At 39.7% G+C, this 115343-nt stretch carries 106 protein-coding genes and 9 tRNA genes (1 of these 115 only partly in view); 83 read left to right on the top strand and 32 right to left on the bottom strand.

What is annotated here, in order from left to right:
* Positions 1-716, bottom strand: the 5' portion of a protein-coding gene (hdfR, locus tag DK865_RS16495) for an HTH-type transcriptional regulator HdfR (protein ID WP_109392367.1). The gene continues 106 nt to the left of window position 1, outside the view; 716 of the gene's 822 nt are visible here — the first part of the coding sequence; its start codon is at positions 714-716; its stop codon lies beyond the left edge, outside the window.
* A 115-nt stretch (positions 717-831) separates the two neighbouring features.
* Here hdfR and DK865_RS16490 point away from each other — a divergent pair, with 115 nt between their 5' ends.
* On the top strand, positions 832-1170 hold the full coding sequence (locus tag DK865_RS16490; RefSeq protein WP_023583664.1) for a DUF413 domain-containing protein: 339 nt from the start codon (positions 832-834) through the stop codon (positions 1168-1170).
* 46 nt (positions 1171-1216) lie between these two features.
* On the opposite strand, the gene DK865_RS16485 is transcribed toward DK865_RS16490, so the two are convergent.
* On the bottom strand, positions 1217-2749 hold the full coding sequence (locus DK865_RS16485; RefSeq protein ID WP_023583663.1) for a YifB family Mg chelatase-like AAA ATPase: 1533 nt from the start codon (positions 2747-2749) through the stop codon (positions 1217-1219).
* Between the two features lie 450 nt (positions 2750-3199).
* On the opposite strand from DK865_RS16485, the gene ilvL reads away from it, so the two are divergent.
* The 6 genes from ilvL (at position 3200) to ilvA (ending at position 9790) form a co-directional block, all read left to right on the top strand.
* The gene (gene ilvL / locus DK865_RS16480; protein ID WP_071788577.1) at positions 3200-3301 is read left to right on the top strand and encodes an ilv operon leader peptide; all 102 of its coding nucleotides are present in this window, start codon (positions 3200-3202) and stop codon (positions 3299-3301) included.
* Positions 3302-3431: 130 nt separating this feature from the next.
* Entirely contained in the window at positions 3432-5081 is a 1650-nt protein-coding gene (gene ilvG / locus DK865_RS16475; protein WP_109392366.1) for an acetolactate synthase 2 catalytic subunit, read from the top strand.
* Positions 5078-5353: an acetolactate synthase 2 small subunit gene (gene ilvM, locus DK865_RS16470; RefSeq protein WP_023583660.1), complete on the top strand. Its 276-nt coding sequence runs from the start codon at positions 5078-5080 to the stop codon at positions 5351-5353. Before ilvG ends, ilvM begins: the two co-directional genes overlap by 4 nt.
* 10 nt (positions 5354-5363) lie before the next feature.
* The gene (ilvE, locus tag DK865_RS16465) at positions 5364-6290 is read left to right on the top strand and encodes a branched-chain-amino-acid transaminase (protein WP_023583659.1); all 927 of its coding nucleotides are present in this window, start codon (positions 5364-5366) and stop codon (positions 6288-6290) included.
* A 72-nt stretch (positions 6291-6362) separates the two neighbouring features.
* Positions 6363-8213 (top strand): dihydroxy-acid dehydratase, encoded by a 1851-nt coding sequence (gene ilvD, locus DK865_RS16460; RefSeq protein ID WP_109392365.1) that lies wholly within the window; start codon positions 6363-6365, stop codon positions 8211-8213.
* A gap of 2 nt (positions 8214-8215) precedes the next feature.
* A complete protein-coding gene (gene ilvA, locus DK865_RS16455; RefSeq protein ID WP_023583657.1) occupies positions 8216-9790 on the top strand; it encodes a threonine ammonia-lyase, biosynthetic in 1575 nt (524 codons plus the stop codon).
* On the opposite strand, the gene ilvY is transcribed toward ilvA, so the two are convergent.
* Positions 9776-10663, bottom strand: coding sequence for an HTH-type transcriptional activator IlvY (gene ilvY, locus DK865_RS16450; RefSeq protein ID WP_023583656.1), 888 nt, complete (start codon positions 10661-10663; stop codon positions 9776-9778). The genes ilvA and ilvY overlap by 15 nt on opposite strands.
* Positions 10664-10833: 170 nt before the next feature.
* On the opposite strand from ilvY, the gene ilvC reads away from it, so the two are divergent.
* A complete protein-coding gene (gene ilvC / locus DK865_RS16445) occupies positions 10834-12309 on the top strand; it encodes a ketol-acid reductoisomerase (RefSeq protein WP_109392364.1) in 1476 nt (491 codons plus the stop codon).
* Positions 12310-12497: 188 nt separating this feature from the next.
* On the opposite strand, the gene DK865_RS16440 is transcribed toward ilvC, so the two are convergent.
* Entirely contained in the window at positions 12498-12767 is a 270-nt protein-coding gene (locus DK865_RS16440) for a type II toxin-antitoxin system YafQ family toxin (protein ID WP_109392363.1), read from the bottom strand.
* Positions 12768-13016, bottom strand: a complete 249-nt coding sequence (locus tag DK865_RS16435; protein WP_036914743.1) for a ribbon-helix-helix domain-containing protein — start codon at positions 13014-13016, stop codon at positions 12768-12770.
* Positions 13017-13188: 172 nt separating this feature from the next.
* On the opposite strand from DK865_RS16435, the gene rep reads away from it, so the two are divergent.
* Positions 13189-15213 (top strand): DNA helicase Rep, encoded by a 2025-nt coding sequence (rep, locus tag DK865_RS16430; RefSeq protein ID WP_109392362.1) that lies wholly within the window; start codon positions 13189-13191, stop codon positions 15211-15213.
* A gap of 77 nt (positions 15214-15290) precedes the next feature.
* On the opposite strand, the gene gppA is transcribed toward rep, so the two are convergent.
* Together gppA and rhlB are read right to left on the bottom strand one after the other, a co-directional pair.
* Positions 15291-16799, bottom strand: a complete 1509-nt coding sequence (gppA, locus tag DK865_RS16425) for a guanosine-5'-triphosphate,3'-diphosphate diphosphatase (protein ID WP_109392361.1) — start codon at positions 16797-16799, stop codon at positions 15291-15293.
* Positions 16800-16802: 3 nt separating this feature from the next.
* Positions 16803-18107, bottom strand: a complete 1305-nt coding sequence (gene rhlB, locus DK865_RS16420; RefSeq protein WP_023583650.1) for an ATP-dependent RNA helicase RhlB — start codon at positions 18105-18107, stop codon at positions 16803-16805.
* A 119-nt stretch (positions 18108-18226) separates the two neighbouring features.
* Here rhlB and trxA point away from each other — a divergent pair, with 119 nt between their 5' ends.
* From trxA to DK865_RS16325, 19 genes are all read left to right on the top strand, one after another.
* Positions 18227-18553, top strand: a complete 327-nt coding sequence (gene trxA, locus DK865_RS16415) for a thioredoxin TrxA (RefSeq protein WP_006535838.1) — start codon at positions 18227-18229, stop codon at positions 18551-18553.
* 565 nt (positions 18554-19118) lie between these two features.
* Positions 19119-20378: a transcription termination factor Rho gene (gene rho / locus DK865_RS16410; protein WP_023583649.1), complete on the top strand. Its 1260-nt coding sequence runs from the start codon at positions 19119-19121 to the stop codon at positions 20376-20378.
* A gap of 409 nt (positions 20379-20787) precedes the next feature.
* Positions 20788-21876, top strand: a complete 1089-nt coding sequence (gene wecA / locus DK865_RS16405; RefSeq protein ID WP_036914738.1) for a UDP-N-acetylglucosamine--undecaprenyl-phosphate N-acetylglucosaminephosphotransferase — start codon at positions 20788-20790, stop codon at positions 21874-21876.
* 25 nt (positions 21877-21901) lie between these two features.
* Positions 21902-22960: an ECA polysaccharide chain length modulation protein gene (gene wzzE, locus DK865_RS16400; RefSeq protein ID WP_023583648.1), complete on the top strand. Its 1059-nt coding sequence runs from the start codon at positions 21902-21904 to the stop codon at positions 22958-22960.
* 126 nt (positions 22961-23086) lie between these two features.
* Positions 23087-24217: a non-hydrolyzing UDP-N-acetylglucosamine 2-epimerase gene (gene wecB, locus DK865_RS16395; RefSeq protein WP_036914734.1), complete on the top strand. Its 1131-nt coding sequence runs from the start codon at positions 23087-23089 to the stop codon at positions 24215-24217.
* On the top strand, positions 24214-25476 hold the full coding sequence (wecC, locus tag DK865_RS16390) for a UDP-N-acetyl-D-mannosamine dehydrogenase (protein ID WP_023583647.1): 1263 nt from the start codon (positions 24214-24216) through the stop codon (positions 25474-25476). Before wecB ends, wecC begins: the two co-directional genes overlap by 4 nt.
* Complete coding sequence (rffG, locus tag DK865_RS16385; RefSeq protein ID WP_036914761.1) at positions 25473-26540, top strand: dTDP-glucose 4,6-dehydratase; 1068 nt, start codon at positions 25473-25475, stop codon at positions 26538-26540. The genes wecC and rffG overlap by 4 nt, the downstream gene beginning before the upstream one ends.
* A 21-nt stretch (positions 26541-26561) precedes the next feature.
* Positions 26562-27443, top strand: coding sequence for a glucose-1-phosphate thymidylyltransferase RfbA (rfbA, locus tag DK865_RS16380; protein ID WP_036914733.1), 882 nt, complete (start codon positions 26562-26564; stop codon positions 27441-27443).
* A complete protein-coding gene (gene rffC, locus DK865_RS16375) occupies positions 27421-28134 on the top strand; it encodes a dTDP-4-amino-4,6-dideoxy-D-galactose acyltransferase (RefSeq protein ID WP_023583644.1) in 714 nt (237 codons plus the stop codon). Before rfbA ends, rffC begins: the two co-directional genes overlap by 23 nt.
* Position 28135: 1 nt before the next feature.
* Positions 28136-29266, top strand: a complete 1131-nt coding sequence (rffA, locus tag DK865_RS16370) for a dTDP-4-amino-4,6-dideoxygalactose transaminase (RefSeq protein WP_075674230.1) — start codon at positions 28136-28138, stop codon at positions 29264-29266.
* 2 nt (positions 29267-29268) lie between these two features.
* Positions 29269-30525 carry a lipid III flippase WzxE gene (gene wzxE / locus DK865_RS16365; RefSeq protein ID WP_109392360.1) on the top strand — a complete coding sequence of 419 codons (1257 nt, stop codon included), beginning with the start codon at positions 29269-29271 and terminating at the stop codon, positions 30523-30525.
* Positions 30522-31607: a TDP-N-acetylfucosamine:lipid II N-acetylfucosaminyltransferase gene (locus DK865_RS16360; protein WP_109392359.1), complete on the top strand. Its 1086-nt coding sequence runs from the start codon at positions 30522-30524 to the stop codon at positions 31605-31607. The genes wzxE and DK865_RS16360 overlap by 4 nt, the downstream gene beginning before the upstream one ends.
* Positions 31604-32971, top strand: a complete 1368-nt coding sequence (gene wzyE / locus DK865_RS16355; RefSeq protein ID WP_023583640.1) for an ECA oligosaccharide polymerase — start codon at positions 31604-31606, stop codon at positions 32969-32971. The genes DK865_RS16360 and wzyE overlap by 4 nt, the downstream gene beginning before the upstream one ends.
* Complete coding sequence (wecG, locus tag DK865_RS16350) at positions 32971-33708, top strand: lipopolysaccharide N-acetylmannosaminouronosyltransferase (RefSeq protein ID WP_023583639.1); 738 nt, start codon at positions 32971-32973, stop codon at positions 33706-33708. Before wzyE ends, wecG begins: the two co-directional genes overlap by 1 nt.
* A 226-nt stretch (positions 33709-33934) precedes the next feature.
* Positions 33935-34011: transfer RNA gene (locus tag DK865_RS16345), tRNA-Arg, on the top strand.
* Positions 34012-34075: 64 nt separating this feature from the next.
* Positions 34076-34151: transfer RNA gene (locus DK865_RS16340), tRNA-His, on the top strand.
* 22 nt (positions 34152-34173) lie between these two features.
* Positions 34174-34260, top strand: a tRNA-Leu gene (locus DK865_RS16335).
* Between the two features lie 28 nt (positions 34261-34288).
* A tRNA-Pro gene (locus DK865_RS16330) sits at positions 34289-34365 on the top strand.
* A gap of 952 nt (positions 34366-35317) precedes the next feature.
* Positions 35318-35635, top strand: a complete 318-nt coding sequence (locus tag DK865_RS16325; RefSeq protein WP_023583637.1) for a hypothetical protein — start codon at positions 35318-35320, stop codon at positions 35633-35635.
* Between the two features lie 85 nt (positions 35636-35720).
* Here DK865_RS16325 and hemY read toward each other — a convergent pair whose 3' ends face one another.
* From hemY to hemC, 4 genes are read right to left on the bottom strand one after another with little or no spacing between them, the layout of a single operon-like run.
* The gene (gene hemY / locus DK865_RS16320) at positions 35721-36941 is read right to left on the bottom strand and encodes a protoheme IX biogenesis protein HemY (protein ID WP_109392358.1); all 1221 of its coding nucleotides are present in this window, start codon (positions 36939-36941) and stop codon (positions 35721-35723) included.
* A 4-nt stretch (positions 36942-36945) separates the two neighbouring features.
* Positions 36946-38199 carry a uroporphyrinogen-III C-methyltransferase gene (gene hemX / locus DK865_RS16315; protein ID WP_023583635.1) on the bottom strand — a complete coding sequence of 418 codons (1254 nt, stop codon included), beginning with the start codon at positions 38197-38199 and terminating at the stop codon, positions 36946-36948.
* A 20-nt stretch (positions 38200-38219) separates the two neighbouring features.
* Positions 38220-38957 carry a uroporphyrinogen-III synthase gene (gene hemD / locus DK865_RS16310; protein ID WP_109392357.1) on the bottom strand — a complete coding sequence of 246 codons (738 nt, stop codon included), beginning with the start codon at positions 38955-38957 and terminating at the stop codon, positions 38220-38222.
* The gene (gene hemC / locus DK865_RS16305; protein ID WP_023583633.1) at positions 38954-39895 is read right to left on the bottom strand and encodes a hydroxymethylbilane synthase; all 942 of its coding nucleotides are present in this window, start codon (positions 39893-39895) and stop codon (positions 38954-38956) included. The genes hemD and hemC overlap by 4 nt, the downstream gene beginning before the upstream one ends.
* A gap of 994 nt (positions 39896-40889) precedes the next feature.
* On the opposite strand from hemC, the gene DK865_RS16300 reads away from it, so the two are divergent.
* Positions 40890-43484 (top strand): class I adenylate cyclase, encoded by a 2595-nt coding sequence (locus DK865_RS16300; RefSeq protein WP_036914730.1) that lies wholly within the window; start codon positions 40890-40892, stop codon positions 43482-43484.
* A gap of 70 nt (positions 43485-43554) precedes the next feature.
* On the opposite strand, the gene cyaY is transcribed toward DK865_RS16300, so the two are convergent.
* Positions 43555-43872, bottom strand: coding sequence for an iron donor protein CyaY (gene cyaY, locus DK865_RS16295; protein ID WP_036914728.1), 318 nt, complete (start codon positions 43870-43872; stop codon positions 43555-43557).
* 79 nt (positions 43873-43951) lie between these two features.
* Here cyaY and lptM point away from each other — a divergent pair, with 79 nt between their 5' ends.
* The 7 genes from lptM to DK865_RS16260 all read left to right on the top strand — a co-directional run bounded on the left by lptM (position 43952) and on the right by DK865_RS16260 (position 50200).
* Complete coding sequence (gene lptM / locus DK865_RS16290; protein WP_071788576.1) at positions 43952-44119, top strand: LPS translocon maturation chaperone LptM; 168 nt, start codon at positions 43952-43954, stop codon at positions 44117-44119.
* A 41-nt stretch (positions 44120-44160) separates the two neighbouring features.
* A complete protein-coding gene (dapF, locus tag DK865_RS16285) occupies positions 44161-44985 on the top strand; it encodes a diaminopimelate epimerase (RefSeq protein ID WP_023583631.1) in 825 nt (274 codons plus the stop codon).
* A gap of 25 nt (positions 44986-45010) precedes the next feature.
* Complete coding sequence (locus DK865_RS16280; RefSeq protein ID WP_023583630.1) at positions 45011-45721, top strand: DUF484 domain-containing protein; 711 nt, start codon at positions 45011-45013, stop codon at positions 45719-45721.
* Positions 45718-46641, top strand: coding sequence for a tyrosine recombinase XerC (xerC, locus tag DK865_RS16275; RefSeq protein ID WP_023583629.1), 924 nt, complete (start codon positions 45718-45720; stop codon positions 46639-46641). Before DK865_RS16280 ends, xerC begins: the two co-directional genes overlap by 4 nt.
* Positions 46641-47357, top strand: coding sequence for a 5-amino-6-(5-phospho-D-ribitylamino)uracil phosphatase YigB (gene yigB, locus DK865_RS16270; protein ID WP_023583628.1), 717 nt, complete (start codon positions 46641-46643; stop codon positions 47355-47357). The genes xerC and yigB overlap by 1 nt, the downstream gene beginning before the upstream one ends.
* A 144-nt stretch (positions 47358-47501) precedes the next feature.
* Positions 47502-49658 carry a DNA helicase II gene (uvrD, locus tag DK865_RS16265; protein ID WP_023583627.1) on the top strand — a complete coding sequence of 719 codons (2157 nt, stop codon included), beginning with the start codon at positions 47502-47504 and terminating at the stop codon, positions 49656-49658.
* A 146-nt stretch (positions 49659-49804) separates the two neighbouring features.
* A complete protein-coding gene (locus tag DK865_RS16260; protein WP_109392356.1) occupies positions 49805-50200 on the top strand; it encodes a hypothetical protein in 396 nt (131 codons plus the stop codon).
* A gap of 11 nt (positions 50201-50211) precedes the next feature.
* Here the strand turns inward: DK865_RS16260 and rarD are convergent, their stop codons facing one another.
* Positions 50212-51105: an EamA family transporter RarD gene (gene rarD, locus DK865_RS16255; protein WP_036914725.1), complete on the bottom strand. Its 894-nt coding sequence runs from the start codon at positions 51103-51105 to the stop codon at positions 50212-50214.
* 145 nt (positions 51106-51250) lie between these two features.
* Positions 51251-51718: a thioesterase family protein gene (locus tag DK865_RS16250; RefSeq protein ID WP_023583624.1), complete on the bottom strand. Its 468-nt coding sequence runs from the start codon at positions 51716-51718 to the stop codon at positions 51251-51253.
* Positions 51719-51950: 232 nt separating this feature from the next.
* Here DK865_RS16250 and pldA point away from each other — a divergent pair, with 232 nt between their 5' ends.
* From pldA to yigL, 4 genes are all read left to right on the top strand, one after another.
* Positions 51951-52826 (top strand): phospholipase A, encoded by an 876-nt coding sequence (gene pldA / locus DK865_RS16245; protein WP_023583623.1) that lies wholly within the window; start codon positions 51951-51953, stop codon positions 52824-52826.
* 114 nt (positions 52827-52940) lie between these two features.
* Entirely contained in the window at positions 52941-54770 is a 1830-nt protein-coding gene (recQ, locus tag DK865_RS16240; protein WP_036914723.1) for an ATP-dependent DNA helicase RecQ, read from the top strand.
* Positions 54771-54788: 18 nt separating this feature from the next.
* Complete coding sequence (gene pldB, locus DK865_RS16235) at positions 54789-55793, top strand: lysophospholipase L2 (protein WP_109392355.1); 1005 nt, start codon at positions 54789-54791, stop codon at positions 55791-55793.
* A 12-nt stretch (positions 55794-55805) separates the two neighbouring features.
* Positions 55806-56606, top strand: coding sequence for a sugar/pyridoxal phosphate phosphatase YigL (gene yigL, locus DK865_RS16230; RefSeq protein ID WP_023583620.1), 801 nt, complete (start codon positions 55806-55808; stop codon positions 56604-56606).
* 98 nt (positions 56607-56704) lie between these two features.
* Here yigL and mscM read toward each other — a convergent pair whose 3' ends face one another.
* The 3 genes from mscM to rsgA all read right to left on the bottom strand — a co-directional run bounded on the left by mscM (position 56705) and on the right by rsgA (position 62105).
* Entirely contained in the window at positions 56705-60040 is a 3336-nt protein-coding gene (mscM, locus tag DK865_RS16225; protein WP_036914721.1) for a miniconductance mechanosensitive channel MscM, read from the bottom strand.
* 21 nt (positions 60041-60061) lie between these two features.
* Positions 60062-60961, bottom strand: coding sequence for an archaetidylserine decarboxylase (gene asd / locus DK865_RS16220; RefSeq protein ID WP_036914760.1), 900 nt, complete (start codon positions 60959-60961; stop codon positions 60062-60064).
* Between the two features lie 85 nt (positions 60962-61046).
* Positions 61047-62105, bottom strand: coding sequence for a small ribosomal subunit biogenesis GTPase RsgA (rsgA, locus tag DK865_RS16215; RefSeq protein ID WP_036914719.1), 1059 nt, complete (start codon positions 62103-62105; stop codon positions 61047-61049).
* Between the two features lie 115 nt (positions 62106-62220).
* On the opposite strand from rsgA, the gene orn reads away from it, so the two are divergent.
* The 6 genes from orn to DK865_RS16185 all read left to right on the top strand — a co-directional run bounded on the left by orn (position 62221) and on the right by DK865_RS16185 (position 63456).
* The gene (orn, locus tag DK865_RS16210) at positions 62221-62766 is read left to right on the top strand and encodes an oligoribonuclease (protein ID WP_023583619.1); all 546 of its coding nucleotides are present in this window, start codon (positions 62221-62223) and stop codon (positions 62764-62766) included.
* A gap of 166 nt (positions 62767-62932) precedes the next feature.
* A tRNA-Gly gene (locus DK865_RS16205) sits at positions 62933-63008 on the top strand.
* A 36-nt stretch (positions 63009-63044) separates the two neighbouring features.
* Positions 63045-63120 (top strand) — tRNA-Gly (locus tag DK865_RS16200).
* 36 nt (positions 63121-63156) lie between these two features.
* A tRNA-Gly gene (locus DK865_RS16195) sits at positions 63157-63232 on the top strand.
* Between the two features lie 36 nt (positions 63233-63268).
* A tRNA-Gly gene (locus DK865_RS16190) sits at positions 63269-63344 on the top strand.
* A 36-nt stretch (positions 63345-63380) separates the two neighbouring features.
* A tRNA-Gly gene (locus DK865_RS16185) sits at positions 63381-63456 on the top strand.
* Between the two features lie 718 nt (positions 63457-64174).
* Here DK865_RS16185 and queG read toward each other — a convergent pair.
* A complete protein-coding gene (queG, locus tag DK865_RS16180) occupies positions 64175-65329 on the bottom strand; it encodes a tRNA epoxyqueuosine(34) reductase QueG (RefSeq protein ID WP_023583617.1) in 1155 nt (384 codons plus the stop codon).
* A gap of 224 nt (positions 65330-65553) precedes the next feature.
* Between queG and tsaE the strand changes: the two genes are divergently transcribed.
* The 16 genes from tsaE (at position 65554) to rplI (ending at position 82049) form a co-directional block, all read left to right on the top strand.
* Positions 65554-66021, top strand: coding sequence for a tRNA (adenosine(37)-N6)-threonylcarbamoyltransferase complex ATPase subunit type 1 TsaE (tsaE, locus tag DK865_RS16175; protein ID WP_023583616.1), 468 nt, complete (start codon positions 65554-65556; stop codon positions 66019-66021).
* A gap of 13 nt (positions 66022-66034) precedes the next feature.
* Positions 66035-67366, top strand: a complete 1332-nt coding sequence (locus DK865_RS16170) for an N-acetylmuramoyl-L-alanine amidase (RefSeq protein WP_109392354.1) — start codon at positions 66035-66037, stop codon at positions 67364-67366.
* Between the two features lie 23 nt (positions 67367-67389).
* Positions 67390-69399: a DNA mismatch repair endonuclease MutL gene (mutL, locus tag DK865_RS16165; protein WP_109392353.1), complete on the top strand. Its 2010-nt coding sequence runs from the start codon at positions 67390-67392 to the stop codon at positions 69397-69399.
* Positions 69368-70309, top strand: a complete 942-nt coding sequence (gene miaA / locus DK865_RS16160) for a tRNA (adenosine(37)-N6)-dimethylallyltransferase MiaA (RefSeq protein ID WP_023583614.1) — start codon at positions 69368-69370, stop codon at positions 70307-70309. The genes mutL and miaA overlap by 32 nt, the downstream gene beginning before the upstream one ends.
* 109 nt (positions 70310-70418) lie before the next feature.
* The gene (gene hfq / locus DK865_RS16155; protein ID WP_023583613.1) at positions 70419-70706 is read left to right on the top strand and encodes an RNA chaperone Hfq; all 288 of its coding nucleotides are present in this window, start codon (positions 70419-70421) and stop codon (positions 70704-70706) included.
* Positions 70707-70800: 94 nt separating this feature from the next.
* Positions 70801-72084 carry a ribosome rescue GTPase HflX gene (gene hflX, locus DK865_RS16150; protein ID WP_036914715.1) on the top strand — a complete coding sequence of 428 codons (1284 nt, stop codon included), beginning with the start codon at positions 70801-70803 and terminating at the stop codon, positions 72082-72084.
* A 92-nt stretch (positions 72085-72176) separates the two neighbouring features.
* Positions 72177-73451: an FtsH protease activity modulator HflK gene (gene hflK / locus DK865_RS16145; RefSeq protein ID WP_023583612.1), complete on the top strand. Its 1275-nt coding sequence runs from the start codon at positions 72177-72179 to the stop codon at positions 73449-73451.
* A 2-nt stretch (positions 73452-73453) separates the two neighbouring features.
* Positions 73454-74458 carry a protease modulator HflC gene (gene hflC, locus DK865_RS16140; RefSeq protein WP_109392352.1) on the top strand — a complete coding sequence of 335 codons (1005 nt, stop codon included), beginning with the start codon at positions 73454-73456 and terminating at the stop codon, positions 74456-74458.
* A 455-nt stretch (positions 74459-74913) separates the two neighbouring features.
* Complete coding sequence (locus tag DK865_RS16135) at positions 74914-76212, top strand: adenylosuccinate synthase (protein WP_023583610.1); 1299 nt, start codon at positions 74914-74916, stop codon at positions 76210-76212.
* A gap of 429 nt (positions 76213-76641) precedes the next feature.
* The gene (nsrR, locus tag DK865_RS16130) at positions 76642-77070 is read left to right on the top strand and encodes a nitric oxide-sensing transcriptional repressor NsrR (RefSeq protein WP_036914714.1); all 429 of its coding nucleotides are present in this window, start codon (positions 76642-76644) and stop codon (positions 77068-77070) included.
* A gap of 39 nt (positions 77071-77109) precedes the next feature.
* On the top strand, positions 77110-79602 hold the full coding sequence (gene rnr / locus DK865_RS16125; RefSeq protein WP_023583609.1) for a ribonuclease R: 2493 nt from the start codon (positions 77110-77112) through the stop codon (positions 79600-79602).
* 102 nt (positions 79603-79704) lie between these two features.
* Positions 79705-80436 (top strand): 23S rRNA (guanosine(2251)-2'-O)-methyltransferase RlmB, encoded by a 732-nt coding sequence (rlmB, locus tag DK865_RS16120; RefSeq protein ID WP_161628547.1) that lies wholly within the window; start codon positions 79705-79707, stop codon positions 80434-80436.
* A 163-nt stretch (positions 80437-80599) separates the two neighbouring features.
* Positions 80600-80998 carry a 30S ribosomal protein S6 gene (gene rpsF, locus DK865_RS16115; RefSeq protein WP_023583607.1) on the top strand — a complete coding sequence of 133 codons (399 nt, stop codon included), beginning with the start codon at positions 80600-80602 and terminating at the stop codon, positions 80996-80998.
* Between the two features lie 8 nt (positions 80999-81006).
* Entirely contained in the window at positions 81007-81327 is a 321-nt protein-coding gene (gene priB / locus DK865_RS16110; protein ID WP_006535746.1) for a primosomal replication protein N, read from the top strand.
* A gap of 4 nt (positions 81328-81331) precedes the next feature.
* Positions 81332-81559 (top strand): 30S ribosomal protein S18, encoded by a 228-nt coding sequence (gene rpsR / locus DK865_RS16105; protein WP_000135199.1) that lies wholly within the window; start codon positions 81332-81334, stop codon positions 81557-81559.
* A gap of 40 nt (positions 81560-81599) precedes the next feature.
* Positions 81600-82049: a 50S ribosomal protein L9 gene (rplI, locus tag DK865_RS16100; protein WP_023583606.1), complete on the top strand. Its 450-nt coding sequence runs from the start codon at positions 81600-81602 to the stop codon at positions 82047-82049.
* An 87-nt stretch (positions 82050-82136) separates the two neighbouring features.
* On the opposite strand, the gene DK865_RS16095 is transcribed toward rplI, so the two are convergent.
* Together DK865_RS16095 and DK865_RS16090 are read right to left on the bottom strand one after the other, a co-directional pair.
* Positions 82137-82781 (bottom strand): LysM-like peptidoglycan-binding domain-containing protein, encoded by a 645-nt coding sequence (locus DK865_RS16095; protein WP_228407807.1) that lies wholly within the window; start codon positions 82779-82781, stop codon positions 82137-82139.
* A gap of 68 nt (positions 82782-82849) precedes the next feature.
* Positions 82850-84541, bottom strand: a complete 1692-nt coding sequence (locus tag DK865_RS16090) for a hypothetical protein (protein WP_109392350.1) — start codon at positions 84539-84541, stop codon at positions 82850-82852.
* Between the two features lie 237 nt (positions 84542-84778).
* Here DK865_RS16090 and DK865_RS16085 point away from each other — a divergent pair, with 237 nt between their 5' ends.
* The 5 genes from DK865_RS16085 (at position 84779) to tssD (DK865_RS19085) (ending at position 86548) form a co-directional block, all read left to right on the top strand.
* Complete coding sequence (locus tag DK865_RS16085; RefSeq protein ID WP_023583603.1) at positions 84779-85027, top strand: type B 50S ribosomal protein L31; 249 nt, start codon at positions 84779-84781, stop codon at positions 85025-85027.
* Between the two features lie 10 nt (positions 85028-85037).
* A complete protein-coding gene (gene ykgO, locus DK865_RS16080) occupies positions 85038-85163 on the top strand; it encodes a type B 50S ribosomal protein L36 (protein WP_006535739.1) in 126 nt (41 codons plus the stop codon).
* A 4-nt stretch (positions 85164-85167) separates the two neighbouring features.
* Positions 85168-85815, top strand: a complete 648-nt coding sequence (gene zinT / locus DK865_RS16075; protein WP_109392349.1) for a metal-binding protein ZinT — start codon at positions 85168-85170, stop codon at positions 85813-85815.
* A gap of 243 nt (positions 85816-86058) precedes the next feature.
* Positions 86059-86301: a type VI secretion system tube protein TssD gene (gene tssD, locus DK865_RS19090; RefSeq protein ID WP_231128851.1), complete on the top strand. Its 243-nt coding sequence runs from the start codon at positions 86059-86061 to the stop codon at positions 86299-86301.
* Positions 86255-86548: a type VI secretion system tube protein TssD gene (gene tssD, locus DK865_RS19085; RefSeq protein ID WP_407681501.1), complete on the top strand. Its 294-nt coding sequence runs from the start codon at positions 86255-86257 to the stop codon at positions 86546-86548. Before tssD (DK865_RS19090) ends, tssD (DK865_RS19085) begins: the two co-directional genes overlap by 47 nt.
* A gap of 28 nt (positions 86549-86576) precedes the next feature.
* Here the strand turns inward: tssD (DK865_RS19085) and DK865_RS16065 are convergent, their stop codons facing one another.
* The 3 genes from DK865_RS16065 to DK865_RS16055 all read right to left on the bottom strand — a co-directional run bounded on the left by DK865_RS16065 (position 86577) and on the right by DK865_RS16055 (position 89672).
* Positions 86577-86870 (bottom strand): DUF1240 domain-containing protein, encoded by a 294-nt coding sequence (locus DK865_RS16065; protein WP_023583599.1) that lies wholly within the window; start codon positions 86868-86870, stop codon positions 86577-86579.
* A 100-nt stretch (positions 86871-86970) separates the two neighbouring features.
* On the bottom strand, positions 86971-87807 hold the full coding sequence (locus tag DK865_RS16060; protein ID WP_109392348.1) for a hypothetical protein: 837 nt from the start codon (positions 87805-87807) through the stop codon (positions 86971-86973).
* A 416-nt stretch (positions 87808-88223) separates the two neighbouring features.
* Entirely contained in the window at positions 88224-89672 is a 1449-nt protein-coding gene (locus tag DK865_RS16055) for an NAD-dependent succinate-semialdehyde dehydrogenase (protein WP_109392347.1), read from the bottom strand.
* Between the two features lie 259 nt (positions 89673-89931).
* On the opposite strand from DK865_RS16055, the gene DK865_RS16050 reads away from it, so the two are divergent.
* On the top strand, positions 89932-90552 hold the full coding sequence (locus DK865_RS16050) for a peptidylprolyl isomerase (RefSeq protein WP_006535733.1): 621 nt from the start codon (positions 89932-89934) through the stop codon (positions 90550-90552).
* A 142-nt stretch (positions 90553-90694) separates the two neighbouring features.
* The gene (gene cysQ / locus DK865_RS16045; RefSeq protein WP_109392370.1) at positions 90695-91435 is read left to right on the top strand and encodes a 3'(2'),5'-bisphosphate nucleotidase CysQ; all 741 of its coding nucleotides are present in this window, start codon (positions 90695-90697) and stop codon (positions 91433-91435) included.
* A gap of 53 nt (positions 91436-91488) precedes the next feature.
* Here cysQ and DK865_RS16040 read toward each other — a convergent pair whose 3' ends face one another.
* Positions 91489-92049 (bottom strand): YtfJ family protein, encoded by a 561-nt coding sequence (locus tag DK865_RS16040; RefSeq protein WP_036914708.1) that lies wholly within the window; start codon positions 92047-92049, stop codon positions 91489-91491.
* A gap of 282 nt (positions 92050-92331) precedes the next feature.
* On the opposite strand from DK865_RS16040, the gene DK865_RS16035 reads away from it, so the two are divergent.
* Positions 92332-92538, top strand: coding sequence for a DUF1107 domain-containing protein (locus DK865_RS16035; RefSeq protein WP_109392346.1), 207 nt, complete (start codon positions 92332-92334; stop codon positions 92536-92538).
* Positions 92539-92617: 79 nt separating this feature from the next.
* On the opposite strand, the gene DK865_RS16030 is transcribed toward DK865_RS16035, so the two are convergent.
* Positions 92618-94003 carry a hemolysin family protein gene (locus DK865_RS16030; RefSeq protein ID WP_023583595.1) on the bottom strand — a complete coding sequence of 462 codons (1386 nt, stop codon included), beginning with the start codon at positions 94001-94003 and terminating at the stop codon, positions 92618-92620.
* 150 nt (positions 94004-94153) lie between these two features.
* On the bottom strand, positions 94154-94780 hold the full coding sequence (msrA, locus tag DK865_RS16025; RefSeq protein ID WP_228407806.1) for a peptide-methionine (S)-S-oxide reductase MsrA: 627 nt from the start codon (positions 94778-94780) through the stop codon (positions 94154-94156).
* A gap of 138 nt (positions 94781-94918) precedes the next feature.
* On the opposite strand from msrA, the gene tamA reads away from it, so the two are divergent.
* From tamA to DK865_RS15995, 6 genes are all read left to right on the top strand, one after another.
* Positions 94919-96661, top strand: coding sequence for an autotransporter assembly complex protein TamA (gene tamA, locus DK865_RS16020; RefSeq protein ID WP_109392344.1), 1743 nt, complete (start codon positions 94919-94921; stop codon positions 96659-96661).
* Positions 96658-100485: an autotransporter assembly complex protein TamB gene (gene tamB, locus DK865_RS16015; protein ID WP_323368384.1), complete on the top strand. Its 3828-nt coding sequence runs from the start codon at positions 96658-96660 to the stop codon at positions 100483-100485. The genes tamA and tamB overlap by 4 nt, the downstream gene beginning before the upstream one ends.
* A gap of 5 nt (positions 100486-100490) precedes the next feature.
* Positions 100491-100838 carry a gamma-glutamylcyclotransferase family protein gene (locus DK865_RS16010; RefSeq protein ID WP_023583593.1) on the top strand — a complete coding sequence of 116 codons (348 nt, stop codon included), beginning with the start codon at positions 100491-100493 and terminating at the stop codon, positions 100836-100838.
* Positions 100839-101144: 306 nt separating this feature from the next.
* Positions 101145-101414 (top strand): XRE family transcriptional regulator, encoded by a 270-nt coding sequence (locus tag DK865_RS16005; RefSeq protein WP_109392343.1) that lies wholly within the window; start codon positions 101145-101147, stop codon positions 101412-101414.
* Between the two features lie 48 nt (positions 101415-101462).
* Positions 101463-102755 carry a dTDP-4-dehydrorhamnose 3,5-epimerase family protein gene (locus DK865_RS16000; RefSeq protein ID WP_109392342.1) on the top strand — a complete coding sequence of 431 codons (1293 nt, stop codon included), beginning with the start codon at positions 101463-101465 and terminating at the stop codon, positions 102753-102755.
* An 8-nt stretch (positions 102756-102763) separates the two neighbouring features.
* Entirely contained in the window at positions 102764-103945 is a 1182-nt protein-coding gene (locus tag DK865_RS15995; RefSeq protein WP_109392341.1) for an MFS transporter, read from the top strand.
* Positions 103946-104030: 85 nt separating this feature from the next.
* Here the strand turns inward: DK865_RS15995 and ppa are convergent, their stop codons facing one another.
* Complete coding sequence (gene ppa / locus DK865_RS15990; protein ID WP_023583590.1) at positions 104031-104558, bottom strand: inorganic diphosphatase; 528 nt, start codon at positions 104556-104558, stop codon at positions 104031-104033.
* Positions 104559-104757: 199 nt separating this feature from the next.
* Positions 104758-105765 (bottom strand): class 1 fructose-bisphosphatase, encoded by a 1008-nt coding sequence (gene fbp / locus DK865_RS15985; RefSeq protein ID WP_023583589.1) that lies wholly within the window; start codon positions 105763-105765, stop codon positions 104758-104760.
* A 164-nt stretch (positions 105766-105929) separates the two neighbouring features.
* Here fbp and mpl point away from each other — a divergent pair, with 164 nt between their 5' ends.
* Entirely contained in the window at positions 105930-107309 is a 1380-nt protein-coding gene (mpl, locus tag DK865_RS15975) for a UDP-N-acetylmuramate:L-alanyl-gamma-D-glutamyl-meso-diaminopimelate ligase (RefSeq protein ID WP_109392340.1), read from the top strand.
* 58 nt (positions 107310-107367) lie between these two features.
* Here the strand turns inward: mpl and argR are convergent, their stop codons facing one another.
* Positions 107368-107838: a transcriptional regulator ArgR gene (argR, locus tag DK865_RS15970; protein WP_006535714.1), complete on the bottom strand. Its 471-nt coding sequence runs from the start codon at positions 107836-107838 to the stop codon at positions 107368-107370.
* Between the two features lie 447 nt (positions 107839-108285).
* Here argR and mdh point away from each other — a divergent pair, with 447 nt between their 5' ends.
* Positions 108286-109224, top strand: coding sequence for a malate dehydrogenase (gene mdh / locus DK865_RS15965; protein ID WP_036914697.1), 939 nt, complete (start codon positions 108286-108288; stop codon positions 109222-109224).
* Between the two features lie 102 nt (positions 109225-109326).
* On the opposite strand, the gene DK865_RS15960 is transcribed toward mdh, so the two are convergent.
* Positions 109327-109593: a helix-turn-helix domain-containing protein gene (locus DK865_RS15960; protein ID WP_023583585.1), complete on the bottom strand. Its 267-nt coding sequence runs from the start codon at positions 109591-109593 to the stop codon at positions 109327-109329.
* A gap of 186 nt (positions 109594-109779) precedes the next feature.
* On the opposite strand from DK865_RS15960, the gene DK865_RS15955 reads away from it, so the two are divergent.
* A complete protein-coding gene (locus tag DK865_RS15955; protein WP_023583584.1) occupies positions 109780-110130 on the top strand; it encodes a DNA-binding protein in 351 nt (116 codons plus the stop codon).
* An 82-nt stretch (positions 110131-110212) separates the two neighbouring features.
* Positions 110213-110629, top strand: a complete 417-nt coding sequence (locus DK865_RS15950; RefSeq protein WP_023583583.1) for a DNA-binding protein — start codon at positions 110213-110215, stop codon at positions 110627-110629.
* Between the two features lie 46 nt (positions 110630-110675).
* On the opposite strand, the gene ispB is transcribed toward DK865_RS15950, so the two are convergent.
* Positions 110676-111647 carry an octaprenyl diphosphate synthase gene (ispB, locus tag DK865_RS15945; protein ID WP_023583582.1) on the bottom strand — a complete coding sequence of 324 codons (972 nt, stop codon included), beginning with the start codon at positions 111645-111647 and terminating at the stop codon, positions 110676-110678.
* 263 nt (positions 111648-111910) lie between these two features.
* Here ispB and rplU point away from each other — a divergent pair, with 263 nt between their 5' ends.
* The 3 genes from rplU (at position 111911) to cgtA (ending at position 113799) form a co-directional block, all read left to right on the top strand.
* On the top strand, positions 111911-112219 hold the full coding sequence (gene rplU / locus DK865_RS15940) for a 50S ribosomal protein L21 (RefSeq protein ID WP_006535707.1): 309 nt from the start codon (positions 111911-111913) through the stop codon (positions 112217-112219).
* 19 nt (positions 112220-112238) lie between these two features.
* A complete protein-coding gene (rpmA, locus tag DK865_RS15935; protein ID WP_006535706.1) occupies positions 112239-112496 on the top strand; it encodes a 50S ribosomal protein L27 in 258 nt (85 codons plus the stop codon).
* 130 nt (positions 112497-112626) lie between these two features.
* Positions 112627-113799 carry an Obg family GTPase CgtA gene (gene cgtA, locus DK865_RS15930; RefSeq protein WP_109392339.1) on the top strand — a complete coding sequence of 391 codons (1173 nt, stop codon included), beginning with the start codon at positions 112627-112629 and terminating at the stop codon, positions 113797-113799.
* Positions 113800-113888: 89 nt separating this feature from the next.
* On the opposite strand, the gene dacB is transcribed toward cgtA, so the two are convergent.
* Complete coding sequence (dacB, locus tag DK865_RS15925) at positions 113889-115331, bottom strand: serine-type D-Ala-D-Ala carboxypeptidase (protein ID WP_109392338.1); 1443 nt, start codon at positions 115329-115331, stop codon at positions 113889-113891.
* Positions 115332-115343 lie beyond the last annotated feature (12 nt).

The raw sequence follows: 115343 nt of genomic DNA, 5'->3' as shown, positions 1-115343 counted from the left end.
GCGGGCGCTAGATCTGAATAGAGATCTCGCCAGTGTGTGGGAAGAAATGCAACTGCTTGCGTTGTTTTCATTAATTGATAAGCAATCATTGCAGAGTTAGTGGTTAAAATAGGATCAATTTTTTGTACTGCACCATTAGGAAGAAAAGGCTGAAAATCAGCACTCCATTCAATCTTAATAAATTGTGCTATTTCTTCTGTTTTATTTGATGCTATTTTCATCAACTGAAAAGTAATATCACCAATAATTTTACTTTCCAATTCATCCATCTTTGGTGCTTCAGTCGTAAAAAGAAGATCAAGCTCTCTTGCATGAAGTTGTTTTACAAGAGATTGCCTTGTAGAGACTCTAGATTCGATTCTAAGCTCTTTTCTTTCTAGATAAGATTCCTGTAACCAAGATGTTAGATAGGCTTCCCAGAGTGATGCTGTGGCGCCAATTGATAGCTCTGAATGTTGAGAAGCATGACTAATCTCTTTTTTAGCGAGAAGCCATGTATTCATTAACGATTCAGCATAGGGGATCAGTCTTTCACCCGCGACAGTTAGACGAATATTATTACGATGACGAGTAAATAGATTTGTGCCTAATTGTGTTTCCAATTGCCGTATTCTAAAACTAACCGCAGACTGCGTTAAATAAAGAGATTCAGCGGCTCGTCCAAAGTGTCTAGTCTTACTGACTTCCAAAAAGGTTTTCAGTAATTCGGTATCCACATCTATCTCCAAAAAAATTTGTCGTTACGATTTAAATATTTTGTTTTACAGAACCGCATGACTATCTAATACTCCGCGCCATAAGTATGACGATAGAGAATTAGGAGTGTGTCAGATGGCAGAAAGTTTTATCACGACTAATCGTTTTTTTGACAATAAACATTATCCGCGTGGTTTTTCTCGTCATGGCGATTTCACTATCAAGGAATCCCAGATATTGGAACGTCATGGTCAAGCCTTTAATGAGCTTGATTTGGGCAAACGAGAGCCTACAACTGAAGCGGAAAAATTATTTGTTGCCATGTGTCGTGGCGAACGAGAAGCAGCAACGATCGAAGAAAAAATTTGGAAGAAATATACGAGTCGTATAAGTCGTCCAAAACGTTTTCATACATTATCGGGTGGAAAGCCACAGCTCGATCCATCTGATGACTATACCGACTCTGATGATTAATATCATTAGTTTTAGTTAAAAGGAGCGTTTTTTCGCTCCTTTTTATTTACCCATCTAATTGCTTTTGTAAATAGATCATTAATCTATCCATTGCACGAAAGCTCAATGCTTCAATTAAATGATTTCTCTGTATTTTCTCTTCATTTGCAAGATCTGCGATAGTTCTCGATACCTTTAAAATTTTATGCCAAGCTCGTATTGATAATCCTAATTTATTTAGTGTATCTTCAAGAAAAGTTGCATCACTGGTATTCAATGAGCAATGACATTCAATTTCTTTTCCAGTTAAATAAGTATTCACTTTTCCACATCGTGCAAATTGTCTTTCTCTTGCCTTTAGAACGCGCTCCCTAATTACCGTACTATTTTCTGTGGTAAATGTAGGATGAATAAGCGCACCTTGTGGAAGAAGAGGCATTTCGACAGATAAATCAAACCTATCTAAAAAAGGTCCAGAAACCTTGCTTAAATAGCGCAGGATTTGCTTTATGGGTACTCGATTGTGATTACCTTGATAATGTCCTGTTGGGCTTGGATTTAATGCCCCGACCAATAATACATTGGCAGGGTAGCTTATTTTCGCTTTTGCGCGTGAAATAGTAATTTCTCTAGCATCTAAAGGTTCACGTAATGCATCGAGTACACGACGTTCGAATTCGGGGAGTTCATCTAAAAATAAAATACCGTGATGTGCTAGTGTAATTTCTCCAGGTTTAGGAAGAGAGCCTCCTCCTGTTAAAGCAACTGCGGAGGACGTATGATGTGGGGCTCTAAATGGTCTTGTAGGCCATTTTCTTTCATTAAATGTTATTCCTCTTAAACTGCTAATGATTAATACATCAAGAGCTTCTTTAGCAGTTAAAGGTGGAAGAAGTGTACTTATCCTTTGCGCTAACATTGTTTTTCCTGTTCCTGGTGGTCCAAGAAATAAAATGTTGTGATTTCCTGCTGCTGTGATTTCTGCTGCCCTTTTTGCATTATTTTGACCAATTATATCGCTCATATCTTTATTATCTTGATTTTCAATTTCATCATTAATAATAAAATCTTCTATTTCAATTAATGGCGTATTATTTTCTAGATGATGACAAATCTCTAAAAGATGTGAGGCTAATAGAGCCGATTTATTGGGTAATAATGAAACTTCAGTTTGATGTTCTGTAGATACAATGCATATTCGATGATCTTTTGAAGCACTAAGAATTGATGGAATAACAGCATTAACTCGTTGTAATTTTCCAGAAAGTGCAAGCTCTCCAATAAACTCATAACATTCTAATTTGTTTGATATTAATTGTTCTGATGCAATGAGGATTGCCAGCGCAATAGGTAAATCATAACGTGCACCTTCTTTCGGTAAATCGGCAGGTGAAAGATTAATCGTTATTCTTTTTGCAGGATAAGTATATCCGCTATTAATTAATGCACTTCTTACTCTGTCTTTTGCTTCTTTTACGACAGTTTCAGGTAATCCAACTAATGTTAATCCGGGTAATCCCTGACTAATATGAGCCTCTATAGTAATAAGCGGAGCTGATATTCCTAAAGAGGCACGTGTATATATTATTGCTAATGCCATTTTTTATTCTCCATTATTTTTTTCTTTTTAAATTATTTTTTCTGTTGTGTTAAATGAAATATGAAATAAATGCGAGTTATCTCGAAATAAACATAACTTATTGAAATATAATAATTAATTATTTAAATAAATAATTTAATAAATTAATATAAATATAATGAAAAATATTATTGGTTTTTAACTTGAAATAATAAAATGCAATAGTAGAAAAAATGAAATAATGTGTTCTTTGTTAGCATTAATAACTAAAAAATAAATATTTTTTAGATGAATGCTCTAATATGGGTTTGTGGTATAAAAAATATATAAAATTCAGTATGTTAGTTTTTTATTAAAAATAAACATTGTCAATTCTAAAATATCATGATAACTCTAAAAGGACAGAGTGAAAGAAAACACAACACAACATTACAAACATACATTTTAAATAAGAAAAGAAATTATAAAACTATGAATACGATCGTCCTAGTGATTAGCCTAATTATTGTCAGCGTGGTGGTGATTATTAACCCACCGTGCGGGGCTGCACTAGGACGAAGAAAGGCTAACTAAACTAGCCGGATCTCTTAAAAACCCCCGCACCGAAAGGCGCGGGGGTTTTTTTTGAGCCTGAGTTTGAAGAAAAGATTAAATAGAAAATAAATTCAAATTAAACAAGAAGTTAAGATGGCAGGGTGAAAGAATGAATGGAGCACAGTGGTTAGTACAGGCATTACGAAAACATCAAGTCGAAACAGTCTTTGGTTATCCTGGCGGTGCGATTATGCCTGTTTACGATGCCCTTTATGATGGCGGTGTTGAACATGTTTTATGTCGCCATGAACAAGGTGCTGCGATTGCTGCGATTGGTTTTGCTCGCTCTACTGGTACGACAGGTGTTTGTATCGCGACATCAGGCCCAGGCGCTACTAATGTTATCACTGGACTTGCTGATGCATTGTTAGATTCTGTGCCTGTTGTTGCTATCACTGGGCAAGTTGCTTCCAATTTAATGGGTACTGATGCATTCCAAGAAATTGACGTTTTAGGTCTTTCATTAGCGTGTACGAAACACAGTTTTTTAGTTTCGACCGTTAATGAATTACCAAGAGTGTTATCAGAGGCATTTTCTATTGCATCTCAAGGTCGCCCAGGACCTGTTTTAATCGATATTCCTAAAGATGTTCAATTGGCTGATGCTTCCCATTTATTAAATTATGAATTACCCGAAGAGCAAGAATTTCCTTACCCAACACAAGAGCTGACTCAAGCCAAGCAGATGTTATCAAAGGCACAAAAACCAATTTTGTATGTGGGTGGTGGTGTTGCCATGAGTAATGCAGTGGAAACGTTAAGAGAATTTGTGAAGCAAACAGAAATGCCCGTTGTTTCCACCTTAAAAGGGTTAGGTTGCGCTGATGCATTAGATGCTAACTATTTAGGCATGTTAGGTATGCATGGCACTAAAGCGGCAAATTATGCCGTTCAACGTAGTGATTTATTAATCGCTGTTGGTGCACGTTTTGATGATCGTGTAACAGGGCGATTAAATACTTTCGCACCTAATGCCAAAGTTATCCATATTGATATCGACTATGCAGAATTAAATAAATTGAAACAGGCTCATGTTGCGTTATTAGGTGATGCAAAAGTGTTGTTACCAACTTTGTCTCAGCCATTATCTATCGCTGCTTGGCAACAAGAAGTACAAGAGTTAAAAACAGAATACGCGTGGCGTTATGATCATCCCGGCTCTGCAATTTATGCCCCATTATTATTAAAACAATTATCAGATGCGAAGCCTGAAAATACGATTGTGACAACCGATGTAGGTCAACATCAAATGTGGTCAGCACAACATATGACATTTGATGCACCTGAAAATTTCATTACTTCAAGTGGTTTAGGCACCATGGGATTTGGTATCCCTGCGGCAGTAGGCGCTCAAATTGCTAGACCTGACGCTTGTGTTATCTGCGTATCTGGTGATGGCTCTTTTATGATGAATGTGCAGGAATTGGGCACAATTAAACGTAAGCAGTTACCTATCAAATTGGTGTTATTAGATAACCAACGTCTTGGTATGGTTCGTCAATGGCAAGAGCTGTTTTTTGAACAGCGTTATAGCGAAACAATTTTAACAGATAACCCTGACTTTGTTGCCTTAGCCAAAGCTTTTGATATCCCTGGGCAACGTATCACAGAAAAAGCACAAGTTGCTGATGCAATAAAATGTTTATTAGAGAGCGATGGCCCTTACTTATTACAGGTATCTATCGATGACGCAGAAAATGTCTGGCCTTTAGTCCCGCCGGGCGCAAGCAATGATGAGATGATGGAGAAATCAAAATGAACCAACACAATATCACAATTGAAGCCCGTTTTTGTCCAGAGATCTTAGAACGTATCCTGAGAGTTATTCGTCATCGTGGTTTTCATATATGCTCAATGAATATGAATATCACAGAGAGCAACAATATTAATTTAAGTCTGACAGTAAGTAGTCAGCGACCATTAGAACTTCTGTGCAGCCAGTTAACAAAATTAGCTGATGTTGCAGGTATTCAAGTATCACATCAACAGAAAGAAAAATTACGATTCATGAATGCACTAAGTGCCATGTAAGGATAAAAGAATGACAAAGCAAGCTGATTATATTTGGTTTAACGGTGAAATGGTTCCATGGGCTGAGGCAAAGGTTCATGTGATGTCTCACGCATTGCATTATGGTACTTCCGTCTTTGAAGGTGTGCGTTGTTACAATTCTCATAAAGGTCCTGTGGTATTTCGCCATCGTGAGCATATGCAACGTTTACATGATTCAGCCAAAATCTACCGTATGCCTGTTGAGCAAAGTGTTGATGAGTTAATGGAAGCATGTCGTGAAACCTTACGTAAAAACAAATTAGTCAGTGCTTATATTCGTCCATTAGTTTTTATTGGTGATGTCGGTATGGGAGTTAATCCACCGGCAGGTTATAAAACAGATGTGATTATTGCTGCATTCCCATGGGGAGCCTATCTCGGTGAAGAAGCTTTAGATAAAGGGATTGATGCCATGGTTTCTTCTTGGCATCGCGCGGCACCAAATACGATCCCAACAGCAGCAAAAGCCGGCGGTAACTATTTATCTTCACTTTTAGTTGGAAGCGAAGCTCGCCGTCATGGTTATCAAGAAGGGATTGCATTAGATGTTCATGGCTACTTATCCGAAGGTGCAGGTGAAAACTTATTTGAAGTAAAAGATGGTGTTATTTTTACGCCTCCATTTACATCATCAGCACTGCCGGGGATCACGCGTGATGCCATCATCAAATTAGCAAAAGATCTCGGTTATGAAGTGCGTGAGCAAGTACTTTCTCGTGAATCACTTTATCTTGCCGATGAAGTCTTTATGTCAGGTACAGCCGCAGAGATAACACCAGTACGTAGTGTTGATGGTATTCAAGTAGGTATCGGACGTTGCGGTCCTGTGACTAAAGCAATTCAAAAAGCCTTCTTCGGTCTGTTCACTGGTGAGACAGAAGATAAATATGGCTGGTTAGATCCAATCAACTCATAAACATAATCAAATAAATTTGTTTAGCGGGTAGCTCGTTCCCTACTCGCTTTCTTTATCGCAGGAGTGTGAAAAATGCCTAAATACCGTTCAGCGACAACGACACATGGTCGTAACATGGCGGGAGCCCGTGCCTTATGGCGTGCAACGGGAATGACTGATGCTGATTTTGGTAAACCCATTATCGCTGTTGTGAATTCATTTACGCAATTTGTACCGGGTCATGTGCATCTGCGGGATTTAGGAAAACTCGTTGCGGAGCAAATTGAAGCCGCTGGTGGTGTCGCTAAAGAATTCAATACCATTGCGGTTGATGACGGTATCGCAATGGGACACGGTGGTATGCTTTACTCCTTGCCATCGCGTGAACTTATCGCGGACTCTGTTGAATATATGGTTAACGCACACTGTGCGGATGCGATGGTGTGTATCTCAAACTGCGACAAGATCACCCCAGGAATGTTAATGGCGTCTTTACGCTTAAATATTCCTGTTATTTTTGTTTCGGGTGGCCCTATGGAAGCGGGTAAAACAAAGCTTTCAGATCAACTGATCAAATTGGATCTGGTTGATGCCATGATCCAAGGGGCGAATCCGAATGTCAGTGATGCTGATAGTGAGCAAATCGAACGCTCAGCTTGTCCAACATGCGGATCGTGTTCAGGCATGTTTACCGCAAACTCCATGAACTGCTTAACAGAAGCACTGGGATTATCTCAACCCGGAAATGGCTCATTATTAGCAACACACGCAGATCGTGAAACACTGTTTATCAACGCAGGTAAGCGCATTGTTGAATTAACCAAGCGTTATTATGAAAAAGATGATAGATCCGCATTACCGCGCAATATCGCTAAAAAAGAAGCCTTTGAAAATGCGATGATCTTAGATATTGCAATGGGAGGCTCTACAAATACAGTTCTGCATTTATTGGCTGCCGCGCAAGAAGGTGAGGTTAACTTCACCATGGAAGATATCGACAGACTTTCTCGCCAAGTCCCTCATTTATGTAAAGTCGCACCGAGTACACAAAAATATCATATGGAAGATGTTCACCGCGCTGGTGGCGTCATGGGTATTTTAGGTGAGTTAGACAGAGCAGGATTACTCAATCGCAATGTTAATAATATTTTAGGGTTAAGTTTGCCAGAAACATTGTCGCAATATGACGTGATGTTAACGCAAGATGAGCAAGTAAAATCAATGTTCAAAGCAGGTCCCGCAGGTATTCGTACTACGAAAGCGTTTTCACAAAATTGTCGTTGGCCGACGTTAGATACGGATCGTGAAAATGGTTGTATCCGTAGCAAAGAACATGCTTATAGCCAAGATGGTGGATTAGCGGTTTTATCCGGCAACTTAGCCGTCGATGGTTGTATTGTTAAAACAGCAGGCGTTGATGAAGATAACTTAATTTTTAGTGGCCCTGCAAAAGTATATGAAAGCCAAGATGATGCTGTTGAGGCTATCTTAGGTGGAAAAGTAGTGGCAGGTGATGTGGTCATTATTCGTTACGAAGGTCCTAAAGGTGGACCGGGTATGCAGGAGATGCTGTATCCAACTTCTTATTTAAAATCAATGGGATTAGGTAAAGCTTGCGCACTGATTACTGACGGGCGTTTCTCTGGAGGAACATCTGGTTTATCTATTGGGCATGTTTCACCTGAAGCTGCAAATGGTGGTGTGATCGGTTTAGTAGAAGAAGGCGATATTGTTTCTATTAATATTCCAACTCGCGAGATCTCATTAAAGGTAGATGATAAAACGTTATCTGCACGTCGTGATGCACAAAATGCTCGTGGTGATAAAGCATGGACACCACAAAATAGACAGCGTCAAGTTTCGTTTGCCTTACGTGCTTACGCCTCCTTAGCCACTAGTGCCGATAAAGGTGCGGTGCGTGATAAATCTAAATTAGGGGGCTAAGAATGGCTGCCTTTAGACCTTTAAATTCAGCACCAAGTAGTGCTGAATATTTAAAAGCGGCGCTGAGTGCTCCTGTTTATGAAGCCGCAATAGTGACTCCACTTCAAGAGATGACAAAAATCTCTGAACGTCTAGAAAATACAATTTTAGTTAAGCGTGAAGATCGACAACCTGTTCATAGTTTTAAACTACGTGGCGCTTACAGCATGATTGCAGGGTTGACTCCTGAGCAAAAAGAAAAAGGTGTTGTGACGGCATCAGCGGGTAATCACGCTCAAGGCGTTGCATTGTCAGCAAATCGAATGGGTGTAAAGTCATTAATCGTGATGCCAGTGGCAACCGCGGATATTAAAGTCGATGCTGTTCGTCAATTTGGTGGAGAAGCATTGCTTTACGGTGCCAACTTTGATGAAGCAAAAGCGAAAGCTATCGCACTGTCTGAAGAGATGGGATACACCTTTGTTCCGCCTTTTGATCACCCAGCAGTCATTGCAGGACAGGCAACACTCGCAATGGAACTCTTACAACAAGATGTTCATCTTGATCGTATTTTCGTACCTGTAGGTGGTGGTGGTTTAATTGCTGGCGTGGCTGTATTAATTAAACAGCTTATGCCAGAAATTAAGGTTATCGGTGTTGAAGCAGAAGATGCAGCCTGTTTAAAAGCAGCCTTAGAGGCAGGGCATCCTGTTGAATTATCTCGAGTCGGTTTATTTGCAGAAGGTGTTGCTGTTAAGCGTATTGGTGATGAAACTTTTCGTTTATGCCAGATGTATGTCGATGATGTGATTACTGTTGATAGTGATCAAATTTGTGCGGCAGTAAAAGATTTATTTGAAGATGTACGTGCGATTGCAGAGCCTTCAGGCGCATTGGCATTAGCTGGACTTAAGAAATACGTAGAACAGCACCAGATCAAAGGTGAGCGTCTAGCGCATGTGCTTTCCGGAGCCAATGTGAATTTTCATGGGCTACGTTATGTTTCTGAACGCTGTGAGCTAGGCGAAAAACGTGAAGCGTTATTTGCTGTGACTATTCCAGAGCAAAAGGGCAGTTTTTTACGTTTTTGTCAGATCTTAGGACAGCGTGTAGTGACAGAGTTTAACTATCGTTATAGTGATGCGGACCCTGAAAATGCACGTATTTTTGTCGGTGTTCGTTTAAGTCAAGGTTTACAAGAGCGAAAAGAAATTTTACGCGAGCTAACTGCTTCAGGTTATCAAGTTGCTGATCTTTCTGACGATGAAATGGCAAAACTTCATGTGCGTTATATGGTGGGGGGACGTCCTCATAAACCCCTTAAAGAGCGTCTATTTAGTTTTGAGTTCCCAGAGTCGCCAGGCGCTTTAATGAAGTTTTTAAAAACATTAGGCACTTATTGGAATATCACATTATTCCACTATCGGAGTCATGGTACTGATTATGGACGTGTGCTGGTGGCATTTGAATTACCCGAAACGGAAGGGCGTTTCGAGCGACATTTAGATGCATTAGGCTATGAATATCATGATGAGACAGGAAATCCTTCTTTTCAGTTATTCCTGTCACCACAAACGACAACTTTAGTCGTGGAGTAATCGCCAAAAAGCCTTGATCACTGGCTCTTGAAGGCGTTTGTGTGATCCGCAAACGCCTAATTCGAAAGGTTCTACCATTGAAATATTATCCAATAAAGAGATGCGGTGACGAACAGGCTCAGGGCAGTTATCAACGACAACTTGCGGAATAAGTGCAAGACCACAACCTAACGCAACCATTGAGACAATCGCTTCATGTCCTGAAACAGTCGCATAAATCAAGGGATTATGGATGCGGTGGCGTTTAAACCATAAGGCAATTCGTTGTCGCGATGGGCCATGTTCAGGAATGATAAACGGAATATTGGGCCAATCGGGTTTCTCCTGTGTTGCGAGATGACGAACATTACAAGGCAGAGCGGGTGCAATCAGGGCTAATGGAATTTCGCCTATTTTTTCAAAGCAGATATTTTCAGGTAGTTTTTCAGGTTTTCCTGCAATACCTAGATCGGCTTCATCAGATTGTACTTTATCGACCGCATCAGCCGCGTCTCCAGTGGTGAGTTTTATTTCAACTAATGGGTTTTCTGCCCGAAAACGGTCAAGAATAGGCGGTAAATGGCTGTAAGCTGCTGTTACAGAACAAAATAGGCGCAGTTCACCCGAAAGACTTGGGCTATTTTGGTTTAGCGTATGCTTCAGTTGCTTATATTGCAACAAAGTCTGTTGAGCATAGCGCTTTAATTGTTCGCCAGCATCAGTGAGCGTGACTTGCCGGTTATCACGTAAAAACAGTGGGTGACCTAAGCTCTCTTCAAGACGTTGGATTTGGCGAGAGAGCGTGGAAGGGCTGACGTGCATCGCTTGTGCCGTTTTGGTGAAGTGACAACTTTCAGCTAAATGCAGGAAGAGTTTGAGATCACGAATATCCATTGCCAGCCACCTTAGGTAAGAAAAAAGAACGTTGCATTTTTTGCAACACTATCTTGTAAATATATCAATTTAAGCAATGGCTTTCATCCCCTATAGTAAAGTCATGCAACACCTCACAGAGAGTGAGGATAATAACAGCAAACACATACACAACGATTTTGGAGTCCCTCATGGCAAATTATTTTAATACATTGAATCTGCGTCAGCAGTTGTCGCAATTGGGTAAATGTCGCTTTATGTCGCGCGAAGAATTTGCTGATGAAGCAAATTACCTGAAAGGCAAAAAAGTCGTTATCGTAGGTTGTGGCGCACAAGGCCTTAACCAAGGTTTAAATATGCGTGATTCCGGTTTGAATATCGCGTATGCCTTACGCCAAGAAGCGATTGATGAGAAACGTGCATCATGGCGTCGTGCAACCGAAAACGGTTTTGAGGTCGGAACTTATGAGGCTTTGATCCCTCAAGCTGATTTAGTGGTTAACTTAACGCCAGACAAACAGCACTCTGCTGTTGTTCAAGCCGTTCAACCGCTGATGAAATCAGGTGCAGCATTAGGCTACTCCCATGGCTTTAATATCGTTGAAGTTGGCGAAAAAATTCGTGATGACATCACTGTTGTTATGGTTGCACCAAAATGCCCAGGTACCGAAGTTCGTGAAGAGTATAAACGTGGTTTTGGTGTTCCAACACTGATTGCTGTTCACCCGGAGAATGATGCAAAAGGTGAAGGCATGGCCATTGCAAAAGCATGGGCTGCGGCAACAGGGGGGCATCGTGCTGGTGTTTTAGAGTCTTCTTTCGTTGCTGAAGTAAAATCTGACTTAATGGGTGAGCAAACTATTCTGTGCGGTATGTTACAAGCAGGCTCTCTGTTATGTTATGACAAAATGGTTGCAGATGGTGTTGAACCAGGCTATGCAGGTAAGTTGCTTCAATTCGGTTGGGAAACAATTACAGAAGCACTCAAGCAAGGTGGTATCACCTTGATGATGGACCGATTATCTAACCCTGCGAAAATGCGTGCTTATGCATTATCAGAACAACTGAAAGAGATCATGGCTCCACTGTTTGCGAAACATATGGATGATATCATTTCAGGTAAATTCTCTGAAACGATGATGGCTGACTGGGCAAATGATGATAAAAACTTGCTGACATGGCGTGAAGAGACTGGAGCAAGTGCATTTGAAAATTATCCTGAATATGAGGGTAAAATTAGTGAGCAAGAGTACTTTGATCATGGTGTATTAATGGTTGCAATGGTTAAAGCGGGTGTTGAATTAGCCTTTGATACCATGATTGAAGCAGGGATCTTTGCGGAGTCAGCTTATTATGAATCACTGCATGAGTTGCCATTAATCGCGAATACCATCGCTCGTAAACGTTTATATGAAATGAACGTGGTTATCTCTGATACCGCAGAATATGGTAACTATCTGTTCTCATTTGCTGTTGTTCCTATGTTGAAAGAGTTTATGACAACCTTGCAATCTGGCGATTTAGCGAAGAAAGTTCAAGATAATGGAACCGATAATGCGCAATTACGTGATATCAATGAAGCTATCCGTCAGCACCCAATCGAAGCGGTAGGTAAAACGTTGCGTGGATATATGACGGATATGAAGAAGATCGCCGTTGGCAACTAATTTTTCGTTGCTCTTGCGCGATAAATGCGTTGGCTACACTCGGTTACCCAAGTCACATACTAATGTATGTTCCTTGGGATAACCTCCTTTGCCGCCTTCTTCTCGCGCAAATAGCTTAGAAAAATAAGCGCTAAGTGTATTTAAAAATAATAAAGGCCACATAGTCTATTAATTAGGTATTCGGTCTTTTATTTAAATAAATCAGAATGTGAACCAGTTCTTTCAAAATGGACTGTATCATCTTCTATTTTATAAATAAGTAGCCAATCAGGTTCAATATGAAGATCTCGACGAGGTTTCCAATTTCCAGTTAATGGATGGTCTTTCAATTGAATTGGTAGTCGTCCTCCTTGCATTAATAGCAGCATAATATCTTTTAGTTTATTGATATCCTTCCCACGTTTTTCTGCGAGTTTTAAATCTTTTTTGAATTGTTCTGAATAGCTAACTTTTCGCATTTAGATATCCAATTTTTTGAATAAATCATTGGCATCTTTGGCATAAAAAACATCATCACCTTTATCTGTTTTTGCAAAAGTTTTTAATGTTTTTTCATTTGGTTGGGTTTGATTACTTTCCACATAAACTCGAATGAGATCTCTTAAAATTTGAGAGGCAGGTCTGTGTTTATTTCGAGCTATTGCAACAAAAGCCTCTTTGAGTTCAACATCAATTTTAGTGGCTATTAATTCGCTTTTTATACTCATAATACACCTCCTTATTTGTTCAAATATCATACATGGTAAAACTTTATTAAACAAGGTTAAACTTCGTTTTACTTAGATAAAATGAGGCTCAAAAAACCGAACCATCTTTCTATGCACTTTCTGCTACAATTATCCTCCGTTATATTCTTGATTAATGAAGTTTGGAAAAAGTATGCGATTAAATCCTGGTCAGCAAAAAGCAGTGGAATATGTGTCAGGTCCTTGTTTGGTCTTGGCAGGAGCGGGCTCAGGTAAAACACGGGTTATTACCAATAAAATTGCACATCTTATTCGTCAATGCCAATACCCAGCTAAGCAAATAGCCGCGGTTACGTTTACCAATAAAGCTGCGCGTGAAATGAAAGAGCGTGTTGCTCAAACCTTAGGTCGTCAAGAAGCGAAGGGATTAATGATCTCAACGTTCCATACCTTGGGATTAGAAATTATTAAACGTGAATACAAAGCGTTAGGTATTAAAGCGAAATTTTCATTGTTTGATGATCAAGACCAATCGGCACTACTCAAAGAATTAACGGCTGATTTATTAGAAGAAGATAAAGATTTACTTTCTCAGTTAAAGAGCCAAATCTCTAACTGGAAAAATGACATGCTGACGCCAGAACAAGCAATGGGAATGGCAAGATCGCAACAAGATCATACATTTGCCGAATGCTTCCGACGTTACGAGCAACATCTGCGTAGTTGTAATGTGCTCGACTTTGATGATTTAATCAGCCGACCAACCATGTTATTACGCACGAATGAAGAAGTGAGAGAGCGCTGGCAACGACGTATTCGTTATTTGCTGGTGGATGAATATCAAGATACGAATACAAGCCAATATGAATTGGTCAAATGGTTGGTTGGCGAAAGAGCTCGCTTTACAGTTGTTGGTGATGATGATCAATCAATCTATTCATGGCGTGGCGCTCGTCCTCAAAATTTAGTGTTATTACAAAAAGATTTCCCACAACTTAATGTGATTAAGCTTGAGCAAAATTATCGTTCTTCTGGGCGTATTCTAAAATCAGCGAATATCTTGATTGAAAATAATCCTCATGTTTTTGAAAAACGATTATTTTCAGAATTAGGTTATGGTGATGAACTGCGAGTTTTAACGGCGAATAATGAAGAGCATGAAGCTGAGCGTGTCGCTGGCGAATTAATTGCTCATCACTTTATTAATAAAACTAATTATAAGGATTATGCGATCCTTTATCGTGGTAACCATCAGTCTCGTATTTTTGAAAAATACTTGATGCAAAATCGTATTCCTTATCGTATTTCAGGTGAAACCTCTTTTTTCTCACGAGAAGAGATAAAAGATATTTTGGCCTATTTACGCGTCATTACTAATCCTGATGATGATGCGGCATTTTTACGTATTGTGAATAAACCTCGTCGTGAAATTGGACCTATGACAATTCAAAAGTTAGGCGAGTGGGCAAAAATTCGAGATAAAAGCTTATACAATGCCTGTTTTGATTTGGGGTTAAGCCAAACATTAACAGGTCGAGGCTTGAATTCATTGCAAGCATTCTCACAATGGATGTCGCGTATAGTGCAAAAATCAGAACGAGAGCCTCTGCTAGCTGTACGTGATTTATTGCATGAAATGGATTATGAAAGTTGGTTATATGAAACCTCAAGTAGCGCGAAAGCCGCGGAAATGAGGATGAAAAATATTAATCAGCTATTTTTATGGATGAGTGAAATGCTTGAAGGTGATGAATTACATGAGCCTATGACGCTTTCTCAAGTCGTTAACCGTTTTACCTTGCGCGATATGATGGAGCGAGGAGAAACAGAAGAAGAGTTAGATCAAGTTCAGTTAATGACATTACATGCCTCTAAAGGCCTTGAATTTCCTCATGTATTTCTAGTGGGCATGGAAGAGGGTATATTGCCACACCAAAGCAGTATTGATGAAGATAATGTAGAAGAAGAAAGACGTCTTGCTTATGTGGGAATTACGCGTGCACAAAAAACACTCACGTTTACGTTATGTAAGGAAAGACGTCAATACGGTGAATTAATCAAACCTGATCCAAGCCGCTTTCTTTATGAATTACCTCAAGATGATTTGAATTGGGATACCAATAAAAAGAAAGTGTTAAGCGCCGAAGAAAAACAAGAGAAAGGACAAAAAGGTGTTGCAGGATTAAGAGCGATGCTGGCAAGGCATAAACCAGAATAGCCTAGAGAGTGATCGATAAAATGAACCCCTTGGCATATTGATCTTCAAGGGGTTTTTATTTTGTATAAGTAAAAAGATTAACTTATACGAGAACTATTTTGTTCTTCAATCATTAAAGACCAATGGACATAACTCTGAAGTTGGATCTCTTCTTGGAGATTTTCAGCACGTAATGGATGCTCATTAAGCCATTGATATGGCAGTGTAATAATGAGTTTCTCATCTTCAGTGCGTAATCGTAATGCAGGGAGAGTATCATCACGGCGACGGCTAGCAAAAATGATGGCTAATCGCAGTAAACGCACCAGTCGATTAGCCTGAGTTATCGGTAAGGCGTTTTGATGATTAAGAGGTGCAAGATCGATGATCCCTGTTTGGTTTTTCAGCAAAGAAGCCAATAAACGTCGTTGTGCAGGTGTGTATCCCGGTAAATCAAGATGAGAGATCAGATAGCTTGCATGTGAAGGTGCTTGGCGGAAATCGACACTTAGGCCAATTTCATGTAATGCACTGGCGCTATTAAGCAACTCACGGCAACGATTATCTAGCTGCCAACTCTTACTGACTTGGATAAAAAAGTGTTCTGCAAGTTGTTGAACGCGGTGCGCTTGCTCAATATCAATCTGAAATCGACGTTGAACATTACGAAGAGTACGTTGGCGGATGTCTTGCTCAATAGGAAGGTGTAACATTCCATAGACTAAGCCTTCTCGTAATGCACCACCTGCTAAGATCATGTTGTCGATATGCAGTGTTTCAAATATGGCGATTAAGATAGCCAGCCCACTCGGAAAAACTAAAGCGCGTTCAAAAGTCAGCCCTTCGATTTCCAACTCTTCCAGTTTTCCACATTCAATGGCTTTGTGTTTGAGCCGCTCAAGCTTAGGTAAGGTGATTAATTCATCCATACCTTGAGCAATCATGATCTCTTGCAATGCTTGTACAGTACCAGAAGCGCCCACACACACTTGCCAGCCTTGCTCAATTAATTTATCCGCTACTGGAGCGAGTATCATTTTGGCTGCGTCTTGTGCTTTAGCAAAATTTTCTTGAGTTAAAGAGCGATCAGTAAAATAACGCTCTAACCAAGTTACACAGCCCATACTTAAACTCATTAATTGTGTCGTTTTAGCGCCAGTACCCGTAACCAGCTCAGTGCTGCCACCACCAATATCGACGACTAAACGTTGCTCTGCACCCCCCGTGGTATGTGCAACGCCACGATAGATAAGGCGTGCTTCTTCCTCACCACTAATAACATGAACCGTATTGCCCAATATTTCAGACGCTTTTGTGACAAAAATATCTGCATTTTTAGCAATACGTAATGTGGCTGTTGCGACGACTCTGATTTGTTCAGTCGGAATATCACGTAGATATTCAGAAAAAAGTCGTAAACATTGCCAACCGCGTTCCATTGCCTGCTCTGACAATTCATTTTCACTGTTTAGGCCAGCAGCGAGTCGAACTTTACGTTTCACGCGGGAAAGGACTTGTATAGAACCCGCGATCTCTCGAACGACTAACATATGAAAACTGTTAGAACCTAAATCAATAGCAGCATAAAGTGATGAGGATTTCAGCATAATTTATGGATGACTCGGGCGTTTATTTCGGTTGTTACGTTGAGTATTATTTCCTCTATTATTTCGCACTGACGCATTGTTGCGACGAGGCTGACCTTGGCGAGGACGGTGACGGCGTTTAGGCTCAGGAAGATCAGCTAATAACGCATCACTATTATATTTACTCACAGGAATAGCATGTTGAATATAAGTCTCAATTGCAGGTAAATTTAGTGCATATTCTTCACACGCAAGGCTGATTGAATTACCACTATTTCCTGCGCGTCCTGTTCTACCTATACGGTGAACATAATCTTCACAATCATCAGGTAAATCATAGTTAAAAACATGCGTTACTGATGGAATATGAAGGCCTCTCGCGGCAACGTCAGTAGCAACCAAAATATCAATATTACCTTGGGTAAAATCTTCTAAAATACGTAGACGTTTTTTCTGAGGAACATCACCTGTTAATAAGCCAACGCGGTGTCCATCTGCGGCAAGGTGTGCCCAAATATCATCACAACGATGTTTTGTATTGGCGAAAATGATACAGCGATCTGGCCACTCTTCTTCAATTAATGTCTGAAGAAGACGCATTTTCTCTTCATTTGAAGGATAAAAGAGTTCTTCTTTTATGCTAAAACCTGTTTTTTGTTCAGGTTCAACTTCAACATATTCAGGATTATTCATCTGCTCAAAAGCCAGCTCTCTTACGCGGTAAGAAAGCGTTGCAGAGAACAGCATATTCATACGTTCAGTCGCAACGGGCATACGACGAAAAATCCAACGAATATCTTTAATAAAGCCGAGATCGTACATTCTGTCAGCTTCATCAAGTACTACAACTTGGATTGCGCTAAGGTTAATATGACCTTGCTTAACGTAGTCAATTAAACGACCTGTTGTGCCAATAACAATATCGACACCACTACTTAATACTTTGAGTTGTTCGTCATAGCCATCGCCACCATAGGCGAGACCCATTTTAATCCCTGTATTTTGCGCAAGCTCTTTAGCATCAGAATAAATCTGCACGGCTAATTCGCGTGTTGGCGCCATAATAAGAGCACGAGGTTGATTGGTTTCATGCCCTTCTTTTGCAGGGTGTGTTAAAAGATAATGAAACGTTGAGGTTAAAAACGCCAACGTTTTGCCTGTTCCTGTTTGGGCTTGCCCGGCAATGTCTTGACCTTTCACAGTGATAGGTAACGTCAATGCCTGAATTTGTGTACAATTAGAGAACCCTTTTTTCTCAAGGGCTTCTATCACTTTTGGATGCAAGGCGAAGTCGGAAAACTTCTTTTCTGTCAAATATGTTTTGCTCATAATGTAATAGAATATCAGTTATGGGTTGCATTACAAAAGTTTATCCGCTGAAATGCAGACAGACTTTTGTTATTTAATGTTACACTGGTACGGTCAATATTATTCTTTGGAGTAGAACAATGAGCGATAAAATCCTTCACTTATCTGACAGCAAATTCGATGCTGATGTATTAAATGCAACCGGCCCTGTGCTCGTTGATTTCTGGGCTGAATGGTGTGGCCCATGTAAAATGATTGCTCCTATTCTAGATGAAGTTGCAACAGAATACGCTGGTAAATTAACAGTTGCGAAGCTAAACATCGATCAAAACCCGCTGACAGCACCAAAATACGGTATTCGTGGTATTCCTACACTGATTTTATTCAAAAACGGTGCAGTTGCTGCGACTAAAGTGGGCGCATTGTCAAAAACTCAACTGAAAGAGTTTTTAGACGAAAATATCTAATTTGATTTAGATATCAAAAATAAAGTAGGACGTTTAGACCTTGTCAGTATTTCTGTTATTGACCGCTAGACGTCCGCTTCGAAGCATGATAAGTTAGCGCCACTTACTTACATAATATATCGGATCTACTTGTCAATATGATTAGACATGATTAAATAAGTCTGAGATATTGAATATCAAGCGTGCAAAGTAATAGAATTGAATAACATGATATGATATTTAATCTAATATGATATTTAATATAAGTAATCTGAATTCATCTAACCAGTCAAGTTGCCTTAGAATAATCTATAGTATTCAAGGAATATAAATTTTTCCAAGTATGTTCCTAACCCATAAGTTGAAAGTACGCTCATGCATCGCGAAAATGAATGTCACTTCTCTGGGATAAAGCTGACTGGTCTAATAGTATTAACACTCTCTAACATTATCATTTTAGTTATACCCTTATGTTAGAAAGTTATAATCTGTAATTTTACACATGACGAAACTGACAGCGATTCGCTGTTATACTATTCACGTTCATAGTTCGAGAGTTACCCCGAGTTATTAAGAACCCACCATTATGAATCTTACCGAATTAAAAAATACGCCGGTATCAGAATTGATAGCACTTGGCGAAAATATGGGGCTAGAGAACCTGGCTCGAATGAGAAAGCAAGACATTATTTTCTCTATCTTGAAGCAACACGCGAAAAGTGGAGAAGATATTTTCGGTGACGGTGTGCTGGAAATATTGCAGGATGGCTTCGGCTTCCTACGTTCCGCAGACAGTTCCTACCTTGCTGGTCCCGATGATATCTACGTTTCTCCAAGTCAAATTCGCCGTTTTAACCTTCGCACTGGTGACACCATCGCAGGGAAAATTCGTCCTCCTAAAGAAGGTGAACGTTATTTTGCCCTCCTAAAAGTTAATGAAGTTAACTTTGATAAACCAGAAAATGCCCGCAGTAAAATCCTCTTTGAAAACTTAACACCTTTACATGCTAATAATCGTTTACGCATGGAACGTGGTAATGGTTCAACAGAAGACTTAACCGCGCGTGTTCTTGACTTAGCGGCACCCATTGGCCGTGGTCAACGTGGTCTTATTGTTGCTCCACCAAAAGCAGGTAAAACCATGTTGCTGCAAAACATTGCGGCAAATATTGCTCATAACTACCCAGATTGCGTATTAATGGTACTTCTGATTGATGAACGTCCAGAAGAAGTGACAGAAATGCAACGCTTAGTAAAAGGGGAAGTTATTGCTTCAACCTTTGACGAGCCAGCTTCTCGCCACGTACAAGTTGCAGAAATGGTGATTGAAAAAGCGAAGCGTTTAGTTGAGCACAAAAAAGACGTTATCATCCTGTTAGACTCCATCACACGTTTAGCGCGTGCGTATAACACCGTTGTTCCTTCATCCGGTAAAGTGTTAACAGGTGGTGTGGATGCAAACGCATTACATCGTCCTAAACGCTTCTTCGGTGCGGCGCGTAATGTTGAAGAAGGTGGTAGCTTGACTATCATTGCAACAGCATTAGTTGATACGGGTTCTAAGATGGACGAAGTGATCTACGAGGAATTTAAAGGTACAGGTAATATGGAATTACACCTGTCTCGTAAAATTGCTGAAAAACGTGTTTTCCCGGCAATTGATTACAATCGTTCTGGTACACGTAAAGAAGAGTTACTGACGTCTCAAGATGAGCTACAAAAAATGTGGATACTGCGTAAAATTATTCATCCAATGGGTGAAATTGACGCAATGGAATTCCTCATTAATAAATTAGCAATGACTAAGACAAATGAAGAATTCTTCGACTTTATGAAACGTTCATAAAGTGGATTAACAAAGTGATTGAGCTGAGAATAGGATTAAACTATTAAAATAGTGTGCTCTGTTACAGAATAAGTAATATCACCTCAATTTATATGCTGTTAAGCTCGTTTACTTTGTAAGAATGACGATATGATGAAAACGCCACAATAGTTGTGGCGTTTTTTGTTTTTCTTATAGATGTAATTTAATTTTAGATTGCAATATTTTAGAGAGATGTTGGTATATATATTGCATGTTTTAGTAATTGATAAAAATAGCGATGGCATCAATAAAAAATAGTTAAGGAAAACTTATAATTGATGAAGGGTGGTGGGTTTTGAATAAACTCGTCGTGGTGAGGCTGGAAAAAAGAATAAAAACACATGGAAGCGTAAAATAACCAGCTATATTTATTATAGAGAACAGTACTGTGGATATACTAAAAATGAGCACAAGCGTTTTTTATGTGTTCTTATTTTCTTTCGCATTTTTATTTCTGGCTCGTAAAATTGCAAAGAAAATTGGACTCGTGGATAAACCGAATTATCGTAAAAAACATCATGGATTGATCCCTCTAGTTGGAGGAATATCAGTCTATTTTGGTATTGTTTTCGCATTTTATATTTCAGATATCTATATTCCCCATAAGGAATTATATCTGGCATGTGCGGGACTCCTTGTTTTTATCGGCGCATTAGATGATCGCTTCGATATTAGTGTCAAAATTAGAGCAACAATCCAAGCTTTTGTTGGGATCGTGATGATGGTGGGTGCGGGATTAAAACTTGACACTCTGGGTCATGCTTTTGGTCCTTGGGAAATGCATTTAGGACCTTTCGGCTATATTGTTACACTTTTCGCTGTTTGGGCAGCAATCAATGCCTTTAATATGGTTGATGGTATTGATGGATTATTAGGTGGTCTTTCTTGTGTCTCTTTTGGCGCACTTGGTATTTTATTATATCAAGGTGGTAATTCAGCTCTTGCATTCTGGTGCTTCTCATTTATCGCGGCAATCTTACCTTATATCCTTTTAAACTTAGGGGTCTGTGGTAAAAAATTCAAAGTCTTTATGGGAGATGCGGGGAGTACACTGATTGGATTTACCATTATTTGGTTATTGGTCGCATCAACACAAACTCAGCCTCGCCCAGTTAAAGCGGTCACTGCATTATGGATAATTGCTATTCCTCTTATGGATATGGTGGCAATTATGTACCGCCGTTTACGTAAAGGAATGAGTCCTTTCTCTCCAGACCGTCAACATATTCACCATTTGATCATGCGTGCAGGTTTTACTTCCCGCCAAGCTTTCATTCTGATTACCTTGTCAGCTGCGTTATTAGCAGCGATTGGTATTATCGGTCAAAACCTATCATTTGTACCTGAATGGTTTATGTTGGCATTATTCTTGCTTGCATTTGTTATGTATGGTTATTGCATTAAACGCGCGTGGCGAGTCGCTCGTTTTATTAAACGACATAAGCGTCGCTTACGTAGAGCAACACAACAGCATTAATATAAAGCAGAGGTTTTTTAACGTGATGAACTCGGAAAATAACGCCTCCCGACAGGGTAATCAGCCAGATAATGAACTCGATATTCGAGGTCTTTTTTGTGCACTTTGGTCAGGAAAAAGCTGGATTATAGGGTTCGCTCTGCTTTTTGCAGTGATTGCACTCGGTGCATCTTATTTGATGCAACCTAAATGGAGTGCAATCGCAATGACAGAGAAACCAACGATTAATAACTTAGGCAGTTACTATTCGCAATCTCAGTTTTTGCGCAATCTTGATACACAGATTAATCCAGCAGCACAAACCTCAGCGTTAACTATCTCAGATGAAGCTTATCAAGAGTTTATTACTCAAATCGCAGCGTTTGATACACGTCGTGAGTTTTGGTTGCAAACGGATTATTTCAAACAGCGCAAAGAGAGTGATGAACAGGCTAATGCTGCGTTATTGGATGAGTTAATTAACAATATTCAATTTACGCCCGCTGATGAGAAAAAATTAGGTAATGATCAACTGAAACTTATCGCGGAAACATCAAAAGAAGCGAGTCAATTATTAAATGAGTATATTGCTTTTGCTAATAAGAGAGCATCTACGCATCTTAATGATGAAGTGATAACGGCTTGGGCAACTCGAACTCAATCAATGAAAGCGCTAGTTAAACGTCAAGAAATGGCGGCTCAATCTGCGTATCAACGCCAAATTAACTTATTAGAGCAATCAATCAAAGTGGCTGAGAAACAGGGGATTTCTCAAAAACAAACCTCAATTGCGATTGATGAGTTACCAGATTCTAAACTGTTTCTGTTAGGTGTTCCTCTGTTGCAATCACAGCTAGAAACTTTAGTCGCAACAGGTGCTGATTTTGATAGTGATTATGATCAAAATACGGCAATGTTAGCGACCCTTGCTGTGGGCGCAAAATTACAAGATAACTTCCAAACTTACCGTTTTCTACGTACCCCTGAAGATCCTGTGAAACGTGATAGTCCTCGTCGTGCCTTTATGATGGTACTTTGGGGCGCTATTGGTGTTTTAGCGGGTGCAGGCGTTGCATTAGTAAGACGCAGTTCATTAAAAAAATAATAATTAAATTTTGTCATTGATGACAATAACGGGACATCAGGTGTTTCGGCACCTGATGTATTGAGAATAAGGGCATATTGCTTTCCCAAAAATAAGCGATATAACAACGAAAAAAAGAGAGCCACTGTGAAAGTGTTGACTGTTTTTGGCACACGCCCTGAAGCGATAAAAATGGCACCTTTAGTGCACGCTTTAGCAAATGATAATTCGTTTGAAGCGAAGGTATGTGTTACGGCCCAACATCGAGAAATGCTTGATCAGGTATTAAATCTTTTTGAGATCCAACCAGATTACGATCTCAATATTATGAAACCAGGACAAGATTTAACGGATATTACCTGTCGTATTTTAGAAGGGTTAAAACCGGTATTAGCGTCATTTCAACCTGATGTTGTTTTGGTACATGGTGATACAACAACGACGATGGCAGCAAGTTTAGCCGCATTTTATCAACGAATTCCAGTTGGTCATGTGGAAGCTGGGCTACGTACGGGTAATCTTTACTCCCCTTGGCCTGAAGAGGCAAACCGCACCATTGCAGGACATCTTGCAATGTATCATTTCGCACCAACAGAAACTGCAAAATTAAATTTGGTACGAGAAGCGGTTGCAGATAAAAATATCTTTGTCACGGGAAATACGGTAATTGATGCGTTATTTTGGGTAAGTGACAGAGTGATGGGCAATCAAACACTCTTAAATGAGCTTGCGGTAAACTATCCATTTATTCAGCCTGACAAGAAAATGATCTTGGTAACAGGACATCGTCGAGAAAGCTTTGGTGGTGGTTTTGAACGTATCTGCCAAGCTTTAGCTGAAATTGCATTAGCACACCCAGATGTCGAAGTTGTCTATCCTGTTCACTTAAACCCTAATGTGAGTGAACCTGTTCAACGTATCCTTCATGGTATTGATAATATTAAGCTAATACAGCCACAAGATTATCTTCCATTCGTTTATTTAATGAACCATGCTTACCTTATTCTGACTGATTCTGGTGGAATTCAAGAAGAAGCCCCTTCATTAGGTAAGCCTGTTCTTGTAATGCGAGACACTACAGAGCGCCCAGAAGCGGTTGAAGCGGGCTCTGTTCGTTTAGTGGGAACAGATACTAAACGTATTGTTAGCGAAGTAACCTCTTTATTGACAGACGAAAACGCGTATCACCAAATGAGTAAGGCGACAAATCCTTATGGTGATGGTCATGCCTGCCAACGTATTCTTGAAGCATTGAAAAAAAATCAGGTGACATTATGAGTTTTGAAACTATTTCTGTTATCGGCCTCGGCTACATTGGTTTACCTACAGCGGCAGCTTTTGCCTCTCGTAAAAAAAGCGTCATCGGTGTTGATGTTAATCAGCATGCAGTGGATACGATCAATAAAGGTCAAATTCACATCGTTGAACCCGATCTTGATAAAGTCGTTAAACAAGCCGTTGAAGAAGGTCATTTAAAAGCCTACACCACGCCACAGCCAGCAGATGCTTATCTTATTGCTGTACCTACACCATTTAAAGGTGAGCATGAGCCTGATTTGGCTTATGTTGAAGCAGCCGCACGCTCTATCGCACCTGTATTAAAGAAAGGTGATCTTATTATTCTAGAGTCAACCTCACCAGTTGGCTCTACTGAAAAAATGGCAGAGTGGTTAGCGGAAGCTCGTCCAGACTTAACTTTCCCTCATCAACAAGGTGAAGATGCTGATATCGATGTTGCTTACTGCCCTGAGCGTGTATTACCGGGACAAGTGATGATAGAGCTTATCCGCAATGACCGTGTTGTGGGTGGCATGAACCGTAAATCATCAGAGCGTGCCAGCGAGTTATACAAGATTTTCCTTGAAGGTGAATGTGTTATCACTAATGCGCGTACCGCGGAAATGTGTAAGCTGACTGAAAATAGTTTCCGTGATGTTAATATTGCGTTTGCTAATGAATTATCCCTGATCTGCGCTGAGCAAGATATTAATGTGTGGGAGCTCATTAGCTTGGCGAACCGCCATCCTCGCGTCAATATTTTACAACCTGGTCCTGGTGTTGGCGGCCACTGTATCGCTGTTGACCCTTGGTTTATCGTGTCACAAAATCCAAAACAATCTCGTTTAATTCACACTGCACGTTTGGTCAATGATGGCAAACCTGTGTGGGTTATCGATCAAGTTAAAGCCGCTGTTGCAGATTGCCTTACTGAGACAGGTAAACGTGCAAACGAAATTAAGATTGCCTGCTTTGGTTTAGCCTTTAAGCCTAATATCGATGACTTACGTGAAAGCCCAGCGATGAATATCACTAAACAAGTTGCGGATTGGCACAGTGGTATAACATTAGCCGTTGAGCCGAATATTCATGAGCTACCAACAAAACTGAAAGGGATCACAGAGTTAGTATCAACAGAACAAGCGCTGAAAGACGCTGATATTGTTTTAATGTTAGTAGATCACCAACAATTTAAAGCGATCCCAGGTAGTAAAGTCACTCAAAAATGGATTGTAGATACTAAAGGAGTATGGCGTTGAAACGCATTCTAGTGACAGGTGGAGCCGGTTTTATCGGCTCTGCTGTTGTTCGACATATTATTGAAAACACCAATGACAGCGTTATTGTGGTGGATAAACTGACTTATGCCGGTAATTTAGAGTCATTAGCAACGGTAGCGGAGAGTGAGCGCTATGCCTTTGAGCAAGTCGATATCTGTGATAGCGCAGAGCTTGATCGCTTATTTGCTCAATATCAGCCAGATGTTGTTATGCACTTAGCGGCCGAAAGCCATGTTGACCGTTCCATCGATGGTCCTGCTGCGTTTATTGAAACCAATATTGTGGGTACTTACACCTTATTGGAAGCCGCTCGTCACTTTTGGCAAGTTTTACCACAAGAAAAGAAAACGGCATTTCGTTTCCACCATATCTCAACAGATGAAGTGTATGGCGATTTAGAAGGTACAGATGATTTCTTCACTGAAACCACACCTTATGCGCCAAGTAGCCCATATTCTGCCTCTAAAGCGTCAAGTGACCATTTAGTGCGTGCTTGGTTACGTACGTATGGTTTACCCACGGTGATCACGAACTGCTCGAATAATTATGGTCCTTACCATTTCCCTGAAAAATTAATCCCATTAATTATCTTAAATGCGATTTCAGGGAAACCATTACCTGTTTATGGTAAAGGTGAACAGATCCGTGATTGGCTCTATGTTGAAGATCATGCTCGTGCCCTCTATTTAGTCGCAACCACAGCAACACCGGGTAAAACTTACAATATTGGTGGACACAATGAGCGTCGCAATATTGATGTTGTTAAAACAATTTGTGCGCTATTAGAAGAGTTGTATCCAGCAAAACCGGAAGGTGTTGCTCAATATGTCGATCTCATCACTTATGTGAAAGACAGACCCGGTCATGACCTGCGCTATGCGATTGACGCGGCGAAAATTGAAGCTGAATTGGGCTGGAAACCAGAAGAGACATTTGAATCTGGCATTCGTAAAACTGTTTTGTGGTATTTAAATAACGAAACTTGGTGGAAACGTGTGTTAGATGGCTCTTATGCAGGTGAACGTCTAGGGCTTGGGAACTGATTAAGTAAAAAAGGATAAATGATGAAAGGTATTATTTTAGCGGGTGGCTCTGGTACACGACTGCATCCGATAACCAAAGGGGTATCGAAGCAGTTATTGCCTATCTATGATAAGCCCATGATCTATTATCCGCTTTCAGTTCTGATGCTTGCTGGTATTCGAGATATTTTGATCATCACAACACCCGATGACATGACCTCATTTCAGCGCTTATTGGGTGATGGTTCTGCATTTGGTGTTCATCTTCAATATAAAGTTCAGCCATCTCCTGATGGCTTAGCTCAAGCCTTTATTTTGGGTGAAGAATTTATTGGTGATGATCATTGCTGTTTAGTCTTAGGTGATAATATCTATTTTGGTCAAGGATTTAGCCCAAAACTAAAACAAGTTGCTCAACGTGAACGTGGTGCGACAGTTTTTGGTTATCAAGTGATGGATCCTGAACGATTTGGTGTTGTTGAATTTGACGATGATTTCAAAGTATTGTCGATTGAAGAAAAGCCTGAGCAACCTAAATCTAACTGGGCAGTGACGGGGCTTTATTTCTACGATAACCGAGTGGTGGATTTTGCCAAACGAGTTAAACCGTCGATCCGTGGTGAACTAGAAATTACGTCGATTAATCAGATGTATCTTGAATGTGGTGAGCTTAACGTTGAACTACTGGGACGTGGTTTTGCGTGGTTAGATACTGGAACTCACGATAGTTTAATTGAAGCCAGCACCTTTGTTCAAACGGTTGAAAAACGCCAAGGATTTAAAGTGGCGTGTCTTGAAGAGATTGCTTGGCGCAATGGTTGGCTCAGTGATGATCAAGTAAGAGAAAGCGCAAAATCACTGTCTAAAACAGGTTATGGTCGCTATCTATTGGATTTATTACATGTCCGTCCTCGCCAATATTAATTATCTTGAGTGGGAAAGCGAGTATTTTTCCCTCAAAACAGGGCGCCTTGAGTTTGATACACAAGCGCCCGCGTTAACAGACGAACAGCTTGACGCTTTTGCTGTGGTTCAAGCTAAAGTCGCATCTCATGAGCTTTCTCTCATCGATAAACTCAGTCAATTAGGTTTTCAATTTGCGGAAGGTGAAATTGATTTTAAACTTTCAATTGGCACAGAAAATGCTTGTAAGAAAACGATAGAATATCGTTTTAGAAAAGCGAATGAAGAGGATATCGATTTATTGATGGCAACGGCTTCAAACGTTTTTGTACAAAGTCGTTTTAGAACACCTTGGTATCAAGAAGGTGATAGCAGTCGTTTTTATGCATTATGGGTGAAAAAAGCAGTGTTAGGCACGTTCGATGATATCTGCTTACTGACTTATGATGCTGAAAATAATGTCAGTGGTTTTGTCACTTTACGCCATCTATCTGAAAGTGAAGCAAGAGTGGGATTACTCGCAGTAATGCCCAACAGAATAGGACAAGGCATTGGTAAACAACTGATGTCGGCCGCGAAGTATTGGTGTCAACAACAAGGTATTTCAACCTTATATGTTGCAACACAGATCAGCAATATTGCAGCTTCGCGTTTATATACACACTGTGGGGGCTTAATAGAGAGCACCACTTATTGGTTATACAGGGGATAATATGATTCCGTTTAATAAACCACCGGTTGTCGGCACAGAATTAGAATATATGAAACAAGCTATGGAAAGTGGCAAACTCTGTGGTGATGGCAATTTCACAAAGAAATGTGAAAAGTGGTTAGAAGAACAATTTCATTGTCATAAAACGCTGTTAACACCCTCTTGTACAGCATCGCTTGAAATGGCTGCCATCTTATTAGACATCAAGCCTGGCGATGAAGTTATTATGCCAAGTTTTACCTTTGTTTCGACCTCTAATGCGTTTGTATTACGTGGCGCGACGATCGTTTTCGTTGATATTCGTCCAGATACGATGAATATTGATGAAACAAAAATTGAAGCGGCTATTACAGATAAAACTCGCGCTATTGTACCGGTTCATTATGCTGGTGTTGCATGTGAAATGGATACGATTATGGCGATTGCGAAAAAACATAATCTGTTTGTTATCGAAGATGCTGCACAAGGTGTCATGTCAACTTACAAGGGCAAAGCGCTTGGTACGATTGGTCATATTGGTTGCTATAGTTTCCATGAAACTAAAAACTACTCATCAGGCGGTGAGGGGGGGGCAACGTTAATTAACGATCCTGATTTAATCAATCGCGCAGAAGTTATTCGTGAAAAAGGAACTAACCGCAGTCAATTTTTCCGTGGTCAGGTAGATAAATATACTTGGCGTGATATTGGTTCCAGCTACTTAATGTCGGATTTACAAGCCGCTTATCTGTGGGCTCAACTTGAAGAAGCTGAAAAAATTAATGAGCGTCGTTTAGCATTTTGGCAGATTTACTATGATGCATTGACTCCATTAGCGGAAAAAGGTTTATTGGCGCTTCCAGTCGTTCCTGAAGGGTTAGAACACAATGCACATATGTTCTATATCAAACTGAAAGATATTGAGCAACGTACCGCATTTAATGATTACATGAAAGAACACGGAGTCTTAACGGTATTCCACTATGTGTCATTGCATACTAGCCCTGCGGGTATGAAGTTTGGCCGCTTTGATGGTGAAGATATTTTCACAACGCAAGAAAGTGAACGTTTAGTACGTTTACCTATGTTCTACAATATGACAGAAGAAGAGCAACAGACTGTTATTGGTCATATTCGCGACTTCTTTGCTTAATTATGTCATTAGCCAAAGCTTCAATTTGGACAGCCGGATCAACCCTGATAAAAATCGGGGCTGGTCTGCTTGTCGTTAAGTTACTTGCTGTTTCTTTTGGTCCAACAGGGGTCGGTTTAGCGGGTAACTTTCGTCAATTAATCACCGTACTAGGCGTCTTATCTGGTGCGGGTATTTTTAATGGTGTGACGAAATTAATCGCACAATATCAAGATGATGATATTCAACGTAAAAAAGTGTTAGGTACGTCATCATTCATGATTTTACTGTTTTCCACACTATTAGCGATTTTATTTCTTCTTTTTTCTGCCTCTATTAGCCAAGTGTTATTTGGTGATGATTATCAGCAATATCAGGATATTGTAAGAGCCGTTGCTTTTATTCAAATGGGGATAGCATATAGCAACTATTTTCTTGCCATATTAAAAGGTTATCGTGATGCGGCAGGTAATGCCTTATCCGTGATTGCGGGTAGCATTATTGGTGTTGTTGCTTATTATTTGTGCTATTTATTTGCGGGTTATCACGGTGCATTAATTGGGCTCGCCTTAGTGCCTGCACTTATTTTATTTCCTGCTACATTTTTAGTAGTAAAGCGTAACCGCTTCGCTTTAAGCGAGCTTAAACCCCATTGGGATAAGGCGATAGCAAGTCATCTTGGTAAGTTTACCATTATGGCAATACTGACATCGATAACCTTACCCGTTGCTTATATCATGATGCGTAACTTACTTGCTGAGCACTATAGCTGGGAAGACGTGGGGATTTGGCAAGGGGTGACTAGTATTTCAGATGCTTATTTGCAATTTATTACCGCATCTTTTTCTGTTTATTTACTGCCCACACTCTCCCGCCTAACGCAAAAGAGTGATATTACCAAAGAGATTGTTAAATCACTGAGATTTGTATTACCGGCGGTAGCGGCTGCGAGTTTTATGGTGTGGTTATTACGTGATTTTGCGATTTGGTTACTGTTTTCAGATAAATTTGTCGCTATGCGTGATTTATTTGCATGGCAACTTGTCGGTGATGTTTTAAAAGTAGGCGCTTATGTCTTTGGCTATCTTGTCATTGCAAAAGCGGCACTGCGTTTTTATATCCTTACAGAAGTAAGCCAGTTTGCCTTATTAACGCTATTTTCGCGTTGGCTTATTCCTGAGCATGGCGCACTGGGTGCAGCTCAAGCCTATATGGCAACGTATATTATTTACTTCCTTCTCTGTAGTTCTGTTTTCGTGATTTATTGCAGGCGCAAATGACAACTTTGATTTACGTACTAGGTTCAGACATTGTGCATCATAACAACACAATGTTACGGTTTTTTAACGACCACCTCGTGACTGAGGCGGGGTTAACGTATAAACCTCGTTTTATCGTTGCCAGTAAAAATACTTCACTGCAAGAAAGCTACCCAGCTTTAGATATTGAGTGTTTAGCTGATAAAAAGCAGGTTGCACAGAGAGTGATCACATTGGCAAACGCGGATACTCACCAACGATTCCTGTTTTTAGGTCAGTTTAATGCGCCTATTTGGTTGGCATTATTGACGGGCAAGATTAAACGTCATCAATTTTGGTGGCATATTTGGGGTGCTGATTTATATCAGGATTCTAAGCAGTTAAAATTTAGACTCTTTTATCTTCTTCGTAAACTCGCTCAAAAGCGTGTGGGGCGAGTATTTGGTACACGAGGTGATCTGAATTACTTTGCGCAATTTAACGTTAATATTCCAGCCAGTTTGCTCTATTTTCCAACAAGAATGGACCCTGCGCTGACCGTGACAGAAAAAGCGCCTATTGATGAGAAACAACTGACCATTATTGTGGGTAATTCAGGAGATAGATCGAATCGTCATATTGAAGCTTTACAGGCAATAGCAGAGCAATATGGCACTCGTGCAAAAGTGATTGTTCCAATGGGATATCCTGACAACAATCACGTTTATATTGATGAAGTCGCCCAAGCCGCTAGCCAGTTACTTCCCTATAATCAGGTTGAAATATTACGTGATAAATTGGCATTTGATGATTATCTTGCGTTATTGAAAACATGCGATTTAGGCTATTTTATTTTTCATCGTCAGCAAGGTATTGGCACGCTTTGTCTGCTTATTCAATTTGCGATCCCTTTTGTTATTAGTCGTCAAAACCCATTTTGGCAGGACTTAACTGAGCAAAATGTGCCTGTTTTTTTCTCGGGTGACAAATTAGATGTGGCGCTGATTGAAGAGGCAAAACGTCAATTGCTGATGCTTGAACGCCAAAATATCGCTTTCTTTGCGCCTAATTTTACGGACGGTTGGAAAGAGTTAATAGAGATGAGTACAGGAGAGCCGCAATGACATTGGCGGAACTGGGTGGCTTAACACTTGTTTATTTTATCTCTTTAAGTTTTATTTTATTGCTGACTTATCAAGAGTTTCGTCGAGTTCGCTTTAATTTTAATGTTTTTTTCTCAATGCTTTATCTGCTGACCTTTTATTTTGGTTTTCCACTGACTTGTATGTTGGTATTCCAATTTGATGTCGCCGTTGTACCTGTTGATTCATTATTATACGCGCTATTAGCTTCTACCAGCTTCTACGCAATTTATTATGTTACCTATAAGGTGAGGTTGAGAAAATCGGTTGACGGCTCTTCTAGGTCGTTATTTACGATGAATAGAGTAGAAACCAATCTCACTTGGATTTTATTGGCATTAATTGCATTTGTTACTGTGGGAATTTTCTTTCTACAAAATGGCTTTTTACTCTTTAAGCTCAAAACGTATAGCCAAATTTTTTCAAGCCAAGTGTCAGGTGTCGCACTTAAACGCTTTTTCTATTTCTTTATTCCCGCAATGCTGGTGGTTTATTTCTTAAAACCAACTCAACAACGCTGGATTTTCTTCCTTTGTGCAACAGTGGGGTTCGGGATTTTAACTTACATTATCGTAGGTGGAACTCGCGCTAATATCATCATCGCGTTTGCACTGTTTTTGTTTATTGGTATTGTTCGTGGCTGGATAACCTTGTGGATGCTGGTTGCAGCAGGGGTTATGAGCATCGTTGGAATGTTCTGGTTGGCATTAAAACGCTATGGGCTTGATGTGAGTGGTGCCGAGGCATTCTATACTTTCTTATACCTTACTCGTGATACGTTCTCTCCTTGGGAAAACCTCGCTTTGTTACTTAATAATTATGACAAGATTGAGTTTCAAGGACTGGCACCGATAATTCGTGATTTTTATGTCTTTATTCCTTCTTGGGTATGGCCAGAACGCCCTGACGTTGTACTAAATTCGGCAAATTACTTTACATGGGAAGTGCTTAATTACCATGCGGGTCTTGCTATTTCACCGACCTTAATTGGTTCATTGGTTGTCATGGGAGGCATTGTCTTTATCCCATTAGGTGCAATTGTCGTAGGATTGATTATTAAGTGGTTTGATTGGCTATATCAGCAAGGGCTTAATGAAAGCAACCGTTATAAATCGGCTATTTTGCAAGCTTTTTGCTTTGGGGCTATTTTTAATATGATTGTTTTGGCGCGGGAAGGTGTTGATTCTTTCGTTTCTCGCGTTGTGTTTTTCTGTTTAATTTTTGGTTTATGTTTGGTCATCGCCAAACTGCTTTATTGGTTATTTGAAAGTGCGGGATTAGTGCGTAATTACGTCACTCGTCAAATACAAAGTGAACCTCGTTGTTTAGAGAAAAAGGAAAAGTAATGGGACCCAATTCAATTCCGAAGTATTCAATCCGTGGACATAATATCTGGGGATTTCGCGATATGGCTCATTTTCTGGATTATCTCTATGAAGGAGCACAAATAAAAAGTGGTTCTCTGATTGCCATTAATGCAGAAAAAATTCTCACCGCAGAAACAGATTCAGCCCTCAATGCGCTACTCAATGAAGCTGATTATCTTTATGCAGATGGTATCAGTGTCGTACGAGGTATTCGTCGCAAATATCCTGATGCAAATGTTTCTCGTATTGCCGGTGCCGATTTATGGGAAGCGTTAATGGAAAGAGCGGGTAAAGAGGGAACCCCTGTCTTTCTTGTCGGTGGTAAACCGGACATTCTTTCTCAAACTGAAGACAAACTTAAAGCACAGTGGAACGTAAATATTGTGGGGAGTCAGAACGGTTATTTCACGCCACAAGATAGAGAGGCGTTATTTGAGCGTATAAAGGCCTCTGGTGCGAAGATAGTGACTATTGCCATGGGATCACCTAAGCAAGAGTTATTTATTCGTGCATGTCGTGAAATTTATCCTGATGCTTTATACATGGGCGTTGGCGGAACTTATGACGTATTTACAGGCCATGTTAAAAGAGCACCGAAAGCATGGCAAAATCTTGGACTAGAGTGGTTATATCGTTTGTTATCACAACCAAGTCGAATTAAGCGCCAATTTAAGCTGTTAAAATTCGTTGGGTATTATTATTCCAATAAATTGTAATCGTCATAGCGCCTTTTTTGTTAGCTGGAACTGATTAAATGACTTATTCATGTTTTTATCTAGCATCTTGATTGTTTAATTATTATACTGATGGGGCGTTTAGCGTGTAAAAACGCTCCATTTATCGACGAAATGCACAAACTATCGTCAAACAAACTTTTTTTTTCAAAAAGCACTAGACAGACAGAGCGTAAATCCGTACTATCCTCTCCCGCAACGGCGTGAAGCGCCCGTAGCTCAGCTGGATAGAGCGCTGCCCTCCGGAGGCAGAGGTCTCAGGTTCGAATCCTGTCGGGCGCGCCATTAAAGCGTGCTAAGAGTTACGGTGAAGAACGTTGTTGTAAGAAGTAATAAGATAGCTGTTATGGTGGCTATAGCTCAGTTGGTAGAGCCCTGGATTGTGATTCCAGTTGTCGTGGGTTCGAGTCCCATTAGCCACCCCATCTTATCTTAGTTATTGTTTATGCGAGGGTGGCGGAATTGGTAGACGCGCTAGCTTCAGGTGTTAGTGTCCTAACGGACGTGGGGGTTCAAGTCCCCCCCTTCGCACCAATAAACAAGATAAGAACAGTGATACAGACGGCGAGTAGCGCAGCCTGGTAGCGCAACTGGTTTGGGACCAGTGGGTCGGAGGTTCGAATCCTCTCTCGCCGACCAATAAGAAAGAGCCTCGATAATATCGAGGCTTTTTCGTATCTACGATTTACCTTTTTAAAAACCACTATATCATTTCTACTTCTACTTCTACTTCTACTTCTACTTCTACTTCTACTTCTACTTCTACTTCTACTTCTACTTCTACAATTCGTTACGCTTACCCATACTTTTATTTCTTGTTATATGTTCCAGATAAGAAAACCAAAATGATGTTTTTAACGGAAATGCTATCCTTATTACTTAAGGGTTATTGATAATTTAATTTATTGCCGAATTTTAATCTTCATAAATAGATGAGTTACACTTATAAAATAATGGATGATAATTATATGAAATATAAGCCTTTTATTTTATTTGTCGGCAAATGCCAACACTCAGTGTTTTTAATGTCTCCAATTGGAGACATGCAACCTATTGATTTTGTATCATTAAATAATCAGTGCGTTTTTATTGTCGTGAAAAAGAGACGTATATCAGACCTTATATTTTCTTTTCTATTTAGCAATAGCATGGTGAAAACATAGTTCATCGCTTCTTTATCATTGAAAATGAGTAAAGCCGGAAAGAGAAACTAAAATTCAATACGTTACCTTATACATTTTAGAAATAGAGGCTATTTTAATAAAAAATGCAAAATTGGCACGTTAAATGCAATATGTATATTGTAGATGCTCATTCCACTCCTTATGACAGCATATGACTTCATAAACCTAGGAATGATGCAGAGCCGATTATTCGGTGCCTACGTCCACGTTAACGATGAACATCATTCATCATCAACAGGACGAAACGTTGAGTGAGGCACCATCCGTCTGTAGACCTGATTGTATATTTATGCGCCTGTATAGTTTTATACAGGCGTTTTTTTATATATCGATCACACATCCATTTTGTATTCACTGCATTATCACGCTATTATCCAGCGCAAGGGTAGATTGGAGATAGCATCAATATGATAAATAAACAAAAAGCATATCTTGCACAAGAAAAACTCTTTCTTATAGAGAAATTTGGCCCGTTATTGTTCTTTTTGATCCCTCTGATCATGCTCATTATTGGTGGCAAATCATGGGCTAAATATGTGGCTTTTCTTTGTCAGGGGATCGCACTGATTTATATCGCCGTATTTTATCAAGCGAGAAAATACTATCTGTCATTTAAGCAAGAAAATGAGAAAGGCATACCTACTCGCTTTTATCGTATTGCTTGGGTGTATGTGTTTTTGACTTTATGTGTAGAAGTGGGGCTGTTATTTCAGTACGGCTTTTAAATCAAATAAAAAAACCCTCAATATAAAGAGGGTTTTTAAATCAGTCGATCAAATAGATGATGATCGCGTTCATTATTGACTGAGCTTATTTACTTTTTTTAGGCTCTTCAAAAATGACAGAATCCTTTTTCAGTGTCATTAATAAAGCATCTTTACGTACTTTTGCCGACTCTTCAGATTTCTTCTGTTTATCTAATGCATCAGCAAGCCACGCAAAGTCATGAACATCAGGACGTTGTTTTAACGCATTACGAAAAGCCTCTTCAGCTTGAGCCCATTGTCCTTGTTGCATTGCTATCTGACCTAATGTGCTATTGAGTAATGGCGTTGGCCCATGTTGTTTAATTAATGTATTAAGCACTTTCATAATAACATTGGCATCTGTATTTTTTAAACGAGGCAATAGTAAGATCAAGCGCTCGTCATACTGGCGTTTAATACCGTCTAATATGATCGTTTGAGCGGTATCTGGATCGTTACACTCAATAAGGTGTTCAGCCAAAACGACACGCAATGCATTATCGTGATGTACTTTACGAGGCTGTGCTTTCCACCAATTTTTCAGCCCGTCACAGCCATTTTCGGACATTTTCTGTCCCATAATCCCGATATAGGCTTTTTGGCGTAATTGCTCTCGTTCATCATCCGTGTGTAATGCAATCTTTTGCATGGAAGGAATGATATCAAGCAATGCTTGCCAAGCGGCTGTTCGTGTATAAGCGACTTCGGCAAGTCGTAACACTTCTGGATGGCGAGGGGCTTGATTTAATAATTCATCAACTCCAGTTCGCGCTGCATGATTTTCATTTTGCGCTAATAAAATACGTACTCGTGTGATATCAACGGGAAGCTGATTAGTATCAGCAAGCTCGGCTGCACGTTCAAGGTGTTGCTGAACTCGGAACTCATCACCTCGCTGTTGTGCGGCTTCAGCGGCTAACAGGTAGTTTACAACGGGTTGTTCTGCATAATCGGCATTACGGCTCATCAGTTTTTCAACTTCTTTAAAATCACCTTCCGCTAATTTCATTAATGCCATGCTAGTTTGTTTGCGCGCACGATTACGTTTACGGAAAGAAAACCAACTATATGCTTTTGAGCCTGTGCCGATAAAGCGGCGATAACTCCAACCAATCAGTAGTAATGCTAATTGTAGTAAAACAAACATAATGACAAGGCTGGTCACACTGGTTTCAATATCCCAATCATCAGTTTGTATAAGCACATAACCTTGATGACCTGCCAATAGTGGACCAAAAATGATGCCCGCAATAAGCACCACAAAAAGGAGCAGTATTTTTAACATAAGCTTATTCTCCTTGGTGTGTTACGGGTGCGTCAGCAGTTGTACTATCAGCTGCGGCATCTTGTACGCTTTCTGATGTATTATGTTCAGCCTCTACCGCTTGCGCATCTTGGGCTTCAGCCACTGGTGGCTCGACATACTCATTTTGCGCCAATAAATTGCGGATTTGCTTTTCTACACGTTTTTCTAGCAGTGTCGGGCTCTTCAATTCTGATGGCATTGCTAGCGTAATAGGCTGTTTCTCTAATTCAGATACCGTATCTAAAAATGCGGTTGTGCTTGGATCTGTGGTATCAAAATAAGCACGTACCCAAGTGGATACCGCTTCCAGTGATTGCTGATAAGTTTCAGTTTGATGACGAGGCACTGCTTGAGAAGCAATTAATAAACGTGAACGGATATTTTCACGTAAGTAGACATCTTGATTCGGTGCTAATAAAGGCACTGCCGCGGTATCACGGCGACGAATGGTAATAAAATCATCCATAAAGCTTTTCCAGCTTTTACTGAGATTCTGTTTCCAATCAGATAGTGAACCTGAAATGGTTTCGTCGTTTTTATCCATTGGAGAGCCATTGCGCTCAAAACCAGCTAAACGGAGATTATCGATCTGATTCGCTAACTGGTTTAGTTGTAAGATAATGCCATCATTATCAATTTTGGTGAGAGCAGCTAAGCTACTGATATCTTCATTAATAGCACGACGGATCTCAAGTAAACTTGGATCGTTCATTTCTGCTAAGCTACTATCCGCACCTTTTAATAAACTTACAGCGGTCACAACATCTTGATCATTCCATAACTTACGACCAGCCATTTTCACCATAAAATCGGCTTGTGCTAATAGCCAACTTTTGACATCTGCACTAGAAATAGCGGCAAAGCGTGTTTGTAGATCTTGAATTTGGCGCTCTGTTGTTTGACGTTCGTTTTGTAATTTATCAATAGTTTGTTTTTGTGAGTTAAACATACTATCAATATTGTCAAAACGTTGTTGATAAGTATTTTGGAGTTGCTGTAATTGAGCAAGCTCAGATTTGAGTGATTGATTTTCTACACTCAGCTTTGATGCTTGTTGATTGGTGTAATAGTAAAGGCTACCACCGATTGCCAAAATAACAAGGATAGCAACAGCACTTCCAATTAGGCCTGAGCGCTTGTTATTAACAGGTTTGACTTCCTGATAGCGGACACTCTCATCAGCTTTAGCTGTATCTTTTGGCAAGTCATTATCATTCGTATTTTTCTGTTCCGTCATATCGGCGTCTCATTTAGGTTCTATATCAATGCATGAAATAAAGCATCATTATTGGCACTTTCAGCAACGGTGACGGTTTCCCACCCTAATGTTTTTGCTATTGTTGCTAATCGTTCACTGACCACAAGTAAATGGCAGTTTAACAGCCATGCTTTTTTAGATTCAGCGACCAGATCAAAGAGTTGTTGTAACATTTCACCGCTAGTGACAACAAGTGTATCAACCTGTGCTTTTTCCCATTGAAGAGCAAAGTCTTCAGGGGAATAATGAATAAATAGGCGTTGGTAACATTCGCATTCATCAACGATTGCGCCTCGTTGACTCAATGTTGTTGCGAGTAAGTCACGACCACCGTTACCTCTCAGCAGTAAGATTTGCTTGTTTTTCACCTGATTAAGCGCAGGGAGATCAAGAAGATCTTCACTGGTTTCTCCTTGCTCAGGGTAGCAAATAGGAAGACTGCTTAAATGTTGGAAATCTTTCGCTGTGCTTTGACCTATTCCATAATAGAATAGCGTATCTGGCCATGATTGTTGTAATTGATTTAGTTGCCAGTTTGCGTATGACACCGCATTTTTGGAAAGTAAAAATACACAATCACCCGCCCTTAATCCTTTTAGTTTAGCATCTAATAAAGAGAGTTCACGACCTGCTGTGATCTCGATTAAAGGTGCTTGAAAGGCTGTTTTCCCCGCATCTATTAAACGCTGGGCTAATGCCTTTCCTGCTGGGTTTGGACGAGTAATTAAAATACTCATGCAGGTGTGTTACCTTGATACACTGCCGTTAAAATAGCTCGTGCGCCTTTATCTAAAAGCTCTTCAGCCAATGAAATACCTGCAGCTTCAGCATCTTCGGGAGTCACTAAACGTTCGCCACGTAAAATAGTTTCACCGTCAGGAGAGCCGACTAAAGCACGTAACCAAATTTTGTCATCTTGCCAAATGGCATAGCTTCCAATAGGAACTTGGCAACCGCCTTCAAGACGAGTATTCATTGCACGCTCTGCTTTAACGCAAATTGCGGTGCGTGAGTGATTGAGAGCATCTAATAGTTGGCGAGTGTCATTGTCATCTAAACGACACTCAATTCCTACCGCACCTTGCCCAACCGCAGGTAAAGATTGCTCTGCAGATAATGGTGTGCGAATACGTTCGTTAAGACCTAGGCGCTTTAAGCCAGCAACGGCAAGAATAATGGCATCGTAATCACCGTTATCTAACTTCCCTAAGCGAGTGCCTACATTACCCCGTAAATCACGAATAATGAGGTCTGGACGCTGTGCTTTTAATTGGCATTGGCGACGTAAACTGGATGTCCCGACAATGCTACCCGCAGGAAGTTCTTCTAAGGAATCATAATGATTAGAGACAAACGCATCACGAGGATCTTCGCGTTCACAAATAGTCACTAACCCTAAGCCTTCAGGGAAATCAATAGGAACATCTTTCATCGAGTGAACGGCAATATCTGCGCGAGATCCAAGCAACGCCAGTTCTAACTCTTTTACGAATAGCCCTTTGCCCCCAACCTTCGCTAAAGGTGTATCTAAAATGATGTCACCTTTAGTGACCATCGGTACTAATTCGACGACTAAACCTGGATGAGTAAGTTGTAGTTGTTCTTTCACGTAAAGTGCCTGCCACATAGCAAGAGGGCTTTGGCGGGTAGCAATACGGATGGTACTTTTTGACATAATAGTATTATCTCTTCCGAGCGATTAGCGATATTTTTGTTTAGAAATAAGGCATTGTTTTAACACTTTAAGGCTCAATTTTCCAGTTAAGGCGCTTTGTGTCGTAATAACAATGAAAGAAATGAGGGCATCATCGAAAAAGAAAAAAAGAAAGGGAAAATAAAAAATAAGTAAATAATTCATGGATACTCTTGGGTTTCGTTATTTTTAGAAATTTATTCTTTTTATATCTATATAAAAAGTGTGGTTATTTACAAAGTTAAAACATTAGATTAAGTTTGTTAACATTTGGCGAGTGGGACGTGATATAACTATTGTGTTTAATCTGAACGTATTGATAAAACAACTATTATTTTAAATTTGCTTATCTTTATTATTAATTTTCAATATATAAAAACACGATAAATTTTAACAAAATTATTATTAAATAAAAGAAAGAGAAATAATAAAAATAGAAAAAAGAATTTAAGCTTAAATTAAATAATTAATTAATGAAAATTAAATGTTATTTAAAATATTATTATCGCAATATTAAAAATAGAACTCTTATTTTAAGTGTAAAAATGAAAAATAATTAAAAACTATAAATACTTCATGATTATCAATCAGTTGTTTTTATTTTCGCTTTTTTATCTATTTTTCATGTTTTGTCAAAATTTATTTTCAGGTTCATCATTAAGTAAACAGGGGTTTTTGTGGGGTAAAGGGAGGATTGAGAGATTTTTTTTATCATTTTTTATATAAATAAAATAACTTATCTTTATGATTATAAAGATATTTATGTGGTGGCTTTACACGATTAAGCGCTTAAATATCATTTTTAGATCTTGGTGCTATATTTTTAGTTCCTCTTTACGCCTTGCGCTCAAGGTGTTAAATTGATCACGTTTCCGAGATTTTGTTAGTAAAGTTTTATCTATTATTACCTAACTTAACCTTGGTCACTTATAAACTCAGATTCTACTATCTTCTTAGTATTGTTCAGGCGAAACTCTTGTATCTTTATATTGAAACACTGAAGCAACGGCTGGATGCGATTAATCAACTCAGACTGGAACGAGCATTTGCATCGATGTGTGATGTTTTTAAACAGGTCTATGGTTTAATTCCTGTTTTATTACATTATCACCATCCTGAGTTGCCCGGCTACATACAAGGAAATGTCCCTCACGGCACATGTTTCTTTGAACCTGATGACATGCAACGTCAATGGGCGAATAAGCTGGTTAACGCATTATGTGATGATCCGATGGACGGATACGCCAATGGAGAGCTACCAATTACGGGTATCTATTCAATGGGGAGTACTTCTTCTATTGGTCAAAGTCACTGCTCCGATATTGATATTTGGGTCTGCCATCAATCATGGCTGGATCAAGATGAACGTGCACTTTTACAACGCAAATGCCAATTGATTGAACAATGGGCTGGCGAACTAGGTATTGATGTTACATTTTTCTTAATTGATGAAAATAGATTTCGTCACCATGCAAGTGGCAGCCTAGGTGGAGAAGATTGTGGCTCTACCCAACATATTCTTTTACTTGATGAGTTTTATCGTACAGCGGTACGCCTAGCAGGTAAGCGCTTGCTATGGGCAATGGTGCCGATTGAAGAAGAACATCATTATGATGAATATGTTAACTCCCTTTATGCTCAAGGTGTGTTAACGCCAAATGAGTGGCTAGATCTAGGGGGACTCGGTGAACTTTCTGCTGAAGAGTATTTTGGCGCAAGTTTATGGCAACTCTATAAAAGTGTTGATTCACCTTATAAAGCAGTACTAAAAAGTATTTTATTAGAAGCTTATTCAGCGGACTACCCTAATGGGAAATTGCTGGCATTAGAAATGAAACAACATCTACACCGTGGCGAAATCGTTAATTATGGTTTAGATGCTTATTGTATGATGCTTGAGCGTGTCACTCGCTATTTAGTTTCTATCAATGATTTAACGCGCCTTGATCTTATCCGCCGCTGTTTCTACCTGAAAGTGTGTGAAAAATTATCTAACGAAAAAACACAAAACGAACCAGAAGGTTGGAGACGACAAGTCTTATCGCAATTGGTCACTCAATGGCAATGGGATAATGAGCGTTTAACCGTACTCGATACGCGTGATAGTTGGAAAATCGAGCGTGTGCGTGATGCACACAATGAACTCTTAGATACGATGATGCAAAGCTATCGTAATCTAATCCGTTTTGCGCGTCGTAATAATTTAAGTGTCAGTGCTAGCCCGCAAGATATCGGTGTCCTAACACGTAAACTTTACGCTGCGTTTGAAGCATTACCGGGCAAAGTCACACTGGTTAATCCACAAATCTCCCCCGATTTATCAGAGCCACATTTAACCTTTATTTATGTACCACAAGGTCGAGCCAATCGTAGTGGATGGTATTTATATAATCGCGCCCCCAATTTTGAAAATATCGTTGGGCACCAACCATTAGAATATAACCGCTATTTAAATAAATTAGTGGCATGGTCTTACTTTAATGGGCTGTTAACGAAAGAGTCTCGCGTTTATATTCATCAAGGAGAATCCTCTTGTGATGAAATTAAACTGCATGAATTAGTGAGGGATATGTCGAGCCATTTCCCTATTCGCCTACCTGCACCAACACCGAAAGCACTGTATAGCCCTTGTGAAATTAGACATCTCGCGATTATTGTCAATTTAGAAACTGACCCAACAGAGAGTTTTTCTGATCAAGTGGTTCATTTTGATTTTAGAAAACTTGATGTTTTTAGTTTCGGTGAAAAAGAGCAGTGCCTTATTGGTAGTATTGATTTGTTATACCGTAACTCTTGGAATGAGGTGAGAACCCTTCATTTCAGCGGTACGCAATCTATGTTGGAGTCGTTAAAAACGATTTTAGGTAAAATGCACCAAGATGCCGCTCCACCTGCCTCCGTTGAAGTATTTTGTTATAGCCAACATTTGCGTGGTTTGATCCGTACTCGTGTCCAGCAGTTAGTCTCAGAATGTATTGAATTGCGATTATCAACGAATCGTTTAGAGCCAGGGCGTTTTAAGGCTTTACGCATTGCTGGACAAACGTGGGGATTGTTCTTTGAACGCCTCAATGTATCGGTCCAAAAATTAGAAAATGCTATCGAGTTTTATGGTGCGATTTCATATAACAAGCTTCATGGGTTGCCAGTTAAATTAGATAAAGATGCTCGCTACTTACCTGCAGTGATTGATGGCTTTGCTTGTGAAGGGATTATTCAATTCTTCTTTGAAACCACAGAGGATAATAATGTCTTTAATATCTATATATTAGATGAAGCAAATCGTGTTGAAATTTATTCTCATTGCGAAGGCAGTAAAGAAGAGTTAGTGAAAGATGTTAGCCGTTTTTACTCTTCATCCCATGATCGATTCACATACGGCTCAAGCTTTATTAATTTTAATCTGCCACAGTTTTATCAAATAGTGAAAGTGGACGGATCAACACAAGTGTTACCGTTTGCAGGCGGCTCCTTTGGTAAATTATCTGATCTGGGGAGTAAAGAAACTCAATCAGAGATGAATGTTGTTGCCCACGGGTTTACAGATTATAAAGCGGTGCAACACTCTTAATTGCATACAAGCCAATAAAAACACAAATGGGAGCTTTGATAGCTCCCATTTTTGTCGTTAACTGCGCTTTTTAGAAAGAAAACGCTTCCCCACTTTGTTCTGTTATCGCTTGTGCTAACATGGTTAAAAATTCACCGCCGCTTCTATCACAAATCCATTGTTCATTTTTCCAATCAAAGTGATAGCCACCGGAACGTGTCGCTAACCAAACTTGATGAAATGCTTCCTGACGATTAATGATAATTTTGCTATTATTTTCAAAGGTTAATGTCATTACACCGCCATTGATTTCACAATCAATATCTGCGTCACCTTCATAATTATCAATAGTTTGTTCTATTTCTGACAAGAGTTCGTCAGCTAATTGGTGAAATTCACTGTCGTTCATCTTCATTTCCTATTTGCTTTTCGAGATCTAACTGCGATTATAGAGGATATTAACTAAATAAATGACAGGCAGATTTCGAATGAAAACGTATTTACGTTGCACTCTTGCTATAATAACACTGATTTCTCTTTCTGGTTGCGGCTTGAAAGGTCCTCTTTATTTCCCTCCTGAAGATACTCAGGCAAAAATGACACAGTCATCCCAGCCAACCCAGCAAGTTGAGAGCGCCTCAACTCAGACCAATTAGTCAATCTTAGAAACGGTAATTTCGTTTCAGGCAGGGGCAAGATGCAATTTTCAAAAATGCATGGTCTTGGCAACGACTTTATGGTGGTCGATGCTGTGACTCAAAATGTTTATTTTTCACCAGAATTAATATGTCGATTAGCAAATCGCCATACTGGTGTTGGGTTTGATCAATTATTGGTGGTTGAAGCACCTTATGATCCTGAACTCGATTTCCATTACCGGATTTTTAATGCAGATGGAAGTGAGGTTGCGCAGTGTGGTAATGGTGCCCGTTGCTTTGCTCGATTTGTGAGATTAAAAGGTCTTACAAATAAAAGAGAGATAAAAGTCAGTACGCAGTCTGGCAGAATGACCTTGCATGTTATGGATAATGACGATGTGTGCGTCAATATGGGCGAGCCTGAGTTTGAACCTCAAAAAGTCCCTTTCCGTGCACAAAAGGCAGAAAAGACCTATATTATCAGGGCAATGGAACGCACTGTATTATGTGGTGTGGTTTCAATGGGAAATCCTCATTGCGTTATTCAGGTTGATGACATTAAAACCGCAGAAGTTGAGTTGTTAGGGCCTGTGTTAGAGCAACATGAACGTTTTCCTGAACGTGCTAATATTGGTTTTATGCAAATTGTAGACAGAAGTCAGCTTCATTTGCGGGTATTTGAACGTGGTGCAGGTGAAACAAATGCTTGTGGTAGCGGGGCTTGTGCAGCTGTCGCCGTTGGTATTTCACAAGGCTTATTAGATAAACGTGTGAAAGTCACCTTACCAGGTGGATCATTGCTAATTGAATGGAAAGGAGAGGGTCACTCTCTTTATATGACTGGGCCTGCGACACATATCTATGATGGGATCATTCAGTTATAACATTATTTTTTGAGAGGCTATCTGTATGACGGATAAAAATGAGCAGTTCTGTTGCCCTGAAACAAACGAACTTAATGACCAACAAGTGATCCGTTACCTCAGGGAACATCCTGGTTTTTTTATCCGTAATGCAAGCTATATTGAGCAAATGCAAGTTCCTCATCCCGTCAGAGGAACGGTTTCTTTAGTTGAATGGATAATGTCGCGTCAACGTAACCGTATCCACTATCTTGAAGAAGATATGCGTTTGTTGATAGAACAAGCCTCTGAAAATGAAGCCTTGTTTAGCCAACTCTTATTATTAATTTCTGAACTCTCTAGCAGTGCTTCTCTCCACGAAATGTTAGAACGTTTAAACCTTTGGGCAAAGGAATTAGGACTTTATTCAGTTCAATTACGTCTATTTACCGATCGCTGGCAATTACAGCCACCTTTAGATGCACAAGATCTCCCATTATCCCGCCAAGCATTTGAACATTTTCGCATTCAACGTATGGGTGATGATAATCACTATCTAGGTACATTAAATGGGCAAGAGATAATGCTCTTGATGCCTAATGTACGACGTTCTGGTTCCGTTGCACTTTCATTATTAGGGCATTATGGCGATTTGGGTGTGATTATTTTTAATAGCCGAGATAGCCAACATTTTCAGGAAGGAATGGGCACAGTCATGTTAGATAAGCTCGCCCATATTTTACCCGAGTTGTTACTTCGTTGGATTGCAAGGCAATGAATCAACCAATAGATATTCCAGAAACACTCTCCACCGCTATCGAGCAATTCTTGCGTTATATCCAAGTTGAACGCCGATTAAGCCCTGTCACCGTAGAAAATTATCATCGCCAACTGACTGCATTAGCGCAAATGATGGTAGCGATGAAAATCACACAATGGATATCACTTGAAAGTCAACATGTACGCATGCTATTAGCGAAAAGTCATCGTAGCGGTTTACAATCGGCTAGCCTTGCTTTGCGCTTTTCGGCGTTACGTAGCTTTCTTGATTGGCAAGTGATGCAAGGGATGTTAGAGGTTAATCCCGCTAAAGGTATTCGTACACCTAAATCTGGTCGCCACCTTCCTAAAAATATGGATGTCGATGAAGTTAGCCAATTGATGAATATCGACTTAAAAGATCCGCTCTCTGTGAGAGATAGAACCATGCTAGAAGTGATGTATGGTGCAGGATTACGTCTATCAGAATTGACTAACTTAAACATTAGCGATATCGACATGAATGAAGGTGAAGTTCGTGTGTTAGGGAAGGGAAGTAAAGAACGAAAAGTACCATTGGGAAGAAAAGCGCTAGAGTGGTTACAAAATTGGTTTCCGATGCGAGAACTCTATGCACCTGAGGATAAAGCTGTCTTTATCTCCACCCAAAGCGGTAAGCGTTTATCCGTGCGTAGTGTACAAAAACGGTTTGAACTTTGGGGTATTAAACAAGGACTAAGTAGCCATGTGAATCCTCATAAATTACGCCACTCGTTTGCCACTCATTTGTTGGAATCCAGTGGTGATTTACGTGCTGTACAAGAATTGTTAGGGCACGCTAATTTATCGACCACACAAGTTTATACCCACTTAGATTTTCAGCATTTAGCGAAAGTCTATGATGCAGCTCATCCGAGAGCTAAGAGAGAAAAATCATAATGCGCTTTTACAGAACTCTGACGCCAATTGCAGCGATGACTTTTGATTTAGATGACACGCTGTATGACAATGTACCAGTGATGGACAGAACTGAAAAAGAGACGCTGGATTTTATTCGTCAATATGATCTGCGTTTTAATCATTTCACAGAAAAAGATGTGAATGCCTATAAAAAGCCACTTATAGAAAATAATCCTGATATTTTTCATGATATTACGCAATGGCGTTGGCTTGCTGCTAGAAATATGCTGTTAGATTACAGTTACAGTGAAGCCAAAGCACAACAAGGTGCCGATGAGATTATGGCGCACTTTGCTTATTGGCGTAGCCGTATTAATGTGCCTAAAAATACCCATCACGTTCTCACCGAACTGGCACAGAAAATCCCATTAATTGCGATTACAAATGGTAATGCAAACCCATTAAGTTGTGGCTTAGGGCAGTATTTTTCACATATTTTAAAAGCGGGTCCTGATGGTCGCTCTAAGCCTTATCCTGATATGTTTGATAAAGCCGCCTCACTGTTAAATCTTCCACATGAGAAAATTCTACATGTGGGTGATCATCTTGTAACCGATGTCGAGGGGGCTGTTAATAGTGGATTACAAGCGTGCTGGATTAACCTAGATAACCGTAGTTTGTTTGAAGAAGGTGAAACCAGAGTCATGCCACATATTGAAATTACAGATTTAAGCAAACTGATAGAATTAGTTTAATGTGATATTCGGTAAGAATGGTACAGATAAACGCGGTTAAAAAAGGCTTTATTTTGCATAGCGCGTAAATTCCTGTTAGTTTGTTGCTTACTCACTATTTCTGTATATATCCACAGTATTTTCTTCACTAAATGATTGGTAATTATGGACGTCTCATATCTGCTAGAAGGCCTTAACGATAAACAGCGCGAAGCTGTAGCCGCACCTCGTATTAATATGCTGGTGTTAGCTGGCGCAGGCAGTGGTAAAACTCGGGTACTGGTACATCGTATCGCTTGGTTATTATCTGTTGAACAAGCTTCTCCTTTTTCGATTATGGCTGTGACGTTTACCAATAAAGCCGCTGCAGAGATGCGCCATCGTATTGAGGACTTAATTGGTACAAGCCAAGGTGGTATGTGGATTGGTACTTTCCATAGCCTTGCTCATCGTTTATTACGCGCACACTATCTTGATGCAAATTTGCCACAAGACTTCCAAATTATTGATAGTGATGATCAATATCGCCTTATTCGCCGCATTGTTAAGTCAATGGATCTTGATGATAAACAATGGCCTGCACGTCAAGGCATGTGGTATATCAACGGTAAAAAAGATGAGGGTTTACGACCTCAACATATTCAAACATATGGTAATCCTGTTGAAACAACATGGTTGAAAGTGTATCAAGCATATCAAGAAGCATGTGATCGTGCGGGGCTGGTGGACTTTGCTGAGCTTTTATTACGTGCCCATGAACTTTGGCTGAATAAACCTCAAATTTTAGAACATTACCAAAATCGCTTTACCAATATCTTGGTTGATGAGTTCCAAGATACTAACCGTATTCAATACGCATGGATAAGAATGTTAGCGGGGCAAACGGGTAAAGTGATGATTGTCGGTGATGATGATCAATCTATTTATGGCTGGCGTGGTGCGCAAGTCGAGAATATTCAAAATTTCTTAAATGAATTTCCTGGCGCAGAGACGATCCGATTAGAGCAAAATTATCGTTCTACCAGTAATATTCTAAAAGCTGCGAATGCACTCATTGCCAATAACAGTGACAGATTAGGTAAAAACCTGTGGACTGAAGGGGCGGAAGGTGAGCCTATTTCGCTGTATTGTGCTTTTAATGATTTGGATGAAGCGCGTTATGTTGTAGGTCGAATTAAGCGCTGGCAAGAAGAAGGTGGTGCGCTAACAGACTGCGCCATTCTTTATCGTAGCAATGCCCAATCTCGTATAATGGAAGAGGCGTTATTACAAGCGGCGATGCCATATCGTATCTATGGTGGTCAGCGTTTCTTCGAGCGCCAAGAGATCAAAGATGCACTCTCTTATATGCGATTAACGGCTAATCGCCATGATGATGCTTCTTTTGAACGTGTTGTGAATACACCAACACGCGGCATTGGTGATAGAACACTAGATATTGTTCGCCAAGTCGCAAGAGATAACCAAATTACTTTATGGGAAAGTGCATTACAGGTTATTGAACATAAAATGTTAGCAGGGCGTGCAACCGCTGCGATTCAACGATTCTTAGAGCTGATAGAAACACTCGCTTCTGAAACAGCAGATATGCCATTACATGTGCAAACAGACCGAATTATCCGTGATTCAGGTTTAAAAGCGATGTATGAGCAAGAAAAAGGTGAAAAAGCACAAGCCCGTATTGAAAACTTAGAAGAACTGGTCACTGCGACTCGCCAATTTAGTTATCAAGATGAAGATGAAGATCTAATGCCTCTGCAAGCGTTTCTTTCGCATGCTGCATTAGAATCCGGCGAAAGCCAAGCGGATGCATATCAAGATGCAGTGCAGTTAATGACACTTCACTCGGCTAAAGGGCTCGAATTTTCACAAGTCTTTATTGTGGGTGTAGAAGAAGGCATGTTCCCAAGTCAAATGTCACTAGATGAGGGCGGGCGTTTAGAAGAAGAACGTCGCTTGGCGTATGTTGGTGTTACTCGAGCAATGAAAAAGTTAACACTCACTTACGCTGAAAACCGCCGTTTATATGGAAAAGAAGTCAGCCATCGTCCTTCTCGTTTTATTGGTGAATTACCTAAAGAATGTGTCGAAGAGGTACGTTTACGCGCCACGGTTTCCCGTCCTGTTAATCATAGCCGTTTAGGCACGCCGATTATCAACAATGATACGGGGTATTCGCTTGGGCAACGTGTGAAGCATCCCAAATTTGGTGATGGCACCATTATCAATATTGAAGGTAGCGGTGAACATTGTCGATTACAAATCGCCTTTAATGGTGAAGGGATTAAATGGCTGGTGGCAGCATTTGCTCGACTGGAATAAACCTCAATTAGAGTGAATTAGCATTACCCAATATAAAAAAACACCCTTACTTATTTGATAGATAAGCTAGGGTGTTTTTTTTAAGGGAAGTTCAAATAGGTTACTTAATAATCTCGTTATCTATTCTTACTTAACGGGATTAATTGATGAAATCCTCTAGCGTATTTTTTTATACCTACTCTTTTGTCGCACCTTGTACGCGTACCTCTTCTGCCTCTTTTCCTAGTAATAAATTATTGATCGAAAATACTGATGAAGTCCTTTGTGATACCTATCATCCCAGTGAACCCATCAATGAACTTGAAGAAGATCTCTATTGTAAATTGTTAAGGCATCAGCGTGATTTTGTTCCTAGAATCAATCTCTACCCTTGGATTGTGATTAACCGTATTCAGGTGATTAATAACTCAATATCAGCACTATTTAGGCGCTCGTGTCGGTATGTGGAAGAGATAGCCAAGAATGCACATCTGTTAAAGAAAAATCAGAAGAAAAAATGCTCTTCCGCTTTTACTCAAATTGGTAATTTAGCGGAAGAGTGAGTTTTAGAGGGTTAGTTACGTCTTAAACGGCGTTGTGTATAAAGAGCATCCAGCGTAAAGAGGATCAGCGCAACCCAAATAAAGCCGAAGGTGATCAGCCGTTCAGCATCAATTTTTTCGCCATATACCATTGTGGCAAGAATAAACATCAAGGTTGGGCCAATATATTGGAAAAAGCCCAAGGTTGATAAACGCAGATGATGCGCAGCTTCTGTAAAAAGCAGTAGTGGTACAGTTGTAATAATACCAGCTGCAATTAACAAGGTATTTAATGACCAACTATTTTCAAGCATATTGCTAGTCGGTGAATGTGTGAAAAAGGAGAGATAAACTAATGCAACAGGGAATAGCCATAATGTTTCTACCAACATACCTGTTTGTGCATCGACACCCAATTTTTTACGCAGTAAGCCATAAAGACCAAAAGTGACGGCGAGGCTTAATCCAATCACGGGGACTGAACCAAAGTGCCAGAGTTGAATAAAGACACCTGTAAATGCTAAACCTACTGCTACCCATTGCATACGGCGGAAGCGTTCGCTTAAGAAAAGCATGCCAAAGAGTACGTTAACCAGTGGATTAATAAAGTAACCAAGGCTGGCTTCTAGCATGTAGCCGTGATTAACTGCCCATATATAGGTAAGCCAGTTAGTTGCGATAATGACGGCAGTCAGTGCTAAAAGAAGCATTTTTTTAGGTTGACGTATTAATTGACGCAAATAGGGCCAATGACGACTGATAGTCATTAAAATCAACATAAAAAAGAACGACCATAAAATACGGTGCGTTAAGATCTCTTCTGCAGGCACTTCTTGAATGCTTTTAAAATAGACAGGGGCAATACCCCAGATCAAATAGGCGCCTAAGGCACATAAAACGCCTTTCATCGTGTTTTTCTGGCTCATGCTATCTCTGGAATTGATGGAAAGGAAAAGTGTGACGGGGTTATCATACCCAATGACATTATCTAATGTGTCATTAGGCATGTATTTTTACAAGTAATTAATACTAATCTAAGCATTATCGCGCACAATGAATTCTAACAAAGGCTTAACCTACGATATAGGTTGCAGTCCCACTCGCAATATGAACTTGTTTTTCATTATGTAATTCAACACGAGCAACAGACACTTTATTGCCACTGCGTAAAATATGGCTACTTGCAGTAAAATATTCTCCTCGTCCCGGTCTTAAATAATCAACGCGTAAGTCGATAGTGCCCATGTTAGCGAGTTTCTGTTCTAACTGCTCTTGGGATATTGGTGCTAAACGTGTTAATGCATTACCAACACAAACTAATCCCGCACTGACATCAAGCACCGAAGCAATAAGTCCACCGTGTAAAATGCGTTGAGCGATATTACCGACCAATTTATCTTGGTAGCGGAATTGAATTTCCGCGTAGTCTTGCTCAAAGCGAACGAGTTCTAAGCCGATTAATTGATTAAAGGGCATCTTATAAACAAAAACATGACCAATGAGCGTTTGAGCCTCTTCTAATGTTAATTGTTTTTCCATTTTTAGAACCTCTGATATCACGTCGTTAAGTTAATATTATGTTAATAATACATGACAAAATCGTAATTGCACATTCGTGCTATAAATATAACGATATAAAAATATACGAGATTTAATGGCAATTACGTGTAAAATATGAGCGCTAACGTGTAATAAAGCACATATATAAGAATTAATTCTAAAGTAAGTACTAACTTCTATATTATTCAATAATGAAACAGGATAATTAACTATGCGTTACATCCGTTCTTTACTTGCGGTGGTTTTATTCTATCCAGCATGGGGATTTACATCCGAAATACAGGCATCATCATCTCCTGCACCGCTTGTTCAGGGCAGTATCATCTCTGGTTTATTACAAGAGTACGATTCACCTTTTGTTCTTTATCCTTATGAATCCAATTATATTATTTACACTGACACCTCTGATATGAATAAAGAGGCGATTCAAAGTTATGATTGGGGTAATAAGGCTAAAAAAGATGAGGTGAAATTTCAGCTCAGTTTAGCCTTCCCTTTATGGCGTGGCATTGCGGGTGAAAACTCTGTTTTAGCGGCATCTTATACTCAGCGCTCTTGGTGGCAATTAAGCAATAAGAAAGAATCAGCCCCTTTTCGTGAGACAAACTATGAACCGCAACTTTTTCTAGGGTGGGCAACAGACTATAAATTTGCAGGTTGGACACTTCGTGAAATAGAAACGGGTTTTAACCACGAATCAAATGGTCGTTCTGATCCCACCTCTCGTAGCTGGAATCGTGCTTATGCACGTTTTATGGTGCAAAAAGGCAATTTACAGCTTGATTTAAAACCGTGGTATCGCTTTAGTGAAAGTGCTCAACGTGATGATAATCCAGAGATTAATCGCTATATGGGTTATTACCGCTTAAAAGCAGGCTATCGGTTAGGTGAAAGTGTGATCACTGCGACTGGGCGTTATAACTGGAACAGTGGCTATGGAGCGGCTGAATTAGGCTGGAGCTACCCAATTACTAAGCATGTACGCTTTTATACCCAAGTATTTAGTGGCTATGGTGAATCAATGATTGATTATAACTTTCGTCAGACACGGGTCGGTGTTGGTGTGATGCTTAATGATATGCTGTAATTTTCCCCGTTCTGGGTTAGCATAGTGCTATAAATGATGATGGCACCTTCATATTGGTGCCTTTTCTTTTACTCCTCATCATAGTTTTTATCAGCAGCTTTTCAGAGGAACGGTGTGTCCACAGCAGAAGTTCTTAATTCAATGCCATCAGCACAGGTTATTTTGCGAGAAACCTTTGGTTATCAGCAATTTCGCCCTGGTCAGCAAGAAATCATCCATACCATTACCACGGGAAGAGATTGCCTCGTTGTGATGCCGACAGGGGGTGGTAAATCCCTTTGTTATCAAATTCCCGCATTATTGCTCGATGGGCTGACTGTGGTTGTTTCGCCACTCATCTCACTGATGAAAGATCAGGTTGATCAACTTTGCCTTCATGGTATTGAAGCTGCTTATTTAAACTCAACCCAAACGCGTGAAGCGCAGTTTGATGTTCAAATACGTTGTCAAAAGGGCGAAATAAAACTGCTGTATATTGCCCCTGAACGTTTAATGATGGAAAGTTTTCTTCATCAATTAGTGCAGTGGAAACCGGCATTACTTGCTGTTGATGAAGCGCATTGTATTTCACAATGGGGACATGATTTTCGTCCTGAATATCGTGGTATCGGATTATTAAGACAATATCTTCCTGATGTGCCGATTATTGCACTGACGGCAACGGCGGATAATACAACACGTTACGATATTATTAATCAGCTAGTGTTGCGTGATCCTCTGATTCATATCAGCAGTTTCGATAGACCGAATATCCGCTACACTTTAGTAGAGAAATACAAACCGCTTGATCAGCTATGGCTATTTATTCGTGGTCAGAAAGGAAAATCCGGCATTATTTACTGTAATAGTCGCAGTAAAGTCGAAGAAACAGCAGAACGTCTGAGTAAACGAGGATTAAGCATTGCGGGTTATCATGCGGGAATGGAAATTGCACAACGCGCTAAAGTACAAGACGCTTTCCAGCGAGATGATTTGCAAATTGTTGTCGCCACTGTCGCGTTTGGTATGGGAATAAATAAACCCAATGTCCGTTTTGTGGTTCACTTTGATATTCCTCGAAATATTGAATCTTATTACCAAGAAACAGGGCGTGCTGGGCGAGATGGGCTACCCGCAGAAGCGGTCTTATTTTACGATCCTGCCGATATGGCGTGGTTGCGTCGTTGTTTAGATGAAAAGCCAGAAAGTGATCAAAAAGCAATTGAAATGCATAAGCTTAATGCGATGGGAGCCTTTGCTGAAGCGCAAACATGTCGTCGCTTAGTGTTACTAAATTACTTCGATGAACATCGACAAAATGCCTGTGGTAACTGCGATATTTGCCTTGATCCTCCTAAGCAATATGATGGTTTAGTGGATGCACAAAAGGCATTGTCCTGTATTTATCGTACTGGTCAGCATTTTGGTATTGGTTATATTGTTGAAATTTTAAGAGGTGCGAATAATCAGCGTATTCGCGATTCGGGACACGATACATTACCTGTTTATGGTATTGGTAAAGCGCAAAGCCATGAACATTGGGTCAGTGTGATCCGCCAGCTTATTCATTTAGGTATGGTGACACAAAATATTGTCCATCGCTCTGCATTACAACTGACAGAGATGGCTAGACCGATCTTGCGTGGTGAAGTGCCATTACAATTAGCCGTACCTCGATTATTAAGCCCGACAAAAAGCCGTAATCAACAAACAAAAAATACCCATAGACAGTACGATAGAAAATTATTTGCGAAACTGCGTAAATTACGTAAGTCTATTGCTGATGAAGAAAACATTCCGCCATTTGTCGTTTTTAATGATGTCACATTGATTGAAATGGCAGAGCAGTGCCCCGTTTACCCTGATGAATTGTTGTTAATAAACGGTGTTGGACAACGAAAATTAGAACGATTTGGACCCGCTTTTATGACACTCATTCGTGACCATATTGAGGGCTTCGAGTAACGCCAATAAGGAGAGCCAATGACAACCACTCTGTTTAAATATTCGTGGTTATCGCGTGAAAAGCAGTTTTCTGCATTTACGAATGGCGTTTTATTGGATTTTTGGGGGCTACGCGAAGAGGGGGAGTTTATTGGTGTTGATGGTGCCAAAATTCGCTATGTTCATTGGCGCTCACCATCGCACAATAAAGCACTGGTTATTGCTTCAGGTCGCAGTGAAAGCTATGTAAAGTACCCTGAAGTTGCATTTGATTTCTTTCACTCAGGCTATGATGTTTTTCTTCTCGACCATCGAGGACAAGGGCTGTCTGATAGACTATTAGAAGATACGCAAAAAGGGCATGTAGAGAAATTCAGTGATTATATCGATGATTTTTCAACGTTCGTCGATACGATAGTGTTACCTTTTCAATACCCGCATTATTTTGCATTAGCTCACTCAATGGGGGGCGCTATCTTAGCGGGATATCTTCTAAAGCAAACTCATGTTTTTAAAGCAGCGGCATTAAGTGCACCGATGTTTGGTATTAAATTACCCATACCTCGCTGGGTGGCTAATTTTTTAGTTAACCGAGCAGAACAAAGTCAATCTGAAAGAAATAACTACGCGGTATCAACAGGTAAATGGTTTCCACTGCCATTTATCCTTAATGTGTTAACACATAGCCATGAGCGATATCGCCGGTATTTACGTTATTATGCTGATTTTCCAGAGCTACGATTAGGCGGTCCTACTTATCATTGGATGGGAGAAAGTCTAAAAATGGGAGATTGGTTAATTGAACATGCGGGAGAGATTAATACCCCTCTATTAGTGCTCGAGGCAGAGCATGATAAGGTGGTAGATAATCAAGAGCTAAGGGCTTTCTGTGAACGTTATAGTCAGTCCAGAACAAGAGAAGAAAAGCAAAAATTGCCACTGGTGATTGAGGGTGCGCATCATGAAATCTTGTTCGAAATAGATAAGCTACGCTCACAAGCATTAAATGAAATCTGTGAGTTTTATGATAAGCATTTATTTTAATCAGGAATGTGTATGTATTCGATAGTCGCTTCAGATCTTGATGGCACACTGTTATCACCTAACCATGTATTAACTCCCTACACGCAAGAAACTCTGCATCTACTTATCAATAAAGGCGTACATTTTGTATTCGCAACAGGTCGTCATCATGTTGATGTTGCTCAAATTCGTGATGGATTAGGCATCAACGCTTATATGATAACCTCTAATGGTGCACGAGTGCATAATACTCATGGCGACCTTATTTTTAGCCAAGATCTTGAACCTGAAATTGCCTATGATTTGGCTCTTATGGTTTTTGATCACCCTGAAATTGAAACTAATATTTATGCTGGTGACTACTGGTATGTTAATAAAGAGATGCCTGGGGCTTGTGAGTTCTTTAGAGAATCAGATTTTGGCTATGAGTTATATTGTAAAACGGGATTTCCGACCACCAATGTCTGTAAAGTCTTCTTCACCTCTGATGATCATGAGCTATTACTGAAGCTAGAGAATGAAATTAATCAGCGCTGGGGCGATAAGGTTAATGTGAGTTTCTCACTGCGTAATTGCTTAGAAGTGATGGCAGGAGGGGTATCTAAAGGTGAGGCACTAGAAAAAGTGGCTGAGCTGATGCAGCACTCTGCGAAAGATGCTATCGCGTTTGGTGATGGTATGAACGACAAAGAGATGCTACAGATGGCGGGTAAAGGTTGTATTATGGAAAATGCGCACCAGACATTAAAAGATCTGCTACCGAATATGGAAGTCATTGGCACCAATGCCGATGATGCTGTTCCTCATTATTTACGTAAGCTATATCAAGTGTGATCCCTCCTAAAGAAAAAGACGAATAAAAAAGAATAAAGCCATTATCTTCTGGAAAAATGAAAGATAATGGCTTTTTATCAAATTAATCGATGTAGGGCTTATAATCCGCCGACTTCTCTTGGTGTCGCTCGCATTGAGCTACGAATTGTATTTCCCATCATATCGACTCTTGCTTGGAATGGAGGGAACGGTAATGGGATGCCATGCTCAGCGAAGGCTAAGAGAATATTTTGGTGGATTTCGTGTCTTGCTGGCATTCGATGCCCCATCTCTGCTGCATAAACACGTAGTTCGAAAATTTGAATACCTTGCTGTAAATCGACTAGATAAACCTCAGGTGCGGGGTTCTCTAAAATCATTGTGGAGCGTTTTGAGGCTTCTAATAACACATTGGTCACTTGTTCACTGTTGCAGTCTGCTGGAGCAGGGATTGTCATTACGATACGAGTGACTGAATCGGAGAGTGACCAGTTAATAAATTGCTCTGTAATAAAGGCTTTGTTCGGTACGATAATTTCTTTTCTATCCCAGTCGGTTAACGTAGTTGCCCGTGTGTTGATCTTAGAAATATTTCCGGTCAAATTACGAATGGTGACGGTATCACCAATACGGATTGGCTTTTCAAATAAGATCATCAAACCCGAAATGATGTTGGCAAAAATTTCTTGTAAACCAAAACCTAACCCAACCCCCATTGCTGCAACGAGCCATTGCAATTTTGACCACTCAATTCCTAATAAAGAGAAGCCCACAATACTACCAATTAAGGTGATGGTGTATTTGGTCATCGTGGTAATGGCGTAACCGGTACCCGGTGTTAAATCAAGATGTTGCAAAATGGCTAACTCAAGTAAAGCAGGAAGGTTTCGAACTAATTGAGTTGTAATAATAATGACGAGGATCGCCACTAAAATAGAGCCCATCGTGATTGGTTGCACTGTGTTAACGCCATTCACCGATGAGGTAACGTCCCAAAGCCGGATATTATCGACGAAAGAGAACGCCGTGTTTAATTCAGACCACAATAAGATCATCGAGACTAATGCAATCATCGTCAGAATAGAGCGAACTAGACCAATAGATTGCGCACTGATAGCATCAAGGTCTATTTCTTGAGCTTCAATTTCAAGTCCTACGGTGCTTTCACCACTGCTCCCGACAATCGTATTTTCATCTTCACCTTTTGCACGCTGGGCCAGAATTTCTGCACGTTTTTGTTTAGCACGTTCAAAGGCTAATTTCCGGCGCTGAATAAGCATCCATCGCTGAATAATATGGTAGATAATCAGCAGAGCAAACCAAATGGCGACAGACATTTCTAAACGACCGAGTAAGACAATCGAGGTAGAAAGGTAACCTAAGACGGAGGCTAAACCGGCAATAACCGGAGCAACCAGTAAGAACCACCATAAAATGGTGTTGATTAGGTTATCGCCAGATCCATGTTTATCAAGATAAAGCGGGACGTGCGCTTTTTTAAGGCTTGACGTAATAAAGCTTAGGGCAATACAGAGTAGTAAGAAACAGAAACGACCCACCGTTGGAGCAAACTCTCTATCACTATAATATTCAAAGGTAATTAATGACATCATCAGCGGAACGATGACAAAAATAGAAAGTTGGTAAAAGCGCATCGCTTTTTTAACTCGACTCTCTTTCCATTTAAATTGAGCAATAAACAGACCGTTATGACGTGCAAACGTTGCACTGATCATAAATAACCACAGCACAGGTGCTGCCGCTGTGACGCCATATCCAATCGCTCCCGCCATGGGATAACGCCATTCAACACTTTGTAAACCATAACCCACTGCTGACCATAATAGAGGTAATGGCAACGCAATTAAAATTGACCAAAAGACAGTGCGTATTGTCAGTGAAAAGTGATCTTGTGTGACTTTACCAATACGGTTGCTGACTCTTTCAAGAAAGGCGTTGTAATGTTTTCGAGTGCGTAGACTAAAGCCGACTATCGATAAAGTGGCAAAGAGAAATAGGAACGTATCCTGATTTTTAAGCATGCTGACAGCAGCATGACCTAATTGTGAAAAGGTATCCAGCGAAAGCAGTCGAGTAATATCTTTGACCAATAAAACGGGATAATTAAATTTGATTGGGCTGATATCGGCAACCCAGAACATATAACGGTTTGTTGCGTCTTTTGTCTCTTTTAATGCATCCGCTAATTGTGTTGTCGCCACTTTTAGTTTTGTTAACTCAAGAATTTGAGAGTCATAACCGGATAGCAACGAATTCAATAATTCATGACGTGCTTGGATAAGAGAATCAAAAATATATTGCTGAGCTTCAGGTAATTTAGAACCATCGGCAGTTTCTGGCGGCTGGATCTTACTTAAGTTTTCCAGCATATCCTCATAACCTAAACGCTCGACACGTAACTGAATGATATCTCTATCAAGTTCCTGTGAACGAGGCATTTCAGGTAAGCGAGAAAGCTGTGTTCTTAATGCTTCACCTAATGCTGTTGAGCCACTTAACCATTGTGCTTGTTCTCGAATGGTGGTGAGTGTTTGGCGAACTTGCTGTGTCTGTTGTGTGGTAATGCGTTGTTTTTCTGATAATTCACTCATTTCCTGCGTCTGTTTATTCAGGATCTGAGAGAGTTCGCGGTTAGTTTGGATCTGTTTTGTCAGAAACTCAGGAAGTTCCCCCCCTTTCTCCGCTAACATTTCTGTTTTTTCTAATGCGAGATCAGCCACCTCTTGGCGCTTTATATTTAATAGGCTACGCAATTGTTGTAGTTGTACATCAAGGCGCTGATAGCGTTTTTTAAATAATTCTAAGCGAAGGCGAGCGATTTCTTGGCGGTTATTCGCTGAAAGTTGTGCCATTTCTAGCTCATTAACCATCGCTTTACGTGCGGTAACTTCTGCTTGTGTGAGCTTATTTTGTGCTTCTGTTAACGGTGTTGTTGATGCACTGACCGCCGCGAGTCTTGCTGTTGCATCACTGAGTAAACGGCGTGCTTCAGAAAGCTGTTGAGGTAATAAGTTTAAAGATTCGCTAATTTCACGGCTTTTATCTTGTTCTTGCTGTTGAAGCCGTGCTTGTTCCATTAATTGGCTACTGACTTGAATAATTTTCTGTTCTAAATCAGGGATGCTAATTTTTTCAGGGATAGTCGGAACAGCGTGGCTTTCCTCAAGAAGCTTGGTTCTTAACTCTTGCGTAATTTGAGGATAATCATCAATGGTTTTTTGATAGCTGTCTGCGTTTGTTTGCGCTTTTTCACCATCATTAATCCAGTTAATAGTGCCTTGTAGCGCCTGAACTGTCTCAATATCTTGAGGATTGGTACTTCCTTCAAGTTGTTTAATATCTTGACGTAATTTCTCTACATCTGCTGATATTGCGGATGCGCTTAATGAAAGTGTCAAAAAGAGCGAGAAGAAAAGACTGATTATCAGGCGCACAAAGTTACTCCGAATTACGAGTTATTCACTGATGGCATTATTGTCATTACCAGCGACATTGATGATGGAACCCAGTTGTTCCCCCATTAATGTAACGGAGCCATTCATAAGATCTTTATTCAATTGAACGGTATTTTCTGGGAAAAGGTTGATGACTGTTGAGCCTAACTTAAACCGGCCCATTTCTTCCCCTTTTTTCAAGAATATCGCTCCTGCTTTATCTGCTTGAGGATATGTCCAACGTTTAATAATACCTTCACGAGGTGGCGTTACCATGCCACACCAAACCGTTTCAATACTACCAACAATTGTTGCACCAACGAGAATTTGTATCATTGGACCAAATTGAGTTTCAAAGAGGCAGATAATACGTTCATTACGTGCAAATAAGTTAGGGACATTAGCCGCTGTTAAGGGATTAACAGAGAAGAGATCGCCAGGGACATAAATCATCTCTTTTAATAAACCATCACAAGGCATGTGAACACGGTGGTAATCACGAGGTGAAAGATATGTCGTAATAAACTGACCATTACGGAACTTATCTGCCAACATAAAATTACCCGCAAGTAATGCTTCAAGAGTGTAGTGATGCCCCTTGGCTTGTAAGATTTGATCATCGTGAATTAGACCAAGTTGACTTACTGCACCATCAGCCGGTAATGCAAGTTTGTCATTACCTTCAACGATAGGACGAGCGCCATCTTTTAAAGTACGAATAAAAAAGTCATTGAATGTAGAATAAGCTTGGAACTGGCTGTCTTTCGCTTCATTCATATCAACTTTATAAGCTTTCGCAAAAGTCTTGATAACAAACTGAGTGATGGCACCCGCTTTTTTATTTGCGAACCAACCTGCTAACTGTGTTAGCCATAATTTAGGCAATAAATACTGTAGTTTAATTTTTAGCTTGTCCAAAATGGCAACCTCTGGGATTAAACGATAAAAAATAGACAAAAGGGGTCTATTGTACCCACCCTTAATAGGGTTGTCAGTGAATCAATTATTAAGAGTCTAAATTAATGTTCTTACGCACTTTCACCTGACTCATGCTTTCTAAAATTCGATGGTAGTTTTCAAATCGCGTTTCTGCGATTTCGTTGTTTCTCACCGCTTCACTAATTAAGCAGCCCGGATCGTCTAAGTGCTTACAATCACGGAATTTACAACCGCCAAGGTATGGTCTGAATTCAACAAAACCTTTTGTTACTTGCTCTGGCGTTAAGTGCCATAAACCAAATTCACGTACACCCGGAGAGTCAATCACATCTCCGCCTTGCGGGAAATGGTAAAGGCGAGATGCTGTCGTGGTATGTTGACCTAGACCTGAGTTATCAGAGACTTGATTAACAACGATGCTTTCTTCCATCGGGGGTAACAGCGTGTTAAGTAAACTTGATTTACCCACACCTGATTGCCCAGCAAAAATAGAGATGCGTCCGATCAGTTCTTGAGTCAGCGCTTCTAACCCCTCTTTAGTATAGCTAGAGACTTCAAGGACACGATAACCAATATCTTTATAAGTCTGCATCCATTCATTAACTGTTTTACGGCTTTCTTCATCTAACATATCGATTTTATTGAGCACAATCAGAGGCTCAACGTTTAAAGTCTCACATGCTACAAGGTAGCGGTCGATAATATTTAAAGAAAGTTCAGGCAAAATAGCCGAAACAATAATAATTTGATCAATATTAGCGGCAATAGGCTTAATACCATCATAATAGTCAGGACGAGTAAGCACGGAAGTTCGTTCGTGTACGGCTTCTACAATACCATTTACGCGGACATTTTCTTGTGTTTGTAGTGCCGGACGCCAAACCACTTTATCACCTGTTACCAGTGATGAGATTGTGCGTCGAATATTGCATCGTGTAATTGTGCCGTCTGTCGCTTCGATATCTGCATGTTGACCAAAGCGACTGATCACTAAGCCTTCGGTCGCCTCGCCTAATTGCGTATCGTCTAATTCAACGTGGTTTTTTTTCTCTTTGCTCTGCAAACGCTTTTTATGATTTTCTTGTACTCGGCGTTGCTGGCCTTTAGATAATTTACGTTTTGTCACCGATCCTCACTTGTATTATTCGGTTAGATGTTCTTCTGTCGTGCTTATTGAGTAAACGCGCTATGATAAACGTTAAAATATCATGTCTCACACTTAGAAACAGCTAGGATATATTATGTCAAAAAGCGAGAACAATCTGATCTGGATAGATCTGGAAATGACAGGCCTTGATCCTGAATGTGACCGTATCATCGAAATTGCCACTATCGTGACAGATCCTCAACTGAATATTTTAGCCGAAGGCCCTGTTATTGCAGTCCATCAATCTGATGAACAACTGAGTTTAATGGATGAATGGAATACACGTACCCATACGGGCAGTGGTTTAGTTGAGCGTGTAAAAGCCAGTTCATATGATGATAATTCAGCACAAAAAGCGACAATTGAATTCCTAGAAAAATGGGTACCAAAAGGCGTATCACCTATCTGTGGTAATAGTGTGGGGCAAGATAGACGTTTTTTATACCGTTATATGCCAGAGCTAGAGCAATATTTTCACTACCGTTATCTTGATGTCAGCACATTAAAAGAATTAGCACGTCGTTGGAAGCCTGAAATTTTAGACGGTTTTGAGAAAAAAAATACTCATCAGGCATTAGATGATATTCGTGAATCTATCGCAGAGCTTGCTTATTATCGTAAAACCTTTATTAAAGAGTAAAAAGCGTGCACTCATGATTGATATTGCATCATTGTGATGATTTTATCGGCATGTAATCAAAAAAACGTATTTTTTTGTTGATAAGGGCTTGCGGTTAAGCATTTTTCTCGTATAATGCGCTTCCCGTACCGATGAAGAATTTTGTTTGTACGGGTGTAAGAAAGACGCGGGAATAGCTCAGTTGGTAGAGCACAACCTTGCCAAGGTTGGGGTCGCGAGTTCGAGTCTCGTTTCCCGCTCCAATCTTTCTTAGACAGTTATTAGTGGTGTTATGCGACGCGGGAATAGCTCAGTTGGTAGAGCACAACCTTGCCAAGGTTGGGGTCGCGAGTTCGAGTCTCGTTTCCCGCTCCAATCTTTCTTAGACAGTTATTAGTGGTGTTATGCGACGCGGGAATAGCTCAGTTGGTAGAGCACAACCTTGCCAAGGTTGGGGTCGCGAGTTCGAGTCTCGTTTCCCGCTCCAAATCTTTCCACTGGTCATTGTCAAAACTTACCAAATGCGGGAATAGCTCAGTTGGTAGAGCACAACCTTGCCAAGGTTGGGGTCGCGAGTTCGAGTCTCGTTTCCCGCTCCAAATCTTTCCACTGGTCATTGTCAAAACTTACCAAATGCGGGAATAGCTCAGTTGGTAGAGCACAACCTTGCCAAGGTTGGGGTCGCGAGTTCGAGTCTCGTTTCCCGCTCCAAGTTTTTCTCTTCTGTTTTATCAAATCTCACTTTTAATCCCCATAAAGAAATTTTAAGTTTTTTTCTCTCACTTTTTTTAATATCGACTACACTGTTTTAGGGTGCAGATTAAGGGACTTTACTTAATACGCATAAAAAGGCTGTGCGGGATTTTTGTTCAAAAAAGAAAATGTCATTACTGCATGTAAGATCAAGCTATTTTTTTGTGATCTATCTTTGATCTTTGCTTGCATTTCTAATTTGACAGCACTAGAATGTGCGCCTTTCCTCATTTAGAGGGGAAACCAGAGGCAAGATCATTTTTTAGATTTTAGGCCTTTATTCTGTTAAGCATGCATTGAATAGTATTTTAGAAAAAGAAAAGGGTTTCTCAGGCTTTTCTTTAAAAAAATGTGATATATATTCTACTATTCTTAAAATCTTTCCAAATCGATTTATCCACAGTGAGATGCTAATAACCACCGCATCTAAGCTCTATTTATTTTTTTACTGCACAGAGTTATCCACAAGCACGTATCATTAAATGATAAGAATATTATTCTCTTCAATAAATTGATTGGATTTTATATCTAATTGATAACTAAGTTTATTTTAATTTTTTTAAATTTTGAGTCTTAGTTCGCTTGAATTTTTTTTTCATGTTGATAGGCAAGGAGTTTTTATTTTATTCACAGAGGAAATTAATGATTACTCGTAATGCGTTTATGCTGTTAAAAATTAAGCATCACGGGGTAAGCCTTTAGTTATCGCCCTTACTAAGCGTTTTTGTTGTGAAGTCTGTATTTTTACTTCTTTTTCATTTCTCTTCGCTGTCTGTTGTGCAATCGCCCAGTTTAAATGTTCATCTAAAACATCACTCAATCCAAAGCGTTCTTGTAAGGCAAGTATAATTTTATCTTGATAAGGTGCATTTCCTAATGCCACGCTAATATTTCTAAGCCAACGTAAATAGCCAATACGACGGATTGGTGAACCTTCAGTGATACGTAGAAATTTATCTTCACTCCACTGAAAGAGATCGAGTAATTCTGGCGTATGAAGCGCTCGTCTTGGGGAAAAATCTTCTTCGTCAGTCAGTGATGAAAAACGATTCCAAGGACAGATAAGCTGGCAATCATCACAACCATAAATACGATTACCCATGAGAGGGCGAAATTCTTCAGGAATAGCGCCTTCAAGTTCGATAGTGAGATAAGAAATACAGCGGCGAGCATCAATCGTATAAGGTTCAACAATGGCACCTGTTGGGCAGGTTGTCATACAGGCGACACATTTACCGCATTGTTCTTCAACAGGGCTATCAGTAGGTAATGGCAAATCAATCAGCAGTTCACCAAGGAAAAACCAAGAGCCTGCTTGATTGTTAATAACAAGTGAGTGTTTACCAACCCAGCCAAGTCCTGCTTTAACTGCTAATGGACGTTCCATGATAGGCGCTGAATCAACAAAAGGGCGAAAATTGACTATCCCTTGATATTCAAATTGCTGGCAATATTGTGAAATTTTTTCGCCGAGTTTTTTAAGACGTTGTCTTAATACTTTGTGATAATCTCGACCCAGCGCATAGCGGCTGATATAGCCTTGTTCTGGATTATTTAAGGTTCGTGCAAACGCCGCATCTGTAGGGAGGTAATTCATTCTGACACTGATTACGCGTAATGTACCCGGAACCAGCTCATGAGGTCTGGCTCGTGTCATTCCATACTTTTCCATCCATGCCATTTCACCATGATATTGCTTATCTAACCACGCTTGCAGGCGAGGCTCTTCAAGTGATAAGTCAGTATCACATATCCCTGTTTGTTGAAAACCGAGCTCAGAACCCCATAATTTAATGTGTTGAGCGAGAAGATTAAGATCGAGTGATGACATGAATAAACCGAATCAATAGGTAAGAGGTGAGTCCTAAGAGCGCGCAGTGTATCATAGTGAGGCGGTAGGAAAAATCCTCGCAATAAATAGATTTATGGTATGGTTATTTGATAGTGATTTCGATAACTATTTGCCTTAAGAAAACATATAAAGCTTAGTATTTGATGTTCTACAACGATCTCTCTTTATTAAGCCGTTATAACTTAACAATAGATTATATAAATATGAAAGAATGGGTTGTTACATTAGAAGATGAAGCGGCAACAGTTGAACTAGGGCGTACTGTTGCAATGGCGACTAATCATAGCGGATTGATCATTTATTTATATGGCGATCTTGGCGCTGGAAAAACAACCTTTAGCCGAGGATTTTTACAAGCGCTTGGTCATCAAGGGCATGTTAAAAGCCCAACATATACATTAGTTGAGCCCTATATGCTCTCGCCAAATCCCGTTTATCATTTTGATCTTTATCGTTTAGCTTCTGCTGAAGAGCTGGAATTTATGGGAATACGCGACTATTTTGAGCAAGACGCGTTATGCCTTATCGAGTGGCCATCGCAAGGCGAAGGCTTTTTACCTAACGCAGATTTAGAACTTCATTTAAGCTACGAAGATGAAGGCCGAAAAGCGCGTTTTGTTGCCCTTTCACAAAGAGGGAATACTGTTTTATCCCGTATTCAGTCTGCATAAAGGAATATTGATTATGTTGAGTCTCATCACCATTGTGAGTCAAAGTCAGCGCTATGTTGTTGCCTTTCTGTTGGTTGTTTTGTCTTTATTTTTTGTGCAAGCAGCACAAGCCGCTACTGTGACAGAAGTAAAAGCAGAAAACGGTATTTCAGCAACAACCCTCACATTCACTTTTAGTGATGGGAAGCCTAGTTATCGATATTACTCATTAAAAAGTCCTGACCGTTTGGTGATGGATTTTAAACAGAGTACTAAAATTACTGGATTACCAGCAATATTAGGCAATGGGCAGTTAGTGCATAAAATTCGCTCAACCCAATCAAAAGATAGCCAATACCAAAGTATGGTTGTTGAGCTTGCTCAGCCTGTTGTGGTAACGGAAAGTTTGATGAATGTAAGTGGTAGCTATAAGTTAGCGCTTACTATTAAAGCGATGAATAGCCGCCAAAATAGCAATACTCAATCAACAATAAGTGTTGTTGCATTATCACCCTCGGCAACAATAACGACATCAAATACAAGCTCAAATACCAATAGGGAAATGGCGCCTTTAATTACCAAGACGACATCAGAGATTGCGCCTGTTGCGCCTATTGTAAAACCACGCACCACACCTTCAAAACCACAAGCAGGCTCTCGCCAAATCATTATTGCGATAGATGCGGGTCATGGTGGGCAAGATCCGGGGGCGATTGGTCAGAAAGGTAATCGTGAAAAAGACGTGACGTTAAGTGTGGCAAGAAAGTTGGAAGCTCGCTTACGTAATGATCCTATGTTTAAACCTGTTTTAACACGCAGCGGTGATTATTTTATCTCGGTTGCAGGACGCTCTGAAGTAGCCCGTAAGCAAAGTGCGAATATGTTAGTGTCTATTCATGCAGACTCAGCACCAAACCGTAGTGCTAGAGGCGCTTCTGTGTGGGTGCTTTCTAATCGTCGTGCAAACAGTGAATTAGGTAAGTGGCTTGAACAAAGTGAAAAACAATCTGAATTACTGGGTGGTGCTGGTGATGCATTAGATGGTGCTGATCCTTATTTAAGTCAAACCGTGCTCGATTTACAGTTTGGCAATTCACAGAGAGTGGGTTATGACGTTGCTGTTGCGGTATTGTCTGAATTAAGAAAAGTCGGTTCATTACATAAGAAAACACCAGAGCATGCGAGCTTAGGTGTTTTACGTTCACCGGATATCCCTTCAATTTTGGTTGAAACAGGTTTTATCAGTCATGCGTCAGAAGAACAGTTACTGATTTCTGACGCTTATCAGGAAAAACTTGCAGCATCTATTCACGCAGGTTTAAGAAATTATTTCCTGGCTCACCCTTTACAAAACGCGCCTAATTGATTGAGTGGAATGGAATAAAGGTAATGGCGATAAATTTATTACCTCCTCAGCTTGCAAACCAAATTGCCGCAGGGGAAGTTGTTGAAAGACCAGCCTCTGTTGTTAAAGAGTTGCTGGAAAATAGTTTAGACGCAGGCGCGACCTCGATTGATATTGATATCGATAAAGGTGGTGCCAAGCTTATTCGTATTCGTGATAATGGCTGTGGTATCAATCGTGATGATTTGAAGTTAGCACTTGCTCGCCACGCAACTAGCAAAATATCAAGTCTTGACGATCTCGAAGCCATAATGAGTATGGGCTTTCGTGGAGAAGCATTAGCAAGCATTAGCTCTGTTTCCCGTTTAACGCTGACATCACGGACTCAAAATCAAGAAGAAGCATGGCAAGCTTACGCCGAAGGTAGAGATATGGCCGTCACCGTTAAACCCGCGGCTCATCCTGTTGGAAGTACTGTTGAAGTGCTTGATCTCTTTTATAACACGCCAGCAAGACGTAAATTTTTACGTACGGAAAAAACAGAGTTTACACATATTGATGAAGTCGTACGCCGTATTGCGTTATCGCGCTTTGATGTCTCCATCAATCTCACTCATAACGGTAAACGTGTTCGGCAATACCGTGCAGTGAAAGATGAAAGTCAGCAAAATCGCCGATTAAGTGCGATTTGTGGTAATAATTTTGTCAATCAATCGATGCAGTTATCGTGGGAACATGGTGATTTAGCAATAAAAGGTTGGGTAGAACATCCTTTATCATCGGTACAAAGTAGTGAGATTCAGTATTGCTATGTGAATGGACGAATGATGCGTGATAGATTGATTAATCATGCTATTCGCCAAGCTTACGAAGGTTATTTGCAAGGAGAACAGCAACCTTCTTACATTTTGTATTTAAGTGTCGATCCTCATCAAGTCGATGTTAATGTCCACCCTGCTAAACATGAAGTTCGCTTCCACGAATCTCGCTTGGTTCATGATTTTATCTATCAAGGTGTGTTGAGTGTTTTACGACAAGCAACGCAAGAGCCTTTATCATTAACTTCAGATGATGAAAAAGAACACGAAACAGCGTTAAACTTCCCTGAAAATAGACAAGTTGCAGGTGAAAATGTATTTTCTCAGCCTTATCAAGCGCCAATAGCTCAAACTCCACCGAATACATCATCACATCAATATAGTGAACGAGAGCACAACAATAGCTCACATCAAAAGCAAGCCTCTCAATTTGGAGATCGCCGTCCGTTTGGTGAAAGCTATCAACGGACACAAGGCGCGCTTTATCAAAAAATGATGCAAGAAAGTCTATCTACATCAAAAGATAACGAGAAAATACCTCTATTTCCTGAGCGTGCCCCATTGAATTTAGGTGAAATCGTTCATACAACTAATAATATCGAAGAAGATACTATTTCGGTGATGCCTCGTTCCGTCAATACGAAAGAGGGACAAATTAACTATACTTTTGGGCGAGTATTGGCAATTTATCAGCACAAATATGCGTTAATAGAATCTTCACAAGGTCTTGGGTTGTTATCATTGGAAGAAGCTGATTTTCTGTTAAAATGTGCGCAATTACTGCCTAAAGATGAAACATTGAAACCACAACCTTTGCTAGTGCCTTTAAAGGTGGCATTGAGTAAAGAGGAAATTAGCGTATTCAATCAGTTTCAATCGCTAATCAGTCATTTTGGGATCGTTATCGAAATTTCTCACGGTAAAGCAACAATACATGCAGTATCGTTACCTTTGCGCCAGCAAAATTTACCCGTGTTACTGACGGCATTATTAGCCTATTTGTCAGCAGAGCAATCTTGTACCAAGCAACAACTTGGACTGTGGTTTGCAAAACAATTAGGGGCAGAGCAGGCGCAATGGTCGCAAGCTCAAGCAGTAGGATTATTGGCTGATATTGAAAGACTTTGTCCTCAATATGTCAGACAGCCAGCAAAAAACTTATTACAATTAATTGATTTACAACCGGTGGTAGTGGCATTAAATAATGAGCGATGTGAACACGCAAATAAAACCTAAAGCAATTTTCCTAATGGGACCTACAGCGTCAGGTAAAACAGCATTAGCAATTGCACTGAGACAGAAACTGCCTGTAGATATTATTAGCGTGGATTCAGCTCTTATCTATCGTGGTATGGATATCGGTACAGCAAAGCCGGATGCGACAGAGCAATCGCTTGCTCCACATCGATTAATTGATATTCTAGACCCTGCATTTCCCTATTCTGCTGCGGATTTTCGACGTGATGCATTAAATGCAATGGAAGAAATTACGGCAGCTGGACGAATTCCACTATTAGTGGGTGGGACTATGCTATATTTTAAAGCATTACTTGAAGGTCTATCGCCTTTACCCAGTGCCAATTCGGATGTTCGTGCTGAAATAGAAAAAAAAGCAGCAGAGCAAGGGTGGGAGGCAATACATAAAGAGTTAGCATTAGTTGATCCTGTAGCAGCACAACGGATCCATCCTAATGATCCTCAGCGGCTTTCTCGTGCTCTAGAGGTTTACCTGATTTCAGGTAAGACAATGACGGAATTGACCAAAATATCAGGCGAATCTTTGCCTTATGATGTTTATCAATTTGCGATTGCTCCGAAAGATAGAAATGTTCTTCACCAACGCATTGAAGCTCGTTTTAAACAGATGTTAACGTGTGGATTTGAAGATGAAGTAAAAGCATTATATGAACGGGGCGATCTGCATGAAGATTTACCTTCTGTACGTTGTGTCGGTTATCGCCAGATGTGGTCATATTTATCAGGCGAAATAGATTATGATGAGATGGTTTATCGAGGGATCTGCGCTACCCGGCAATTAGCGAAGCGACAAATCACCTGGTTAAGGGGTTGGGATAACATTCACTGGCTTGATAGTGAAGAACCAAAACAATCTCTTGACACTGTTTTGCAGGTAGTTAGTGCATAGATGGTAGGTTTGTGTAAAATTGATAGTTGCCAAAGCGCAATTTTTGAGTAGTTCATTTTTCGAACCAATTGGGTTCTAATATAAAACAACAAAATAAGGAAAACATAGAATGGCTAAGGGGCAATCTTTGCAAGATCCTTTCCTGAACGCATTACGTCGCGAAAGGGTTCCCGTTTCTATCTATTTGGTAAACGGCATTAAATTGCAGGGTCAGATCGAATCTTTTGACCAATTTGTTATTTTGCTGAAAAACACAGTAAGTCAGATGGTATACAAACATGCTATCTCTACCGTGGTACCTTCGCGCCCTGTTTCTCATCATAGCAACACAGGCACGAACCAAACTGGTACAGGCTACAATGGTGGCACTGCTCAGCAGGATGATGTTGCAGAATAATAATCCAATATTATTCTTGATATAAGAAAAACATAGGTAGGGAGACTTTACCTATGTTTTTTCCTGTTTTTATAAAGTCCAAGAGGTTTCGCCTTTGTTTGATCGTTATGAAGGTGGCGAATTAGCCGTTTTAGTGCACGTTTTCTTTTCTCAAGAAAAGGACGTTGATGATTTGCAAGAATTTGAATCTTTGGTGACATCTGCGGGTGTTAAACCAGTTCAGATTATTACTGGAAATCGTAAAGCACCGCATCCTAAATATTATGTGGGTGAAGGTAAGGCAGAAGAAATTGCCGAGGCTGTAAAAGCAAGTGGTGCAGATGTTGTTTTATTTAATCATGCACTGACACCTGCACAAGAACGAAATCTGGAAAGACTTTGTGAATGCCGAGTGGTTGATCGCACGGGAGTTATCCTTGATATCTTTGCTCAAAGAGCAAGAACCCATGAAGGAAAGCTACAGGTAGAACTTGCCCAGTTACGTCACTTATCAACCCGTTTAGTCAGAGGGTGGACTCACCTCGAAAGACAAAAAGGGGGGATCGGGTTACGAGGACCAGGCGAAACTCAGCTAGAAACAGACCGCCGCTTACTCAGAGGTAAAATTAGTCAAATTCTAATGCGATTGGGTAGGGTTGAGCGTCAGCGTGAACAAGGACGACAAGCGCGAAGTAAAGCTGATATTCCAACATTATCCCTTGTTGGTTACACGAATGCAGGGAAATCGAGTTTATTTAATCATATTACCTGCTCTGATGTGTATGCAGCAGATCAGCTCTTTGCAACATTAGATCCGACACTAAGACGTATTCAAGTCGATGATGTGGGAACGGTTGTATTAGCCGATACAGTTGGATTTATTCGACATTTACCTCATGATCTTGTTGCTGCTTTTAAAGCCACTTTGCAAGAAACACGAGAAGCAACCTTACTTCTTCATGTTATTGATGCAGCAGATAGTCGTTTTGAGGAAAATATTCATGCAGTTGAAAATGTATTAGAAGAGATTGATGCTCAAGAAATACCAACACTGCATGTTATGAACAAAATTGATCTTCTTGAAGACTTCACTCCAAGAATTGATCGAAATGAAGAAAACTTACCCGTTAGGGTTTGGGTTTCGGCACAAACAGGCGAAGGTATTCCTCTGTTATATCAGGCGTTGACAGAACGTCTTTCAGGTGAGATCGCACACTTTGAATTACGTTTACCGCCAGAGAATACAGGGCGCTTACGTAGTCGTTTTTATCAATTACAGTCAATAGAGCGTGAATGGATTGAAAAAGACGGTAAAGTTGGGCTAATCATACGTATGCCTATGGTAGACTGGCGCCGCCTTTGCAAGCAGGAACCAAATTTATTGGATTACGTGGTCTGATATTCGGCCATAATAATGAACATTAACTGAGAGCTGGCGACGAAATCGGCTCTTAAGCCTGATAAATCTAATCATAATAATGGAGCTAGAACATGGCGTGGAATCAGCCCGGTAACAACGGACAAGACCGCGACCCGTGGGGTAACCGAAACAGCGGCAATAATAATGGCGATGGCAACGGTAACTCCAACGGCAATCAAGGAGGTCGGAATCGTGGAGCATCAGATCTCGATGATATGTTCCGTAAACTGAGTGAAAAACTTGGTGGTTTCGGCGGTAAAAAAGGTGGAAACTCCTCTTCTGGGCAAAATGGCGGTCCTCGTAGCAATGCGGGAAATCTTTTGATTTCTCTTGCATTAGGTGCGGTTGTCGTGGTTTGGGCTGCAAGTGGTTTTTATACCATCAAAGAGGCAGAGCAAGGCGTAGTGACTCGTTTTGGTAAATTTTACCAAATCGTTGAACCTGGTCTGAACTGGAAACCGACTTTCATTGATGAAGTTCAGCCTGTTAACGTAAAAACTATCCGTGATTTAACCACGGGTGGCATGATGTTAACGTCAGATGAAAACATGGTTCAAGTTGAGATAAACGTGCAGTATGTTGTCTCCGATCCAGAAACATTCCTGTTTAACCTGACAACACCAATTAACAGCTTAGGTCAGGCAACTGACAGCGCAGTACGTGGCGTTATTGGTCGTTCAGAAATGGAAAAAATTCTGACTTCTAACCGTTCAGAAATTCGTGACCAAACGCGTCAAGAATTAGAAGAGACTATCCGTCCTTATAACATGGGTATCTCGATTGTGGACGTCAACTTCCAAGTTGCTCGCCCACCAGAAGCGGTCAAAGCGGCATTCGATGACGTAATCGCTGCGCGTGAAGAAGAACAAAAAACAATTCGTCAAGCTGAAGCTTATAAAAACGAAGTGTTACCATTAGCAAAAGGTAACGCACAACGTATGATTGAAGAAGCGACTGCTTATAAAACCAGTGTGGTGATGAAAGCAGAGGGTGAGGTAGCAAGCTTTGCTAAAATCTTACCTGAATATCGTGCTGCTCCTGAAATTACGCGCGAGCGTCTTTACATTGAAACGATGGAAAAAGTGCTATCAAAAACACGTAAAGTCATCGCTAACGATAAAGGTAACAGCATGTTAGTGCTACCTTTAGAGCAAATGTTACGTCAGCAATCTCAATCTGCACCATCAAATACGCTTGAGGCGCCTGCTCGTATCAACACACCCGCTCCAACAGTAAATCCAGCACCGGCACAAAAACCAGCAACAACGACTTATGGTAATGGTGGATATGGTAGTAATAATGGCGGTTATGGTCAGCCTTACGGCAACAATCAAGGAGGACAATAATCATGCGTAAAGTTATCGCTGTTGTTGCAGTTATTATTTTAGCGTTGTTGTACTCTTCTGTATTTGTCGTTCAACAGTATGAGCGTGGCATTATTTTACGCTTTGCGAAAGTTGTACGAGATGCTGAAAATAAACCGGTTGTTTATGAACCAGGTCTTCACTTTAAAATTCCATTTATTGAGAATGTGAAAAAACTGGATGCGCGTATTCAAACTATGAATATCCAGCAAGACCGTTTCTTATCCGGCGAGAATAAAGACTTATTAGTCGATTCTTATCTGAAATGGCGTATCAGTGATTTCAGCACCTACTATCTGGCAACAGGTGGTGGTAATACTACGCAAGCTGAAACTTTACTGCGTCGTAAATTCAGTGACCGTTTACGTTCTGAGATTGGTCGTATGAGCGTAAATCAAATTATTACGGATTCTCGTGGTCGTTTAACCATTGATGTTCGTAATGCACTGAATGAAGGTACTCCGTCTCGTGATTCTAGCGCTGCTGATGATGCAATCGCTATTGCTGCTAAAAAAGTGGCTGAAGAAACTAAAGGTCAAGCTCCAGCTATCAATATGAACAGTATGGCGGCTTTAGGTATTGAAGTGATTGATGTTCGAATCAAGCAAATCAACTTACCTATGGAAGTTTCTGAAGCGATTTATCAGCGTATGCGTGCAGAGCGTGAAGCGGTTGCTCGTCGTCACCGTTCACAAGGTCAAGAGCAAGCTGTGAAAATTCGCGCAGCGGCGGATAAGACTGTGACAGAGACACTTGCTGAATCTGAGCGTGAAGCATTACGTCTTCGCGGTGAAGGTGATGCCCAAGCGACTAAACTGTTTGCTGATGCATTTAATCAAGATCCAGACTTCTATGCCTTCATTCGTAGCTTACGTGCTTATGAGAAGAGCTTTAACCAAGATGGTAATGACGTCATGGTGTTAAGCCCAGATAGCGATTTCTTACGTTATATGAAAGCACCAACAAAAGCGCGAGCGATTGAAGAGTAATTTCTAAACGCATTAAACCGTTTGAGTAAATAATAAAATCCCCCATTTGAAAAAGTGGGGGATTTTTTTTGATATCAATAAGATAAAGCTAGTAATCAAGTTGGGAATAAATAATTGTGCATAAAAAGATGAAAATTTACGCTTAATGGTTTCCAAAATGGTTTTAGCTGGGATAGTATAAAGTGAAAATTGCATTTCAAGATAAACCTTCGGCAATACCGAAGCGTCTTCTTCGCCATTTTCACTTTTATGTCACTCTGCTTCCTGTTTTTGCGATCAAAACTGTTGATAAAATTCACAATACGTTTGTGATGCGGATTTTTCGGGCAAAAATATTGACAATGGCAAGATAATCTATTGCTTAAAAGCGGGGATGACATAATTAGATAAAATCTACTGTAACTCTTGAATTGAGATGGTAGAATCCTTTTTTAAGCAACCGAGTGTATTTTGAAATGAGTAATAACGTTGTCGTATTGGGCACCCAGTGGGGTGACGAAGGCAAAGGCAAGATAGTCGATTTGCTGACAGAGCGCGCTAAATATGTTGTTCGCTACCAAGGTGGCCATAACGCGGGTCACACTCTCGTCATTGACGGTGAAAAAACCGTTCTTCATTTAATCCCATCAGGCATTCTCCGTGAAAATGTTGTTAGCATCATAGCAAACGGTGTCGTTTTATCACCGGAAGCACTGATGAAGGAAATGACTCAACTTGAAGATCGTGGCATTCCTGTTCGCTCTCGTTTACTTCTGTCTGAAGCTTGCCCATTAATCCTTCCTTATCACATCGCATTAGACAATGCGCGTGAGAAAGCACGTGGTGAAAAAGCTATCGGTACAACAGGCCGTGGTATCGGACCGGCTTACGAAGATAAAGTCGCTCGTCGCGGTTTACGTGTTGGCGATCTGTTTGATAAAAAAGCGTTTGCACAAAAACTCAAAGAAATCATCGAATACCATAACTTCCAACTGGTGAATTACTACAAAGTTGAACCTGTTGATTACCAAAAAACCTTAGACGATATCATGGCAATCGCTGATATTCTGACCGGTATGGTTGTTGATGTTTCTGACTTACTGTACAAAGCAACACAAAACGGTGAGTTAGTGATGTTTGAAGGTGCACAAGGTACTTTATTAGACATCGACCACGGTACTTATCCGTATGTCACCTCTTCAAACACAACCGCAGGTGGTGTGGCAACAGGTTCAGGTTTAGGTCCTCGCTATGTTGGTTACGTATTAGGGATCATCAAAGCTTACTCTACTCGTGTAGGTGCAGGTCCATTCCCAACGGAATTATTTGATGAAGTGGGTGACTTCTTACGTGAGAAGGGCCAAGAATTTGGTGCAACCACAGGTCGTAGCCGTCGTACTGGCTGGTTAGATATCATCGCTATTCGTCGCGCTGTTCAAATCAACTCACTGTCTGGTTTCTGCATGACGAAACTCGATGTGTTAGATGGTCTGAAAGAAGTAAAACTGTGTGTAGGTTATCGCTTACCAAATGGTAAAGTGATTGATACAACACCTTTAGCTGCTGATGATTGGGAAGGTATCGAACCTATCTATGAATCAATGCCAGGTTGGAACGAAAGCACTTTCGGCGTGAAAGATCATGCTCAACTGCCACAAGCAGCACTGAACTACATCAAGCGTGTAGAAGAGTTAACAGGCGTTCCTGTTGATATCGTTTCTACTGGCCCAGACCGTTCAGAAACCATCATTCTCCGTCATCCATTTGATGCATAATCTGCATTAAATTGGTTTGATGTGAAAATCGTCCCTGAAAATGACAGGGGCGATTTTTTCGTATCTGTTTGTTGGTTAAATTGAGATAAAAAACGCGTTACACACTTAAGATAAGACAGCTTTACACTCGGTTTTGCTTCTGTTTTATCAGTAACGAGTAAAAGTAATAAGACAATGTTATTGTTGTAATGCTAGAAATAGAAAAGCGATCTGTTGAAAATCATCAACAGTATCGCTTTTTCTTTGCCTGTGATGTCGCTATTATTTTGCTAATAATCAAGTGAGAGATGGAAATAACTCACTTTTGAGCATATCTTTGCTAAATGTCCAAAAATTAAACATAATATTGCTTAATAAAATGATATTCTCATTAATAATTACTTATCCCTTAACGACTTTAATAGGGAAAACCACTTTTCAGAGGTCATTGTGCAATTAACCAGTTTTACAGATTATGGATTGCGGGCATTGATATATATGGCTTCATTGCCAGAAGGCAAAATGACGAGTATCACTGAAGTGACACAAGTCTATGGTGTCTCGCGTAACCATATGGTGAAAATTATTAATCAACTTAGCCATTTAGGTTTTGTTGAGGCTATTCGCGGTAAAAATGGAGGGATCCGTTTAGGCAAGCCTGCAACAGACATCATTGTCGGTGAGGTTGTTCGTGCTTTAGAGCCACTTTCATTAGTAAACTGTAGTGCTGAGTTTTGCCACATTACCCCAGCGTGCCGATTAAAACTGGTGTTAAATCAGGCGATTGAGCAGTTTTTGAAAGAGTTAGACCGTCACACACTCGCAGAGCTAGTTGAAAATAATAGCTCCTTATATAAATTGTTATTAGAAGATGTTTGAGTCTACTATTTCATCAAATCTGATAGCTTGGAGGTCATAATGTCAAAAGATCCTTTCCAGGATAGAGAAGCAGAAAAATACGCCTCTCCAATTGCTAGTCGTGAATATATTTTAGAAGAAATGAAAAAGCGCACGGCACCCATGAGCCGTGAAGATTTAGCACAGGCGTTAAAAATTTCAGGTGAAGAAGACTTAGAAGCGTTGCGTCGCCGTTTAAGAGCGATGGAACGTGATGGTCAGTTAGTTTTTACCCGTCGCCAGTGCTACGCATTACCTGAACGCCTTGATTTGTGGAAAGGCAAGGTAATTGGTCACCGCGATGGTTATGGTTTTTTACGTGCAGAAGGTCAAAAAGATGACCTCTATCTTTCACAAGATGAAATGAAAAAAACGATGCATGGCGATGTTATCCTTGCTCAACCTTTAGGTATGGATAGAAAAGGTCGCCGTGAAGGTCGTGTTGTTCGTGTTATTGAACCCCGAAATAACCAAATTGTAGGTCGCTATTTTATTGAGTCAGGTATGGGATTTGTGGTACCTGATGATAGCCGTTTAAGCTTTGATATTCTTATACCTAAAGAAGATATCATGGGTGCACGAATGGGAAATGTGGTTGTTGTTGAAATCACAACAAGACCGACTCGTCGCACTCAAGCCGTAGGTCGTATTGTCGAAATTTTAGGTGAAACCATGGGAACGGGTATTGCGGTAGAAATCGCATTACGTACCCATGAAATTCCTTATACATGGCCTGCAAAAGTCACAAAAGAAGTGGCAGATTTAAAAGAAGAAGTGCCTGAGTCTGCTAAAGAAGGACGTGTTGATTTACGTGACTTACCTTTAATTACGATTGATGGTGAAGATGCGCGAGATTTTGATGACGCCGTTTATTGCCAACGTAAAAAAGGAGGCGGCTGGCGTTTATGGGTTGCGATTGCTGATGTTAGTTATTATGTACGTCCACAAACAGCATTAGATACAGAAGCGCGTAGTCGAGGAAACTCTGTTTATTTCCCTTCTCAAGTCGTGCCGATGTTGCCAGAAGTTCTGTCTAATGGATTGTGTTCATTAAACCCACAAGTTGACCGTTTATGTATGGTCTGTGAGATGACTGTTTCTGAGCAAGGGCGTCTTTCTTCTTATCGATTCTATGAAGCGGTGATGAGTTCTCATGCACGAATGACTTACACCAAAGTGTGGAAAATCATTCAAGGTGATGAAGAACTACGCGAACACTATAAGCCTATCGTTAAAGATATTGAGCATCTGTATGAGTTATACCAAGCTTTAGATAAAGCACGTGAACAACGTGGTGCGATTGGTTTTGAATCAGAAGAAGCGAAGTTTATCTTTAATGCAGAGCGTCGTATTGAGCGTATTGAGCCCGTTGTTCGTAATGATGCACACAAATTGATTGAAGAGTGCATGATCCTTGCTAATATCGCAGCTGCTCGCTTTGTTGAGAAAAACGAAGAACCTGCACTTTATCGTATTCATGATAAACCCAAAGAAGAGAGCGTTCTGAATTTACGTTCAGTCTTTAATGAATTAGGTTTAACGTTGCCAGGAGGCTTAACGCCAGAGCCAGCAGATTATGCACGAGTCATGAAAGAGGTTGAAGACAGACCGGATCGTGAAATGCTACAAACCATGATTTTGCGCTCAATGAAACAGGCAATTTACGATCCTGAAAATCGTGGTCACTTTGGTTTAGCATTAAAATCTTATGCGCACTTTACCTCACCTATTCGTCGCTATCCTGATTTAGCCCTGCATCGTGCAATTAAATATCAGATTGCGAAAGAAGAAGGACGTGGTTCACAACGTTGGACTCCAACGGGTGGTTACCATAGTGATATGGACACCATGTTGCAATTAGGTGAGCACTGCTCTTTAACCGAGCGCCGTGCTGATGAAGCAACACGAGATGTGGCGGATTGGCTGAAATGTGATTTTATGCTGGATCAGATTGGTCAACAGTTTACGGGTATTATCACTAGCGTAACGGGCTTTGGATTCTTTGTTCGCTTAAATGATCTGTTTATTGATGGTTTGGTGCATGTTTCTACATTAAATAATGATTATTATCAGTATGATAATGTAGGGCAACGCTTAATTGGTGAGTCTTCAGGACAAGTGTATCGTCTTGGCGATGAAGTTGAAGTAAAAGTTGAAGCAGTGAGTATGGATGAACGTACTATCGACTTCTCTTTAATTTCAACAACACGTACCGCGCGTAATCCGGGTAAAACAGCCCGTGTTCGTGGTCTAAAAGGCGAAAAAGACAAGAAAAATGCAAGTTCTAGCAAATCTCGTCGTCGTGATGCAAGCAAAGATAAAAACTTTGAGCCAGATAGTGCTTTCAAAAAAGGCAAATCATCAGGTCGAGGTAATGCGAGCAAAGACAAAGCTGTAAAAGACCAAGTTGCGAAAGATAAAGCAAGTAGCAAACGTAAGAAAGCATCATCACAAACCAAGAAGATAGAGGCAAAACTTAAAGCTAAACGTGCTGCCAAACGCGATAACGCCTAAAGTTTCGTTCTTCTGTCTCTTTTTTAAAAGGCGGAGACTCCGCCTTTTATCTGTTTTGTGCCTTTTATTTTTTAATGAGTAAGTACCGCTATGAGCGAAGAAATTATTTATGGTATTCACGCAGTAACTGCATTACTTGAGCGTGATCCTGCACGTTTTAAAGAAGTTTATGTATTAAAAGGGCGTGAAGATCGCCGTTTAACTCCTGTTATTCATGAATTAGAAGCTCAAGGTATTCTCGTTCAAGTGGCTAATCGCCAATGGCTAGATAGTCAAACAGAGGGTGCTGTTCACCAAGGTATTATTGCTAAAGTAAAACCAGGTCGTCAGTACCAAGAACAAGATTTACCAGACTTATTAGCTAACGTCGGTACACCTTTCTTATTAGTGCTAGATGGCGTTACTGATCCCCATAATTTAGGGGCTTGTTTACGTAGCGCAGATGCAGCCGGCGTGCATGCTGTTATCGTTCCGAAAGATCGTTCCGCGCAATTAAATGCAACAGCCAAAAAAGTGGCTTGTGGTGCAGCAGAAAGTGTTCCTTTAATTAAAGTGACTAACCTTGCTCGGACATTGCGTTTCTTACAAGAAGAGAACGTCTGGATTGTTGGCACAGCAGGTGAAGCAGACCATACTTTATATCAAAGCAAACTCACAGGTCCAATGGCATTAGTGATGGGCGCTGAAGGTGAAGGTATGCGTCGTTTAACACGTGAGCATTGTGATGAGCTAATTAGCATCCCAATGGCAGGCACTGTGTCTTCACTTAACGTTTCTGTAGCAACCGGCGTTTGCCTATTTGAAGCGATGCGCCAGCGTATTATTGTGAAATAACCGCTGAGTTTATTTTATTCTCTATACTCCCTTGAGTTTTATTGGCCGCGGGGGTATAGTTACGCGTCAATTTTTTCAGTCACAACTTAAACAAGTTCCTTGCCTCCATGGGTGGTGACTGACCCTGACAGGAGGCTGATAAATCCGTAAGGAGCAATATCAAATGCGTCATTACGAAATCGTTTTTATGGTTCATCCTGACCAGAGCGAACAAGTTCCGGGCATGATCGAGCGTTATAAAACCGCTATCACTAATGCAAATGGTCAGATCCACCGTCTAGAAGACTGGGGTCGTCGTCAATTAGCTTATCCAATCAACAAACTGCACAAAGCACACTACGTTCTGATGAACGTTGAAGCTCCGCAGGAAGTGATTGATGAACTGGAAACTACTTTCCGTTTCAACGATGCCGTTCTCCGCAACATGATTATGCGTACTAAACACGCAGTAACTGAAGCTTCTCCAATGGTTAAAGCAAAAGACGAACGCCGTCGTGATATCGCTGATGACCTAGATGATGAAGATGAAGTTGATGATGTAGCAGAGGATTCTGAAGAGTAATTAGTGCTGTGACGGCTAATAATCATTTGGTGCTAACGGGCACAGTGTGCAAAGCATTAATTCGAAAAGTTAGCCCCGCTGGGATCCCGCACTGTCAATTTGTTATTGAACACCGTTCAATACAAGAAGAGGCGGGATTAAAAAGACAATCATGGTGCCGAATGCCCATTATTGCTAGCGGGAAAGCGTTACAAGCAGTTACTCACAGTATAACGGTCGGCAGCCAAATCACCGTTTCTGGATTCATTAGTAGCCATCAGGCGCGAAATGGATTATTTAAATTGGTGCTTCATGCCGAGCAGATTGAATTGATAGATTCTGGAGACTAGCCATATGGCACGTTATTTCCGTCGTCGTAAGTTCTGCCGTTTCACAGCAGAAGGCGTACAAGAGATCGATTATAAAGATATCGCTACGCTGAAAAACTATATCACTGAAAGTGGTAAAATTGTACCAAGTCGTATCACCGGTACTCGTGCAAAATACCAGCGTCAGCTGGCTCGTGCTATCAAGCGCGCACGCTACCTGTCTTTATTACCTTATACTGATCGTCATCAGTAATAGGTATATAGTCCATTAATGACTTGTAGAGGATAAGGTAATGCAAATTATTCTGCTTGATAAAGTAGCGAATCTGGGTAGCCTGGGTGATCAGGTTAACGTAAAATCGGGCTATGCTCGTAACTATTTAATCCCACAGGGTAAAGCTGTTTCTGCGACTAAGAAAAACATCGAGTTTTTCGAAGCGCGTCGTGCTGAGTTAGAAGCTAAATTAGCTGAAACTTTAGCAGCAGCTGAAGCTCGTGCAGCGAAGATCAATGCACTGGGTTCTGTCACTATCAGCTCTAAAGCGGGTGACGAAGGTAAACTGTTTGGTTCAATCGGTACTCGTGACATCGCTGATGCAGTAACTGCAGCTGGCGTTGAAATGTGTAAGAGCGAAGTTCGCCTGCCAAATGGCGTTCTGCGTACTACTGGTGACCACGAAGTTCACTTCCAAGTTCACAGTGACGTATTCGCTGAACTGAATGTTATCATCGTTGCTGAATAATCTCTGATTAAACAGTTAATGTTGATAAAGAAAAACGCCAGCTAAGCTGGCGTTTTTTTTGGGATAAATAAATGCTTTTCTTACTATCTATGGTGTACGGTAATAACTTCCATCACTCAAACGAGTGTAAGTGATAACAGTACCGGCGCTATTTGTCACTTCTAACATACTGACATCACCTTGTGGATTACGCTGTAAACGAATAGATTGCCCTGAGCGTAATTGGCTTAAGGATTTTTGTTGGTCTTCTGATTTCGCCATAGAAAATGCATCATTGACAGGAAGTTGATTGTCTCTAAAAAGTTGCGCTAAGGTTTGTCCCTCTTTAATGGTATAAGTTTGCCATGTTTGCGCTGGTGTTGATTGTGTGTTTTGTAACGGTGTTGTTTGAGCTATATTCTCTTCAGGATCGTTTGTCGCTGGTTCCTCTGTTGATGGAGAAACGCCCTGCTCGGCATTTAAGCTATCTTGTGTTGGAGGGATCGGTGTTTGATACGCTGGATCATTTGTAGATGCTATTGGTACAGGCAGATCATGCGTTGATGATGATGGTTGAGGTGGCTCACGCGTGTTTTCACTTGTCGGCCAAAAAAATACGACCAATAAAGCAATCGCAATAACCAGTATTGCTCGACGATGTAAGCCAGGGAATTTGCCCATATTCACCTCATTATTGATCTGTGAATCAGTATTATGAATTGCTGTAACATCTTTTTTATTCCTTGTAGCCATACTAGCACGAACCATGATCCTAACCTGCTCCCTGAATTCTTTTCAGAATTATCTATTCACTCTAACCGTTAATGTTCTTTATTCCCTTGATGGTTAACTAAAAATAGTTTCATACGTTGATACACATTTTTATCAGTTTCTATGGTTAAAGCCTGTGTTAACTCACCATAAAGATCATGAGGCAATAATGTGTCAGACCATGTTGAAAGTACATTCAGCGCCATATTTCTATCGCGCAAGGTCGGACTGCGTAATTGCCTTTTGATAAGCGACCAACCGATACCAGGAAAACCACCAAGATCTTGCATAATATATTCAACGGCATGATGAGGCAGATATTCAGAGTCGGTAGCTATTAATGGATCATCTGTGCTGTCTAATGCTATTAATTCAATTTGTTGTTCTGCAAGTTTCACTACTCTTTCTATTTTGTGAGAAGCATCCGTTTGCATTAATTGGTGCCACCAATCCGCATTGGGATTCTCTTTTTGTAGTGAAAAGAGTAATTCCCAAATATCAAGGCGAAGAGATTTCGCAACAAGGCTTGCTTGGTAATTTTTTGAACGAGAAGGGTTTTGTAATGCTTCGATAATGAGTGTTGACCATTCTGGTTTTTGGATCGTATTTTGTGACGTTGAGATAATTTGTTGTTGGCAATGATCGTTCCAGCCGAGAGACTCGAGTAATAACCAATCTTCACCACTATTTTGCACAAAGTCGGCGATTTCACAGACGCAATGAAGGTGTTTTAATTCTTTAGGTGGCAAAGTATCGACTTGTGAAATAAAAGTATTACACGCTTGAGCGCCTTCTACATAATCATAGATATCTTTTGCAGGTCCTCCATTAAGCAGTGCGCGTAAAAGATCACTACAACCAAGCAGTAACTCATTATCTAAAGGGTACGTGTTCAACATCTCTAATAATGCCCCTTTTGTGACACAGTCATAGGCCACATATTCTGTCATCACATTATTTTTATACCCTTCAGTCAGTAGCCAATAGCGATTATTAATAGACAGTGTTGAGGGCAGATGTTCGATAAATTGGATACGTCCCCAGCCTTTAGTTCGTTGACCTAGGGAATATAAAAAAGGCTCGAATTCTTCACAAGAGAGGCGCTGTTTTAGCGAACGAATGGCATAAAGTGTAAATTCAGGGTGAAGGGCAAACAATAAAAGTAAACGTTGAGAAGTACTATCGTTAAACGATCCTAATAGCCCTAAGGCAATTTTGATCGGATTCTTATCAGGACTTAACTTTAAGATCCACAAGATGAATTGAAAATAGACCTCATGATTATTCAGTGTTTCATCTTGTTCTATTTTCTCTATCAGACGTGAAAGATAGGTAATAGGTGCGAGTTTATCTTGGCAGGCTATTGAATAAAAAAAATCGACATGCGTTTTATCAGGCAAAAAAATGACATGTTTGATTGCTTGATAGAGTGACAAGGCAAACTCTTCACATGCTTTTTGAGACGGCTGTTGTTCAATCGCTCGACCTATTCGTTGGTGCAAAATAATACCTTCCCGAGCACCGGCTGACCAACTAAAAGGGATTGAATCATCCGATTTTATTTTTAAATGCGCATCTGACAATAGATTTAATTCATCAGGTAAAGGTGTATCACCTATTTCATAAGGTGCTAGTTGTGAAAGAATTGAAGGAATAGAAGAAGGACAAACGTTAGGAAAGTCTATTGTAAGGTCGATAGACAGAGGTGACTTACTGAAAAGCTTATCGCGCCAATTAGTCATAATAAATCCTATTTGTTTTGCCGTCTTTGTATAACTTTAGCGGAAAATAGGAAGGCTGGACAAAAAAAAGCCAGAAAATCCACTTATATCACTTAAAAAAGCCCTCCCCCAAACACCGTTCCTCTTCTTGAGATAGCAAAACAGATCAAAAAAAACTGGTCAATAAAATTAAAAAGCGGTACATTAGCAAAATCCAAATTGTTATATTATAACATTTCAATTGAAGTGAGGTTTATTATGAAATTAGGTATTCATCCTCAATATCGAACAGTGATTTTCCATGACACGAGTGCAGATGCTTATTTTAAAGTGGGTTCAACCATCCAAACAGAAAAAACAATCGAGTATGAAGGGCAAACATACCCTTATGTGACATTAGATGTCTCCTCTCAATCACACCCATTTTATACCGGTAAGCAAAAGACACATTCTCAAGAAGGTAATGTCGCACGCTTTAATAAACGTTTTGGTCAATTTATTAAGTAAGGAGGAAATAATGCAGGTATTAAGCTCATTGAAAAGTGCTAAACAACGCCATCCAGATTGCAAAGTGGTGCGTCGCCGTGGTCGTCTTTATGTGATTTGTAAGTCAAATCCACGTTTTAAAGCGGTTCAGGGGTGAAACTATGCAAAAGCCAGTTTTTTCTTGTGTTTTAATCATGGGGTTATTGGGGAGTGCAATGTCTGTTTTAGCGCATGGTCACCATCATGAAAAAGTACAAACACAAGCACAGCGAGATGCAGCGAATGGGATTTTTGAAGATAAGGATGTTCTTGATCGTCAACTTAGTGATTGGGATGGCGTATGGCAATCTGTAGAGCCTTATCTTCTTAGTGGCGAGTTAGATGAGGTTTTGCAAAAGAAAGCGGAAACGAAAAAAGATAAAACGGTTGAAGAGTACCGAGCCTATTACGCACAAGGCTATAAAACGGATGTGGATATGATTGGTATTGAAAACAATATTATTGAGTTCCATCGTGGCGAGAATGTCGATAGCTGTGAATATCACTATGATGGTTATCGTATTCTGCATTATGAGTCTGGTAAAAAAGGCGTACGTTATCTTTTCCGTTGTGATGATGTCAAAAGCCAAGCACCTAAATTTATTCAATTTAGCGACCATATTATTGCGCCAGAGAAAGCAGGGCACTTCCATTTATATATGGGCAATATATCGCAAGATGAATTACTTAAAGAACTAAGTAACTGGCCAACGTATTACCCTTATTCCATGAAAGCAGATGATATTGTTCATGAAATGCTTTATCACTGATTTAAGTAAAATAAATAGAAAATAAAATAATAAAAATCTTTAGCAAAGGAATGCTAGATTTTTTTAAATTAATTATGTGATATAAAAAGAATAATAAAATAATCCGTAAGGAAGTCATTTAGCGGGTCAGTATACTTATATTTATTTGGTGATAATATAAATGATATAAAGCTAAGCCTCTTTATTTTTATTATTTTATATAGATATAATTAATTGTTTATTAATTTTTTAAAAGGAATTTTTATGGCATATCCTGTTTATTTAACGTTAAAAGGAAAAGTCCAAGGATTAATTTCTGTAGGTTGTTCATCTCTCGATTCGATAGGAAACCGTTATCAACTTAATCATGAGGATGAAATTCAAGTGATTAGTTTAAATAATGGTTCTTTTCGTACACAAAATGCATCTTATCAACCAGTTATATTTACTAAGCCTATAGATAAATCATCACCACTGCTTTCAACAGCTTTCAACAGCTTTAGATAATAACGAAGTCTTAGAAGCAATATTCACTTTTTATAGAACAAGCCAACATGGGCAACTTGAAAAATATTATGAAATGAAATTGACGGAAGTTTCTCTCATTGAAGTTTCTGATATTTTCCCTGATTCAATAAATGATAATGAATCAATGCCATATCAGCGTATTCAAATGAAATATACTTCAATCTCAAGAAATCATTTAGTCGGTAATACCTCTAGTTACAGTATTAATAGTGATATGATTAAGTAGGATTTACAACATAATTAAAAGATATGTGCTATTTACACATATCTTTTGATATAACATATTCGCTTGGTGCAAAGATTGATTGTTTATAGCAAATATAATATCCCTTAGAGACTAAATCATATCTGACATAAAATGAAAAAAAGAAACTAAAAACAATTCCAGCTATTGCAATAATAGCAAGATAACCGGCGATTTTATTATTCATTTTTTTTGTTTTTTTCTTATATGCACAAATGAATATTAAATAAGAAAAATATACTAGTAGCGGGGTCCCAAAAAATAATAATGCTGTCTGAAAAGAGAATAGTATACGTTCTTTCATTGAAAAATATTCAATATAATATGAAATTGAAAAGTAAGAACAAAAAACAGATAATAATAAAATAAATAGAGATATTGAATATAATTTAAATGGGTTTATTTTATCCACGGCTAAGTCTTCCCCATTGTGTAAAAAATTGATCAGGATGATAAGGTGTTTCAGGTTTTTTGTCTCGATAAGATTTTAGATTTTTTATTATGGTTTCACTTATCTTAAATTCATCATCTAACTTGTAGAGAAAATATGAAATTGCAACCCCCAGTAAAAATATTCCTACAGAGACAATAATGACACTTCCTCCAGCAATTATTCCTAATGTTGTTAAAACACCAACTATGGATGCACTTACTTGTGTTGCAATAGCCAATTTTGCCATATCCATCGTTATATTTACGAAAAAATTGGTGAGATCATATTCATCTCTAAATATTAGCTCTACAACTCTATAAGCTGCTGAAAAAACAATTGCAAAACGTACTCCCCCTGTTGAAACTGAATTCATTCCTTGGGTTCCTACCCCCATATATATAATACGAGGATTATTTGCTAAGTATCGAGTTGCATTTAAATAAGTTCTAACGCCCGCATGACCTGAAATTCTTATATAGACATTTCCATTTTTACCTACATATTCAGTCGCTGTGATATTAATATTTCTAAACTCATTAATAATCCTTTCGACTCTATATAATTCATAGATATTTCCAGAATATGATGAAGCAATATCACCAACACTAAATAAAGTGTCTTTCGATGATTTATAAGGTGTTGGGGTTGATAAATTTTTTAGAACATAATCAGCTTCTTCAAGGGTGATAAGTGCTGCAACATTTTCATCATCTTCGGTATCATTAAGGATCCGTTCAATTCTTTTCTTATTGTTGTATTGTTCTTCTCTGTCCCAATCAATAACGGTGGTATCGTATATATAGCCCATATAAAAAATCCTTTTTTATAAATTTGGATTAGATTAATAAAATTTATAGTTTTATGCAATTAAAAATACTCGTTATTAGATTAACTAATTAAAAAGTTAATTTAATAGTACTTGTGTTTTTATTTCTTATTATGTCATATTTTATGATGATTATTTTGATTGTTAGGATATTTGTTTTCTTTGTCTTTTAAATTTTATTTAGAGAAATAATATCCACTTTTATAAAAGAGGTTGTTTTTATTTTTATATTAGTAATAAATAGACTAAGGATATATAAATTCGATTATATATCTTTGTGTTAAATAAAGGATTTTTAACTTTTCTAGATAATAAGAGAAAATAATAAGAAAAAATAGTAAGAAAAAAAGCAGTAGCATCCATGCTGACTTACTTTTATAAGTTGGGTTAACGATTATTTATAATCCCTGGCAGAGATACTTCATCTCCATGTAGTCTTCAATACCATGTTCAGAGCCTTCACGACCTAAACCTGATTGTTTAATACCACCAAATGGCGCAACTTCATTAGAAATTAAACCTGTGTTAATACCCACCATGCCGTATTCTAAATTCTCAGCTACACGCCAAATACGCTGTGGATTTTCACTATAAAAATAAGCCGCTAAACCATAAATCGTGTTATTAGCTAAATGCACCACTTCATCTTCATCCTCAAAGATCACTAAAGGTGCTACAGGGCCAAAGATCTCTTCTTCAAGGATATGGCTATCTGCGGGAACATTTCCCACAACAGTAGGTTGGAAGAAGTTCTCACCCGCTTTATCGCTTTCACCACCACAAAGTAGTGTCGCACCACGTTTTAGCGTGTCAGCCAGTAAAGATTGTGATTTTTCAACTGCCTTGCGATTAATAAGAGGCCCAATAGTGACACCATCTTCAAAACCGTTACCCACTTTGAGTTTTTTAACAGCAGCAACAAAGCGTTCACTAAATTGTTGATAAACATCTTTATGAATATAAAAACGGTTAGCGCAAACACAGGTTTGTCCTGCATTGCGGAATTTAGCGCCCATCGCCCCTTCAACGGCTTTATCAATATCAGCATCGTTAAATACAATAAACGGTGCATTGCCACCTAATTCTAAAGAGACTTTTTTTACGCTATCTGAGCACTGACGCATTAATAAACGTCCTACACCCGTAGAGCCTGTAAAACTTAATTTGCGAACACGGTTATCAGAGGTAAAGACTTCGCCAATTTTAATGGCATCACCAGTCACAATATTAATCACACCCGCGGGAATACCGGCTTGAGCCGCTAATTCCGCTAAAGCTAATGCGGTATAAGGTGTTTCATTGGCAGGTTTAATCACCATCGTACAACCCGCGGCTAATGCCGGAGCGGCTTTGCGGGTGATCATCGCTGCTGGGAAGTTCCAAGGTGTAATCGCCGCACAAACACCGATACCTTGCTTAATTACCATCAAACGTTTGTCAGCAGAAGGTGAGGGAATAATTTCCCCGTTGGTTCTCTTTCCTTGCTCTGCAAACCACTCGATAAAAGAAGCCGCATAAGTAATTTCACCTTCAGCTTCAGCAACAGGTTTACCTTGCTCAAATGTCATTAACTCAGCAAGTTTTCTTTTATTTTCAGTGATTAATCTAAACCAATTTTGCAATAATGCTCCACGCTGATGTGCTGTAAGAGCACGCCATTTTGGTAAGGCTTTTTGTGCAGCATCAACAGCCATTATTGCTTCTTGTGTTGCCATATTGGGTACAGTACCCAGTAAAGCACCCGTGGCAGGATCAATAACATCAACCGTTTCGTTGTTTTTAGCATTACACCAAAGACCATCAATATAGCCTTGTTCGTGGAAATAGGGATTTGTCGTTATCTTCACTTAATACCTCTCTGAACACATTATATATTGATATTTATAAGGCTAGGCAGCGGTGTGCCTGTTTATAATTATATGCCTGTGTTGCGATGTTGTGAAAATAAGTATGACAAATGCCAATAAAAAACATCAAAATACGATGGAACGGGTCAATTGACTACGTTTTTAATGAATAATCCGCATTACTCAAGACTGAAGGTTTACGCTGTACCTTACCACTGTTATTCTTGGATCTAACTTTCATAAAAAACAGGTATTTTTCATGTCAAAACCATCATTTGATTCTATCGAATCACAGGCAAGTTACGGTATTGGTCTGCAAGTCGGTCAACAGCTGACTGAATCAGGTCTTCAAGGATTAGAGCCCGCAGCACTGTTAGCTGGCTTGACCGATGCATTAGAAGGTAATGCCCCTTCTGTACCTGTTGAAACATTACACAATGCTTTACGTACTATGCATGAGCGTGCTGAAGCTGTTCGTCAAGAACGCCAAGCAGAGCTGGCTGATGCTGGTAAAGTTTTCTTAGAAGAAAATGTGAAAAATGAAGGTGTTCAAGTTACAGAATCAGGCTTACAGTACAAAGTACTGACAGCTGGTGAAGGTGCAATTCCTGCGCGTACAGATCATGTTCGTGTTCATTACACAGGTCGTTTAATTGATGGCACTGTGTTTGATAGCTCTGTTCAACGTGGGCAACCAGCTGAATTCCCAGTAAATGGCGTTATCGCAGGCTGGATTGAAGCATTAACATTAATGCCAGTAGGTTCAAAATGGGAATTATATATTCCTTACCAATTAGCTTATGGCGAACGTGGTGCTGGGGCGGCTATTCCTCCATTCGCAACATTAGTATTTGAAGTAGAATTATTAGAAATTTTATAATTTCTTATTCTGCTGTAAATCAGAGTAAAAAATAGCCGGTTTTTGCCGGCTATTTTTGTCTCTGGACTAAAATAAAGAAACAGTAAGATAATTGATTTTTATAAGGGATATTTTTGCTCTTATAAAGATAAGAGAGGTTATGATGTTAGAACAAGTCAGCAAATTAGCCCGCCAAGCAGGTATGGCGATAATGCAAATCTACCAGCAATCAGAGCCTATTCAAGTACAGGAAAAAAGTGATCATTCACCTGTTACAGAGGCTGATTTGGCCGCTCATCAAATTATCAAACAAGGACTTGCTTCTATTGCCCCTGATATACCTCAATTATCTGAAGAAGATCCCCCTGAATGGGAAGTTCGTCGTCATTGGGAGCGCTATTGGTTGATTGATCCTCTAGATGGCACGAAAGAATTTATCAGTAAAAATGGTGAATTTACGGTAAATATTGCCTTAATTGAAAAAGGTGTTCCTGTTTTAGGGGTTGTCTATGCACCAGTTCAAAATGTGTTATATGCCGCGGCAAATCAGCAGGCGTGGAAAGAAGAGTGCGGACAACGATTGCCTATCCACGCACGTCGTGCAGAGCCACCCGTGATCGTGATTAGCCGTTCTCATCAAGATGATGAATTAAAAGAGTATCTTTCACAACTTGGTGCACATCAAACCGTTGCGGTGGGTTCATCTTTGAAGTTTTGTTTAGTTGCTGAAGGTAAAGCACAGCTTTATCCTCGCTTTGGACCTACACATACATGGGATACCGCAGCAGGTCATGCTATTGCGATTGCAGCGGGTGCACATGTTACGGATTGGAAAGGGGTAACGTTAGATTATTCCCCAAAAGAGTCGCTGATAAATCCAGGATTTAGAGTGTCTATCTTTTAGAACCATTTTATAAAATCAGAGCCCTTTGTTTAAAAAGGGCTCTGACACAGAAATTATTCTTTAATTAAGTCGTTGATAAGGTTGATAGCAGCTGTAATTTCTGCACCGCTCAATACACCTTCTTTGATGAAACGGACTTTTCCTTGTTTATCTAAAACAATAATCGCTGAACTCTCTTTTTCTAATCCCCAGCCTTTTAACGCGACGCCATCGGCATCAACAATAAACTGTGACCAAGGAAATTCTTTTTTACTGTCTTCAACGCTACCACGAACAAATGGACCAGTGCCAAATACGGCATCATCAGTATTAATAATCGTTGTCGTTTGATAACTGTCATGTGGGAATTTAGCCAATTTTACGGCTTCAATAAACGGCGCATTCATCTCCTTAGCCTTGCTACGTCCTGCTATATGCTGAACAGTTCGTACTTTTCCACTGAGCAGACCACTATTCCAATTTTGGTAGCTAAACTTATCTTTGGTCGTGTCATAAAGTAGCTCACCTTTGTCATTGATTGTGACGGCGGGAAGGACTGTATTTTCAGTGATGTTATGTGCGAATGCCCATGTGGATGCGCTAAGTAAAAGAGCAGCTAAGGTTATTTTGTGCATAGCCATTGTCCTATTATTGAAATCGACGTTAGATTCTATCTAAGCATAGAAGCTAGTGAAGAATAATACCTCATCACTGATACATTTATTTAACATTGAGTGGGTAAAATAACGCATACACTATCTTTATTTATATTCTTTACTGTCAATAAATGTAAAAACAGATAAGAAAATCAAATAAGTTGAACCTAGTACTTATAATTAGGTCTTTAAATTTGATATATAAAGATAAGTCTTTATGACTTATTAAACTCAACAACGAGCATGGGAGACAACTGAAAGATGAAAATCTTCAATCGCTATAACCCTGAAAAAATTGCTCTCTACGTTAAGACGTTATTTCGTGGACGGTTTTATATCAAAGAAATGGGTGCATTTGAATTCGATTACGGTAAAATTTTATTACCCAAAATAAGAGATAAGCTACATTTTAATGTTATGAGTGAAGTGAACCAACAGGTTGTTTTACTGAAAGCAGAAATGGGCTAACTTTTATCTGATAGATAACTGAGTCTTTTCCTCTGGCGAGTTAGATAAGACTCAGTTATTAATTACCAATCGTTACTAATTAATCAGCTACTTTATTATTCTCATTCTTCTGAGTTTCTACTTCTGTTGTGGTCGTCTGTGTAACAGGAACATGTTCTTGTAAAACAGGTTTAACAGGAGGGATATCATCAATTTTTGTCACAAGTAGTTGATCTATTTTGTAATTATCAATATCGACAACTTCAAATTTGTATCCTGAAAACTTCACATAATCAGTGCGTTTAGGTATTTTACGTAAACGATACATCATAAAACCTGCAATGGTTTCGTAGTTACTTGAATCAGGGAAATCGTCGATATCAAGCACACGCATTACATCATCAATTGGCGTACCGCCTTCAACTAACCATGAATGCTCATCACGGCTCACAATTTGCTCTTCTTGCCCCGGTCCAATTAAATCACCCATTAAGGTTGTCATCACGTCATTTAGTGTAATAACACCCATCACCATGGCGTATTCATTAAGGATAATGGCAAAGTCTTCACCGGATGTTTTAAAGCTTTCCAACATATCTGAAAGCGTTAATGTATCAGGAATAATCAGCGCCTTACGAATATGAACACCTTCATTGAGATTTAGGCTTTGTCCGTTAATAACGCGATTAAGAAGCTCTTTAGAATCTACATAACCAATAATATGGTCAATATCACCTTCACAAACTAAAAATTTAGAGTGAGGCTGGGTAGCAATTTTTTCTTTGATATCGCTTTCAGTTTCTTCACGATCAAAATAGACCACATCTTCTCGTGGTGTCATTGCGGAGGGGACAGTACGAGATTCTAATTCAAAGACATTTTCAATTAACTCATGTTCTTGTTTACGTAAAACCCCAGCAACAGCACCGGCTTCGACAATGGCAAAAATATCATCAGAAGTAATATCTTCATTTCTGACCATTGGGATTTTAAATAATTTGAAAATAAGATCTGCCATACCGTTAAATAACCACACCAGAGGGCGAAAGAAGGCAAGGCAGAAACGCATCGGATTCACAATTCTTAATGCGATTGCTTCTGGTTTTATCATACCAATGCGTTTTGGTGTTAAGTCAGCCAATAAAATAAACATCGAGGTAACGATAATGAAAGAGCAAATCGACCCTAGTTGTTGAGAAAGTGCCTCATCAAAAAATTGGAGGTAAAAGTTTTTCAACGAAGGCGAGAATGCTGATTCCCCAACAATACCCGCTAAGATAGCGACGGCATTTAATCCAATTTGCACCACGGTAAAAAACATGCCCGGCATTTCTTGCATTTTTAATACACGTGCAGCGTTAATATTGCCCTCATCAACCAGTTGTTTGAGCTTAATTCGACGAGAAGCGGCAAGAGAGATTTCAGACAGCGAAAAAAAGGCGCTAATGGCACAAAGCAAAAGCACAATGAGTAAACTATTAAGCATATAAGGCTCACATCACCCCAAGTATTTAATCCAAAGGGTAATACTAGAGTGTTAAAAATAGAAGATAAATCAATATATTGTGATGAAATTATTCACAAAGATAGATAAGAGGGCGCAATTATATCATCGCCCTGCTATTTTCTGCTAGTTTTACTTTTCGGTAGGATAGCAAATACCTATTCCACCTAATCCACAATAACCTTGTGGATTTTTGTGTAAATATTGCTGGTGGTCATCTTCAGCAAAATAAAAAGGACCCATTGGCTGAATTTCTGTGGTGATTTCTTCAGTCGCACCTTGAGTATTCATCGCTTGTTGGTAACGTTTTTTAGACTCAATAGCTTGCGCATATTGCTCTGGGTTAACGGTGTAAATTGCCGAGCGATATTGGCTACCAATATCGTTACCTTGACGCATGCCTTGTGATGGATTGTGGTTTTCCCAAAAAAGCGCCAAAAGTTGTGAATAACTGATCACCGAGGGATCAAAAACAATTCTCACCACTTCACTATGACCGGTTAGACCTTGGCAAACTTGTTGGTAGGTTGGATTCTCTGTTACACCACCGCTATAACCTGCACTTGTTGAGTAAACGCCCTGTTGTTGCCAAAACAGACGTTCAACTCCCCAAAAACAACCCATCGCAAAATAAGCGATATGCATCTTTTCAGGAATATCATTAATGGAATGCCCATTTACAGCATGATTAGCAGATATTTCTAATGGTATCGAGGTACCCCTTAAGGCATTCTCTGGTTGGTAAGCTTTATGTTGCAAGGTAGACTCCAATTTTTATATTTGTAAACGCTTTACTATGGTAAAGGCTTAATATTGTTATAAACTAAATCTACAATAAAGCTTAAAATAGTTTGTCGTCAATTCATCACATGGATTAAATCATATTGAGGAGAAAACGTGCCAAGATACTCCGTTATCTACGTTCTCTGTCTGTCTTTTATTGCACCTGTTGCCTATGGGGCAAATTTGCGTTTAAAAGTAGAAGGTTTAGAAGGGCAGCTCGAAAAAAATGCGCGAGTCCAGCTATCAAACATAACAACAGAAGAAGTTGCACCTGACGGGCGTTTTCGTGCGCGTGTTGAAAAGGCAATTCAAGAAGGACTTCGCCCTTTAGGTTATTATCAACCTAAAGTGACATTTTCTTATGAAGAAAATACACCGCCGGCACGATCTGTATTAACCGCTAAAGTTGAACCGGGTATTCCTATTTTACTGAAAGGCGTCGATATTGTTCTCGAAGGTGGCGCTAAAACAGATAGCCAATATGCGAAAGTCATTAAAGAAAATACGCCTCCTCTTGATAGCGTTTTAAACCATGCAGACTATGAGAAACTCAAAGGCTCATTAACAGGACTTGCAATCCGTCGTGGCTATTTTGATGCGGAAATGCAAAAAAGCCAGTTGGGCGTTTCTTTAGATAATCATGCCTCATATTGGGATTTTGTTTTTGATAGTGGAGAACGCTATCGTTTTGGAAAAGTGGATTATACAGGCTCCCAAATCCGTGAAGACTACCTACAAAATATCGTTCCTTTTAAAGAGGGGCAATATTATGCCTCAGAAGATCTGGCTGAATTTAATCGCCGTTTAGCTGCAACAGGGTGGTTTAACTCTGCGGTCGTGACGCCCGATATTGCTAAAGCGCGCGCTGAAGGCTCTTACCTATTACCCATGAATGCCGTTGTAACACCTCGCTCTCGTAACTATGTGGAGCTTGGTGGTGGTTATGCTACTGATGTTGGTCCTCGCCTTAATATGCAGTGGGATAAGCCTTGGATGAATTCACGAGGCCATAGCTTAACCTCTAATATCAGTGTTTCTCAGCCTGAACAATCTATTGGTGCTAATTATAAAATTCCACTAAAAGTCAATCCATTAGAACAGTACTATGGTGTTCAAGGTGGTTTTAAACGTACCGATTTAAATGATACCCGTTCTGATACTACAACACTAAATGTGTCTCGTAACTGGGATATGTCGACAGGCTGGCAATACAGTGTGAATACACGTTGGAGTCTCAGCCACTTTACCCAAGGTGAAGTCACTAATACAACCATGTTGCTTTATCCAGGGGTAACAGCCAGTCGTGTACGCCAACGGGGCGGTATGATGCCGACTTGGGGGGATAGTCAACGTTATACATTAGATTACTCCAATAAAATATGGGGCTCTGATGTTGAGTTTGCAGCATTCCAAGCACAGCATGTTTGGATACGTACCCCATGGGATGGACATCGCTTTGTGGTAAGAGGCAACTTTGGTTGGATTGAAACCAATGCGTTTGAGCAAGTACCGCCTGAATTACGTTTCTTTGCTGGTGGTGATAGAAGTGTTCGTGGTTTTAAATACCAAAGCATTTCTCCAGAAGATAGCAAAGGAAATTTAACGGGGGCATCAAGGATGCTAGTAGGATCGTTAGAATATCAATATAACGTTACGGGTAATTGGTGGGGAGCTGTTTTTATTGATAGTGGTGAAGCTGTTAACGACTTTACTCGTAGTGATTTTAAAACAGGTGCGGGTGCAGGTGTTCGTTGGGCATCCCCTGTGGGGCCAATTAAATTTGATTTAGCATTACCTGTGAGCGACGTTGATAAACGTAGACTTCAGTTTTATATCGGGTTAGGAGCAGAGTTATGATAAAAAAGTGGTTGAAATGGATCGCACTAACACTCCTTATCATTATTTTGCTTACATTCGGTGCTGTTGCTTGGATTTTGGGAACACAATCAGGTTTGCATTTTGCTATTAATAGCGCAGCCCGCTGGGTTCCTGGTTTAGTTATCAACGATGTTAATGGTGGCTGGCAAGATCTGCGTTTAACGGGTGTTGAATATCAAATGCCCGGTGTTGATGTGAACGTGGGTGAATTATCATTAGGATTACGTTTATCGTGCCTGACTGATAAACAAGTTTGTGTCGATACATTAGGCACACGAGATGTTGTTGTTAATGTTGATACTAGTGCTTTTCCCCCTTCTGAAGAAACCCCTCCATCAGCGCCTTTAACCGAGCTTAATGCCCCATTACCTATCTATTTAAATTCACTTTCATTAGAAAATACGTATGTGAAGATTGATGATATGGCAATCTCGCTCGGTGAATTTAAAACAGGTGCACAGTGGGAAGGTCGTCAAGTTACATTAAATCCAACATTTATTAATGATTTGCTGGTGGCATTACCAAAAACACCAGAAGAAGGAAATGTTGAAGCAACGGCTCAAGAGGTAAAAGAAGCCGTAAGTGCAAACTCTCAAACAAAGCCGACAACACAAGAAGAAAAAGAACAAGCTTTAGCTGAGACAATTAAAGCGATTTTCGCTAAACCATTATTAGCCGAATTACCTGAAATTATTATTCCTGTTGATATCAATATTGAAGGAATTGAAGGTAAGCAATTACAGATGAGTGGTGATGCACCCATTACGATTAACCAATTATCGTTCGAGGCAAAGACTCAAGGTAAGCAGGTTAATCTCACTAAATTAAATGTCGATGCACAAGAAGGTGAAGTGAGTTTAAATGGGGAAATTACCCTAGATAAACAGTGGCCTGTTAATTTAAATGTGAATGCGACTATTCGTGATGTGGCAGGGCTTGAAGATTTTAAAGATCAAAAAGCGACGCTTTCTTTACAAGGCGCATTACTCGAAGAGCTTAAATTAGCACTCTCTTTAACAGGAACGGTTACCGCAACTTTAGATGCTCAAGCGGAACTCGCAAAACCACATCTTCCATTAAAATTGACACTTGAAAGTCAGAAAGTTCGTTGGCCATTAACGGGTGATGTACAGTATCAACTTAGCGATACTCGACTACGCTTGAATGGTCAGACAGACGACTATGCTCTTTCATTGCGCTCTAATATTGAAGGTCAGGAGATCCCGCCTGCAAAATTAATGCTGGATGCGAAAGGGAATGAAGAAAAAATAGAGCTGACGCGTTTACGTTTAGCCGCTTTGCAAGGTCATGCTGATATTACGGGTGTTGCTGATTGGAGTAAGGCAATTAGCTGGAATGCATTACTCACTATTTCGGGAATTAATACGGCAAAACAGTACCCTGATATGCCGGCAAAATTGGATGGACGTATTGCAACAACAGGGAGTCTATATGGCGGAAGTTGGCAATTACGTATTCCTGAAATTACCTTAGATGGCAATTTCAAAAATAATCTTATCAAAGCGAGAGGCAATGCTTACGGTAATGATTCTGGTCAATGGAATATCCCTCAGTTAAAACTTATTCTTGGTAAGAATAACCTCGATATTGAAGGGCATTTAGGTGATAAATGGGCATTAGATGCCAATATTAATGCACCGGGATTAAATGGTTTAGTGCCTGGATTGGCAGGAGTCATTAAAGGTAAGGTTAATATCCGTGGTGATATTAATACACCTAAAATTATTGCTGATATCAATGCACAGGGTATTAAATGGCAAGATCAAGTCAGCGTTGAATCCATCTCTATCAAAGGTGATGTTCAATCGGACAAAGAAATTGGTGGCAAGTTAGCGATTACTGCTCGTCAGCTAAAACAAGCCGATTTAGTTATTCGCAATTTAACGCTGGATGCTGCAGGCACAGAAAAACAGCATAAACTAACGTTAAAAATGGAAGGTGAGCCTGTTTCTGGTGGACTGACATTAGCGGGTTCATTTGATAAAGAAAAACAGCAATGGAAAGGAACGCTAAATAATACGGCATTTGACACTCCTGTGGGTGAGTGGCGTTTAAATAAAGCCATGGCGTTAAATTTGCTGGCAGAAAAGCAAGAAGTCACCATTGGTTCTCATTGCTGGGTAAATCCCAATGCACAAGTTTGTGTGCCTAAAGCGATAACAGTGGGTGAAAACGGATCGGCGGCAATAACATTGACGCGTTTTGATCTTGCTATGATCAAACCTTTCTTACCGCCAGAGACGTCTGTTCAAGGTGTATTTACTGGTGATGCGACAGCAACGTGGTACTCAAAAGGAGGTTTACCGAAAGCATCAGTAAACCTGAAAGGGCAAGGTGTTGCAGTAAAACAGAATATTGAAGGCACTATTTTACCAATTGATTTTGATGCTATTACCTTAAATGCCGGCGTTAACAATGGTAAAGCGACATTACAATGGCTGATTAGTATTGCGGGCAATGGTGATATTAAAGGTAATGTGCATGTTGCAGATCTTGAGAAAAAACGCCAGCTATCAGGTACGGTGGATATTGATAATCTGACATTAGATTTAATCAAACCGTTCTTAGGCAAAGGTGAAATTGCTCAAGGTCGTGTTGGTGCACAACTGCGTTTAGGCGGAAATGCTCAATCTCCACTGTTATTTGGTCAATTTGGTATTAATCAATTAAAAGTGGTTGGTCATTGGATCCCGTTTGATATTACGAAAGGGAATGTTGATGTTCAATTCAATGGTGCGACATCTGATTTAAGCGGTAGGATCGAAACCCCAGAAGGTTATTTAAATCTTACTGGTAACGCCGATTGGCGTAAGTTAGATGCATGGCACGCAGTCATAGCCGCAAATGGTAACAAATTACGTGTTGCATTACCTCCGATGGTTCGTATTGATGTTAATCCTGATTTAGTGTTTGAGGCTCGACCAAATTTACTGAAACTCGATGGACGCATTGATATTCCTTGGGCACGTATTGTTGTTCAAGATTTACCAGAGTCTGCGGTATCCGCTTCTTCTGATGAGGTGATGCTGGATAAAAACTTACAGCCAATTGCGCCAAAAGAGACATCGATTCCCATTCAAAGTGATTTAGCGATTAATATTGGCGATGATGTGACACTGGACGCATTTGGGCTTAAAGCGAGATTGACGGGAGCACTCAAAGTCAATCAGAATAAACAAGGACTCGGTTTAAATGGCCAAATTGATATTCCAAAAGGTCAATTCAAAGCTTATGGGCAAGATCTACAAGTCCGTAAGGGACAAATCTTGTTCTCAGGGCCTGTGGATCAACCTTACTTAAATATTGAAGCGATACGTAATCCTGAAAATACGGCAAATAATGTGATTGCGGGTGTCAGGGTGACAGGGCTAGCAGATAAACCTAAAGTTGAAATTTTCTCTGAACCTGCGTTTACACAGCAAGAAGCGTTATCCTACTTGCTAAGAGGTGAAGGGTTAGATAAAAGTGGTGATGCGGATTCATCACAAATGACAGCAATGCTGATAGGATTAGGTGTTGGTCAAAGTGGTCAACTTGTAGGACGTATTGGTGAAACCTTTGGTGTTTCGGATTTAGCGCTTGATACACAAGGTGTGGGGGATAACTCACAAGTTGTGGTTAGCGGTAAGATCACCAACGATCTACAAGTGAAGTATGGAGTGGGTATATTTGATTCGCTAGCGACGTTAACTTTACGTTATCGCTTGATGCCCAGGTTGTATTTACAAGCAGTGTCTGGTATGAATCAGGCAATAGATCTGCTTTATCAATTTGAGTTTTAAATTATATGCGAATTATTGTTTATGGTAGTTTACGGCAAAACCAAGGTAACCATCACTGGATGACCTATGCACAGCTTTTAGGTGAGCATAAATTAGTGGGATATAAACTCTATGATTTAGGGTTTTATCCGGCGGTTATTGAGGGTGAGGGTGAAATAGAGTGCGAAGTCTATCGGATAACGCCTTCTATCTTGACAGAGCTTGATGAGTTGAAAAAGAACGATCAAGATTACAAGCGTCAACTGATTTCAACACCTTATGGTAGTGCTTGGATCTATCTTTATCAAAAGCCTGTTGATGGTTTACGTGAGATAAAATGTGGTGACTGGCTAAAACGTCACGAAGAAGAGTAATCAGTAATCTTCCGTTTTTACTTAAAGTTAAAGAAAAATGGCTCGATAGAAATATCGAGCCATTTTTATTAATGGAATAGGCAGTATTTTTTAATTAAATAATATTTCAATTATAATAATTTCAAAAATTGAAATTAAAATAAATACTTTGTTTTTTATCTATATAGATATGAATTTTATTAATGGTGTGGCTAATTGACAATGAAATAAATTTAATGTTAAAACGACAGTTGAGTTTTTTGTGAAAGCATGAAGAATATTCCTATGATATACGAATAATTAATCAAATTTTAATAAGGTAATTTTATGGATGAATTAAATGAGATTTCTCGCCTTTATAAAATCCCTCCCAAAGAAGTAAAGCAAAATCAAAATATAGTAAACAATCATTTTACTGATATGATTTTAAAAACAAAAGTAACTGCAAAAGACGCCTTTGATAAATTGGCTTATCTTGCTGGCATTAAAAATGCACCCGCTGATGATAAATATTTAAAATTGAATACATCTAACCTAGATTCGCTTATAGAAAGTGCACATTCATTAGGTTATGACATTGAAATAGTCAGTATTTAATTAAAATAAAGCAGCCTTTGGGCTGCTTTATTCACTCAGGAGAAAATAATGAATAAGGATATTATTGAGTTAAATAAAAATATTAATATTGTAGGATTACATTGGGTTTCTCGGTGGCGAGTGAATAATGGAAAAAAGGATTCTTATGTTATTCCTTTTGCGACAACCTATCCGATTAATATTATTTATCATGGTGAAAGTGAATTTAAATATGGACAATACGGTATTCATCTAGGACAGCAAGATACATTAACCTTCTTAGGTGATAAAAATAAAAAAATACTCGCTAAGTTTATCGATTGTCGTAAAAATTCACCGACGTTTAAATCAGAATTAAGTTTTTATATTACGCCTTCATCGGCAAGAACGTTAATTATTCCTCCAGGTGTTGCTCATACTTTTCATCACTTAGAAAATATATTCACTTTAAATAGTTACACTTTATTTTTACCTACGATAGATCAATTAGCCAGTAAAGCACTGATGTGGTCACCGAATAATGACGTTATTAATCTTCCTGAAGATATTGAAATTAACGATATTGATGGTTATGAGCCTATGACAGAGGAAGCCTCTGATCTGGTCTACCATCGAATAGCAGATATACAACATGAGATCTTAAGCCAACATGCTTTTTTGCATTCAGAAACACGAAAAATTCGTTTAGATGATGGTGATGAAGTTAATTTAAGATTCAGAGAAAAAATAACAGAAAATCAGAAAGGGCAATTACCGACATCAACAATTTTAGGTGTCGTGTTTCGAGCCATACCTACCATGCAAACAGGTAAAGAGAGTGGCATCGTGCCGTTAACACGAAAATCACCTATGTATCTTGTTGAACATGGTAATGAAGATTACAACTTTGACTCTTATGGCTTACATCTAGGGCAAGAAGATCATTTAACTTTTTTAGGAAAGGCTTCTAGTGAGATAACATTAAAACTTGTCGATATGCGAGCAGGCTCAGCCACTCTATTTTGTGAAGATGAAATAACGTTCAAGCCTTTACCTAATATGGAATTAGTGATCCCCTGTGGGGTAGCTCATGCACTGTTTAATATGGCTAATATCATTACAGTTAATCGGCCTGTTATCTATTTAGATGAAGAAAAAGAGTATATTCCGGGACATGATGTTATCGACTGGGAGATCGCTAATAAAAATTATCAAGCCTATTGCACTAATAAAATAGAGGCTGATTTAGATTATTATCAATTTATTGTTTCTAAACAAAAAGAGATAATTAAGCAGAAACCGACTCATCATACACCAAAGTCAATTATTATATATGATAAGAATAATAAACCGATTAAAGTCTTAATTAAAGAAAAGGTTTAGTTATTATTATGCGTATTATCTTTTTTTATATGCTTTTTTTTGTTTTAACGGCTGATGGATTAATGGTATTTCTTACACCCGTTATTGTTTATCAGTTAACAACAAGTATTGAATATTCAGGATTAACATACGCATTATGGTGGTTACCTCGACTTTTTTTAATACCACTGATTGGTAAATATATTGATACTCTAGGTATTCGACCTATCGCTGTTATTTCTGATGGTTGTAAAATAGTAGGGTGTTTATTTTTATTACTTACTCATTTTACATCTGATTTAATGATAGCGATAAGTTTTGGTTTGATTGGCAGTTTAATTTCTATTGGAAATTCACAAACATTAATTTCTTATGAAAAAATTATCGCATTGATAAGTCATCATAAAGAGCATCATATTAATTTAATGTCTAGAATGGATTTTTTAGGTATGATAATTGGACCATTCATTGGGATTGTTTTTATTGATTTGGGTTACAAGTATTTACTTGTTATACCGTGTCTATTCTATTTTATTAATGCTATTTTCTTTTTATTCTTTTATACAAGAATAAAGGTTAACACCGAAAATATAACTAATTCGGAAGAGCACGTTTTTTTCACTAAAAAAATTATTTATATTTTTTCTTCACCCATACTGCTATTTTCTGTTTTTATTGCTATTGGTAATAATATGTTCGATGGTTTAATTGAATCCAGTGGAACGGCGTTAATTGATCAGGTTATGAATTTACCAATTAAATACTACGGTTTTATTGATATTGTTGCAGGTATCTTCGGTGTATTAGGAACATATTTATACAGCTATTTAAATCAGTACATAAGTAGAGTGTGGTTAACTATTATTTCAATTTCTATTATCACTATAAGTTCCTCTTTACTGGTTTTTTTTCAAAGCTCAATAATGATTTTTATTATTTGCTACGCGGTTTCAATTATTGGAAAAGTCTTTTCAGGTAACGTGTTGAGAATCTTAAGAATAGAAATTATCCCCATAAATCAGCTCGCTAGCGTTTCATCACTGATAATTTTATTAAATCAGATGATATTACCCATTGTTGGTGGGCTTTTGTTTTTCTCTACGGGTGAGGTCACCGCTATTTATATACTGATGGTTATTGCTATAGGAATCACTTTTATCAGTGGCATCTTGCTTATCATGAGTTTGAAAAGAAAGGGAACACCCTCATAAAAAAAGCCCTTCAATAAAATGAAGAGCTTATTTATCAGCAAATTATTAAGTCATAACTCACCGGGTTATTCTGAGTGGGTCAGAATTATTTTTTAGCACGCTCGAAAGAAGAAATAATTTCAGCTTTAGCGGCTTCTACGCCTTCCCAACCGTCAACTTTAACCCATTTGCCCGCTTCTAAATCTTTATAGTGTTCAAAGAAATGTTTGATCTGTGCTTTTAACAGCTCAGGCAGATCGTTCACATCTTTAATGTGATCGTATTCTTTGCTCAGTTTAGTGTGTGGAACTGCAACCAGTTTCGCATCTTCACCTGATTCGTCAGTCATTTTCAGTACGCCAACAGGACGGCAACGAATAACTGAACCTGGTTGTAATGGATATGGAGTTGGAACCAGAACGTCTACTGGGTCACCATCTAAAGATAACGTGTTATTGATGTAACCGTAGTTGCATGGGTAGAACATTGCGGTTGACATAAAACGGTCAACGAACAGTGCACCACTTTCTTTATCAACTTCGTATTTGATAGGATCAGCGTTTGCTGGGATTTCAATAACAACATAGATATCTTCTGGTAGTTCTTTACCAGCAGGAACATGATTCAGGCTCATAAAAAATTTCCTATAAAAAAATTAATTTTACGTGGTCTTTAGTATAGCGAAAAGTTTTTAACAATACCCGTTTTTTGCCGAACATGTTGTGTTCTGGCGTAAAAATAAGCAGTAAATAAAAGGATGTGCTATTTTTTAAGATGAAAAAACCGGACGAATAAGCAGCCCGGTTTATCTATATTAGTGCGAGACCAATAGATTATTCTTCGTCTGGATATTGCGCCATAAAGCTTTCAGCTTGTTCAACCATCGATTTAGTCCCTACAAAGAAAGGCATACGTTGGTGAAGTTCTTTTGGTTCGATATCAAGAATACGTTCTTTACCGTTACTTGCTTTACCGCCAGCTTGTTCGGCTAAGAACGCCATTGGATTGCATTCATAGAGTAAACGTAATTTACCAGTAGGGTGGCTTGCAGTACTTGGGTAAATATAAATGCCCCCCTTCAGTAAGTTGCGGTGAAAATCAGCAACTAAAGAACCAATATAACGTGTGGTATAAGGGCGATTTGTTGCTGCGTCTTGTTCTTGGCAATACTTAATGTATTTTTTTACCCCTAATGGGAATTTGATGTAGTTACCTTCGTTGATTGAGTACATATTTCCTGTTGGTGGGAAATGTACACTTTCATGAGATAAACAGAATACACCTAAAGAAGGATCATAAGTAAAGGCATGAACACCACAACCAGTTGTATAAACTAACATGGTTGATGAGCCATAAACGACATAGCCAGCTGCGACTTGACGATGACCTGGTTGTAAGAAGTCGTCTAAGGTTACTGATTGTCCAATAGGTGTAATACGGTGGTAAATAGAGAAAATAGTACCGACGGAAACGTTTACATCAATATTCGAAGAACCATCTAATGGGTCCATTAACACGACGTACTTAGCATTTTCAGCACGATCACCTTCAAAGATAACAATATCATCTTCTTCTTCTGATCCGATACCCGCAACTTCACCACGTGCTTTTAATGCCGCTTTCAGTTTCTCATTCGCGTAAAGATCCAGTTTCATCTGGGCTTCACCTTGAACATTAGAAACACCGTTAGTACCAAGAATATCGACTAACCCTGCTTTATTGATATCACGGTGGATAATTTTAGCCCCAAGCTTAATCGCTGAAAGTAATGCAGTAAGTTCACCAGTAGCATGGGGAAAATCTTGTTGTTTCTCGACGATAAATTCGCCTAATGTTTTCATGACGCAGGTCCTGAATGTGAGTGGGTAAAGTAAAAAAGGAGGAAAAACTCCTTGGTGGTGGCAAGTTTAGCCAAAGAATCGGATGATTCAAAGGTTAATCCGTTTCTTATCTGCTTTTTGATCGTTAGAATAGTGACCAACTTCATGCTATTGGACAGAAATTCATGCACATTCATATTCTTGGTATTTGTGGCACCTTTATGGGAAGTCTTGCCATTCTCGCTAGAGCGAAGGGACATAAAGTCACAGGCTCAGACGCTAATGTCTATCCACCCATGAGTACTTTATTAGAAAATCAGGGAATCGAACTGATTGAGGGATATGACCCAAAACAATTAGAACCTGCCCCTGACATGGTGATTATTGGCAATGCGATGACACGAGGAAATCCTTGTGTTGAAGCTGTACTTGAAAAAGGTTTGCCTTATACCTCTGGCCCTCAGTGGCTACATGATTATATTTTACCTGAACGTTGGGTGTTAGCCGTTGCAGGAACTCATGGTAAAACCACCACAGCAGGTATGTTGGCTTGGGTTTTAGAAGACTGTGGTTATAAACCCGGTTTTTTAATTGGCGGTGTACCGGGTAATTTCCAAGTATCTGCACAGTTAGGCGAAAGCCCTTTCTTTGTGATTGAAGCTGATGAATATGACAGTGCTTTTTTTGATAAGCGTTCTAAATTTGTTCATTATTCTCCACGCACACTGATTTTAAATAACCTTGAGTTCGATCACGCCGATATTTTTGATGATTTAGCGGCAATTCAAAAACAATTCCATCATTTAGTTCGTATCGTCCCAGGGACAGGAAAAATCATCATGCCTGATAGCGATATGAATTTAAAACAGACCATAGGAATGGGATGTTGGAGTGAACAAGAATTCACGGGAGAAACTGGAGACTGGCAAGCCAAAAAACTCAGTAATGACAGTAGTCATTTTGAGGTATTCCACAAAGGTGAGCGCGTCGGAGAGGTGTGTTGGGGACTTTCTGGTGAACACAACATGCAAAATGGCTTAATGGCGATTGTTGCAGCGCATCACGTTGGCGTTTTACCTGCTGATGCTTGTGAGGCATTGGATAAGTTTATCAATGCGCGTCGTCGCTTAGAGCTACGTGGCGAGGTTAACCAAGTCAGTGTTTATGATGACTTTGCTCATCATCCCACTGCAATTTTGGCAACGCTTGAAGCGTTACGCAGTAAAGTGGGTGGAACGGCTCGTATTATTGCGGTGCTAGAGCCACGTTCAAATACCATGAAAATGGGAATTAGCAAGGATGATATCGCACCGGCATTAGGTCGTGCTGATGAAGTCTTTTTATTCCAGCCACCTAATATTCAATGGTTAGTGAGTGATATTGCAGAGCATTGTGTACAACCGGCTCGCTGGAGTACAGATCTGGATACACTCGTTGATATGATTGCGAAAGAAGCTCAAGCAGGTGATCATATTTTGATTATGAGTAATGGTGGTTTTGGTGGTATTCACGAAAAACTGCTTGCGAAATTAGCACAGCCTAAAGTGCCTGATAGCCAGTATTAAAAATAAGTAAGCCACTGAATATTCAGTGGCTTACTTTTTGAAGCGGTAGAAAGGCTAATTATAATTCTTGATCAAAAAGATTTAGAATAGCGTCTCGTAATTCTTCTGTAGAAAATCCTGGTGCCGGTGTTGAAAAAATAGTGTCATCACCCGCAATACTACCAAGGATACCTTCTGCTTTGCCTAATGAATCTAATAAACGTGCAATAAGTTGTGCTGCACCTGGGCTCGTTCTTATTACCACAACAGAATGGTTATGATCGATATCGAGTACCAGATTTTTTAATGGGCTGCTTGCTGTTGGTACGCCAAGCTCAGTAGGAAGGCAATACACCATTTCCATTTTGGCGTTACGGGTTCTTACTGCACCAAATTTTGTTAGCATACGAGAGATTTTGGACTGATTAATGTTATCAAATCCAGCCTCTTGTAATGCAGTCACAATCTCGCCTTGTGAACTGAATTTTTCTTCTTTCAGCAGGGCTTTAAACGCTTTAACCAAGTCTTCTTGCTTAGAAGGAACGCGCATAGTTCACCTTTAGTGAGTTATCAATAACCTGTGTATTATGCAGAGAAGTGAATTTTTATGCAACATAAGACGAAGAAAGACGAGTGATAGCCTCCTCAAAATTGTAAAGCAGAATGTACTGCAAAAATATTTTATTTACGGCGTGTGAATGTGATAACTTAAGGAAAGTAAAATATTTGTTAAATAAATGATAAGCTTAAAGGATTATCATAAGGATAATGGTGTACTTAACACTTTGCCATATTTATTGAAATTATTTATCAAAAGAGTGTCCACTATCTCATTAACAGATAAGCAATTTGTTTAGAATAACCAAAGTATTTTTTTTCACTGAAAATGCCTTATTATGCAATATTGCTGTTAAATAATTGTTTTTTAAAAGGCGAATTGCGTAATAGTGAGTATCTCGAAGGCGTTCCACTATCTCGTAAACTAAGGAGTATCAGAATGAAAGTAGCAGTTCTCGGTGCAGCAGGTGGTATTGGTCAGGCACTGGCACTTCTTCTTAAAAATCAGCTTCCAGCTGGTAGTGAACTCTCTTTATATGATATCGCTCCCGTTACACCGGGTGTCGCAGCTGACTTAAGCCATATCCCGACTCAAGTTACTGTAAAAGGTTTTGCGGGTGAAGATCCTTCTCCTGCGCTAAAAGGCGCGGATGTTGTCCTGATTTCTGCGGGTGTAGCTCGTAAACCAGGCATGGATCGTTCAGATCTTTTCAATGTTAACGCAGGTATCGTGCGTAACTTAATTGAAAAGGTTGCACAAAATTGCCCTAAAGCACTTATCGGTATCATTACTAACCCAGTGAATACAACCGTTGCTATCGCAGCAGAAGTGCTTAAGAAAGCAGGCGTTTACGATAAAAAACGTCTTTTCGGTATCACCACTCTGGACATCATTCGCGCCAATACCTTTGTTGCAGAACTAAAAGGTAAAGATCCACAAAAAACTAACGTTCCTGTGATTGGTGGGCACTCAGGTGTGACTATTCTTCCTCTATTATCCCAAGTTGACGGCGTTTCATTTACCGATGATGAAGTTGTAGCATTGACTAAACGTATTCAAAACGCGGGTACAGAGGTTGTTGAAGCAAAAGCGGGTGGCGGATCAGCAACATTATCTATGGGGCAAGCTGCCGCTCGTTTTGGTCTTTCATTAATTCGCGCCCTAAATGGCGAGAAAAATGTTATTGAATGTACCTATACTGAAGGCGACGGAGAATATGCCCGTTTCTTTGCACAACCTATTCTTTTAGGTAAAAACGGTGTAGAGGAATATTTATCTGTTGGTAAATTAAGTGATTTTGAAAAGCAATCTCTAAATGGTATGTTAGATGTATTGAAAAAAGATATAATTCTTGGTGAAGAATTTATTAATAAATAAAGAAATACTTTTTTTGCTATAAAAATAATGCAAATTTAAATAAAAACCGCTGGTACTATATCAGCGGTTTTTTTTATTAATTATAATGTATGTAATTATTAGTTAATTATTAGTTTTGGTGCGAATCTTTCGTTCAAGTAATTCTCCTGTTTCAGGATGGAAATAACGGCTAGGCCAAATTTCACTAGGAGCGACACCAAGATAATCAGCAATGATTTTCTCTCCTTTAGGCCAAGGGCGTGACAGTGCATTAGCGAGAGTTGAAGAGCTTAACCCTGCTTTGCGAGAGATGGCAGCAAGTGTTGTTCCTCGTTTTCTAAGTGCGGCAATAATATCGGCAGGATGCCAATCAGATTTCCTTGAAATCATTTTTAATCCTTTTTCTATAAAATTGATTGCTGTGTTAGTGGTATAAATAACAGTTTATTAGAAATGTCCTAAAGTATTTAAACTGATTATTTAGAAAATAAAATAACATTATTTTTCTAAAAAGATTTCTGATTTTTTTCTTAATAATTTCTTTTTTGAAGTTGATAACAATTTTAGAGAAACATAATGAAAAAAGAGTGGTATACGGCAAAGGAATTGACGGGTATAGGTGGATTACCTAAATCACCACAAGGTGTAAATTCAAAAGCGAGACGTGAGTCTTGGCAAAAACAGAATGTAAAAAATAAGCAAGGTAGTGGTGTTGAATATCATTATTCTTGTTTACCAGAAGAAACTTTAATTGCTCTAGAACTTTATGAGCCATTAGCACATTACAAACTAAATAAAAAAGAGGAGCCACTCGTTATCTGGGTGAAAGCATTCCAACAACTAAATGATGGTGAACAAAAAACATTAACAGAGCTGATATTGCGGGATGGTATTAGAAGTTTTTTAGAAAAAGTCGTCAATGATTAAGCGATTTTAAAGAATCTATTATTGCGTTATCCGCAACAGATATCTATCTGACTAACCTCTTAGTTGAATGTGAGATGAGATCATGAAAAAAGAATGGTATACAGCGAAAGAATTAGTGGGGCTTGCGGGGTTACCTAACTCACCGCAGGGAGTTAACTTGATGGCACGTCGTGAAGGATGGGAAAATCGTCGTAAACGTGGCGTACAGGGAAAAGCTGTTGAGTATTCCGTAAAAAGTCTGCCTGATGAGGTGATCAGTGTACTCGCTGCACATGAACCTCCGGCTGAGTATTTATCAAAACGTCAGGATGCCTTTTTGATTTGGGTTGAGGCCTATTATCAACTGACTAAATCAGAACGAGAAAAGATTGTGAAATTCGTACTACGTGAAGGGCTGGCAAAGCTCATTAGCTATATTGATGCGGATAATCAAGATGCTATCGAACGAGAAAACGAAGAAGTGCTCAATAAACTAAAAAGCCCACCAGAATCGACATAGTCGCTCTAGAGGGCTTCTTTGCATAACTAATAGGGGTTTACCAAAGTTATGATTGACGTTGTACAGCGACGTGAGCAAGCCCAATAAGCGCATCTTTATACGGTGAGTCAGGTATAATTGATAAAGCTTCGATCGCTTTGTCCGCTTCTTCTTCTGCTTTTTGACGGGTATATTCCAAAGAGCCACACTGTTTCATAGTATTTAAAACAGTATCCAATAAATGGCGACCATTACCTTGTTCAATGGCTTGGCGAATTAATTGGGATCTTTCTTCATTGCCATTATGCATAGCATGAAGTAATGGCAACGTTGGTTTACCTTCATCAAGATCATCACCCGTGTTTTTACCCAACTGGTTGTTATCTGCATCATAATCAAGCAAATCGTCAATGAGCTGGAAAGCAGTCCCAAGATAACGACCATAATCTTGGAATGCTTTTTCTTGCTCAGGCGTCGCCCCCGAAAGGATGGCTGATGCATGAGAAGCTGCTTCAAAGAGACGAGCTGTTTTGCTGTAGATAACTTGCATATAGTCATCTTCAGAAATGTCGGGATCATTACAATTCATTAACTGTAAAACTTCACCTTCAGCGATCACATTGGTGGCACTAGACATTAATTTTAATACACGCATCGAATCAAGATCCGTCATCATCTGAAAAGATCGTGTATAAATAAAGTCGCCAACAAGCACACTGGCAGCATTTCCAAAGACAGCATTTGCTGTTTGTTTTCCTCTGCGCATATCCGATTCATCAACAACATCATCATGTAACAACGTTGCTGTATGAATAAATTCGATAAGCGCTGCGACCGAGATATGTTTGTCACCTTGATAGTCCAATGCTCGTCCAGTGAGCACGGCGATCATTGGTCGGATCCTTTTACCACCACCACTAATGATGTAGTAACCAAGTTGATTTATCAAAGAAACATCTGAATTAAGCTGGTAAAGGATTGCCTCATTTACCGCAGCCATATCAGCGGATGTTAGTTTTATAATAGATTCTAAATTCATGTTTTTTCGACTTTGGCTCGCCAATGAGCGCGTTATTATTAATAAAAAATGATCATGCCACAGATTTTACTCTCTTATAATTTAGATTGTACTTTAAAAATGGCTGAAATAAATATCGTGTAAAAAACTCTTTTTTTTAACGCTAGTTTGCGATCTGTACTTGTCATCGGCACTAAATTTGCGTAGAATTCGCGCCCTATGTGAATATTTTAATTGTGCACTCAAATTATACATATTGGGAGTGTGCGGAAAGCGGAGTTTATATGTACGCGGTTTTCCAAAGTGGTGGTAAACAACACCGAGTCAGCGAAGGTCAAACTATTCGTTTAGAGAAGCTGGAAGTAGCTACTGGCGAAACAATCGAGTTTGATACTGTAATGATGGTCGCTAATGGCGATGACATTCAAATTGGCGCTCCAATCCTTGCGGGCGTTAAAGTTAAAGCGGAAGTGGTTGCTCACGGTCGCGGCGATAAAGTTAAGATTGTTAAGTTCCGTCGTCGTAAACACAGCCGTAAACAACAGGGCCACCGTCAGTGGTTTACTGATGTTAAAATCACTGGTATCGCTTAAGGTTTAGGAGAGTAGTTCAATGGCACATAAAAAGGCTGGCGGCTCGACTCGTAACGGTCGTGATTCCGAAGCAAAACGTCTGGGTGTTAAACGTTTCGGTGGTGAAGCTGTATTAGCAGGTAGCATCATCGTTCGTCAACGTGGTACTAAGTTCCATGCAGGTACTAACGTTGGTTGTGGTCGTGACCACACCCTGTTTGCATTAGCTGACGGAAAAATTAAGTTCGAAGTTAAAGGTCCAAACAACCGTAAATTTATCAGCATCGAAGCTGAATAATTACTGGTCCTTTAAGCACCGAGTCAAAAGCCCTGCAAATCTGTTGCGGGGCTTTTTATATTTAAAAAAGGCCATCTCTGGGTAATTTCGGCCATCCAGCACGTTAATGGCTACTATACGGAGTAAAATCATGAAATTTGTTGATGAGGCCAAGATCCTAATCGTCGCGGGCGATGGTGGTAACGGCTGTGTAAGCTTTCGTCGCGAAAAATATATCCCTAACGGGGGACCAGACGGTGGTGATGGTGGTGATGGTGGTGATGTCTACATGATTGCAGACGAAAACCTTAACACCTTAATTGATTACCGTTTTACAAAATCTTATCGTGCAGAGCGTGGTGAAAATGGTCACAGCCGTGATTGTACCGGTAAGCGTGGTCAAGATATTACTATTAGTGTTCCTGTCGGAACGCGTGTCCGTGATTTAGCAACAAATGAAGTCATTGCTGACTTGACTGCTCACGGTCAAAAGCAAATGGTTGCTAAAGGTGGCTTCCACGGTTTAGGTAATACGCGTTTTAAATCGTCAGTTAACCGTGCTCCACGTCAACGTACCATGGGCACGCCGGGTGAATCTCGCGAAGTTCTATTAGAGCTAATGTTATTAGCTGATGTGGGTATGCTTGGGATGCCAAATGCGGGTAAATCTACATTTATTCGTGCAGTATCAGCAGCAAAACCTAAAGTTGCTGATTATCCATTTACAACGTTAGTACCAAGCTTAGGTGTGGTGCGTATGGATAATCACCAAAGCTTTGTGGTTGCAGATATTCCTGGATTAATCGAAGGCGCTGCGGATGGTGCAGGTCTTGGGATCCAATTCTTAAAACACTTAGAACGCTGCCGTGTGCTATTACACTTGATCGATATTGATCCTATTGATGGATCAGATCCTGTGGAAAATGCAAAAATTATTATCTCTGAATTAGAGAAATACAGCGAAAAATTAGCACAAAAACCGCGTTGGTTAGTGTTCAATAAAGTCGATCTTCTGGATGCTGAAGAAGCAAAAGAGAAGGCAAAAGCGATTGTGGAAGCGCTGGGTTGGGATGAAAACTATTATATGATAGCGGCCATCAACCAAGAAGGTGTGAAAAAACTTTGCTGGAATATCATGGAATTCCTGAATGTTACTCCGCGTGAGCAAGATATTGTTGCAACAAAAGCAGAGCCAGGAAAAGTTGACTTTATGTGGGATGATTACCACAAAGAACAGCTTGAAAACCCTAATTTTGAAGAAGATGACGACGATGATTGGGATGAAGAAGATGATGATGGTATTGAATTTATCTACCAACGTTAATTATCATTCTGATTGTGATTAAAATAAAAAACGCCTGATTAATCAGGCGTTTTTTATATCTCGATGACTTATACTTATCTCGTGTCAATCTAGCGATTGTTGTACATATCTTTATACAGATTAGTCTCAAAACGCACTAAATAAGCACGCCCAGCATTGCGATTCTGTGTAGGAGGTGAATACGCTGAAACGTATTGTACAAACGCAACTTTCTGCCCATTTGCTGTGGTCATAAAGCCCGCAAGATTGTAAACCCCTTTTAATGATCCTGTTTTGGCAGATACTTTGCCATCAACACCCGCTTCATGAAAACCACCTCGATATTGTAACGTACCGTCATGTCCTGCAAGGGGAAGCATCGTGATAAAGTTTAATTCACTTTCATGTTGTCCAATATATTGAAGCACTTGCATCATGGTTGCAGGCGAAATGAGGTTATGGCGAGAAAGACCAGAACCATCAACCATTACGGTATTTCCTAAATCAATTCCGGCTTTTTGTTTTAAAATTGCGCGAGTGGCTTCTGCGCCAGATCGCCAAGTTCCAGCAACGCCATAATACTCACGACCAATGGTTCTAAAGACGGTGTCTGCAATCATATTGTCAGACTCTTTTAGCATGGTTGTCAGTAAGCTATGTAACGGTTTTGATTGTGTCTGTGCAAGTACAGTAACTGGTGCTTTTAGTTGAGATCGACGTTTGATATATCCATCAAGTTCAATATTGGCGCGTTGTAACTCTTCTTTTAAAATTGTACCGGCCCAATGAGCACCGTCTTGAATAGAAAACATTAAAGGTACTGCATCGTCACGTTTAGGAATACAACCGGTGATTACATAAGTATTTAAGTCACGAACAGTGACATCTAATTCACAAAAACGGGTACGTGTTGAGCCTTTCTCATAAGTTTCAACTTCACTTAAAACGGTTACAGGATAAAAAGAAGCTTTCCGTATTGTGGCAATATCACCTTCTTTGTTGCCACTTTGCAATAAGACAGAAAAGCAGTTCTTATCAACAATGGCGGCACTAGGAGGGGCACTAAAGCATTGAGTCATATCATTCCAAACCCAACCGGGCGCTTTATCGTGGCTTGAAAAAGCAGAAGTATCAATCAGCAAATCACCCTGTACTTTTGTCACGCCAGATTGCTTTAATATGGCAACCATTGCTCTTAATTGTTGGCGGGTTAATGTAGGATCGCCTGTAAAACGAAAGATCAAATCACCATCAAGCTGATTGTTTTTTATTTTACCTTCTGTTTCCATTGTTGTGGTGAATTGATAATTTCCACCTAATTGAAGTAATGCGGCAAGTGCAGTCACTACTTTCTGAGTACTTGCAGGAAGTGCTAATTGATCGGCATGATAGTTAAGATTAGGGGAAGCAGCGCCAACGGGTTGAGTGATTAGACCCACTTGTGTTCCTTCAGGAAGAAGGGATGTATAGTTTTCAACAGGTATTGCTTGGGTTGAAAAACTGATGATACTTAATGTGTATAGTATCCGTCGAAATGTTGATAGTAAGCGCATAATTTCTCTATC

This window comes from Proteus cibi, assembly GCF_003144405.1.
Lineage (GTDB): Bacteria > Pseudomonadota > Gammaproteobacteria > Enterobacterales > Enterobacteriaceae > Proteus > Proteus cibi.
This window is presented reverse-complemented; position numbering and strand designations above follow the sequence as displayed.

Coding starts and splice junctions, on each gene's coding strand:
- DK865_RS16325 (WP_023583637.1), top strand. CDS start 35,318: ATGATAAATAAACAAAAAGCATATCTTGCACAAGAAAAACTCTTTCTT.
- DK865_RS16170 (WP_109392354.1), top strand. CDS start 66,035: ATGTTGAGTCTCATCACCATTGTGAGTCAAAGTCAGCGCTATGTTGTT.
- rpmA (WP_006535706.1), top strand. CDS start 112,239: ATGGCACATAAAAAGGCTGGCGGCTCGACTCGTAACGGTCGTGATTCC.
- hflC (WP_109392352.1), top strand. CDS start 73,454: ATGCGTAAAGTTATCGCTGTTGTTGCAGTTATTATTTTAGCGTTGTTG.
- miaA (WP_023583614.1), top strand. CDS start 69,368: ATGAGCGATGTGAACACGCAAATAAAACCTAAAGCAATTTTCCTAATG.
- DK865_RS15995 (WP_109392341.1), top strand. CDS start 102,764: ATGCGTATTATCTTTTTTTATATGCTTTTTTTTGTTTTAACGGCTGAT.
- DK865_RS16440 (WP_109392363.1), bottom strand. CDS start 12,767: ATGCGAAAAGTTAGCTATTCAGAACAATTCAAAAAAGATTTAAAACTC.
- hfq (WP_023583613.1), top strand. CDS start 70,419: ATGGCTAAGGGGCAATCTTTGCAAGATCCTTTCCTGAACGCATTACGT.
- ykgO (WP_006535739.1), top strand. CDS start 85,038: ATGCAGGTATTAAGCTCATTGAAAAGTGCTAAACAACGCCATCCAGAT.
- dapF (WP_023583631.1), top strand. CDS start 44,161: ATGCAATTTTCAAAAATGCATGGTCTTGGCAACGACTTTATGGTGGTC.
- hemY (WP_109392358.1), bottom strand. CDS start 36,941: ATGTTAAAAATACTGCTCCTTTTTGTGGTGCTTATTGCGGGCATCATT.
- yigB (WP_023583628.1), top strand. CDS start 46,641: ATGCGCTTTTACAGAACTCTGACGCCAATTGCAGCGATGACTTTTGAT.
- rffA (WP_075674230.1), top strand. CDS start 28,136: ATGATTCCGTTTAATAAACCACCGGTTGTCGGCACAGAATTAGAATAT.
- ispB (WP_023583582.1), bottom strand. CDS start 111,647: ATGAATTTAGAATCTATTATAAAACTAACATCCGCTGATATGGCTGCG.
- DK865_RS16435 (WP_036914743.1), bottom strand. CDS start 13,016: ATGAGTATAAAAAGCGAATTAATAGCCACTAAAATTGATGTTGAACTC.
- ilvE (WP_023583659.1), top strand. CDS start 5,364: ATGACAAAGCAAGCTGATTATATTTGGTTTAACGGTGAAATGGTTCCA.
- rplU (WP_006535707.1), top strand. CDS start 111,911: ATGTACGCGGTTTTCCAAAGTGGTGGTAAACAACACCGAGTCAGCGAA.
- hemD (WP_109392357.1), bottom strand. CDS start 38,957: ATGAGTATTTTAATTACTCGTCCAAACCCAGCAGGAAAGGCATTAGCC.
- DK865_RS16485 (WP_023583663.1), bottom strand. CDS start 2,749: ATGGCATTAGCAATAATATATACACGTGCCTCTTTAGGAATATCAGCT.
- DK865_RS16280 (WP_023583630.1), top strand. CDS start 45,011: ATGACGGATAAAAATGAGCAGTTCTGTTGCCCTGAAACAAACGAACTT.
- argR (WP_006535714.1), bottom strand. CDS start 107,838: ATGCGCGTTCCTTCTAAGCAAGAAGACTTGGTTAAAGCGTTTAAAGCC.
- dacB (WP_109392338.1), bottom strand. CDS start 115,331: ATGCGCTTACTATCAACATTTCGACGGATACTATACACATTAAGTATC.
- wzzE (WP_023583648.1), top strand. CDS start 21,902: ATGAACTCGGAAAATAACGCCTCCCGACAGGGTAATCAGCCAGATAAT.
- ilvC (WP_109392364.1), top strand. CDS start 10,834: ATGGCAAATTATTTTAATACATTGAATCTGCGTCAGCAGTTGTCGCAA.
- DK865_RS16090 (WP_109392350.1), bottom strand. CDS start 84,541: ATGACTAATTGGCGCGATAAGCTTTTCAGTAAGTCACCTCTGTCTATC.
- hemX (WP_023583635.1), bottom strand. CDS start 38,199: ATGACGGAACAGAAAAATACGAATGATAATGACTTGCCAAAAGATACA.
- mpl (WP_109392340.1), top strand. CDS start 105,930: ATGCACATTCATATTCTTGGTATTTGTGGCACCTTTATGGGAAGTCTT.
- mutL (WP_109392353.1), top strand. CDS start 67,390: ATGGCGATAAATTTATTACCTCCTCAGCTTGCAAACCAAATTGCCGCA.
- cysQ (WP_109392370.1), top strand. CDS start 90,695: ATGTTAGAACAAGTCAGCAAATTAGCCCGCCAAGCAGGTATGGCGATA.
- tsaE (WP_023583616.1), top strand. CDS start 65,554: ATGAAAGAATGGGTTGTTACATTAGAAGATGAAGCGGCAACAGTTGAA.
- pldB (WP_109392355.1), top strand. CDS start 54,789: ATGACAACCACTCTGTTTAAATATTCGTGGTTATCGCGTGAAAAGCAG.
- lptM (WP_071788576.1), top strand. CDS start 43,952: ATGAAAACGTATTTACGTTGCACTCTTGCTATAATAACACTGATTTCT.
- mdh (WP_036914697.1), top strand. CDS start 108,286: ATGAAAGTAGCAGTTCTCGGTGCAGCAGGTGGTATTGGTCAGGCACTG.
- DK865_RS16005 (WP_109392343.1), top strand. CDS start 101,145: ATGGATGAATTAAATGAGATTTCTCGCCTTTATAAAATCCCTCCCAAA.
- wecG (WP_023583639.1), top strand. CDS start 32,971: ATGGGACCCAATTCAATTCCGAAGTATTCAATCCGTGGACATAATATC.
- wecC (WP_023583647.1), top strand. CDS start 24,214: ATGAGTTTTGAAACTATTTCTGTTATCGGCCTCGGCTACATTGGTTTA.
- rffC (WP_023583644.1), top strand. CDS start 27,421: ATGTCCGTCCTCGCCAATATTAATTATCTTGAGTGGGAAAGCGAGTAT.
- queG (WP_023583617.1), bottom strand. CDS start 65,329: ATGTCATCACTCGATCTTAATCTTCTCGCTCAACACATTAAATTATGG.
- ilvA (WP_023583657.1), top strand. CDS start 8,216: ATGGCTGCCTTTAGACCTTTAAATTCAGCACCAAGTAGTGCTGAATAT.
- ilvG (WP_109392366.1), top strand. CDS start 3,432: ATGAATGGAGCACAGTGGTTAGTACAGGCATTACGAAAACATCAAGTC.
- ppa (WP_023583590.1), bottom strand. CDS start 104,558: ATGAGCCTGAATCATGTTCCTGCTGGTAAAGAACTACCAGAAGATATC.
- ilvL (WP_071788577.1), top strand. CDS start 3,200: ATGAATACGATCGTCCTAGTGATTAGCCTAATTATTGTCAGCGTGGTG.
- DK865_RS15960 (WP_023583585.1), bottom strand. CDS start 109,593: ATGATTTCAAGGAAATCTGATTGGCATCCTGCCGATATTATTGCCGCA.
- DK865_RS16010 (WP_023583593.1), top strand. CDS start 100,491: ATGCGAATTATTGTTTATGGTAGTTTACGGCAAAACCAAGGTAACCAT.
- DK865_RS16095 (WP_228407807.1), bottom strand. CDS start 82,781: ATGGCTACAAGGAATAAAAAAGATGTTACAGCAATTCATAATACTGAT.
- yigL (WP_023583620.1), top strand. CDS start 55,806: ATGTATTCGATAGTCGCTTCAGATCTTGATGGCACACTGTTATCACCT.
- rho (WP_023583649.1), top strand. CDS start 19,119: ATGAATCTTACCGAATTAAAAAATACGCCGGTATCAGAATTGATAGCA.
- cyaY (WP_036914728.1), bottom strand. CDS start 43,872: ATGAACGACAGTGAATTTCACCAATTAGCTGACGAACTCTTGTCAGAA.
- zinT (WP_109392349.1), top strand. CDS start 85,168: ATGCAAAAGCCAGTTTTTTCTTGTGTTTTAATCATGGGGTTATTGGGG.
- rplI (WP_023583606.1), top strand. CDS start 81,600: ATGCAAATTATTCTGCTTGATAAAGTAGCGAATCTGGGTAGCCTGGGT.
- xerC (WP_023583629.1), top strand. CDS start 45,718: ATGAATCAACCAATAGATATTCCAGAAACACTCTCCACCGCTATCGAG.
- uvrD (WP_023583627.1), top strand. CDS start 47,502: ATGGACGTCTCATATCTGCTAGAAGGCCTTAACGATAAACAGCGCGAA.
- DK865_RS16065 (WP_023583599.1), bottom strand. CDS start 86,870: ATGAAAGAACGTATACTATTCTCTTTTCAGACAGCATTATTATTTTTT.
- rep (WP_109392362.1), top strand. CDS start 13,189: ATGCGATTAAATCCTGGTCAGCAAAAAGCAGTGGAATATGTGTCAGGT.
- DK865_RS16135 (WP_023583610.1), top strand. CDS start 74,914: ATGAGTAATAACGTTGTCGTATTGGGCACCCAGTGGGGTGACGAAGGC.
- tssD (WP_231128851.1), top strand. CDS start 86,059: ATGGCATATCCTGTTTATTTAACGTTAAAAGGAAAAGTCCAAGGATTA.
- rfbA (WP_036914733.1), top strand. CDS start 26,562: ATGAAAGGTATTATTTTAGCGGGTGGCTCTGGTACACGACTGCATCCG.
- rarD (WP_036914725.1), bottom strand. CDS start 51,105: ATGAGCCAGAAAAACACGATGAAAGGCGTTTTATGTGCCTTAGGCGCC.
- rhlB (WP_023583650.1), bottom strand. CDS start 18,107: ATGAGCAAAACATATTTGACAGAAAAGAAGTTTTCCGACTTCGCCTTG.
- DK865_RS16040 (WP_036914708.1), bottom strand. CDS start 92,049: ATGCACAAAATAACCTTAGCTGCTCTTTTACTTAGCGCATCCACATGG.
- gppA (WP_109392361.1), bottom strand. CDS start 16,799: ATGCTGAAATCCTCATCACTTTATGCTGCTATTGATTTAGGTTCTAAC.
- wzxE (WP_109392360.1), top strand. CDS start 29,269: ATGTCATTAGCCAAAGCTTCAATTTGGACAGCCGGATCAACCCTGATA.
- rpsF (WP_023583607.1), top strand. CDS start 80,600: ATGCGTCATTACGAAATCGTTTTTATGGTTCATCCTGACCAGAGCGAA.
- DK865_RS16085 (WP_023583603.1), top strand. CDS start 84,779: ATGAAATTAGGTATTCATCCTCAATATCGAACAGTGATTTTCCATGAC.
- wzyE (WP_023583640.1), top strand. CDS start 31,604: ATGACATTGGCGGAACTGGGTGGCTTAACACTTGTTTATTTTATCTCT.
- DK865_RS16030 (WP_023583595.1), bottom strand. CDS start 94,003: ATGCTTAATAGTTTACTCATTGTGCTTTTGCTTTGTGCCATTAGCGCC.
- rpsR (WP_000135199.1), top strand. CDS start 81,332: ATGGCACGTTATTTCCGTCGTCGTAAGTTCTGCCGTTTCACAGCAGAA.
- ilvY (WP_023583656.1), bottom strand. CDS start 10,663: ATGGATATTCGTGATCTCAAACTCTTCCTGCATTTAGCTGAAAGTTGT.
- DK865_RS16260 (WP_109392356.1), top strand. CDS start 49,805: ATGAAATCCTCTAGCGTATTTTTTTATACCTACTCTTTTGTCGCACCT.
- hflK (WP_023583612.1), top strand. CDS start 72,177: ATGGCGTGGAATCAGCCCGGTAACAACGGACAAGACCGCGACCCGTGG.
- pldA (WP_023583623.1), top strand. CDS start 51,951: ATGCGTTACATCCGTTCTTTACTTGCGGTGGTTTTATTCTATCCAGCA.
- hemC (WP_023583633.1), bottom strand. CDS start 39,895: ATGTCAAAAAGTACCATCCGTATTGCTACCCGCCAAAGCCCTCTTGCT.
- ilvD (WP_109392365.1), top strand. CDS start 6,363: ATGCCTAAATACCGTTCAGCGACAACGACACATGGTCGTAACATGGCG.
- DK865_RS16250 (WP_023583624.1), bottom strand. CDS start 51,718: ATGGAAAAACAATTAACATTAGAAGAGGCTCAAACGCTCATTGGTCAT.
- tamB (WP_323368384.1), top strand. CDS start 96,658: ATGATAAAAAAGTGGTTGAAATGGATCGCACTAACACTCCTTATCATT.
- DK865_RS15955 (WP_023583584.1), top strand. CDS start 109,780: ATGAAAAAAGAGTGGTATACGGCAAAGGAATTGACGGGTATAGGTGGA.
- DK865_RS16000 (WP_109392342.1), top strand. CDS start 101,463: ATGAATAAGGATATTATTGAGTTAAATAAAAATATTAATATTGTAGGA.
- DK865_RS16360 (WP_109392359.1), top strand. CDS start 30,522: ATGACAACTTTGATTTACGTACTAGGTTCAGACATTGTGCATCATAAC.
- cgtA (WP_109392339.1), top strand. CDS start 112,627: ATGAAATTTGTTGATGAGGCCAAGATCCTAATCGTCGCGGGCGATGGT.
- rnr (WP_023583609.1), top strand. CDS start 77,110: ATGTCAAAAGATCCTTTCCAGGATAGAGAAGCAGAAAAATACGCCTCT.
- trxA (WP_006535838.1), top strand. CDS start 18,227: ATGAGCGATAAAATCCTTCACTTATCTGACAGCAAATTCGATGCTGAT.
- fbp (WP_023583589.1), bottom strand. CDS start 105,765: ATGAAAACATTAGGCGAATTTATCGTCGAGAAACAACAAGATTTTCCC.
- DK865_RS15950 (WP_023583583.1), top strand. CDS start 110,213: ATGAAAAAAGAATGGTATACAGCGAAAGAATTAGTGGGGCTTGCGGGG.
- DK865_RS16050 (WP_006535733.1), top strand. CDS start 89,932: ATGTCAAAACCATCATTTGATTCTATCGAATCACAGGCAAGTTACGGT.
- orn (WP_023583619.1), top strand. CDS start 62,221: ATGTCAAAAAGCGAGAACAATCTGATCTGGATAGATCTGGAAATGACA.
- ilvM (WP_023583660.1), top strand. CDS start 5,078: ATGAACCAACACAATATCACAATTGAAGCCCGTTTTTGTCCAGAGATC.
- DK865_RS16490 (WP_023583664.1), top strand. CDS start 832: ATGGCAGAAAGTTTTATCACGACTAATCGTTTTTTTGACAATAAACAT.
- DK865_RS16060 (WP_109392348.1), bottom strand. CDS start 87,807: ATGGGCTATATATACGATACCACCGTTATTGATTGGGACAGAGAAGAA.
- DK865_RS16035 (WP_109392346.1), top strand. CDS start 92,332: ATGAAAATCTTCAATCGCTATAACCCTGAAAAAATTGCTCTCTACGTT.